We start from the raw sequence: 111,957 nt of genomic DNA on the forward strand, positions 1-111,957 counted from the left end.
GGTGTATCAAACGATTCTGCCGGCATCGCGCTAATAGTCGATCTGGTCTGGGGACAGCATTTCCACCTGATCTTTGATCCGCTGAAACAGCGTAGCGCTCATCTCTCCTGCGTTGACCGATTTTTCCATTAAATCAAAGTGGCGGCAGAGCACGCTTCGTTTGCCGCGGTGGTGCCAGATAACAAGCCAGGCCGTATACGCTGCTTCTTCACCGAACACGCTTTTCTGCGGCCAGCCGTGTTTTTGAATGATATTGTCCAGTATCTTCAAATTCGCATCATCATTAGCCCTCATTTTTCGCAAGAAAAACGTCTCATTTTCTTTCCGGCCATTATTCAAGCTATCCCGGTACTGCTGGTCGGCGTGACGCATTTTTACGAAAAGCTGAATAACTTCCTTCGTTGTCAGGTCATCAGTGCGAACAAAGGGATCGATGTCAGCATACATCAGATGGGAAGGAGCCTTTAACCCGGCAGGAGATTCGGCGGCAACTGCTTGCACATTCGTTGGCCTGGGAGAATTGCAGGGAGCCAGTAAGAACATCATACTTATGACTACAATCCCTCTCATAGCTGCCGCAATGAAATATTACTGAACATTTTTCATTAAATACGAAACCATTTCAGCCGGTTTATCCGTCTGCAAACCCTGCACGCCCTTGTGCAATACCTCATTCCAGGAAGCAGGTCCTTCGGTCGGACTTTGGACGTCCAGCCAAACTGAAATGCCAAGTTCATGCGCAGCTTTCAGCAACGTCGGTTCAACGATATTATCCACAACCTGAATATGCATTTGACCAAGGAATGCCGCCAACTGCTCCTTGTTGGTAACCTCTTTCGGAAGGCTGGTCATCAATGGCACTCCCGGCGCTATTTCTTTCCATTTTTTGTATTGCTCTTCCTTATTTAAATACACCACAACCTGGTGCTCCATACCTGCCACCTTGATCTCTTTCCAGGTTTCCGCCACATCGGCATCTTTGAAATCGAGGTAAATGTTGATTTTGCCTTTGCAAAGAGCAAGTACCTCCCTAAACTCGGGAATGCGGTGCGTCTTTTTATTACGATTGAAAACCTGCAATTCTTCCACTTCCTGCCAGGTCATGTCAGCCACTTTGCCCATACCATTGGTCGTCCGGTCGACTTTCGCGTCGTGCAGAGCCACGAGGTGGCCGTCTTTCGTTGTTCTCAAATCCACTTCCACATAATCCGCTCCGCAGTTGATTGCCTCGCGGGTGGATGCGAGCGTGTTCTCGGGCGCATTCACATGATTCCCGCGATGGGCGATCACCACCGTCTTGTGTTTCGAATGCGGTAATGCGGGATGTACGGAATGTTGCGCGAATGCCGCAGGCGCAACGCACGCGAGCAGGAGACTGGCTTTTGTAACAAACAATTTCATCGGAATTTCAGGTTATCAGCGGGGTTACCATTTTTTCAATCAAACAGACTACGGGGCCTGCAAAAAAATGAGTCTACAAGTAGAAATGTAATTCCAACTCATAGACTCATCTACTCAAAACCTTAAACTTTTATTGTATATCGAAGCTCGCCAGTTTCACAAATTCCTGAACGCGGGCATTGATTTCTTCTTTCGAAAGGTTCACCAGGCGCTCGGTACCGAATTTCTCCACACAGAAAGATGCCATCGCCGATCCGTAAATGATCGCGCGCTTCATGTTATCGAACGAAATATCATCGGTAGCAGCAAGGTAACCAATGAAACCTCCCGCAAACGAATCACCGGCGCCGGTTGGGTCAAACACTTCTTCCAACGGCAATGCAGGTGCGAAGAAAATACGATCTTCCTGGAACAGTAATGCGCCATGCTCGCCTTTTTTGATGATCAACGTTTTCGGGCCCATCGCCATGATTTTCTTGGCAGCCTTACGCAGGGAATATTCGCCTGACAGCAGACGTGCCTCTTCATCATTGATCGTAAGCAGGTCGACCAGTTTGAGAACCGCTTTCAAATCGTCCAGGGCGATGTTCATCCACAGGTTCATCGTGTCGAGCATAATCAGCTTCGGGCGTTTCGCCAGGCGCTCGATCACCAGTTTCTGAGTGGCAGGAACCGTGTTACCCAGCATCAGGAATTCGGTACCCTGGTAGGAATCCGGAATGATGGGATCGAAATGCTCCATCACATTCAGCTCGGTAATCAGCGTATCGCGGGTGTTCATATCCTCATGGTACTTACCCGACCAGAAGAATGTCTTGCCATCCTGCACAATCTCCAAACCTTTGGTATCCACGCCGTGTTCTTCGAGCAGGCCGATCATTTCCTGGGGAAAATCGCCGCCGACAACCGCAACGAGGTTATTTTGCTGGGTAAAATACGAAGCAGCTAGTGTGATGTAAGTGGCTGCACCACCGATAATTTTGTCTGTTTTTCCAAATGGGGTTTCGAGCGCATCGAATGCAACAGATCCTACGGTAAGTAAACTCATAAGTGATTACTGTGTTGATTTTAAGTTAGTTTCAAACTGGATTTTAAATGCAAAAACGCTGCGAAGATAAACAAAACGGTCGAATAGCCTTCTCCCGCCTGCTCATTCTCAGTTAGACCTACAAATCAATGTTGGGTTATTTGCTATTTTTGTCTGATCGTAAAGTTTTCTCTCTCTCTCTCTAATCACATACTATCATGGAAGCAATCTCAGAAGCAAGACGCCACATCGACAATGCAAAGGATTTTCTCAGTAACAATGCAAGGAAACAGGACGGACTTTATCAGGACCGAAAATATGTCAAAATCGCAGGTCACGCAGCGTACACGGGGGTGCTGTTGGCGTTGAATGAATTTTTAGGAGAGAAAAGTAAAAAGACGCCCAAAAGTGTTGAATGGTATCAACACGCATTAAGCCGGATCGACAAATCCCTACTTTCCAACTTTAACGAAGCTTATGAAATCCTCCACATTCATATGGGATACCAAGGCATCAAAAGCTGTGAAACTGCTTCAGTAGGTCTAAAAAAAGCAGAAAAAATCATCGATTGGGTCGAAACGCGTCTCGAAAAGAAAAATCAGTAATCAAGAAAGTACAACATATAAATGACCGCACAAACTTTCCAGCCACTTAAAATATTCAATACGCTTACCCGTAAAAAGGATGTTTTCGTTCCCATTGCCCCTCCCTATGTCGGCATGTATGTGTGCGGGCCGACGGTCTATAACAATGTGCATTTGGGCAACATCCGCACGTTTTTGTCATTCGATATCCTGTTCCGCTACCTGACGCATATCGGTTATAAAGTGCGCTACGTCCGCAACATTACCGATGTAGGCCACCTCGTGGGCGACGGCGATGCCGGCGAAGACAAGATCGGCAAAATGGCGAAACTGCAAAAGTTGGAACCCATGGAAATCGTACAGCGGTATACCAATGACTTTCATGAAGTTACAGCCATATTTAACCTGCTATCCCCCAGCATCGAACCCACTGCTACCGGCCACTTGATCGAACAGATCGAAGCCGTGCAGACGCTGATCGACAAAGGTGTAGCCTATGAGTCCAATGGTTCGGTTTATTTTGATATCAATAAATACCAGGCAGGCGGCAACGAATATGGCAAGCTGTCGGGCCGCATTATCGAGGATTTGCTGAATGAAACCCGCGACCTCGACGGCCAGGCCGAAAAGCGTAACCCGCTGGATTTTGCATTGTGGAAAAAGGCAAACCCAGAGCACATTATGCAGTGGGAATCGCCCTGGGGCAAAGGCTTCCCCGGGTGGCACCTGGAATGCACCTGCATGAGTGCCAAATACTTAGGCAAGCAATTCGATATTCACGGCGGTGGAATGGACCTTAAATTCCCCCACCACGAATGCGAGATCGCACAGGGCAAGTCACTGACCGACGAAGAGCCTGTCCGTTACTGGATGCATACTAATATGCTGACTGTCAACGGCCAGAAAATGTCGAAGTCGCTGGGCAACTCGTTCCTGCCTTCCGAGCTGTTTTCGGGTAACCACGAATTGCTCGACCAGGCTTACAGCCCGATGACCGTTCGGTTCTTTATGCTGCAAAGCCAGTACCGCAGCACGCTCGATTTCTCGAACGACGCATTGAAAGCGGCTCAAAAAGGCTACAAAAAACTCGCCAACGGCATTCGCCTCGCGAAAATGCTCACGTACACGCACGAGGACGGCGTGAATGTGGACGAAGTGAAAAAGGCTGATATCGAAAAGTCGATCGAAGGGTTTTACAATGCGATGAACGACGATCTGAACACTGCAGTAGCATTTGCCAACCTTTTCAACATGTTGAAATATATTAATATGCTGAATACGGGCCAGTTGAAATCTGCTGCATTGGGAGAAGCAGTATTCACTTCCCTGAAAGAGCAGTTCGTGGTATTCTTCGAAGATGTACTCGGTTTGAAAGAAGAGCTCGCCGAAGGCCACGCAATCCTCGACGGCATGCTGAAACTGTACCGGGAATTTAAACTTTCGCAGAACTACGAAAAAGTGGACGAAATCCGTTCTTATTTCAAAAATCAGGGCCTGGTGATACGTGATACCAAAACGCGGATTGATTGGGCCTACGAGGAATAGTATGAAAAAGTGGCAGTCGGATAAAAAAATCATTTCCATTGCAGAAAACACCCAGCCATATTCGGAAGAGCCGATCCCTCCGTATGGCCTGGTACAGTATGTAGTGGAGGTTAATGCAGGTTTTACAAAAAGTAACAATATTCAAACAGGAGATGTCATTTCTTTCTAATAGCTTGTTTTTTAAGAGATTACCGATCGCATTAGCGATCATCGTCGGAGCATACGGCTGCAACAGCAATACCAGTTCCGAGCAAACCGCCGAACAAGCCCAGCCCGCACTTGTTAAAAGCGCGGATTTCAATGCCGACAGCGCTTTCCAGTTTGTACAAAAACAAGTCGATTTCGGGGCGCGGGTACCGAATACCGCACCGCACAAGGCATGTGGCGACTACCTGGTGGCCACGCTCAAAAAATATGGGTGGCAAGTTGTAGAGCAACCATTCACCGCCACCACGTTCGATGGCAAAAAACTGAATGCCCGCAACATTATCGGAAGCTTCAACCCGCAAGCCAGCAAGCGCATACTGCTCACATCGCATTGGGATTCCCGGCCATTTTCAGACCAGGATTCTCTGCTAAAAGACAAGCCGGTAATGGCCGCGAATGACGGTGCAAGCGGTGTGGGCGTGTTGCTCGAAATCGCCAGAGGGCTTTCCAAAGAGGCTAACAAACCGGAAATCGGAGTAGATATCATATTCTTCGATGCGGAAGACTGGGGCTCGTCAGGCTCGGAAGATACCGGAATGGAGTACAGCGGGTTCTGCCTCGGCTCCCAGCACTGGGCGGCCAACAAGCATAACCCGAACTACACGGCCTATTTCGGCATATTGCTCGATATGGTTGGAGCGAAAGGCGCTACTTTTTTCAAGGAAGGATATTCCACACAGCTGGCAGGCGACGTGGTGAGACAGGTATGGGCAACTGCAAGCCGTCTCGGTTACAGCAACTATTTCATCGATGAAGCCGGCGGCGCCATTACCGACGATCACGTTCCCGTCAACAAAGTGGCCCGCATCCCGATGATCGACATCATCCACACGCGCCAGAATAACATGAGCAAAACGTTCTTCGACCAGTGGCACACAGCCCACGATACAATGGAAAACATCGATCCGAAGACGTTGAAGGCCGTTGGCCAGACACTCATGCAGGTGCTGTACCAGGAAGCGAAGGATCAGCCGCTCTAACGTGGTCAGGTGTTGTCATTAATAGTCACGTATGGTCAAGAGTTGTCAGAAGTGGTCATCGATTATTTCATCAATTTCTGACCACACTTGACAATGCCTGACCGAACCTGACAATGCTTGACTACACCTGACAATTCCTGACCAAACTTGACAATGCCTGACCAAACCTGACAATGCCTGACCGAACCTGACAATGCCTGCCTACACCCAACAACTCTTGACCACACCCAACCGGCGCATCACATCCTCTTGACAACGATCCAGACGTCGGCATTCCGCCCCTTATCGTCGCTGCATGAAATCTTGACGCGCCCCAGTGGCGGGCTCAGGAAGATGCTTTCCTGTGGCGGCGATTTTTGGTATAGTTTATCATTGACATACCAATAAACCTCCTGAACATCATTCGCAGCCTGGCAAGCCAGCTGGACTTGCTGGGGCTCGTCCTTGCGGATGTAATATTCGCTCCCGTCGTTGGGACTTACAATCAGCGGCGCCCCTTCATGGAAAACCCGCTCGCATTGCGGGTTATGGGGTGGGATCTTCTGGTAGGGCAATTTTTGTAATTCATAAAATGCGATCAGTTCCGGTGCGAGGTTAGGATATGCCTTTTTCTCAAAACCATTTTCAGGAAGACAATACGTACAATACGACATTTTCCCCGCCGCATCGGTAAAAACCCAGCGCATATGCTGGCATTTATGGTAGCCCGAAACTCCTACGATGTATTGATCGGGTACCTGATGATCGCAGAAGTCGGAAGGAATGTCGCCGCTCACGGGGCACACATTACGTAGCGAAATGTTCGCCGGTGATTTGTACCAGCCTTTCGGCGAATTGTAGTCCAATGCATTGAAGATGGAAAACAGCAAAGGGGTCGCGGTATTGGCACCGCTGAGCTCGGCTACCCCCTCTCCCGAAAAGTTACCGACCCATACCCCGACAGTGTACCGGCGGTTGTACCCAATGCTCCACGCGTCCCTTTTGCCGTAAGAGGTACCGGTTTTCCAGGCAATGCGCGGCAAATGATAGGTATTGTCAAAATTGGTCGGTAAATCGGGGCGGGTGATTTGCGTGAGAATGCTGGTCGTGAGGAACGTCGCTTCTTCCGACAATATCGGTGTTCCTTTTTTATCCAAAACATCCCCGCCATTCAGCCGCAGGTTCCGCAATTTTCCCTCATTGGCAAATGCGGCGAACAGTCTCGTCAGTTCTTCCAGAGTCACTCCGCAACCGCCCAGTATCATCGAAAGGCCCAGGTCCCGCGCCTGCTTATCGACCGTTTTGAAACCTGCTTTCCGAAGTTTGGCGATCAATGCGGGTGTACCAATATCTTTCAGGACTTTCACTGCCGGGATATTCAGCGAATTGGCCAATGCAAACTCGGTAGTAATGGCGCCATTGAAATGCTTGTCGAAGTTTTCGGGCTCATAGCCATTGAAATTCCCCGGAACATCGTTCAAAACCGATTTCGGTGTGATCATGCCTGCATCGAATGCCGTGGCGTACAATAATGGTTTCAAAGTACTCCCGGGCGAGCGCACAGCCCGTACACCGTCCACCTGTCCGCCATCGAACGGGTTATTGAAATCCGCCGAGCCAACGTAAGCCTCCACCTCCATGGTTTCGTTGTTCACCACCAGCACCGCGGCGTTGTGGATATTCATCAGTTGCCTGCGGTTGATATAATTCCTCACCTGCTCCTCGATCTGGCTTTGCGCTTGCATGTTGAGGTTCGTGCGGATTACGGGCTCCCCGGGATATTGTTGTTTAAGACGGATCGAAAGGTGCGGCGCGAGACGAGGGGTTTGGAGGCGGCGAATGTTTAAAGGCTCGTCCAAAGCGTCGCGGATAACGTTTTTTTCAAAGAGACCATCCTCCTCGAAACGTGTCAACCAAATGTTCCTGGCTTCGCGCAATGCGTCGTTGCGCGTACCCGGGCGCAGGCCCGACGGGCGGTTGGGTACGATGGTCAATGCGGTGATCTCCGCGAGGCTCAAAAGTTGCGGCGCCTTGCCGAAATAGAGCAGCGAAGCCGCTTTAATGCCCTCGATATTGCCGCCATAGGGTACAAGGTTTACGTAAAATTGAAGAATCTCTTCTTTGGAATAATGCATTTCCAGCTGAAATGCATGCCACATTTCGACTACCTTATTTAAGTAAGTCCGCGGGCGCGGATCCATCAGCCGCACGACCTGCATGGTGATCGTGGACGCGCCGGAAGTCCTTTTTCCTGAAAATACATTTCGTACCGCTGCGCGCACGACCGCGAACGGATTCACGCCCGGATGGTAGTAAAAATATTGGTCTTCCTTGTAAATGAGCGTTTTCCGAAGCAGCGGAGTGATCTCGTTCACATTTGAATAGAGCCGCCATTTGTCCTCCTTACTCAAAAAAGCATGGATTACCCGCCCCTTCTGATCGGTGATCTGCGTCGCGTAACGGATTTCAGGGTTGAAAGGGAAGGTCAGATCGAGTACAAAAAACAGGAGTACAAGGCCAATTAATGCCAATAACCCTTTTCTGACCCTGCTGTTTTTCATGGAGAATGTGCCGAAACCCGTTTAAGCCGCAATATAATACAGCCAGCGCCGCCGAACGGCTTTACGGGGCCCCGTTCAATAAAATTGCCCGCGCATTTGTCCTGATCGGTTAATTTTCCCTATTTACTTGCTTTACTACAAATAAAATCAATCATAATCCCATTATGTCCAAATACATTGCCGCCATTGACCAGGGTACTACCAGCACACGCTGCATACTTTTCAACCAGCAGGGGAATATCGTTTCGGTAGGACAAAAAGAACACGAACAGATTTATCCGCACCCGGGCTGGGTCGAACATAACCCCACAGAAATCTGGAAAAATACCCTGGAAGTGATCGCTTTGGCGCGCATTCACGTATCCGCCCACGCTTCGGACATCGCGGCAGTGGGCATTACCAACCAACGCGAAACGACGGTCGTCTGGAACAAACGTACCGGGAAACCCTATTACAATGCATTGGTTTGGCAAGACACCCGCACGACCGACCTGGTAGCGAAATATGAAAGGGAAGGCGGCCTCAATCAGTTCCGCGACATTACCGGCTTGCCCGTCTCTACTTATTTCAGTGGTTTAAAATTGAAATGGCTGCTCGAAAACGTGGAAGGTATTCGCGAAGACGCCGAAAAAGGCGAAGCGATTTTCGGGAACATGGATACATTCCTGATCTGGCACCTCACCGGCGGCACGCATGGCGGCATTCATGTGACAGACGTTACCAATGCGAGTCGCACGCAGCTCATGAACCTGCGCACATTGCAATGGGACAAATCGATGCTCGACGCTTACAATATCCCCGAAATCATGCTGCCGGCTATTAAAAGCAGCAGCGAAATATATGGTTATTCCGATCACGAGGTACTTCCCGGCGTACCGGTAGCCGGTGATCTCGGCGATCAGCATGCCGCATTGGTAGGCCAAACCTGCTTCGAACCCGGCATGGCCAAAAACACCTACGGTACCGGCTGCTTCCTCGTGATGAACACCGGTACCGAGCTGAAAACCTCCGAAAACGGCCTACTAACCACTATTTCGTACAAATTCGGCGACCAGCCTGTTCAATATGCATTGGAAGGCAGTGTGGCCGTTACCGGCGCGCTCGTGCAATGGCTCCGCGATAACCTCGGACTGATCCAGAATGCCAGCGACATCGAAGCCCTCGCCCAAACTGTCGAAGACAACGGCGGCGCTTATTTCGTACCCGCATTCTCGGGCCTGTACGCGCCCTACTGGCGCAACGACGCGCGCGGCGTAGTCGCGGGCCTTACGCGCTACGTGAACAAGGGGCACATCGCACGCGCTGTACTGGAAGCCACTGCTTATCAGACGGCCGATGTAGTAAAGGCAATGGAGCAGGATTCGGGTATCGAGCTCGCCTGCCTGCGCGTCGATGGCGGGATGGTGCATAACCAACTATTAATGCAATTCCAGTCTGATATTCTCAATACGCAAGTCGTTTCCCCGGCCGTCGCCGAAACCACCGCGCTGGGCGCCGCATATGCTGCCGGGCTCGCGGTCGGTTATTGGAAAAGCACCGAAGATTTGAAGAAAAACTGGGCCGTCGCCCACACCTGGCACCCCAATATGGCCGAGGAAAAACGCAGTGCGTATTACAAAGGCTGGAAAAAAGCGGTTACCAAGTCTTACGATTGGATTGATTAGCACCGTGGTTCGGTTTTGTCAGGTGTGGTCAATTGTAGTCAGGAGTTGTCATTTATGGTCAAGGATAGTCATTATGCTCTTTTCTCCTCTCATGACTACTTCTGACCATAAATGACAACTCCTGACTAAACCTGACAACTTCCTGACCCTTTTTTATAATCTTTATAAACAAGCCCATTCCTTGCGCCATCTTGGCATTCACCTTAACTTCGCGGTGCCAAATTAACCTCAGTAACCCATGCATACCCTCCATCTCAAAAAGCCCCTTGCTTTTTTTGATCTTGAGACAACAGGAGTAAATATTGTCCGCGACCGCATTGTAGAGATTTCCGTTGTAAAAGCATTGGTGAATGGCGAAACCGAGATCCGGACGCGGAGGATCAATCCTGAAATGCCTATTCCCCTCGAAAGCAGCCTCATACATGGCATTTACGACGAGGATGTGAAGGATGCCCCCACATTTAAAAGCATTGCTAAAAACCTCTCGTCGTTCCTCGAAGGCTGCGACCTGGCGGGCTTCAACAGCAACCGTTTCGACATTCCGATGCTCGCGGAGGAGTTTCTCCGTGTAGGCGTCGATTTTGACGTTAAAAACCGCCGGATGGTGGATGTGCAGCGTATTTACCATATGATGGAGCCGCGCAACCTGGGCGCTGCTTACAAGTTCTATTGCGGCAAAACCCTCGATAACGCACACAGCGCCGAGGCCGACACCATCGCTACTTTCGAAGTTTTGCAAGGACAAATCGAAAAGTATCAGGGCGTTACGATCACCGATTCGCACGGTAAGGTTACCGAGCCGGTGAAGAACGACGTGGCCGCATTGCACGAACTCACTGCTTCTAAAATCGTCGATTTCGCGGGCCGGATGGTGTTCAACGACAAAGGCGAGGAAGTGTTCAATTTTGGCAAGCACAACGGCAAGCGGGTAACCGATATCCTGAAAAACGAACCGTCGTTTTTCGACTGGATGATGAAAGGCGAGTTCCCGCTCGACACCAAACGCAAATTGACAGAGATTAAATTAAGGGGATTAACCCAACGTTGACATAATCTTACCTCAGGTTTGAGTAAGTAGTAATTATGTCTATTTTTGCCTGAAATCTATTTTTGACTATTTTAACCGGATATCCCATTAGGTAAACCTGCTATGATCCCAAACCCTACGATGCCAGAGGTTAACATACCAGCGGTTATTCAACATATCCCACTTCAAAGCTACCTGATTCTCGCTACCCTGTTATTTGTGATCGGCATTATCGGCGTACTTACCCGCAGGAACGCCATTATCATATTTATGTCGATTGAATTGATGCTGAACGCAGCTAACCTGCTGCTGATCGCATTCTCTTCATACCGGTCCGATCCTTCCGCACAGGTTTTCGTATTCTTCATTATGGCCGTAGCCGCCGCCGAAGTGGCCGTCGGGCTTGCGATTATCGTAATGATCTACCGCAACACCAGAAATACGGACATCGGGTTCCTGAATAAGCTGAAATGGTAATATCGGCGCGTAACCGGTACATAATCAAGAGATTAAAGATTAAAAAATAGACATGTCTGCATCATTACTCATCCTGATTCCGCTGCTGCCGCTCGCCGGCTTTCTGATCAACGGAATAGGATTTCCCAATATTCCCAAAGGCGCAGTCGGCATTATCGGAACCTTGGCGGTAGTCGCCAGTTTTGTGTTGTCTGTAATGACCTTCAATGCATTTGTAGCGGCCGGTAGCCAGCCCTTTATCGTGCCTCTTTTCGACTGGATCACCGTCGGCGACCTCAACATTCCGTTCTCATTCCAGGTCGATCAGCTTTCGTTGCTAATGCTGATGATCATCACCGGCGTAGGCTCGCTGATCCACATTTATTCGATCGGCTACATGCACCACGATTCGGGTTTCGGTAAATTTTTCGCTTACCTGAACCTGTTTTTGTTTTTCATGCTCCTGCTGGTGCTCGGTTCAAACTACGTAATCATGTTCATCGGCTGGGAAGGTGTGGGTCTTTGCTCTTACCTGCTCATCGGTTTCTGGAACAAGAACACCAACTACAACAATGCAGCCCGTAAGGCATTCATTATGAACCGCGTGGGCGACCTGGGCTTCCTCCTGGGTATCTTCACGATCATCGCTACATTTGGCTCCGTTGAATACACTGAGGTTTTCAGCAAGGCCGCAGCCGGCTTCCAGGTAGGCGATCCGGTGATCATTACCATTACGTTATTTCTTTTTGTGGGTGCAATGGGTAAATCGGCTCAGATTCCCCTGTACACCTGGCTACCCGACGCTATGGCGGGCCCGACACCGGTTTCTGCCCTGATTCACGCCGCTACGATGGTTACGGCGGGTATTTACATGGTGATCCGCTCCAACGTGCTCTATTCGCTGGCACCTTCCACGCTCGAAATCGTGGGTATTATCGGTGGCGCTACGGCATTGTTTGCCGCGTCGATCGGCCTTTTGCAAAACGATATTAAGAAAGTACTCGCTTACTCCACCGTGAGTCAGCTGGGTTATATGTTCATGGGTCTGGGCGCGATGGCCTATTCGGCGTCGATGTTCCACGTCATTACCCACGCATTCTTCAAAGCATTGCTCTTCCTTGGAGCAGGTAGCGTAATCCACGCCATGTCCGACGAGCAGGATATTCGTTCAATGGGAGGTTTGAGAAAAAAATTGCCTGTTACATTCCTTACCTTCCTGATCGCCACTATCGCGATATCCGGTATACCGCCATTTGCAGGTTTCTTCTCGAAAGATGAAATCCTGGCCCATGTTTTTGAACACAACAAAATCCTTTGGGTAATCGGTGTGCTTGGTTCGGTCATGACATCCTTCTACATGTTCCGTCTGTTGTTCCTGACGTTCTTCGGAACCTTCCGCGGCACGCACGAGCAGGAGCACCATTTACACGAATCACCCGCTTCGATGACAGTGCCTTTGATTATCCTCGCCATTCTTTCGGCTGTGGGTGGTTTCATCGGCGTTCCCGAAGCATTGCACGGCTCGCACCAGCTGGCGCAATTCATGAGCCCGTTGTACGACCTGGCTAAAACCGCAAATCCGGCAGCATTTGAACACACTTCCCTGTCCCATTCGGAAGAATATATGCTGATGGCCATTTCGGTAGCGGCGGCATTGATATCCGCAATTGCAGCTTACGTGATGTATGTGCAAAAAGGCGCCGTACCAGCACCGGATTCGGAAGAGAAACCGGGCTTGCAGCGTGCGATTTATAACAAATACTATGTCGACGAGCTTTACGATTCGGTATTTGTGAAACCCATCAAGACACTTTCCAACATTCTGTACAGCTTCGGCGAGATCTTTATCGACCTGATCATCGATGCGGTTGTAAGACTCGTGTCCCTGGGCGCCAAGCTGTTGAGAAAAACACAATCCGGCTCTACCGGCGAATACGTTTTCGCGATGGTGATCGGCATTGTGGTCATATTATTCTGGAAGCTGTTACTCTGATCCGATCATCCATCAATCCGTTTCCTATTAGTTTCGGACCGTCGACTTGAAAATATGCTTACTCTTCTTTTAATACTTTTACCGATAGCGGCAGGCGTTATTACCCTCCTGGCCGGCGAACGCCTGGCTAAGCAGCTTGCGCTGGTTGGTGGCCTCGCATCACTGGGCGTCGCTGTTTTCACCTGGCTGCAATTCGACCCTGCGGCAGGTTCCCAGTTCGGATTCAAATATGCCTGGGTAGCGTCCGGAGGCATTTCTTTTGCTGCCGGTATCGACGGTATCAGCATGCTGCTCGTATTGCTCACGACTTTCCTGACGCCGCTGATCATCCTTTCGGCTTTTAAAAACGAGTATAAAAATCCCTCGGCATTCTATTCGCTGATCCTGTTCATGGAAGCGGCGCTCATCGGCGTTTTCACTGCTAGCGACGCATTCGTTTTCTACCTGTTCTTCGAAGCCGCATTGATCCCGGTTTACTTCCTGGCGGCGACCTGGGGTGGAGAGAACCGCATAAAGGTTACATTCAAGTTCTTCATTTACACCATGTTCGGAAGCTTGTTCATGTTCGTGGCACTGGTTTATCTTTATTACCAGACACCGGGCACACATACTTCTGAAATAACCGCCTTTTACCAATTGCAACTGAGCCCCTCGGCACAAGGTTTCGTGTTCTGGGCATTCTTCATTGCATTTGCCATTAAAATGCCGCTTTTCCCTTTCCATACCTGGCAGCCGGACACTTACACCGAGTCGCCTACCGCGGCTACGATGCTGTTGTCAGGTATTATGCTTAAAATGGGGGTTTACGGTCTGATCCGCCTGCTGCTGCCGATCGTGCCGCTGGGCATGGAACAATGGGGCTTCCTGGCAATGATCCTTTCCGTGATCGGCATTATCTACGGTTCCATTATCGCGATCCAGCAGAGCGATATGAAAACGCTCATCGCCTACTCGTCCTTCGCGCACGTGGGACTGATGGCCGCCGGCGTATTCTCTTCTTCATTGAATGGCTTGCAAGGCGCATTGATCCAGATGCTGGCACACGGTATCAACGTGATAGGCCTCTTCTTCATCGTCGACATTATCTATTCAAGAACCAAAACCCGGTACCTCGACCAGCTCGGGGGCATTACCCAAAGCACGCCGCATCTGAGCGTGTATTTCATGATATTACTGCTCGGAAGCGTTGCATTGCCACTTACCAACGGTTTTGTGGGTGAATTCCTGTTGCTTTCAAGTGTATTCCAATACAAAGGCTGGCTGGGCGCTGTGGCCGGTCTGACGATCATTCTCGGTTCGGTGTACATGCTCCGTCTTTTCCAGAAATCCATGTTCGGGCCGAAATCGAAATGGGTGGAAGGCTTCCAGGACCTTACTGCCAGCGAGCGCGCCGTACTGCTGCCGCTGGTAATCATGGTATTCTGGATCGGTATTTACCCAAGCACATTCCTGAAAATAACCGAGCCTGCTGTAAACCAATTGTTGCAACTGGTCAATAACTAAGTTAAGAATATGTATCCCATTATATTGTTGTCGGTTTTTGGAGTAGTAACGCTTTTTCTGGGCTTTTCGAAATCCAAGAACATCCTCCTGCCATCTACCCTGCTTTTCCTGGCCATTGCGCTGGGAAGCAACTTTATCGAATGGGGCAAAGGGCCGTTCCTGTACTTCTACGACATGCTCCGGGTCGATAACCTCACGCTCGCATTCAACGGGATCGTACTGATTTCGGCTTTCATGATCGCGGCGATCTCGGGCGGTTTCCAGGACAATGCGGATTCCGAACCGGCTGAATATTATGGATTGATGCTCTTCTCGCTTGTGGGGGCCATTATGATGATCGGCTTCGATCACCTGATCATGCTCTTCATCGGTGTCGAAATCCTCTCCGTAGCCATGTACGTGCTCACAGGAAGCAACAAGCGTAACCTGCGCTCGAACGAGGCCGCATTGAAATACTTCCTGATGGGTGCATTCGCGACGGGCTTCATGCTATTCGGTATGACCTTGCTTTACGGCGCAACAGGTTCTTTCCAGCTTGTCGCGATCCAGGGCTTCGCGTCGAATATGTCTGTCGCTTCACAATCCTACATTTTCTACGCGGGTTTGCTGCTGCTGCTGATCGGTATGCTTTTCAAAGTGTCAGCCGCGCCGTTCCACTTCTGGACGCCGGACGTGTACGAAGGAGCGCCGACGATCTTCACTACTTTCATGTCGACGATCGTAAAAACCGCCGGATTTGCGGCACTGTTCCGTTTGCTCAATCATACCTTTGCTATCTACAATTTCTGGTGGATCGTCATCGCGGTCATTGCCGTGCTTACATTGCTCGTGGGCAACATCGGTGCCACCAGCCAGAACAGCTTTAAAAGGATGCTTGCCTACTCGGGTATTTCGCATGCCGGTTACCTGCTGATCGCGCTTACCGCCCTTACCAAGCCGACTCAAAACGCCATTATCTTTTACTCACTCGCCTACTCTTTGTCGACCATCGCCGCATTTGGCGTGTTAATGCTCGTCTCGAAGGAAAAAGCCATCGAAGGGCAGCCCAACGAGCGCTACGAAGCATTCAATGGACTGGCCAAACAAAATCCTTTATTGGCTTTCGTGTTGGCAGTTTCCATGCTTTCTCTGGCGGGTATCCCGCTCACAGCCGGGTTCTGGGGTAAATTCTTCATATTCACCAGCGCAGCGGAGCGTGGCATTATCTGGATCGCCGTCATCGCTGTTTTGATGTCGACAGTCGGTATTTACTACTATTTCCGGGTGATTATCTCTTCTTATTTCAAAGAAGGGGACACTGTAAGGATCCGCGTGGCGCCATTTTACCAGATCATCCTGGTACTGGCTACTTTCCTGACAATCCTGTTCGGTCTTGCGCCGGGTATTTTCGAAAAACTGATCTAAAAAATTTGTAGATATTACCTTTTGAAAATCGCCGTACATCCTACGGCGATTTTTTTGTTACCAAACTTTCAGACGTACGTATCAAGGGTATCTGTAATTTAAAAAACGATACCCGATGCAAACACCACAACACACTTACGCGTCATTCACATTCAGGCCGGAAGACCTGCTCGGCCGCGAGCCCATTGTTCTGGACCTGGAAAATGCCATTCCGGAAATCCATGGCCGCATTGTCATGATTACCGGTGCTGCCGGCACGATTGGCAGCGAGCTCGCGGCACAGGTATGCGCCTACGTGCCCGCGACGGTGATATTGGTCGACCAGGCGGAAACAGCCCTTTACGAGCTCGATTATCAGCTCAGACAACAATTTCCCCAAACCGACATCTCCTGCCACATAGCCAGTATCACCGACGCGTTACGCATGGCCGAGCTGTTTTCCCGAAATAACATTCACATCATTTTCCACACCGCAGCTTACAAGCACGTGCCATTCATGGAACGGCACCCTTACGAGGCGATCAAAACCAATATATTCGGCACGGAAATCCTTGCCGATCTGGCAGTGTCCTACCGCGTCGGGAAATTCATTTACATTTCCACGGACAAGTCCGTCAGGCCCGCCAGCGTAATGGGCGCCACGAAACGTTTCGCCGAACTTTACCTGCAATACCTGAGCCATGAATATCCCGGACAGACCCAATTCATTATCACGCGATTCGGAAATGTACTGGGCTCCAACGGCTCGTTCCTGATCCGGTTCGCACAGCAGATCCGGGAAGGCGGGCCTGTTACCGTCACCGATCCGCTCGCGCAGCGGTACCTGATGACGGTCGCCGAAGCATGCCAGCTCGTACTCCAAGCGACGGCTACAAGCGACGGTAGCGAAATCCTGACGTTTGACATGGGTAAACCTGTCCGGATCGCCGATGTGGCACGAAAAATGATCCGGCTTGCGGGGTTGGAGCCTGGAATGGACATTCTGATCCGCTTTACCGGATTACGGCCGGGCGAAAAACTGAGCGAAGAACTAAATCGCGATGAGTCGGAAGCAACTCCAACAGGACAGCTCAGAGCCGTCCGTTTTTCGGGGCCGGCCGAACAATGCATGCGTTACGCGATGTCGGCATTGCAGAAAGCGCTTGATTCGGGTCGGGCCGAGCAAATGGTGGAGGTCCTCAAAATGGTGATCCCGGAGTACATCAGTGCCAATTCGCCATTTACGAAGCTGGATGATGTGCGTGCCGGGCAGCCTGTGTTGACCACCGACCGCTGACGGCCGATGTCGGTTCAGGTGATTAATTATTTCGCCGGGATGAAGCCGCTGGTCCGCATCCAATGCAGGCAACGTCCAAACCATTCGTCGAACGACGGGGTTTTGGGGTAGCCGTGCTGGCCCTGGGAGTAAATATGCATGTCGGCGGGCACGCCTTTCGCATTCAATGCTTCGTAAAACCGAATGCTGTTCGATACCGGTACCACCGTGTCGTCGCCTGCGTGCGTGAGGTATGCGGGCGGCGTGGAGGCCGTTACCTGCAAGTCGTTGGAAAAATATTGAACGCGTTGGGCCGAAGGGGAAGCTCCGAGCAGGTTAGCCGATGAGCCCTTATGCCCGATCTTTCCTTCAAAACTGATCACCGGGTACACGAGCACCATAAAATCGGGCCGGAGACTGGTTTTTTGCGGGTTATCGATAAAAGTGCTGTCGTAATGCGTACCGGCGGTCGAAGCGAGGTGCCCTCCCGCCGAAAAACCCATGATACCGATCTTCGCCGGATCGACCTGCCATTCCTTTGCCTTTTCGCGGACGGTTTTGATCGCTTGCTGCGCGTCCTGCAATGGGCCGATGGCCTTATCCTTCATGATACGATCGCTGGGCAGGCGGTACTTCAACACAAATGCAGCGATCCCGACCTTATTCAATTCCTTCGCAACCCTGTAACCCTCACGATCGATTACCAGGCCGCCGTAGCCACCGCCAGGGCATACAATCATCGCTGCGCCGTTGCCCGTACCTGCCGGCGGAAGAAATACGGTCAGCGTCGGTTTCGACACATTCTTCACTGAACCTTTATCGCTGGTTTCCTGATTTTCCGCCTCGACGGCGTTCGGGATGCGGCCCGGGTAAAGTGCCATTTCGGTCTGCGCCCGGAGCGGCATCGCCAAAAACTGAACAAGGCCGAAAGCGGCCAGAAGGCTGGATATTTTTATCATTTAATTTTTTTCTAATTCCTATTAAATATAATTTCTGGCTAAATTTCGGTTACACTGTTGACCGTTGCGACCACGCAGAACGCTCCGTTGCCCATAATGGCCGACAGACAATGGGTTAAGACATAGTTCGACAAAATTTACCTGCGCGGCAGGCAGGGAAAACCTTCGGAGTGCGACGAACAGAATTGCACCATTCTGTGTTATTCGACTAATTCTTTTAATATTAATATAATATTTACAAGAAATTCGAAACGCGTTTGTTACTTTGTCCCATTGAACAATCAAAAAAATAACTAGTTTTGTAGAGTATCCTAATCATGCACTAGTTTCTTTGATAAGTTATAAATCGTCTTAAATCCACAAAAGAATGAAATATACAGTACGTGCAGAGGGCAGGTTTCAGTTTATCGACGAGGGAAAGGGCGAAACATTACTGCTTTTGCATGGCCTTTTCGGTGCATTAAGCAACTGGGACGGTATTATCGACCATTTTTCCAACCGTTACCGGGTCATTATCCCATTGCTCCCCATTTACGAGCTTCCCCCGCGTGAAGCCGGTCTGGAAGCATTGCTTGCCTTTCTGGAAGACTTTGTTTCGTTTAAAAATCTTACCAACGTTACGGCGATCGGTAATTCACTTGGCGGCCACATTGGTTTGCTTTATACACTGAAAAACCAGGAGAATGTACAGCGCCTGGTACTCACGGGCAGCTCGGGCCTCTTCGAAAACTCGATGGGCGGCTCGTTCCCGAAACGTGGAAGTTATGATTATATCAAGGAACGCGTAGCCTATACCTTCTATGATCCGGAAGTGGCCACCAAGGACCTGATCGACGAAGTGTTCGAAACTACTTCCAGCATTCCGAAATGCATGAGCATCGTAGGTATAGCGAAATCGGCCCAGCGCCACAATCTCGCCAAGGATTTACACCAGATTACCGTTCCTACCCTGCTCGTTTGGGGCCTCAACGACACCATTACGCCGCCACATGTAGGCTACGAGTTCAATCGCCTCATCGCTAATTCCGAATTGTACTTTATCGACAAATGCTGCCACGCACCGATGATGGAGCATCCGCACGAGTTCAATGTGATCCTCGAAAGCTTCCTGGAAAAAGACGTGCCGGTGCCGGTAGCATAAAACCCGGGAATTCCGGGAAAATTTCTTTTGTTACGATAGTTGATCTATATATTGTTTTTTTATAGCTTCGAAAAATGACGTTCTGACCCATGCTCGCAGCCAATCTGATAAATCCAATGATTCCCGTACTGAAACCGAACGATTCGGTGGGCACGGCTTTGGACTGGATGGACGAGTTTGGCGTGAAGCAGCTGGTCATCGCCGAATCCGGCGTTTATCAGGGAGTCGTTTCCGAGGACATTCTCTTCGACATCACGGATATTTCCGAACAGCTTTCGAAGGTAATCATTCAGCATAAGGACATTTTCGCGACCGAGGACCAGCACCCTTACGAGCTGCTCCGGTTGGTAAATCAATTCGGCCTGCTGATCATCCCTGTACTTCACGAAGACCGGAGTTTCGCCGGCAGCATTCTGGTCGCCGACCTTGTTGAACATTTCGTGAATGAGCTGGGCGTACAGGAAAAAGGAGCCGTGATCGTCCTTAAAATAGCTGAAAGAAGCTACTCGCTTTCTGAAATCAGCCGATTGATAGAATCTAATGGCGTCAAGATCCTGAGCAGCTACTATTCTTCGGGAGAAGTTTACGATCCTACCAACGAGGCCCGGCTGACGCTCAAACTAAACCGGACGCACATTACCCCTATCATCGCCACGCTCGAACGCTTCGGGTACGAAATCGAAGAAGCGCACGCCAACGATCCTATTGAAAGCCTCGACCAGGAGCGCCTCGATATGCTTTTGCGCTATCTGGCTACCTAGCACTTGCCCGGCGTCCCCAAATGTACACGCAGCTTTTGAATCGCCCCTTTTGTCGTGTATCTTTCGGCTGAAACCACACGTTTTATTTTTTCTTCATGAAAATCGCCATTCACGGACGCAACTTTAATGAGTCCGCAAGGCCGTTCATTGAAAATATGTTCGATGAACTGGCGCGCAGAAAAGTTGAAGTTCAGCTTTCGAAATCTTTCAGGACATTTCTGGACCAGGCCGGCATTTCGCATTACTCCGAGCTGGTTTACGAGAAACCGGAAGAGCTTTTCGACCCACGCCTGATCGTGAGCATGGGTGGCGATGGTACACTGCTGGAAACGATTTCGCACGTCGGCAAGCGACAAACGCCGGCCATCGGTATCAACGTCGGCCGCCTGGGTTTCCTCGCCACCGTATCGCCCGAGCGCATCACCGACATGATCGCCGCGCTCGAAAACAGCCAGTTCCGTATCGATGAACGTACGCTGGTGGAAGTTGAATCCAATATCGACCTTTTCGACGGCCTCAATTTCGGTTTGAATGATTTCACGATCACCAAAACCGATACGTCGTCGATGATCACCGTGCATACTTATTTGAACGACGAGTTCCTGAACTCCTACTGGGCCGACGGACTTATCGTATCCACGCCGACCGGCTCCACAGGCTATTCGTTAAGCTGCGGCGGTCCGGTACTTATGCCTCATTCCCAGAACTTTATCGTCACGCCCATCAGCCCGCACAACCTGAACGTGCGCCCGCTGGTAGTGGAAGACACCGCGGTAATCCGCCTCGAAGTAAAAAGCCGCAGCAGCAATTTTCTCGTCTCTCTCGACGCCCGTTCGCGCATTGTGGATGAAAACACACAATTGATCGTGCGAAAAGCCGCCTTCATTGCGCGGTTGATCAAGATGAAAGACGACAGTTTTTTGAATACATTGAGAAGCAAACTATCGTGGGGGCTCGATATGCGAAACTAGTCTCCCAAATACTCATTTCTGACACCCTATGCACCTTACCTACCACACTTTCGACCTCCAACTCAAACATACCTTCACCATTGCGCACGACTCGCGCGATGTCCAGCAAACGCTGATTGTGCAACTGAACGACGGCGTTCATGCCGGCTTCGGCGAGGCTACTTCCAATCCGTATTACGGCATTACGATCAGAAATATGATCGCGACGCTGGATATGGTCAAGGATATTGTTGAAAAGGGCAAATATGCCTCGGCGGAAGAGCTCTGGACGATGGTACACCCGTTGCTCAGGGACAATTCCTTCGCGCAATGCGCATTGGACGAGGCCGCGCAGGACTATTTTGCCAAAAAGAAAGGCCTGAAACTGTACGAGAGTTGGGGCCTCTCACCCGAGCGTATCCCGATGACCAATTTCACGATCGGCATCGATACGGTGGAAAAGATGGTCGAAAAGATGAAGGAGCTGCCTTGGCCGATTTACAAGATCAAGCTAGGCACGGACGAGGACCTTCGCATTGTTCAGGAACTGCGAAAAAATACCGACGCACTCTTCCGCGTGGATGCCAATTGTGGCTGGACGGCGGAAAAGACCATTGAACTCGCACCCAAATTGGCCGCATTAGGCGTGGAATTCATCGAGCAGCCGCTCCCGGCCGGTGATATTGAGGGAATGAAAAAGGTATTTGCAGCAAGTGCATTGCCTGTCATTGCCGACGAAAGCTGCATTGTCGAAGAAGATGTCGAGCAATGTCACGGCCTTTTTCATGGCATTAATGTAAAACTGACCAAATGCGGCGGGCCTACTGCCGCGCTCCGGATGATCGCGCAAGCCCGGTCGCTGGGCATGAAAACGATGGTTGGCTGCATGACCGAGACGAGCGTGGGCATTTCGGCCATCGCCCATTTACTTCCGCTGCTGGATTATGTCGATATGGACGGCTCTTTACTGATCCGCAACGACCCCGCTACCGGCGTAACGTTCGATTTTGGCAAGGTGATTTATGCCCCGGGCAATGGTACCGGCGCCGCATTGAAGCGCGAATTTTTATAAGTTCCGTTGTGAACATCTACCATACCTCCAAACTTCCCGGCAGGACCGTCGAGACTACCGACGGGCGCGAATTTCTGTGGTTCAGTGGCACAGACTACCTTGGAATGGGGCACAACGAAGACCTTCGTAGATATACCCGCTTATCTACGGAAACTTTCGGAAATCATTACGGGAGTTCCAGAAACAATAGCCTCAGGCTTGATATTTACGAAAAAGCCGAGGCACAGTTAGCTGATTTTCTGCAAACTCCGGCCGCAACGATTGTCTCCTCGGGGATGTGGGCGGGCCAATTGTTGATGAAAGAGGTCGAGACCATCGTTCAACAGAATCCCGATATTACCAGCATCATCTACCATAACGCTCCCGGTGTACATCCGGCATTGTGGGGCCATGCATTTCACCGAACCAAGGGCGAATGGAGCGACTGGGCGATGCAAACGGTCCGGAAAATCAATGCGGCCGAGATGGACACGGCTCATATAATTTGTACGGATGCCGTAGGTTCGCCGATGGTGCGGGCATTTGATTTTACACTTTTTAATACCATTCAAAATCCCGCAAATGCATGGCTGATCATCGATGAATCGCATTCACTTGGAGTACTTGGGCCCGACGGAAAAGGCGTATCCGCACAGCTCTCTGAAAACACTTTAGTTCAAACTGTTTTCGTTTCGTCCCTCAATAAAGCATTAGGTATCCCGGCGGGAGCAATCTGGGGAGCTAAAAGCGTGATCGATACCATCCGCAACTCGCCCTGGTATGCGGGCGCGTCACCGCCTGCACCTGCGTACGCATATGCGCTGAAAAAGCTTTTGGAAGAAAATACCTATGCGAAGCAGCTTTCTTTACTGCTGGACAACGTGGCGTGGTTCGGGCAACAACTGGGAGATATTATGCTTTTTGAATCCATTGCGGATTACCCCGTATTCTGCTCTTACAATGCAGCATTGTTCGACCATTTACTTCAAAATGGCATTATGGCGTCATGCTTCCCCTATCCTTCACCTGCGGACGCGCCGGTTACGCGCATTGCGATCAGCAGTTTACACCAAAAAGAAGACCTCGACCGGTTGGCCGAGGTCTGTAAGCGGTTTAATGCTTAATGTCTTTTATTAATCAATCTTCTGTATCTGTCCCGCCCAGCTTGGCAAGACGCTTCTCCTCTTGCAGTTTCTCGCGCTCCACTTTCGCAGAGACCATGATACTCAGTTCATAAAGCAGGAACAACGGGATCGCAACAAGTACCTGGCTGTAAATATCCGGTGAAGGCGTGATCACCGCTGCCACGATCAGGATCACGATCATCGAGTGCTTGCGGTACTCCCGCATGAACGATGGCGTAAGTATGCCTATTCTCGATAAGACATACACGACAATCGGTAACTGGAACGCCACACCGCAGGCCAATGTAAGCGTTGCTACGAGTGAAATGTAAGAGGCAAGACTGAATTCGTTGATGATCGTCGGATCGAGGGTGTAGTTAGCAAGGAAGTTGATAGCCAACGGCGACACCACGTAATATCCGAAAAGTACCCCAGAAAAGAACAGGGCAGTCACGTAAAATACCGCTCCCCGTGCCGACCGCTTTTCCGCAGGCTTCAAACCCGGCTCGATAAACCGCCATATTTCCCAGAATGCATACGGAAATGCGAATACCAGACCGGCAATCACCGACGAAGTCATACTCATCGTAAAAGCATCGCCCATTCCGATCACCTGCAATTTGAAATTCAGGGCTTTTACGCACAAATCCTCATAACCGGTGATTTCCGACAGCTTGCAAAGCATTTTGTAAGTCCAGAAGTCGGGCTGGGACGGCGCGATAATTACGTAATGGTAGATTTCTTGAATATAAATAAAGGCAAGAATCGCAAATACGAGAATCGAAGCACCGGCGCGGATAACATGCCATCTTAGTTCTTCGAGATGCGAGATAAACGACATTTCCTTGCCATCGCCGTCTTCATCATCCTGCTCTCTATCAAAATCCTGATCCAGGGACATATTTTAATTTTATTACTAGAACTCAATCTAAGTGAAAAGCTGAAATTACTTAAAAAACCCGTCGAAGTGATCCGACGGGTTTTTTATTCATGCGTTCTGGATCAAATTAATCCATTACAAAAGGATAGTCGTTCTCAACGTACACGTCTGTGTAAGCCTCTTTCGGGTCCGGCCACTCCGATTCCTCGGCGAATTGCACAGATTGAGCAACGATTTCTTTTACTTTTTTATCGATGTTTTCAAGATCCTCTTCGGTAGCAATCTTGTTTTCGAGGATCACCGCACGGATCTGCTCGATCGGGTCGCGGTCTTTATATTCTTCTACCTCCTCTTTCGAACGGTATTTCTGCGGATCGGACATCGAGTGTCCGCGGTAGCGATACGTACGGAATTCAAGGAAAGTAGGTCCTTCGCCCTTGCGTGCGCGTTCCGCAGCACGGGAAACCGCTTCGTGGATCGCTTCTACGCTCATACCGTCAACCGGCTCGGAAGGAATGTCGTATGCCTCGCCAAGGGTATAGAGCTCAGTAACATTGGAAGTACGCGCTACGGAAGTACCCATTGCGTAACCATTGTTTTCCACTACGAAAATCACAGGCAGTTTCCAGCTCATCGCCATGTTCAGCGTTTCGTGGAATGAACCCTGGCGGATCGCTCCGTCACCGAAGTAGCAGATACACAGGTTGTCGGTTTTGTTGTATTTCTCAGCGAATGCGATACCTGCGCCCAGGGGAATCTGGCCGCCTACGATACCGTGACCTCCGATGAAGCCCACTTCTTTGTCAAAAATGTGCATAGAACCGCCTTTACCTTTGGTAGTACCGGTCTTTTTGCCGAAAAGCTCAGCCATGATCGCATTCGGGCTGGTGCCCAATGCGAGCGGGATACCGTGGTCGCGGTACGCGGTAATGTACTTGTCGCCTTTTTTGAGGGCGCTCACCGCGCCGGAAGAGCAGGCTTCCTGGCCGATGTAGAGGTGACAAAAACCACGAATCTTCTGCTGACCGTACAACTGGCCCGATTTTTCTTCAAAACGGCGTTGTAAAAGCATATTCTCGAACCAGAACATGTATTGCTCCTTCGGATGCTGTAACTTTTTGGGGGCTGATGCTTTCTTTTTCTCAGTAACGGTGGCCATGTATTTGGTTCTCGTTTATAAAGACAGAACTTTGTCTTAAAGTTATGGTATGAACAGAGTCTGTTTTGCCGTACTCACGCAATGATGTGCGAAAATAAGCATAAACTAAATAACAAAGAAGTTCATGTGGCTAGAAAAGCTCCGTCTTACATACTTTAAAAGCTATGAGGAGAAGGCCTTCACTTTTGGAAAACATGTGAACTGTATCGTGGGTGAGAATGGCAGCGGCAAAACCAACCTGCTCGACGCGATCTATTTTCTGACCCTCACCAAGAGCGCATTTCACAACCAGGACGCGCTCGGCATTCGTCACACGGCTGATTTCTTTCTGATCGACGGCGTCTTCAATGAGCACGACAAGCATATCCAGATCACTTGCAGCCTCCAACGCGGCCAGCGGAAGGTTTTCATGGCCGATAAAAAGCATTACGAACGCCTGAGCGACCATATCGGCCTGTTTCCCGTCGTCCTGATCGCTCCTGACGACACCGACCTCATCCGCGACGGAAGCGAAGAACGCCGCCGCTTTTTCGATGGCGTGCTGGGCCAGGCCGTGCCCGGTTACCTGGGCGATTTCCTGCAATACAACAAGATTCTCAACCAGCGAAACGGCCTTTTGAAGCTCTTCGCCGAGCGCAACTACCTCGACGAAGACCTGCTCGAAACCTATAATGAACCGCTAATCGTGCTCTCGCAGCGCATTCATGCGTATCGCGCGACATTCATGCAAAAATTCATTCCGCTATTCTGCAAATACTACGAATTCCTGAGCAGCGGCCACGAAAAAGTGGATGTAATCTACGAAAGCGAAGTAGCCAGCCCCGATTTCCCTGCCGAATTCCGCCGCGCCCGCAGCCGCGACCTCCACGCGCAACGCACAGGCAAAGGCGTTCACAAGGATGAATATGTATTCGAAATCGACGGGGTAACGCTCAAAAAATTCGGCTCGCAAGGCCAGCAAAAGTCTTTTTTAATCGCATTAAAACTCGCGCAATTCGAACTTTTAAAAGAAGAAAAAGGCAAAACGCCCATTTTGCTGCTGGACGATATTTTTGATAAGCTCGACGACCGGCGCATTCACAAGCTCATCGAGCTTATTGATACAGGCTTTTTGGCGCAGGTTTTCATTACCGATGCAAGGCCGGAGCGCTCGCAAAGGATATTGGAGCATGTGAAGGCGGATGTGCGGTTTTTTGAGATTGAGAAGGTGTTGAAATCAGAAGGCTAGCGCTTTCTTGATGTACTTTTTATATTCATTATTAAGACAATATCGTCATAAACAGTATAAAATAAACTGTGACGCTTACCGAGCACCAATTTTCTCATAGATGGTATAAAATTGTCCTCCTTGCCGATAAACGGGTATTCTTCCAACCTACCCAAGCTGGCCTGTAAGTTATTAGTAAATTTTTCGGCACTTAGGTCTCCCCAAATGTCATAAAGGTAACTCACAATTTCAGTGTAATCCTCTTTTGCGAGTCGAGTCCATTCTATCTTGTAAGCCACGTCTTACTTCTTTAAAGACTTCTTCACTGGATAAGACTTGACCAGTTTCGGCTTGCAATAGAGATTGGTTGAGTTTTTCTAAAAATTCGGGAGAATGATCATCGAAGCTTGCATAAGCCTCTTGGTCGGCAAATGCTCGGATAGTAAGTAGCAAATCATGCAAACGATTATCACTAACCTCATTCACCAACTGCATTAATTCCGCTTTTATCTCTCGTCGACTAGACATAGATGTTTCGATTAAGCTTCCATTCCTTGTTTATCAAATTTACCCAAATAAAACAACAAAAGCCAGGCCTGAACGACCTGGCTTTCCGAACGGCAGCTATTAACCAGCAACCATATCAAACATATTTGGGATCGAGCTCTTTGGCCTGCGCCACGAACTCTTTCACTTTCTGTTCATCGTCTTTTTTACAAATCAACAACACGCCGTCGAACTCCGCGACGATGAAACCGTCGAGGCCGTTGATCACGACCAGCTTGTCTTTCGGTGTTTTGATGATCGAGTTCGTGGTATTGTGCAGGATCAGGTTGCCGTCTGTTACGTTCAGGTTGGCGTCCTTTTCCGAGACTTCGTACATGGATTTCCACGTCCCCAGGTCCGACCAGCCGAAGCTTGCCAGTACCACATGCACGTTTTCGGCCTTTTCCATAATACCGTTGTCGATAGAAATGCTACCGCAATGCTGATAGGCGCGCTGAATGAACGCATCTTCGGAATCGAGGTAGTAATAATCGTTTCCACCCTGGAAAATCTCGGCGATGTCGGGCTGGAAGGATGTCAGCGCTTTTTTGAATGCATTGATATTCCAGACGAAAATACCGGCATTCCACACGAAATCCCCACTGTCGAGAAACTGCAATGCGAGCTCCAAATGCGGTTTTTCGGTAAATGATTTTACTTTTTTAACCGTAAGCTTGTCGGGAATGTACTGAATATAGCCATAACCGGTGTCGGGGCGGGTTGGCTGAATGCCAAGCGTAATGAGGATATCTTCATTACGGGTCGCGCCGAGCGCCACTTTAATTGTATCCTTGAAAACCTCTTCTTTCAGGATAATATGGTCGGCAGGTGCCACCACTACGTTCGCATTCGGATTTCGGGCCGCGATTTTGTAGCACGCATAAGCAATGCAGGGCGCGGTGTTCCGCCGATGGGGTTCGAGAAGGATCTGGTCGTCGGTCAGTTCGGGAATTTGCTGTTTGATCAGCTCCTTGTATTCCTGACTGGTTACGATATAAACATTTTCAATCGGGCAAACGCCGTCGAACCGGTCGACAGTTTGCTGCAACAGCGTCCTGCCTGTGCCAAGCACATCATGGAATTGCTTCGGGAAATCCGTCCGGCTAAACGGCCAGAAACGGGTCCCCACGCCCCCTGCCATGATAATCACATAAGTATCCTGCATCTGTGTTGTGTAAGGTATGTTGGTTATAACGTTAAATAAAATCCCTCAAAACTAATGATAAAGACTCAGTATGCTCACCCCCCGCCATTAAAAGTCCCTGAAAGTTAGTTCATGGCTGCGATAGCATTCTTTCGTCGCTGCATTAAATTCACTTCACAATATCGAACTAGTTCGTTTTCCATGGCATCTATTTTTATTTTATAAATACCCGAAGAAAAAATAGGATATTATGTTAACAAAATTGATTTATTAGTAACTTGTTACAGACATCAACCCATTAGAAACCTATGCTCCCAACTTCTGCATCCCTCAGAAATCTGCCGTTTTTGTTCTTTGCATTGTTGTTTTGCCAACATTCTTTCGCGCAGATTAGTTTAACCGGCAAGGTCACCGAATCGGTCACACAGGAGCCATTGGCCGGCGTCAGCATTCGCATACAAGGCAAAGTGGCAGGCACGATCACCGACACTAAAGGCGAATTTTCCCTGAACACTACCACGAATCCCCCATTTACCATTATTGTCAGTTCGGTAGGTTTTCAAACGCAGGAAATCGCGGTTACGGCAAGTGTCTCCAACCTGGCTATTCAACTCGTGGAGCAACCGGTGCTCGGTAAGGAAATTGTGGTTTCGGCTTCCCGCGTAGAGGAAAGTGTCATGAAATCGCCGGTGGCGGTTGAAAAGCTCGATATCAGGGGTATTCGCGACACGCCGGCTACCAACTTTTACGACGCGCTCGCCAACCTGAAAGGTATCGACATGACCACCCAGGGTGTTTTGTTCAAATCCGTCAATATGCGCGGCTTCGGCGCGACCGGTAACCCGCGCACCGTACAAATGATCGACGGAATGGACAACCAGGCGCCCGGGCTCAACTTCCCGCTCGACAATATTATAGGAATGTCGGAGCTAGACGTCGAGAGCGTGGAGGTATTGCCCGGCGCGGCATCGGCACTGTACGGCCCGAATGCAGTCAATGGCCTGGTTTTGATGAACAGCAAGAGCCCGTTCCTCTACCAGGGCCTGAGCGCCAACCTTAAAGGCGGCATCATGCACGAAAAGAACCGCTCGAAAGCCACTACCCCATTTGCAGAGGCTACTGTGAGGTACGCCAAAGCATTCAATAACAAATTCGCATTCAAAGTCAACCTTTCGTACATCCAGGCGAAGGATTGGGAAGCTACCAACTATACCAATCTCAATGTCGGCGGTAATGCCGATCCTAACCGCGGAAAAGGCACCGACCTGGACTACGACGGAACGAATGTATACGGAGATGAAATCCAGACCAATATCAATGCGGTAGCCAAAGCGCTGGCAGCGGCGGGCCAGATCCCACAGGCGGCAGTAAGTCTGGTACCCAATGCATTTGTGAGCCGCACAGGCTTCCGCGAGCGCGATATTGTCGATTACGATACCAAAAGTTTCAAGGCCAATGCCGCATTGCATTACCGGCTGAACGAGAAAGTGGAAGCCATTGCGCAGGTAAATTACGGCTACGGAACGACGGTTTACACCGGTACCGGCCGCTATTCGCTGCGCGATTTTAACCTTACCCAGGCCAAACTCGAACTGCGGGGCGACAATTTTACCGTGCGGGCTTACACCACGCAGGAACGGTCGGGCAAATCATATTTGTCGGGCCTCGCGGCGGTTTCCATGCTGGGCGAAATCAAGCCGAACAATACGTGGTTCGGGCAATACGTGGGTGCGTACGTGCAGGCACGCGGGCAGGGTGTGGCGGAGGCGGACGCGCACGTAGCCGCACGGCAGTTTGCCGACCAGGGAATGCCGCAGCCGGGCAGTGCTACATTTAACCAACTGTTGGATAAATACCGGAATATGCCGATTGTGAACGGCGGGGGCGGTTTTGCGGATAAAACCAATATGTACCACGCGGAAGGCTTTTATAATTTCAAAAACCAGATCCGCTTCCTGGAACTGATCGCCGGCGCCAACTACCGGCTTTACACGCTCCGCTCGGCGGGAACATTGTTTGCCGATACAAAGGAAGGTCGCGACGGTACGATTCCTATTAATGAATGGGGCGCATTCGTTCAGGCTGGGAAAAACCTGCTCTCCGACCATTTGAAACTGACCGGTTCGATCCGTTACGACAAGAATGAGAACTTCGACGGACAATTTACACCGCGCGTGTCGGCGGTTACCACTTTTGGAGAACACAATATCCGCCTCTCCTACCAAACCGGCTTCCGCATTCCAACCACCCAAAATCAATATATCGACCTCAGAACACCATCCGGAACGCTGGTAGGCGGCTTGCCGGAGTTTGATTCCCGTTATAACCTGTCGAGCGGTATCCTCCGGCAGAACCTGTCGGAAGCATCGGTACTGGCGGTTGTGCAGAGCGATCCGTCCGTTTTGCAAAGCGCACAGCAATATGCTACCGTGGTAGTTACCCAGCAGGCCACGGCGACGATCACGCAGGCTGTTACCACGCAGGTAACCGCGCAGGTGAATGCGGGCGTAGCGGCAGGTACTGTTCCCAACGACCCCGGTACCATTCAGGCTGCCATTACCGCAGGAGTAAACCAGGCACTCCCCGGGGTGCTTGCGGCGCAACTTCCCGGCATTCTGGCCGCACAGGTTCCGGGCCTGGTCCCCGATCTGGCGAAGGCTTACGCGTTGGGAAAATTACCTAAATATCAGCCCGTCAAGCTGAAACCTGAGCGCATTGCGTCGTATGAGATTGGTTATAAAGGCATTATCGCGAAAAGGCTGTTCATCGACGCCTACTACTATATCAGTAAATACAAAAACCTGATTGGCGGAACGGTGATCGTAGTGCCGACCGCTGCTGCTGCGCCGGGCCTGCCTATCGAATCGGGCATAGGAGTGGGTAGCTATCAGGGATTTTCTCGGACTGTGAATACAACCGAGACCATTACCACGCGCGGTTTCGCGATCGGTTTGAACTATGCGTTGCCACACGGCTTCAACATCGGCGGGAATGTGGCGAACAATGAGTTGAAAGACTTCACGCCGTCGCCGGAAGTGCAATATTCGCAATTCAATACCCCTAAATACCGGTACAATGTGAATTTCGGGCGCCGCATTACCAGCTCGAATACCTGGGGTTTCAATGTGGTGTACCGCCACCAGCAGGCATTTACCTGGGAATCGAGCTTTGTGGTGCCTACTACCACGGATGTTCCGGTATTTTCGAATACAAAGGTTCCGGCGATCAACAACCTCGACGCGCAGGTTAGCCTGAAAGTGCCCGTGATCAAATCGATCATCAAAGTCGGCGGTACGAATCTGTTCGGAAAGTCGTACTTTCAGTCATACGGCAGCCCGAACGTGGGTAGCACGTACTATGTGTCCATTATGTTCGATGAATTGCTCAACTGAGCAGCGCAGAAGTTATTTCTCCCCGTAAGCCAGGTCGCCGGCGTCGCCGAGGCCTGGTACTATATAATATTGCTCATTGAGCTTCTGGTCGACCGCACCGAGCCAGAGGCGGCATTGAGGAATCCTTTGTTGCAGATACTGAACTCCCTCGGGACTTGCGATAACGGAAGCAATATGTGTTTGCGAAGGAATTCCGAAGCGTAGCAATGCATGGTAAACCTTCTCCATCGAACGGCCGGTCGCCAGCATCGGATCGATCAGGATCAGGATTTTTCCGGTAAGGTCGGGGCTGGTAATGTAGTCCATTTCAACCGTAAACTCCTCCTCCGCATTGATATGATGCCCACGGTAAGCCCCAATGAATGCGTTATCGGCCTTATCAAAAATGTTCAGAAAACCCTGGTGGAAAGGTAACCCGGCGCGCAGAATGGTAGCAAGCACGACCGGCTGCAACATGGAGCGGCACGGCGCGGTACCGAGCGGCGTTTCTACTTTCTCCGTTTTGAAAGTGAGCGTTTTGGACATTTCGTAGGCCAGCAACTCGCCCACCCGTTCCATATTCCGGCGAAACCGCATCCGGTCTTTCTGACAATTTACGTCACGCAATTCGGCCAGGTAATGATCTGCTATGGAAGGTTTTTGGGAAAGTAAAAACATGGGAGCGACAGTTTTTTAGACTACTCCATGCAAGATAATACAAATTCATTGACGTAATTTGGAAGACTATTTCTAAAAATTCAGCGCAAGAGCTCATATTGCCGCACCAGAAGATTTTTGTTGCCTATGTATCAAGGAATTATCCGGCATTTTAAAATACTGTTTTTAACACTGGTATCCTCAGCATACGTACACGCGCAAAGTGCATTCGTTCCGCTAAACGACGACTATTACCATCTCATTGATCGTCTGGAAATCAAAAGAGGCAAATTTTCCGAAGGCTTTCATTCCAATGCCAAGCCATTCGAACGCAAAGCCGTGGTGGCGCTCACCGATTCCATTTTAAAAGAAGGCACCGTTGATCTTACCGACCGCGACTGGGAAACGATCGATTACCTGCGCGAGGATAGCTGGGAATGGACCAACGGCATGATTTCCACCGACTCGGCCAAATACAACAAACTTGCAAGACTGGGCTGGTTCAAATCGCCACCGCCGGGACAGAAACGGAAGTTCTTCCACCATCCCGCCGATTTGTACAGCATTCACAATAAAGATTTCGACCTGCATTTCAATTTTACTACCACCAATTTCATCGGAAAAGACAATAGCTACGACACCACGTCGCATCAGACGCTCTGGTTTACCGGTCGCGGGGTGGAGATCAGGGGGATGATCAACGACAAGCTGGGTTTTTACACTTTTGTTTCCGATAACCAGGGCCGTTTTCCCCGTTATGTGAATGCATTTGCGCCCAAATACAGCTTCCCGGGCGAAGGTCTGGCGAAAGCGACGCGCAACCACGGCAACGACTTCCTTTCGGCACGTGGCTACATTACTTTCCGGCCGCTCAAAGCTATTAATGTAAAATTCGGGCACGATTACAATACATTCGGCAGCGGTTACCGCTCGCTGATCCTTTCCGACAACAGCAGTCCTTATCTTTTCCTGCGCCTCGACACACAGCTCGGCCGGTTCCACTATACCAACCTCTGGACCAGCATGATCGACGGCGGCGAGGATGGATTCTCGGAGTTTTTGAGGAAAAAGAAATTTGCGGCCATTCACCATTTGAGCGTTAACCTGACCGACAAAATCAATTTCGGCGTATTTGAAGCCGAAGTTTTCAACCGCGATTCCGTAGGCGGTGGTTACGACCTTAATTACCTGAATCCCATCATATTCTATCGTTATGTGGAGTCTTACATCGGTAGCCAGGATAATGCATTGCTCGGTTTTGATTTCCGCTGGCTCGTGGGCAAAACCGCTTCCATTTACAGCCAGTTTGTGTTGGATGAATTTCTAACCAAATACCTTTTCAACGGCAGCGGCTCCTGGACCAATAAATACAGCTTCCAGCTCGGTGCCAAATATGTGGATGCATTTGGCATACCTAACCTGGATTTGCAGGCGGAATACAACGTCGTGCGCCCCTATACGTACTCTCACAAGGACGGCGGGCGTAATTACATGCATTACGGGCAGGCGCTCGCGCACCCGCTGGGCGCCAATTTCCGGGAGTATTTAGGGATTATCAGATATAAAGCCACGCCGAGGCTGTCGATTTACGGCACCGTCATGTCGGCGATGCAGGGTAAAAACCCCAGCGACGATCCTTCTAAAAATTATGGCGGCGATATTTCGAAAAGCTACGAAACACGCACCGGCCACGGTACACCGGAAGGCGATCTTAACCAGAAAATCGGGCAGGGCATTAAAGCGACAACCCTGTTTACGGATTTACGCCTCTCTTATTCGCTAGCGCACAACCTGTTCCTCGATGGCCGATATCTGATGCGGAAAGTGACCTCGCAGGACGCGAAAGTGGCTACGAACTCCAACATTTTTTCGATTGCCATCCGCTATAATATGGCGTACCGGCAGCAAACCTACTGATTTTAATTTCAACCCAAATGGAAACTGACCCACACGAACTCCGGAATCTTCTCAGGCTCGCATTGCTGGAAGATATCGGTGACGGAGACCATTCATCCCTCGCCAGCGTCCCCGAGAATGCTACCAAGCGCGCCAAGTTGCTGGTGAAACAGGACGGCGTACTCGCGGGTGTGGAAGTGGCGCAGATCATCTTCGATGAGACCGCAAAATATTACGGTTACCCCCTTCCGAAAATTAATGTGTTACTTTTTGACGGTTCCGTCGTATCAACAGGAGACATTGTTTTGACGGTAGAAGGAAACGCACGTCTGATCCTGAAAGCCGAACGGCTGGTGCTGAACATTATGCAGCGCATGAGTGGTATCGCCACCTATGCACGGCAAATGTCGGATTTGATCAAGGATTTGCCCGTAAAACTGCTCGATACCCGTAAAACGACCCCGAATTTCAGGCTGTTTGAGAAAATGGCGGTGAAAATCGGCGGCGCGGTAAACCACCGGATGGGCCTTTACGACATGATTATGTTGAAGGACAATCACGTGGATTACGCCGGCGGCATCGAAGCGGCCATTACCGGGGCTAACAAATACCTGAAAGAAACCGGCCGGAAGCTGAAAATCGAAATCGAAACGCGGAACCTCGCCGAGGTGGACGAAGTGCTGCGCGTGGGCAACGTCGATATCATTATGCTCGACAACTTCTCGCTGGATGACCTTCGGGAAGCGGTGAAGCGGATCGGCGGGCGGTACGAAACGGAGGCATCGGGCAACATTACCGAAAAAACATTACGCGCAGTGGCCGAAACCGGTGTGGATGGGATATCCAGCGGTGCGCTCACGCATCAGGCGCGAAGTCTGGATTTAAGTCTGAAAGCCTTCTAACCTTTTCATTCATATCAAAAGCGTATGCTGAGATCGATGAAAATCACATACGCTTTTGATCTTCAAGGGTTTCCTGCCGGTTATTCCCTGTACGTTACCCTATTGCTCGGCATTTGCATTCCACTCCTGGCCATCGCGCAGGAACCGCCACGGCCCGAAATCGATATTAATCAATTCATTGCCGAGCTGTTCCCCGTCCCGCCAGACGACTCCGAGGAACTTTACGAAGCGCTTTTGCAGCTCTACGCCAGTCCGCTCGACCTCAATATTGCCACGCCCGATGACCTTGCCGCTACATTCATTTTAAATGAGGAACAGCTCCGTGCGTTCTTCGATTACCGCGCCAAGGCCGGTGCATTGCTCTCACTTTACGAATTACAGGCCATTCCAGGTTTCGATATTTACACCATTCGAAAGCTGTTACCATTCGTAACGATCAGTACCAAAGCAGTTTCTATTCAGGAGGCATTGAAAAATCCTGGTCAGCATTTCCTGATGATTCGTTCGGGTAAATTAATAGAACGTCAGAAAGGTTTTGCACCGCTGGATTCAAACTCCAATTCCGTTACGCGTTATCAGGGTTCGCCATTCAATGGGTACCTCCGTTACCGCAACGCGAGGAGCGGAGCTTACAGCATTGGAATTACTTTGGAGAAAGATTCCGGCGAAGAAATATGGCACTGGAATGCGCGGAAGCAGATTTTCGGTATTGATTACACTTCCTTTCATGCACAGATCCTCCACCGGGGAAGGCTTAAAAGTTTGATTATTGGTGACTTTCAAATGCAGGCAGGTCAGGGAATGATCACCGGAGCGGGATTTTCACTTGGCAAGGGATCGGAAGTAATCAGAACGGTTTACAGAAGTACAACCGGTTTGAAACCATACACTTCGACTACCGAGGCAAATTTCTTCCGCGGCGTTGCTGCTTCGTGGAGCATTACTACCCGCACCGATCTGACCATTTTAATTTCCAAAACAAAACGCGACGCTACCCAGGAGCCGGACAGCATTTATTCAGGCATTACCACCTCGCTACCCATTACCGGTTACCACAGAACTCCTTCGGAAATTGAAAAGCATCATATACTCCGTGAGCAAAATATGGGAATGCATTTCGTACATCGATTCTCATCCCAAAAAGGCCAGATCGGACTGACGATGCTGCATACGATTTATAATTCCTATATTCGGAAGCGCGATTTGCCTTATAACCGCTACGAATTTTCAGGCAAACAAAATCTCATCGCAGGCCTGCATGGCGACTACCGCTGGCAAAACATGCGTTTTTTTGGAGAAACGGCTATTTCAAAAAGCGGTGGGACGGGTGCTATCGGCGGAATGATCGCAAGTATCGGCAGGAGAGTCGATATTTCGGTAATGGCCCGGCATTATGCCCGCGATTTTCACACGTTTTACGGCAATCCGATCAGCGAGGCTACACGGCCCATTAACGAACGTGGCGCTTATACCGGCGTACGTTGGTCGCCGTCCCGCAAATGGCAATGGAGTGCCTATTTCGACTATTTCCGGTTTCCGTGGCTAAAATATCAGGTCGATAAACCTTCCCGTGGCTTCGATTATTTTCTGCATTTGCTCTGGAAATCTTCGAAGCGGTTGAATGGCTACCTCCTGTTTCATGAAAAACATAAGCAGGTGAATGATCCCGCGGCAGAAAGCAATGCGCCCTCGCTGAACTGGTCCGTCAAACGGACGGCAATGTTCAATATCGACTATGAAATTCCGCTCAAATGTGCCTTCCGGACGCGGCTGCAATATGGTGGATTAAAAAACAAGCCTTCCAAAGGCTCGAACGGCCTCACGATCGTACAAGACGTCACCTGGCATCTTTCAAAACTAGAAATCAGCGCCCGTGCGGCATTTTTTAAAACGGATGATTACGACAGCCGGCAATATGTGTATGAGAAAGATATGCTCTACGCATTCTCGATTCCGGCTTATTACAACACGGGTACCAGGCATTATTTAATGTTGCGCTATGCGGTCACCAAACAGCTCAAAATATGGCTCCGCTGGTCGCAAACGCGGTATTCCGACATTGAAAAGATCAGTTCGGGACTCAACGAAATCGATGGAAACAAACGCAGCGAGGCAAAGTTGCAGGTGATGTATCAGTTTTGAAAGCCTATTTTTGCAGCGCGAAAGGAAATTTTTGAAGTAAAGAACATTAATCAGTACACCATGTCCATTAACAAACTTGAAGCATTAAAGAAATATTTCGGATACGACTCCTTTCGCCCGCAGCAATCCGAAATCATCGACACCGTCATGGCTAACCGCGATTGTATGGTGCTCATGCCCACCGGCGGCGGTAAATCGGTCTGTTTCCAGATTCCGGCCGTGCTCCGCGAAGGACTTACGGTGGTAATCTCCCCGCTGATCGCCCTGATGAAGGACCAGGTAGAAGCATTGCGCGGGAATGGTATCACGGCCGCATTCCTTAACTCCACCATTTCCGGGGCCGAACAGGACCAGATCATGTGGCAAATCAAGCTGGGCGAGCTGAAACTCCTTTACATCGCACCCGAAAGGCTTTTTGCAGGAAATACATTTGATTTGCTCCGAGAATGGAACGTGCAGCTTTTCGCGATCGACGAATCGCATTGTATTTCTTCCTGGGGCCACGATTTCCGGCCGGAATACCGCCAGCTGAACCTGTTGAAAGTGCGGTTCCCCGACGTCCCGATCGTCGCGCTCACCGCTACCGCCGACCGTGTCACACGCCGCGACATTTTGAAACAACTCAATATCGAACACGCCGAGACGTTCATTTCCAGCTTCGACAGGCCTAACCTGAGCCTCAATGTACTGCCCGGAAGAAAACGTATCGAGCAAATCCAGCGCTTCCTCAATAAACACGACGGCCAGCCGGGCATTATCTACTGCCTCAGCCGGAAAGGTACCGAAACCGTCGCTGCCAGTTTACAAAAAGCGGGGTTTAAAGTCGCGTACTACCACGCGGGTATGACGGGCGACAAGCGCTCGCAGGTGCAGGAAAATTTTCTGAGGGACGATATTCAAATCATCGTCGCGACGATCGCATTCGGGATGGGGATCGATAAATCAAATGTCCGCTGGGTGATCCATTACAATTTGCCTTCAAATGTGGAGAGCTTTTACCAGGAAATCGGGCGGGCCGGGCGCGATGGCGCGAGTGCGGATACCGTGCTGTTTTACAGTTACCTGGATATTATTACCCGGCAGGATATGATCAATAATTCGGACCAGTCGGCTGAGCAAAAGGAGCTTCTGAATGCCAAACTGAACCGGATGAAGCAATACGCCGAGGCCGATATCTGCCGCCGCCGCATTCTTTTAAGCTATTTCAACGAGCCGGTCGATCACGACTGCGGCAACTGCGACGTCTGCCGCAACCCGCGAACGAGGTTCAACGCGACGGTCATTGCGCAGAAAGCACTCTCGGGTATCGCCCGCACGGAACAAAAAGTGGCTATGGGTATGCTCATTGATATTCTCCGCGGCAGCCGCAACCAGAATGTAATACGGCACGGCTACGAGCGGCTCCCTACTTTCGGCGTCGGGCACGAACTTCGCGGCGACGAATGGTCGGAATACCTGGGGCAAATGCTGAACTCCGGCGTAATGGATATCGCATATGACGAAGCGCATTCATTTAAATTGAACCCGGTCAGTTGGCAGGTATTAAAAGGCGAAAGACAAATCGAGCTCGTCAAATTCATCCCGCTCGCGGAACGAAAAGCAAAAGAAGAAGAGCTGGTACCCAAGGACAAACCGAAGCAGGAAATCATCCGCGACGCCCTGTTCGAACGCCTGCGCCAGCTTCGCAAACAGCTGGCCGATACATTAGGCGTGCCGCCATACGTCGTTTTCAGCGACGCCTCATTATCGGAAATGGCCCAGAAGAAACCGATTTCCGAAGCTCAAATGAAGGCCGTGTCAGGCGTAGGAGCCGAAAAATTCCGTCGGTATGGCGAAGCATTCATTAATGAAATCCTCGATTTCGCACGCGAGAACAATGCACCCGGCACGCGCGTCGTGAAGGGCATGACTTTCGTAGAAACCTTTGACCTTTATAAAGAGGGCTATTCCGTCCGGGAGATTGCCGACAAGCGTAATCTCAATCCAGTTACGATCATTTCGCATCTGGTCAAGCTAAAAGAAGACGGCCACGGCATTGATTTGAAATCACTCATCGAACCCGCTGCCTACCGAACCATCGTCGACGCCGCCGGGGAAATCCAGGTCGGAAAAAATGATCCGATAAAGCCGCTATTCGAATTGCTGAACGAGCGGTTCGATTACGGGCAGATCAGGTTGGCGCTGGCGATTTGGGAAGAAGAACGGCAAAACTAGCCCTGCCTGCTTATATTTACGTTTTCAAATACTTAACCAATAATATGTCAAGACAAAATATACTCTCAGGATCCCCTTGGGAAGACAAAATGGGGTATTGCCGGGCGGTTCGGATCGGGAATATCGTGGAGGTCGCCGGGACGGTGGCTATCGTGGATGGAGAAAAAGTGAAGGCCGATGACGCCTATGCTCAGACAAACAATATCATCGAACGCATTGCGAAAGTGCTGGAAGATGCGGGCGCGAGCCTGGCGGATGTGATTCGCACCCGGATTTTTACGACCGACATTACCCTTTTCGAGGACATCGCACGCGCACATGGCGCCTATTTTGGGGAGATTAAACCCACCACAGGTATCTACGAGATCAGCAAGCTGGTTTCGCCTGACTATCTCGTTGAGATTGAATTCACAGCAATAGTCCAGTAATGTATTGGAATATTTAAAAAAGGCCTGTTTCTAAACGGAAACGGGCTTTTTTTGTCACTCGCCGAAACGTTGTTCCAACCTTCTGGCGCGAAATTTGCTCTTTGTCGAAGTGTTGTCTGATTTAGAACCCTAAAAAATAGGCATCTCCTGACATGAAAAATGGAATAACACTTCTAATTGCCTCAGTTTTACTGGTCCTGTGCGTAATGCAAAAAGAAGCCCGGTATGGAACCGCCCAGCAGGACAGTGTAGAAAAAATGTACAATTCTTCACCGCTCAGTCCGGCAAACGGAACCATTTCGGAATCGCAATACGAAGGTGAGCTTCTGACCGATTCACAGACATTCGAATTCGCATCTGCCGATTCCCTGAAATCGGAACCTGCCGCCCGATTGGTCAACCAAAGGCTATTGCACATTTCCGCGAGCGGCAAACTGCTAAATTACTGAACCAGTATCCGATTCAGTAATTTAGCTCCCAATTGATTTTAGCTGAAAAGCCCCATAATATCTTCCTGGCTCAGTTTTTTGATAAAGCCGGACTCCCCGCCTACCAAATCTTCCGCCAAGTCCTGCTTGCGCTGCTGTAACAGCAGAATTTTCTCTTCAATGGTATCCTTACAAATCATTTTATAGGCAAACACCTTGCGTGTCTGGCCGATCCGGTGCGTACGGTCGATCGCCTGGCGTTCTACGGCCGGGTTCCACCACGGATCCACGAGGTAAACGTAATCCGCTTCGGTCAGGTTGAGCCCTACCCCGCCCGCTTTGAGGCTCATCAGGAACACGCGGCAAGTCGAATCGTTCTGAAAACGGTTCACACGTCCGGCGCGGTCCACGGTCTGCCCGTCGAGGTATTCGTAAGGGATATTCATTTTTTCCAGATGCTTGCGGATCAGGTCCAGCATACCCAAGAATTGGCTGAATATCAATATTTTATGATTTGAAGCATTTTCCTCGATTTCGCGGGTGATTTCTTCCAGCTTCGCCGATTCATTGCCAAAATCTTCATCGCCCGACAAAATGGACGGCGAATCGCAAATCTGGCGCAGTTTCAGCAACGCTTCCAGAATGAGGAAGCTGCTCTTGTTAAGGCCTTCGGTCGCGAGTTTCTCGGCGATTTCCTGGCGGTAGCGTTCGCGGAACGTGTCGTAAACCTTCCGCTGCTTGTTGCCCATTTCGCAGAACAGGATCGTCTCCGTTTTATCGGGCAAATCGGTCGCTACTTCCTCCTTCGTGCGTTTGAGCATGAATGGGTACACGAGCTTGCGCAACTCGGCCGCTTTTTCCTTATCCTGGTACTTATCGATCGGCGTCGCATATTCCGTCCGGAAGAAGTCGGCGTGGCCTAGCATGCCCGGGTTCAGGAATTCGAACTGCGAGTACAGATCAAATGTATTGTTTTCCACAGGTGTACCAGTCATGGTCAGACGGTTGCGTGCGCGAAGCAGGCGCGAGGCCTTGGACGTGAGCGAATCCGGGTTTTTAATGGCCTGGGCTTCGTCGAGAATAATGTAGTTGAAATCAAACCCGCGCAGCAGCTCCACATCGCTACGCATAGTACCGTAAGTGGTAAGGATAATGTCGTATTCGCGGAAAAACTCGATGTCTTTCCTTCTTGCCATGCCCCTGTGAACGTACAATTTCAAATCCGGCGTGAATTTGGCCGCCTCGGCCTGCCAGTTGAAAATCAACGTGGTAGGAACTACGACAAGGTTCGTATGTTCCGGATCGAGGTTTTTCTGGTTTTGCAGGAAGGTCAGCATTTGCAGGGTTTTCCCCAAACCCATATCGTCGGCCAGACAGCCGCCCCATTGGAATTCATCGAGGAAATGGAGCCATTTGTAACCTTCTTCCTGGTATTGGCGAAGCGTAGCCTGAATGTTCTGCGGCAATGCTACCGACGGGATTTGTTTAAAATTGAGCAGTTTCTGCTTCTTCTCCCAAAGCTCGCGGAACACATCCTCGTTGTCGATCTCGGAAACGAGCTCGTCGATCAGCGAGAAATGAATTTTAGACAAATGGATCTGATCGTCGTTCACCCGGCCAAATTGCATGAGCGGTTCCAGCTTCGCGATCCATTCGTCGGGCAGTACGCCCAGGGAGCCATCCTGCAACTGAATATAGTTCTGCTTTTTAAGCAATGCCTTCTTCGCGTCGGCCAACGATACGGTCTGATCGCCGAAACTGATCTCGATTTTCATGTCGAACCAGTCGATACCCGACGAAGTATGCACTTTCACCGTCCCGCGGTTAGGGTTGAACTTCATTTTTTTCAGGTCCTTAAACCCGAAAATCTCGTAATGCTTTTTCTTGGCGGCATCCACGAAGTTGAACAGCCAGCCATCTTTCATCACCTGTTCAAACGGAACATAGAAAAACGGTTGGCCGGTTTGATGCTCGAAGCCCGGGTGCAATGCTTTTGTCCAGTCCCAAACCGCATTTTCAGCCTGAACATCGCGTTCCAGCATGGTAATCTGGTTGTTATCGAAGCTGGTTCGCGTCCGGCGCTGGTCGTGTAGCAGTTCCAGCTCCTCCGTTTTGCCGTTTTGTTCCAGATATACGTATGACGGCACGATAAGCAGGTTCGCCTCGTCTTCTTTCAGATAAAACTTAGGCTTCTGGAAAGCCAGCGGCGAAGTTTGTATTTCGTGGCGGGTTTGGAAAATCACGTCGAATTTTTCTGAAACCGGTATGATCCAGTCTTTCAGGAAATCGTCGCCAAAATCTTTCTTAATGCGTATTTTAAATCCATTCTGGCTCAGGTAGGCGACCATTTCGGCCTCGCTGATGCCCGCCCAGCGGAATAAAGTCTTCTCGTTGTAAATGCCCAGCCAGAAACTATCCAGCGACACCACTTTCTGCAATTCCAGCGGCGTGCCTGGTTTTATCTCGACGTAAGGATTGAGGGTAATGAATTCTTTGTCCTCAGTAAGCACAAAAAATAGTTTGACCGGCTCGCGGTGCAATTCCAGCTGCGTGAGCTGGTGATTGCTGGTCACGTAATCGCCGTCGGCGAGGAAAAGCCGGTCGCCATCGAGGTCGTTGAAAACGCGGGTAAGCTGCTTGCCCACGTAATTGCGGGCCTCATAACGCTGATCGGCCTCCACATCATCGAAATGCAGATACGCATTATAAGCCCAGCCTTGTTTACGGATGAATTTTTGCAAACCTTCCTCCCAATGCTTCGCCATGCGCACAAGGCGCGCGTCCGATTCGGTGAGCACCGGAATTTCATCCGCATTATAATAGTGGCTCGAACCTCCGGCAATGTTACGGATGTTGGTAACCTTCTCAGATTTGGAACTGAATTTGACCGAAAAAACGCCGAAACCGATATCCAGCAGATGGTTTTTTCCTTTGGGCCAAAAAACAAAAATGGAAACACGGTCCTCGTCGTCCTGGCCGTTGTCTGTCAGCGTCACAGCAAATGACGACTCCTGCGCAGGCAATATACGGTCGCGCAACGACTGCCAGTCCTGGTAGGCACCGACTTTCTGAATCGCCGGATCGAGCTTAATCAAATGCAGCCCGCCGTCCTCATCGAGCCGGAACTCGAATTTATCTTTAAACTGATCTTCCAGGGAATAGCCGTATTCGGCCAGCAGGTTACTTTTTTCGACGGTCAGGTCACGCATTACTTCGAATGCTTTCTCCCCGAGTTCTTCCCGGAGTTTCAGCAATGCGGCTAGCTTGTGTTCGCAGAGTGGTACCCAGAGTTTCTGGTTGCAGGTACAGGAAGTCTGGATCTGACGGGTACCTTTCACGCGCCGGAAAGTGGTCAGGTACTCCTGCCCTTTATCCGTCACCTGGCATTCCGCCTCGCCTTCCTTGGCCGATACAATTTCCACCGGTCCCACATTCTCGCGGTTCTGCCAGGTTTCATCAAGTACCATGCCGCGCAACTGTATTTCGCGGATTTCCTGCAACTCGATCGTCGTGTTGGCCATTTCGTGGACAACCTGCTTGATCGTCGGCATTTTGTCGAGAATGTACAAAATACTGGCCACACGGTGTTTACACAACCCGGCTTTGTCGGGGCACGAGCATTCGGTGGTTATCTGCGGTGTGAGAAAATCGCGGATGAAAATCTGGTAGTACTGGATCGAATAGTCGCTTTTGACCTTGAACTCAGCATTACCGGGGCCATTATAATCGAGTTTGGAAACTTTTAAGCCGCCACTGCTATAAATGGAACGCCCTCTTGACAATACATCCCGCTCCGCCCGTCTTAGTAAGAAGTTGGATAATTTCTCCTTCTTTTCGTTTTCCATTTACGCTGCTGCCTGTTAAAAACGCAAAAGTACGGTATGTTTCTGTCTTATAGAAACGAACGAAGAAGTATTGACCCCAACTAACGTGTTTATGAGCGCACATAGGGTTGGTCGATCACCCCGATATGTCCCGAATGCAAAGATTCATTGCAGAATGCGGCGATCTGCGGGCCGACATTGGGATACAAATGCCTGGAAGCAAGCGATGCCACCGGCAGCCACACGATTTCGAGTGCGGTAGTATGCACAGGATCGAGCGCCGGGGTACCATTTGTTATATTTGCGTTAAATACCATGTGGAGCGTCTCTTTCCGCACTTCCTGCCAGATTACCTCGCCGCAGGACACCATTTTTCCAACCTCCACTTCCACGCCCAATTCTTCCATCAACTCCCGCGCCAATGCGTCGGAAAGCGATTCGCCGGGATCGGGATTACCGCCGGGCAATGCAAATACTTCCTTCTCGCCATAGCAATAGCGCAATGTGAGGATCTTGTCGTTGTCGAGAATGATAGCGGATGGACGGACGTTCATGATGGTACGGGTCTGCTGGATGGGTGACGTGGGTGGGTGTCAGGGCTAGTCAAATGTGGTCAAAAATGGTCAGGAATTGAATTGATTGTTTCTCAATAAACAAACTTCCCCCGACAAATGACAGCACTTGACTACAAATGACTATTCTTGACAACGTCCTGACCAACTCTTACGTCGCGTTACCGGAGACGCGTCAATCCCTCAGCACCATTTTTTCGATCAGCAGCATGAAAATGTGGATGACCTTGATGTGGATTTCCTGAATACGGTCGGCGTAACCGAAATGCGGCACGCGGATTTCAATGTCGGCTACGCCCGCGAGCTTGCCACCGTCTTTTCCCGACATGATAATAATTTTCATTCCTTTCGCCCGCGCGGCTTCGGCGGCGCGGATGATATTGGCGGAATTTCCGCTGGTACTCAGTCCCAGCAGCACATCGCCGGGCTGACCCAATGCCTCGATATACCTTGAAAACACATATTCGTATCCGAAATCATTGCTGACGCAGCTCAAATGGCTCACATCGGAGATCGCGATGGCGGGTAATGCGCGGCGGTTGTCGCGGTAGCGGCCGGTGAGCTCCTCAGCGAAATGCATGGCGTCACAATGCGAGCCGCCGTTACCGCAGGAAAGTATCTTGCCATTATGGATTATTGCGTCGGCCATCAGCCCGGCCGCTTTTTCGATCTTTTCAATTTGCTCCGGGTCGCTTAGGAAGTTGTCGAGAACGGCTTGTGCTTCTTTCAGTTCCTGGCTGATAATGCTTTGGTAATTCATATTTGTATTAATGCTAATGAATGTCAGAGTTTGATGGCTTTCAGAACATGTGTCTTTCTGCCCGGGCCTTTATGCCGCTCCACCTTGAATCCTCCGGCGGCGAGCGCCCTCTTAACGATGCCTTTGGAAGAATATGTTACTAATACGCCTCCCGGCTTCGTTAGGGCCGCTATTTTGGTGAAAATTTCTGCCGTCCAGAGTTCCGGTTGTGCACGAGGATCGAATGCGTCGTAGAAAATGATGTCAAAAAACCGATCCGGCGTGAAGTCCTGCAAAGTGGTTATTTGTTTTCGCAGGTTAAAAAAAGGAGAAATAGTTACCTCCTTACCCCATTCCGCATTATGCAGCTGCATAAAACCTTTTTCGCCCGTGGCTTCTTCGTAATTGAGCTGCGAAGCTTCCAGTGGCGAAACGGGATATGCTTCCACGGAAGTATAGAAAACCTGTTTTTGAAGCTGATCGGCCAGTTTCCACGCGAGAAATGCATTCAACCCTGTTCCGAAACCCATCTCAAAAACAGAAACCGGCCCGTTTTCAAGGGCCGGCCTCAAACCAAGGTTGATATAAATGTGCTCCGATTCGCTCAGGGCACCTTGCAAGGAATGGTATTGCTGATTAAACTGCGCGCTGAACAATGAATGCGAGCCGTCTTCGGTGATGATGAAGCGTTTCAAATGGCCGGGTTTTTGTTTGGCCAAAAGTACTAAATCATTCTGCGCAGTGTGACCTGGGTGAAGAAAATATCGCCTTTCCGTTTCACAAGCAGGTCCACGTTTTTCCCGTCGCCGCGCTGCAAAAGCTTGTATATTTCGCTCACATTGAGCTCCGAGGCAGAGTGGTCGTCGATAAACAAAAGCTGATCGCCCTCCACCAACCCCGCCCGCGCTGCCGGGGAATCGTCTACAACGTGATTGACGATGTAACTACGCAAATCCTTTCCTTCGGCCCGGATCTCCATGCCACTCATATCATGCTCGAATTTCTCGCGCAGGCGGCTTTTGATCGGTTTGAGCACCATATAGCGCTCGCCATAGTTGAATGTGACTTTGAAACGGCGGAGTAGTTCGCAACCGATGTTGCCCTGTCGCTCGGCCCCGGCCCGTATTTTAGAGCCGAATGCAATGCTGTCGGGAAAGGATGCTACCACATTATTGAGCTCGAAGCGGCCCAGGCGCATTTTGTCGACCCGCCCCAGGTTTCCATTGATAACCCCGTTCAGGCCACGGCCGAGTTGTGCGCGGATCACTTTTTCCGGCAAGCGGAAGGTTTCCTTGCGGGTATTGTTCAAAAGCAATGCATGCCCGGCACCGGTGTCGATCAGCACGCGGATCGGGTGCTCGCGACCGTCGGCGAAGAGTGTCACAGCGTCCGTAAATGGCTTGGTATCCTCGATAATGAGCGGGTGTTTATCGCCTTTACTGGTTTTGTACTTGTACCGGTCGGGCCGCATCAGGAGTATTTCCTTTTTGGCAAAATCGATCGTTACGACGAAGTTGTTAAAGATTTCATACCCGAAAATCCCGTGTACAGGCACGCCCACATACTCGGAGAGGCGCAGGAAGTCCTGTTCGAGGATCACGATATTCTGGTGGTTGGCTTTGAGCCTGCCCATCGAAAACCGGTTGTCGATCGCCACATGCGCGGAAATGGATGCGCCCTCGCCCGCTCCCGTGAGGTTCACCTTGCGGGTCATACGCAGCTTGTCCGCTTTGAGGATATTCGGATCGGTAATGATAATGGAACTAACGCCCGTGTCGAGGATAAACCGCAGCGAATCATTGTCGTTGATTTTCGCGTAAAGCAATATCAGGTTGGAATGCAGCTCGAACGGGATGCGTGCTGTTTTATGGTTTTTATCTAAAAAGTAACCATACTTTTCCTCTGATACAGGGGGTACGTCGCTGGAATGGCCGAATGTCAGGGTGTGAGTAAAAAGTATGATCGCTGCTATAAACCACTTAGACGTTTTCATCGTGGCCTCCTTTCTTTAAATGGCTAAGTCTCTGATTCCGTTGATAACATTGCAAAAACCACGTTGATTATAAATGACTTGTGTTCTTATTTATATTCTTCGGTGTACGTTAAGTGCCGAATTCATCCCAATCGGTGAATTCAAGTAAAAATAGTTGATTTTACATCAATAAAACACAAAAAAATCTCGATATGTGCAAACTTTTTGACATTTTTTTGATCACAGATATATAATCATGCAAATGAGGAAAATATGGTACTTTTGTTGCGTAAAATGACTTTTTCCCACAATAAAAATTTTCTCATGCGAAAAAAAATTGTTGCCGGTAACTGGAAGATGAACAAGGTTCTGGATGAAGCAGTTGCGCTTACTTCAGAACTCGTTAATATGGCCAAAGACGAGGTCCGGAATGACGCTAAAATCATCCTTTGCCCTCCTGCGATTTACCTTACTACGATTCAAAAATATATCGAGACCGAGCCTAACTTCGCATTGGCGGCTCAAAACTGCTCCGATAAAGTTTCGGGTGCATTCACCGGTGAGATTTCCGCACAAATGCTGCAATCGATCGGTGTACAATATGTGCTGATCGGCCACAGCGAGCGCCGTCAGTATTTCAACGAAACCAACGCATTGCTTGCCGAAAAAGTAAATACGGCACTTTCTTTCGGTGTTTCCCCTATTTTCTGCTGCGGCGAGTCGCTCGAACAGCGCCAGAATGAAGATTATATCGGTTTTGTAAAAAACCAGATCACCGAAAGCCTTTTCCACCTTTCGGAAGAGCAATTGAAATCGGTGGTAATCGCTTACGAGCCGATCTGGGCGATCGGAACGGGTCTTACGGCTTCGGCTGAGCAAGCGCAGGAAATGCACGCGGCATTGCGCGCGCACCTCGCATCGAAATATGGTGCGGAAGTTGCGGACGAAATTTCGATCCTTTACGGCGGAAGCGTTACGGCCGCCAGTGCACCCGAGCTCTTCGCCTCACCGGACATCGACGGCGGCCTCGTAGGCGGCGCGTCGTTGAAATCACGCGAGTTTACGAATATTATCAAGGCGCGGTAACGGTACTGTCAGGTGTAGTCATTTGTGGTCAGATGTAGTCAGATGTAGTCAGGTGTAGTCAGGTGTGGTCAGGTGTGGTCATTTGTGGTCATGTCTAGTCAGGAGGAGAATTTCCTCCATGACAACGCCTGACCACAAATGACTACTAACGACTACACCTGACAATTCCTGACGCCGCAGGCACCCTACATTTCCGTAATCACAAATTCCACCCGGCGGTTCTTCTTCCGTTCCTCCTCGCTGCCTTTTTTGATCGGGCGCGTGCCGCCGTAGCCTTTCGCTTCAATGCGGCTGCTTTCAATGCCCTGTTCGTGCAGGTAAGTTTTCACCGCCTCCGCGCGCTTGCGTGAGAGTTCCAGGTTTTTGTCAAAATCGCCTACATTATCGGTATGGCCTTCGACGCGGATCTTGACGGTCGGGCTGTCGCGCATAACGTCCACCAGGCGGTTCAGTTCTTCGAACGACTCCGGAAGTAAAGTGTATTGGGAGGTTTCAAAATAGATATTGGGCAGCAGGATCGTCTCCCCTACGATCAGCGGCGTCAGGTATACATCATGATCGAACGATTTCCCGGACGAATCGCCCGGCGCGAGGCTGAACGACGTTCCATAATACCCGCGCGCCATCACCCGGAAGTTATATTTCTCGCCCGCATCCACGCCCACGCGGTATTTTCCCGAGGACGACCGGATTTGCAGCGTATCGCCGCTCTCAATATACGAGAGCTGCGCCGTGATCGGTTCTTTGGTTTTCGAATTGAAAATCGTGCCTTTCAGAATGGCCATTTCCGCTTCCTTCTTCACGGGTGCCGGCTTTTGAGGCGCCTTTGCAGCGGGTTTGGCCGTTGGCGTCCTGGCCGGCGGTGCCGTGGCTTTCGCTACCGGTTTGGCCGATTTCCCGGCATCTTTTTTCAAAGGATTCCTGACGCGAATGCCGTAAAAATTCCATGACTGGTTGCCTCCGGAACTTCTGCCCTCATAAAAATCAAACTCTTCGATTCCCGGTGTAAGTCTTTCGAAATAGGCTACAAAATCGACGGTATCGCCGTTCGCGACGCTGGTTTTAGTAGTAGTAGTAATGTTTTCCGCCCTGATGAACTTGAATTTTTTATCGATTTCGCCGGGTTTGTAAAGCCGGGTCTCGGGATCGAGCCAGATCTGGCTCTGGCCGATGCCTTGCTGCGGAAACTGCGGAACACGCGAGTCCGGGAATGGCGACGAGCGTGGCTGCGAACGGAACTGCGGCTGTTGCTGCTTTTTGGGCTCGATAAACTGGAGATAAATAACCGTGTTGGCGTCCGTCAGCTCCACCCTCTTGATTTTCACATAGGGAACCGACGATTCTTCTACTTTGGGGTTCTCTGTAACTTGCCCGAAGCTGGTATGGATGGATAGCAAAATGGCTCCAAAACTGGCCGAAAGCAATTTGAAATGCATGGTGATATTGGGTTTAACCTAAATATCTGCAAGAACGTCCTAAAACCTGTGATAGTTTGTTAAAAATTGTTAAACGCAGAAAGTCACTGGCTTACAGTGATAAACGGCGCCCAGAAAGCCGGGTCGTAGCGCTCCCAGGCGTGGCAGGCGAAAGGTAGGCGGTGCTGCGTGAGCTCATAACTTGCCGCCGGGCTTTTCTCAAATGCGAAATCCAATGCTTCCCGCCATTCCGGCAAGTTCATAAAAATCTTCATCGGTTTCAGTCGCGTCGCTTCCTGGCAGAAAAGCATGTCTTCATTGCCTTTCCAGGTTGGATAAAAGATATTATAAATCTTTAAATAGCGTAAAAAAGAAGGAATCTTCCGCAACGAAAGGCCGCCGTTCAACACGACACGGTGGGTCGATAATGCATTTGCGAAATCCTGGGCGGCCTCCGCGGGAAGTTTATCGAATTCCGGCTGGTGCAACGACGGCGCACCGATATAATCATAACCTTTGGCACACCATTCTTTCAGCCCGTCGCGGAAAACGAATGCGTCGAGCTGGTAAATGAGGATGTATTCGTAGGCGGTGAAAGTTTTGTAAAAATCAATGGAAACCATGAGCCGGTTGTAAGCATCGACTCCCGTAAAAAAGCTGTTATCAAACGACTGGAAGGTAAGCGAGGGATATTCTTGCAAGAACGCCGAAAGGTCCAGCGCTTCCGGTTTCACGACGATCACCGGGTAATTACCCAATACCTTCATGCATTGCCGCAACGACATTTGTTCCGCATCCGTCATACTTGCCTGATATACAGGTATCACCACCGCCACCAACGACTTATTTTCAGCCATTTTCAAAAATCATCCGGTTTGTTATTCCAATAAATCGCCCACCAACGGAAGCCACCAGTCCTTGCTACTGAACCCGTAATGGCCACGTACCAACTGGTCCAGCACCGGTATCACTCGTTTTAAACGGTTTTCGGGTAGGGCCGCGCGGGTGTAAAAATGCTTTTGCGAGAGGTCCAGCTTCGTAAGCTTCTCCTTCGGGACGAACGGAAGCGCGAGCAGGAGCAAATACATATCATGCAGTTTTTTGCCTTTTTCTTCGAGTGGGGCGAGTTTCTGCTTCCGGTCACGCTTGAAACGTTCGGAGAACTGCACCTTCTCGATTTTGCTGCCAAATCCAACCTGCTGGCTGGAATGAATGCGGTAAGAAACGAGCGGTTCGGGAATAAAATCTATTTTGCTTTCCAGGCTCAGTACCATGGCTATCCAGGCGTCGTGGATCAGGTCGGGCACGTGGGTAGGGAAAGGCATCAGCCGTTTGAGGCACGATTTCCGGATCGCCAGCGTGGCGCCGGTCACTATAAAACCCTTGAAAAGGATTTCGTGTGCTTTGCCGCTTCGCCAAAGCTGCTGCTGCGCACCATTGAATTCAATTTCCTCCCAAATGGTACCACCCGCCGGTTGTGAATAATCGTCGATTTTGTCGGCATCGCTGAACACCGCATCCAGGTCCGGGCGAGCATTCAGGAACGCGAGTTGCTTCTGTACTTTATCTTTCCGCCAGCGGTCGTCCTGGTCGCAGCAAAAAATAACGTCGCCTTCACACAGCGAAAGGCATTTTTCAAAATTTTTCGTCGAACCGAGGTTCTGCTCGTTCACGTGGATGCGTACGGGGAATTTGCTGGTAGCGGCAAAAGATTTTATGATTTCAACCGTGTCGTCCTTCGATCTGTCGTCGCAAACAACCAATTCGTCCACCGAAACCGTCTGATCAGCAATGCTCTTCAACTGTTCGGGCAGGAACTTTGCCCCGTTGTAGGTACACATAGCCACTGAAATCATAATGTGTATTTTATATTTTTGTAAAAGCTTCCCGGCCGTTTTAAGAGCCATAAAGTTACGCGGTTGAGCCGGGAATTAAACGAAAAGTTATTAAAAGCACCCGAATGGCGTTACCAGAACAGCTCAAAAAGGCGATTATCCAAATGCCTGCCAAAGAAAAGGATAAACTGCTCCTGAGACTGATCACGAAAGACAAAACCCTGAGCGACCGGCTCCATTTCGAACTCATCGAGGACAGTGCTACCATTCCCGAGCGACGGGAAGAGCTCATGGGAAGGATCGTGCGGACATCGAAATTCAACCAGAATACGCCCGGATGGGTGCTGATGGACATGCGCACATTAAGCGGCGACATTGCCTATCATGTGAAAGTGACCAAGGACAAGATCGGCGGCATCGAACTCAATCTCTTCCTGCTCAATACCTTTCTGGAAAGTTACTCGGATATTCTGCGGACCTACTCTTCCCGTGCCGATACCTGTGCATTATACATTGCCAAAAAGGCACAGGTAATCCTCAACGGCCTCAGCAAACTCGATGAGGACTACCGCATTGATTATATTAAAGACGCAAACCGGATGTTGCAGCTGGTTTTCAGCCTCTGTTCCAAAATGTACGCGCGGCAAATGGAGTTGCCGCAGGAAATCGAATTATAAACACACCATTTGACCATGAAAAAAACCGCATTGCTGATCATCGACGCCCAGTACGATTTCTGTAATCCAGACGGCACTTTATACGTGCCGGGCGCCGAAAAGGACGTGGAGCGTATTGCCAACCTTATTTCGCTCGAAGGCGATAAAATCGATGCGATATTCCTTACCCTCGATACGCACAAGGTGCTCGACATTGCCCATCCGCTATTCTGGGAAGATCAGAACGGCAATACGGTCGCGCCATTTACACTGATTTCCAGTAAATCGGTGGAAGCGGGCAAATGGGTACCGCGCTACCAGCCCGAATATGTTTTGGAATACCTGAAAACCCTCGAAACCGAAGGCGAATTCCAGCATTTCATCTGGCCGGAGCATTGCCTTGTCGGCTCCAAAGGTGCCGCTATCGACGATACCCTCATGCATGCGGTGCTCGCGTGGGCGCACCGCACGCGCCGCGACTACCGCACGGTTTCGAAAGGCATCAACCCGTTGACCGAGCATTTCGGGGTATTTAAAGCCCAGGTACCAGTGGCTAATGCGCCTGAAACTGAACTTGATCAACGTTTTTTGGCAGAATTAAATGAGTACGATCAGGTGCTGATCGCCGGTGAAGCACGCTCGCATTGCGTCGCAACGAGCATCCGGCAGATTGTCAGATATGCACCGGCATTAGCCGCAAAGACGATCGCATTGACCGACTGCATGTCAGACGTACCCAACTTCGGCCATTTCGCCGACCCGATATTTGAAGAGGCTGCGAAAAGCGGCATGAAATTTGAAAAAGCGGGCCAGGTTTTCAAAGAAAACTAAATGCCCCGGCTTTTGGTTATAATAGTATCACATCATCATTCAAACTAATATCAATCATCCATCGATAACCCCGCTATGATGCAATTAGCTGTGCCCCGGATCGAGGCCGATCAGTTCGATGAACTGGATCCGAGACAATATATTCTGATCAAAGGTGCCCGAGTAAATAACCTGAAAAACATAGATGTGGCGATCCCGCGCAACAAGCTGGTCGTCATTACGGGCCTTTCCGGCTCCGGGAAATCGTCACTCGCCTTTGATACGCTGTTCGCAGAGGGCCAGCGAATGTATGTGGAGAGCCTCAGCAGCTATGCGCGGCAATTCCTCGGGAGGATGGAAAAGCCGGAAGTGGAATACATTAAAGGCATTTCACCGGCTATTGCCATTGAGCAAAAGGTAAATACCCGTAACCCGCGGTCGACTGTGGGTACTTCCACAGAGATTTACGATTATCTCAAATTACTTTTTGCGCGTATCGGGCATACCTATTCGCCGGTTTCGGGGGAAATTGTCAGAAAAGACTCGGTTACCGACGTCGTGAACTACATGCTCGCGCACGACGAGGGCACGCGTGTGATGATCCTCGCCCCATTGCTCATCCGCGACGGTCGTTCGCAAATTGAAGAACTCACCATATTGCTTTCCAAAGGTTATAATCGCATTGTGCTGAATGATGAAGTGGTTTCGATCGAAGATATTCTCGAAAAACCAGACCATTTTCCGCAGGCCGGCAACCAGGTTTTCATCCTCATCGACCGCGCCGCCGTCCGGCACAACGACGAGGACACGCAATACCGCCTCTCCGACTCTGTACAAACCGCATTTTTCGAAGGAGAAGGAACGTGTACCGTGCATATTGTAGGGGGTGAGAAAAGGGTTTTCTCCGATAAATTCGAGCTCGACGGTATTACTTTCGAAGAACCGACCGTCAATCTGTTTAGCTTCAATAACCCTTACGGCGCTTGCAAAAGGTGTGAAGGTTTTGGAAAAATATTGGGTATCGACCCCGATCTGGTCATTCCCGACAAAAACCTCTCGGTGTACGACGGTGCCATCGCGCCCTGGCGCACCGAGAAAATGGGCGAATGGCTGATCCCGCTCGTCCGCAACGGCGTGAAATTCGATTTCCCGATCCACAGGCCTTACAAAGACCTCACTCCGGCCCAAAAAGAGCTGCTTTGGACGGGTAACCAGTATTTTCAGGGGATCAACGAATTCATTTCGGAACTCGAATCCCAGACGCACAAAATTCAATACCGCGTGATGCTCTCGCGCTTCCGCGGGCGCACTACCTGCCCCGATTGCCGCGGCTCGCGCTTGCGGAAGGACGCTTCATATGTCAAAATCGGCGGCAAATCCATTACCGATCTGGTACTAATGCCGATCCAGGACGTTTCGGAGTTTTTCAAACAGCTCGGCCTCGGTGACCACGACCGCCAGATCGCGCGGCGCGTCCTGACGGAAATCGAGTCACGACTGGATTATATGAACCGTGTCGGACTTGGTTACCTTACATTAAACCGGTTGACGAGCACATTATCCGGTGGCGAGTTCCAGCGTATCAAGCTGGCGACCTCGCTTGGAAGTGCATTGGTGGGCTCGATGTACATTCTCGACGAACCGAGTATCGGCTTGCACCCGCGCGATACGCAAAGGCTCGTAGGCGTGCTCGAATCACTTCGCGACCTGGGTAATACCGTGATCGTGGTGGAACATGAGGAAGAGGTAATGCATGCTGCGGATCAGATCATCGACATTGGTCCCGAAGCGGGCACCGGTGGCGGGCATGTCGTTTTTCAAGGCAACCAGGGTGATATTGAAGTGTTGAAAGTGAATGGTCAGGGGCGCGGCAGTAGTCAGGAGGTGATTGATATTCTGGATGGAAATGTGCAGTCCCATACTTTGGACTTTTTGCTGGGGAACGATTCTATTCCGGTGCCTTCCGTTCGGAGAAAGTCTTTGCATTTTCTTGAAATTAAGGGGGCGCGGGAGAACAACCTGAAAGAGCTGGATGTCAAAATACCTTTGAATAACCTTACCGTCGTCACAGGCGTGAGTGGTTCGGGGAAATCTACATTGATCCGGAAAATACTTTACCCGGCATTAATGCGCCTCAAAGGCGAGTTCAGCGAGGATGTGGGCAGGTTCGACGAGCTTACCGGCAGCGTCGACCGCGTTGAAGCGGTTGAAATGATCGACCAGAACCCGATCGGGAAATCGTCGCGTTCGAACCCGGTTACCTATATTAAAGCTTACGATTATATCCGGCAGATGATGTCGGAACAACCACTTTCTAAGGCGCGCGGCTACAAACCTTCGCATTTCTCCTTCAATGTCGATGGCGGCCGCTGCGAAATATGCCAGGGCGAGGGCCAGGTGAAGATCGAAATGCAGTTCATGGCCGATATTTATCTTACGTGTGAGGGTTGTAACGGCAAGCGTTTCAAGCAGGAAGTGCAAGAAGTAAAGTATCAGGACAAAGACGTTGCCGAAATCCTGGACATGACGGTGGATGAAGCCATCGAATTTTTCAGGGAATCTGAGCCGAAACTGGCTGATAAACTGCTGCCATTGCAGGAAGTAGGGCTCGGTTATGTAGGTTTGGGTCAATCTTCAAACACGCTATCCGGAGGCGAAGCGCAGCGGGTGAAACTGGCCTCATTCCTCGGCAAAGGCTCTTCCAACAAAGGTAAAACACTCTTCATTTTCGACGAACCAACCACCGGTTTGCATTTCCACGATATCAAAAAGCTCCTTAAAGCGATTAATGCACTGGTGGAGCAAGGCGATAGCGTGATCATCATCGAACATAACATGGAAGTCATCAAAAGCGCCGACTGGATCATCGACCTCGGTCCCGAAGGCGGCGAAAACGGCGGACAGCTCACCTTCACCGGCACGCCGGAGGAAATGGTGAAACTCGAAGGAAATTATACGGCGGAGTTTTTGAGGGATAAGATTTGAAAATGTGAAGTATGTCACTTAACTTAGTGACATACTTCACTGAAAAGCATTATGTCAACACCCGTCCGGTTTTTCGAGGAGGAATTTGTCCCATACGGTAAGCAGCCAGCGTCCGAATATGCGGTCGTCAAAACATCGCGCGAGGGCGTTCTGCGCTCCGTTGCCGATGAAGTTTCGGATCTGATCGGTCTGACGGACAACGAGGTCGCGTACATATTGGGCATGACGCCCCGTAACCTGCACCGCATTCAGGGCGAAAAGCGGCTTGGTACCGACGCTTCCGAGCGGCTTTTGCTTCTCCGGAATGTGCTTATTCATGCGCTCGATACTTTTGAAGGCAAAGAAAATATAGTGCGGCATTGGCTGCGAACGCCGGTCGCCGAGCTGAACGACCAGTCGCCGCTGCAAATGATGGACACCGTTACGGGCTTTGGGCTGGTGGATAATGTACTGGGGCGTCTGGATTATGGTTTACCAGCCTGATTGCGCCACATATGCCATTGGTATACAGGATCACCCGCGAAAAATACCGGCACGACGCACTTTCTACCGAGGGTGCAAGGCTATTCGGCGCTCGCTGGAACCCGAAAGGCGTTGGAGTACTATATACCACCTCCACTCCTGAACTCGGCCTTGTAGAAACCCTCGCCCATGCACCAGGCGTGCGTTACGAGGACCTTCCCAAATACTGGCTTTCTTCCATTGAGATTCCTGACGATATCCGGCATTATGCCCGAAAAGACCTGCCCGATTTCTGGCAGGACAAAACCTACGGACGCACACAATTCTGGCTTAAAGACTGGCTCATTAAGCCCGATGTACTCGCGGTAGGCATTCCGTCGGTGATCGTGCCCTTTTCTTCAAACATCATTCTGCATCCCGATCATCCACTGTTTGCCGACGTCAAACTTATCGCCCAGGAGCCTATTCCCATCGACCGCCGTCTCTGGCGCGGCTAGTCACTTCTGCATTCATTTTCCCGCAATTTTCAGTGGCCTGAAACACTTTCCTGCCCGTATTCATCAGTAAAGACGCCCGCTGGGGGACTTATTCAGGCTAAACCAAAATCTGCATTTCATGAAGTTATATAAGACCGAAAATGGTATCCTCCTTGAAAACGAGGACATTTTCTATCGCCTCCACGAGACCGACTGGGACGTTGTCGTGAACCGGAACAACCTGTACGAATGGCTGGAAGATCAGTCGCAAAGCCTTATCGCATTGACGTTCAGCGACGATTTCCCAATGCCCGAGGCGTTGGCGCCTATCGGTACCCAGGAAGTATGGGCTTCGGGTGTGACGTATTTCAAAAGCCGCACGGCGCGGATGGAAGAATCCGAAAAAGCAGGCGGAGGGAGTTTTTACGACCGTGTGTATGAAGCAGAACGCCCAGAATTATTCTTTAAGTCGACTGCCTGGCGTGTGGTGGGCCACCATGGTACCGTCCGCATTCGCAAAGACTCAACCTGGGACGTGCCCGAACCGGAGTTGACTTTGTTCGCCACTTCCGAAGGCGCATTGGTAGGTTATACCATCGGTAACGATATGAGTTCGAGAAGTATAGAGGGAGAAAACCCGTTGTATTTGCCGCAGGCCAAGTCCTACACCGGCAGCGCGGCGCTAGGGCCTTGTCTGTATGTATTCAAAGAGCAGCTCGGTGCCGATACCGTGATCGACCTGTCGATCGTGCGCGGGGGCGAGGAGGTTTTTAATGGAGAAGTCGCATTGTCGCAAATGAAGCGTAAACCGGAGGAGCTGCTACGTTTTCTTTACCGCGAAATGGCATTCCCGCAAGGCGCATACCTGATGACAGGTACGGGGATTGTTCCATCATCCGATTTTACATTACAATCCGGTGACGTGGTACACATCACCATCGAGCCGATTGGAACATTAACCAACACAGTAGGCTGATAAAATCAAAAAGCTGCGGGATCGACTCCCGCAGCTTTTTGATTTTATCATGTCAGTATTTCTTACGAATGACCCAACTTCGGAATGAAGGTGAAAACCACGCATCTCACTGCGCTTACCAGCTTGGTTACCATCGATTCTCCTTCGCTTTCTTCTGACTCGCTTTCAAAGAATGCAGCCGGCCCTTCTTCCAGAACGCGGGCATTCAAAGTCATGATTCCGGCCGCCTGCGTGTTGGCAGCGGTGTTTTTGATCATACGCGCGTGCTTCACCTGCACAGGAGCTTTCGCTTTCAAAACAGGCTTGGCTTTTCTCGCAATGGCCTTTTCAGTTACACATTCCTTGCCTGACTGCAACTTTCTGTGTGCTACAAACATGTTGTGCACATAGCCTGTCGCGCTGGCTTGCAGGCTGATTATGGTAAGTAATATTAAGATTCTGAGTGTTTTCATGGCTTGTATGCAATCGTTAAGAATTCTGGCTGAATTATGTGTAACTAATTGACCTTACAAAGGTATATGTTTCATTAGGTATCTTGCAATACATAGTACCTTGTTTTTAACATTTTTTTCGAAAATTTTTCCGAATGTGGTCAAAGTACCGTGGCTGACCGGATAACAGATGTAAAAGTAATATAAAAGGTTGCTCGAGATATTCGAAAAAAGACGAACCGTAAAAATTTCCAGCTGAACAGTAGCAGGTTACGGATAAATTGCAAAAGCGCCGACCAGGAAAAACCCGGCCGGCGCTTTCTTAATGACATTATCCTCTTCCTATTTCTCGCGAAAGAATATCGTGATCGGTACACCCGAAAAATCGAAGTTGTCGCGCAAACGGTTTTCCAGGTAGCGCAAATATGGCTCCTTCACATGTTTCGGATGGCTACTGAAAAAGACAAACGTCGGCGACGGCGTCGGCAGCTGGATCATGTATTTGATATTGATATACTTACCGCGATGTGCCGGGGGCGGGTATTTCTCGATCTCCGCCTGCATGACCTCGTTCAGTTTCGAAGTGGTAATTTTCTTGGTTTTGTTCTGATAAACCTCCATTGCTTTCTCCATCACCTGGTGAATGCGCTGTTTTTCAACTACCGAGGCGAAAATGATCGGCATATAGTTCATTGGCGCGAGCTTTTCCAGCAGCGCTTTTTTGTATTGATCGGCGGTTTTAGAGTCTTTCTCAACCAAATCCCATTTGTTGACCATGATCACAATGCCTTTCTTGGCTTTGTCGGCCTGACCGATAATGTTCATATCCTGGCCTTCGAGCCCCAACGTTGCGTCGAGCAGGACGATACAAACGTCGGATTCCTCCATTGCTTTTACCGAGCGAAGCGTCGAGTAAAATTCGATATCCTCCTTCACGCGTGATTTACGGCGGATACCGGCGGTGTCTGTCAGGATAAAATTCATCCCGAACGCATTGTAATGGGTGTGGATCGCGTCGCGCGTGGTACCTGCGATGTCGGTAACAATACTGCGATCGGTGCCGGTGAGTACGTTCAGGAACGAAGATTTACCTACATTTGGACGACCCATGATCGCGATGCGCGGGATACCTTCTTCCGGGTTTTCGATCCCGGCTGTTTCGAAATGCTGGATTACTTTGTCAAGTAATTCTCCCGTACCGAAGCCGGTTTGTGCGGAAATCGCGAAAATTTCATCACCCAAACCCAATTCATAAAACTCACCTGCCGACTGATAACGTTCAGTAGTCTCGGCTTTATTGGCTACGAGATAAACCGGCTTATTGAACCGACGGAGCACATTTGCGAAGTCTTTGTCGAGGTCGGTAAGTCCGGTCATGGTATCGACCATAAAGAGAACGACCGTGGATTCCTCGATCGCGAGCTCCACCTGGTCGCGGATTGCGCCTTCAAAAATATCTTCGGAGCCTACTACATAACCTCCCGTGTCGATTACTGTGAAATATTGGTCGGTCCATTCGCCGTAACCATAGTGCCTGTCGCGGGTTACGCCGCTCTGGTTGTCCATAATGGCCTTCCGGCTTTCGGTAAGGCGGTTGAACAAAGTGGATTTGCCCACGTTCGGACGACCAACAATCGATATTATATTTGCCATTTTTTTACTATTAATATGATCCGAGCCGGTCTGGCGCCTGCTCTTCATTCGATTTATTTAAAATTTATTCCTGATAACCCAGCTGGCGCAGCTTGTTTTCCTTGCTCCTCCAATCCGGTTCTACCTTTACGTGCTGTTCGAGGAAAACTTTTTTGCCAAAGAAATCTTCCAGATCCTGGCGGGCCTGTGTACCTACTTTTTTCAGCATTTCCCCTTTTTCACCAATAATGATCCCCTTCTGGCTTTTACGTTCGACCAGAATTTCTGCGCGGATCACAATGATGTCGTCCTTGTCCTTAAATTCAGTGATTACTACTTCGGAGCTGTATGGAATTTCCTGGCGGTAATTCAAGAAGATTTTTTCGCGGATAATTTCCGAAGCAAAGAAACGCTCCGGCTTGTCGGTAAGTTCATCCTCATCGAAATAAGGCGGGTGGAAAGGCAGGCGCGTCACGACCGCATCGAACAATGTCCCAATGTTTGCATTTTCCAATGCGGAGATCGGTATAATGGCGGCGGGGTGGATTTCATCCTCCCATTCGGCCATTTTCGCTTTCACTTCCTCGTCGTTCGAAAGGTCGATTTTGTTCAGTACCAGCACGACCGGCGATTCGGTGCGTTTCAACAACGGCAATACCTCATGCTCGGCTGCTTTCTCCCCTATTTCCACGACAAAAAGCACTACATCGGCATCTTCCAGCGACCCTTTTACAAAAGTCATCATCGAGTCGTGCAGCTTGTAGGATGGTTTGATCACCCCCGGCGTATCCGAATACACGAGCTGGAACGGGATATCTTCATGCTTTCCATTCAAAATCCCGATAATGCGGTGGCGGGTCGTTTGCGCCTTGGAGGTGATGATCGACATCCTCTCGCCCACGAGCACGTTCATCAGCGTCGATTTCCCGACATTGGGCTTTCCGATAATGCTCACAAAACCAGCCCGGTGGTTGCGTAACTCGGTATTATTTTCGGCTTTTTCTTCCATAAAAATTACTTCTTCACTTTTTTCAGCTTCCCAAAAACGTGTTACCTAAGGTGTTACCGTGAGCCGGTCGTCCAGCATCCGGTTCGAATATTGCTGGATAAATGCCTTAACCTGCAATTCCATAGGCCCTTGAACCTCCGGAACCCGGCCTGCAAGGTTATTTTTCAAAAGCTTGTCTTCCTGATATTTATACAAACCTACGGTTTTCCGGCCATCAAATTGCAAAACATACGGCCCATTGAACCATTGATAGACGCCATCATAGTTGACAGCGAAATTGATCGGAGGGTTCCCGAACACATTTTTCCCGAATCCAAAATAGGGTTTGTCGTAATGCAGAAGCCCTAGAATGGATGGCATAATGTCGATTTGCTGAACGAGGCGCGTGCTGTCGGTGCCCGGCGCAACGTCGCCCGGCGAGGCGTCACTCGGCGCAACGTCGCCCGGCGCGTAAAACAGAATGGGTATCGAGAAATTCCCTACCGAGGTCTGGTATTGGGGATAATGGGCAAATGTGGCTGAGTGATCGGCGGTTATTACAAATAATGTATTCTTGAACCAGGGCTTGATTTTGGCGGAATCGAAGAACCGGCGCAATGCATTGTCGGTATAGCCCATGCATTCGTATATCGGCAGCGGGCCTTTCGGGAACTTGCCCTGGTAGCGCGCAGGCACCTTGTACGGGTCATGCGAGGATACCGTAAACAATGTGCTCATGAACGGCTCCTGAAAGGTATCCAGCTTTTTGGACCAGAACTGCAAGAACTCCTCGTCCCAAATGCCCCAGATGCCGTCATAATCGGCATCGTTGTCGTATTCGGTTTTACCATAATAATCTTTAATACCGATCAGGTTTGTGAATGCCTTGAAACCCATCGAGCCATTCGGTGCCCCGTGGAAAAACGAGGTATGGTAGCCCTTTGCTTGCAGCATTTCGGGCAGGCTGGGCAGCTTGTTGTCTGTATACCGCGTGAGAATGAATGGCTCCATAATGCCCGGAATGCTCGTAAGCACCGATGGAATAGCCTCGATCGACTTGGCCCCGTTGGCAAATGAATACCAATGCACCTTGCTGTGCTGCATCAGCGAATCGATGAATGGCGTGTAGCCCTTGTAAGTACCGTTTTCGAGATCGCGATTGAATGTCCCTACCATTTCCTTTCCAAAACTTTCCCAGATCAGGATCACGACGTTTTTCGGTTGAAATGCGGGCGCGTTGGGATCGGGATAGTGGATCGGCGAGTAAACCGCATTCATTTCCTGCTCCGATTTAAAAAAACTGGCCCGCTGGTAATCGGAACGTTTCAGGGTCTTGAAAATGCAGAACGGGGTGTTCAGCACGATGAACATTTCTTTGGGCTTATCGACGTACTCGCCTGCATTGCTCAGCGTAATAGGCCGGGTACTGTGCCGGAAGCCACCCTTTACCCCGCCGATAAAAAGGAATACCGAAACGGTCATCAATACACTGTGCACGAGGAATATCTGCCAGGCCGGGCGAGCGGGTTTGGCATTCACCTGCCAGCGACGCGTGATATATACCACCAGCGCCACAAGCATTATCCACACGAGCACCACGTACCAATAATTCACTATAAAGCCGCCAAACAGCTTGTGCATGTTGTTTTCATGCGAAAATTCCTGCAAAACCGACCAGGTACTCCTTTTGATGGTAAAACGGTAGTAGATAAAATCGGCGCAGTTGGCGAGCAGGGCAATGCTGTTGGTAATGATAAAAAGATAGTCCAGAAACTTCCGGAACCCCGGCCGGTACTTGAATGTGACGGGAATGAGCGTCAGGAAAACATAAAGGGCATTCGTGTAAAGCACCGCCACGAGGTCGAAGCGCAAGCCTCCGAGGAACAAACGCGGCGCGACCGCCAGGGTTACCTCCGGAAAAAACGATTGATTGAAGAAAAAAAAGAGAATCCGGCAAATGGTAAATAAAATCATGATGCCGAGCAACCTGATCAGCAGCACCTGATGCATGCGCCACCCGAAACCGGAAGCGACTGTGTATGAACTCATAAAATCGATGTCAGAAAGTTAGAAGCAAACTTTTTTGAAAAGTTTTCACAAAAATAGTTGTTTTCTGTAAAACATTTGTTGTATGTTTGCACTCCAATTCAACGACACCGCGGGATGGAGCAGTTGGTAGCTCGTTGGGCTCATAACCCAAAGGTCGCTGGTTCGAGTCCAGCTCCCGCTACACAGGCCAAAGCCACTTTCGAAAGAAGGTGGCTTTTTTGCATTTGTAGAGTTTCTTCAATGCGATGGTCGGCAAGCATTATTTGCGCTACTTTGCAATGCCTTGTTGCCAGACCATATATGAGCCGCGCCCTTTCCCTCGTATTTAGCATTACCTGCCTTCTGACGGCCCTCGCCGCACGGGCCCAGGAAATCAACTTTAAGTCCGATCGCTATGCGTTAAGGCATTATACAGCCGAAACGGGCCTACCGCAAAACAGCGTAAAAACGATTGTCCGCGACGATGCCGGGTTCTTTTGGTTCGGCACGGAAGACGGCCTGGCGAGGTTCGATGGCCGGAATTTTTATGTTTTCAACAGCTCCAATGCGAAATTTTCCTCCAATCGCGTCATCCAGAGCTTCCGCGGGCTTTCGGACGACGGGCCTTACATTCTCCTCGAAGCGGACGAGGCTTACAAAGTTTCCGGCGGCGGCCTTACGAAAACCGATTTGTACAAAAACGAATTCAAAAAACTGATTTCGTACGGCGACCTCGCGAAAAGTTATTGTATTGCCTTCGAGCTTACAAACCGGCACATTTATGATTATTACTGGAAGGGTGTCGTTTTCCCGGTTTCGCCGGGCAATTACTACGTGTGCGACACTAGCAGCGTGACTTACTTTCAAAAAGGCAAACTGGCCTATCGAAAGCAGGTTTCTTCCAAAAAAGCGATTGACTATTTCACAATTGGCCAGGATCTGTACCATTTCGACCGGCCGAATGCAAGCGTCTACCGGGTTGACCGCGAGGGCCCGCACCCGATCACGATCACCGGTGATATTGCGGAGGGCAGTGCCGGCAGCGCTACCAACCTGGAAATCATTTGGAATACCTTCTCAAAAACGCTTTTACTTGCTTCCGGCGGCCGTATTTTCAGCGTCGATATCACCGGGCGCGATACTTTCAATACTACGTTGCTGCTCGAAGGGTTCGATACCAACGAGAACAAAATCATCAGCTCTTTTTACGATAAAGACAGCGGATTACTGCTCCTGGGCAGCCATACCAAAGGGCTATTTGTTTTTACCAAAAAGCAATTTTCAGCTTTCCGGAAGAGCGAGGGATATTCCTTTCATGAACAAAGCCTGTACAAAAACCGCTACATCCTCACCAATTTCGGCGCTTACGATATTCTTTCGAAGGCGGAAGCAGGCCCTCTGATCACGAATAAGTTCCAAGGCTGGGGGCCGTTTGCAACAAAGACGGGTTACATCTGGGGCTCCAAAAGGGACACGATTTTCCTGTTCAATGAGCAAGGCACCCGATTGCTGGGCAAATGGCGTATCGGCGACGATGTGTGCATTTCCTATGTCGATCTGGACGGCAACCTCTGGCTGGGGCACAGAGACGGGCTTCTGCAAAGGTTCGATATGAAAACACTTAAATGGACCTTCATCAGAATTGCCGGACTGAATGTCCATATCACGTTCATATCGCAAGACAAATCGCCGGACCCGAGGAAAAGCACCTTCTGGATGGGCACGGGCTCCGGCCTGTACCGCTTTACATTTCCAGGTTTCCGCGTTGAAAAGATTCGAAACTTCGGGAACAGCTCCGTGCATTCGCTGTTTCTGCGACGGGCAGAAGATGAAATGGAAGTTTGGGGAACGATCTCCGGGGAGGGCCTATTTCTGATAAAAAACAACCACGCCACGCTTTTTCCGACAGACAGAAAAAGGCATCTGAGCTCCGCGCATTGCATTACCGAGGACAAAAACGGCTGCTTTTGGGTACCCACCAACAAAGGCTTGTTTCAGATGAAAGCCAATGACCTGCTCGAATTCGCCAAGCAGCCCGATAAAAATCTCTATTACCTGTATTACGACTACGAAAGCGGCTTCCCCACCAGCGAATTCAACGGCGGCTGCATTCCCTGCACGCTGATACTACCCGACGGGCAGTTCTCCATGCCTTCCATCAGCGGGCTGGTCTATTTCAATCCTGCGAAAATAGGCCCGCAGTTGCCCGACAAGCCGCTCCTCATCGACCGGATCGAATACAATGGCAAAAGGATGGGCAAAGGCGACACATTGCAGCTCGACAACGATTTTGAATTTATCAAGTTTTCGCTTTCGACGCCCTATTTCGGGCATCCGGATAATGTACAGATCGATTACCAGTTGACAAGCCACCAACAAACCGGTTCATGGCTGCCTGTGCGCGAGGGCGGCGAGATTGTTTTCAACGGGCTTGGCAGCGGGCGCTACGTTCTTTCGATCCGGAAACTGAATGGATTCGGATCGAACAATTATTCTACCAAACGACTGGTATTCATCATCGCCCCGAAATGGTACGAAACCTGGTGGTCCAGGACATTGCTCCTGAGCTTGCTCCTGCTCGCTACATATGCTTTTTTCAAACGGCGCACACGGTCGATCGAAAAACGGAACGAAGACCTCGAACGCGCCGTAACCGAGCGGACGGCCGCATTAAAAGAATCCCAGAACGAGTTGAGCCGCCAACTGAACATTCAGGCGCACCTGATCGCATCCATCACGCATGATGTGCGCGCGCCGCTGAAATATGTTACGCAGGCATCCCGGCAAATCCCGAAGCTCAATGAAATGGGGCAATACAAGATGCTCAACGAAGTAGGTAATGCACTGGAACAAAGCCTGGTGCAGATGACCAATTTCCTCGATAACCTGCTCAGCTACGTGCGGACAACGCTTTATCACAGTAAAGTGGAGAAGAGCCAGGTCGATCTGTCGGAACTGATCGCACAGAAATTGATATTGTTTGAAAAAGTATTTCTGCTGTATGGGAATGAGGTTTCGAACGACGTATCATCCGGTCTGACAGTCCGTTCCAACCCTGAACTCCTGTCGGTAGTGATCCATAACCTGATCGATAACGCGAGTAAATATGCCCGCAACGGCCAGATCCGCATTTTTTCGAGCATTAGCGCTCATGCTGTGCATCTCGTCATAGCCGATTCCGGCAAAGGCATCGACGAGGAAGTCCGCGAGTGGTTCAACAACCCCGCCTCCGCGCATTCAGATTCTTACGGCAATGCATCCCCGAAAGGCTTCGGCCTTGTAATCGTCAAAGAGGTAGCCCGCCTGATCAACCTTTCCGTTTTTGCAGACAATCACAATGGCTGCGAATTTCACATCGTGTTCGACATACTCAAATCCGACGATCAGTTACAATAGTTGTCTCAATAGCTCCGGATGTATTTCTATCATTGTCAATGTATTCGCCAAGTCGTCAAAAAAAGCATATCGAAAATTATTTGCCATCGGTGACATATTATTTTACAGTTTTTGCATTAGATTTGTAAGGAATTAAGAGTAAAATTTAAATTTATTCTACAATTTTATACAACAACGCCTACAATATTGTATCTTGCCGTTGATTTACTCATGATGCCATGCGAATATGATTATGACCAACCCTTATTTCTCCGGCTTCGAACATAGTGCGGCCCAAATCCGCCGATTCCTGCAAACCCATAAAACCTTCACACTGTTGCTTTCGGGCGGACGCATAGTTCACCACGAGGCTGAGGACGCGATCCGTTTCAGAACCTGGCTTCTGACACATCAGATCGAAGATGTACGCGAATTGTTTATCAAAAATTATTCAGCTTACAACCTGATGTCGGCCTAGGCACGACAGCGCTCCCGCACGCAATTGTCCGTTCAGGCATTTGCCTGACATTATTTTCCCGTTATAGTTCCCTTTTCGCATTCACACCGCCAGCGATTGCACGCATATATCCCGAAATAGCCTCGCTAACAGACTATTTCTGAAAAAAATATAGAAATTTTGACTTGATTAATTTTTTTATCTACCTTTGCAAGCCAAAAATACGGGTAGACAGAGATTTATATCGCAATAATTTGATACTGAGATGAAACGTACCTTTCAACCATCGAATCGTAAGAGGAGAAACAAGCACGGATTCCGTGAGAGAATGTCCACGGCAAACGGACGCAAAGTAGTTGCTGGCCGTCGTAAAAAAGGTCGTTGGAAACTGACTGTTTCTGACGAAAAACGTCACAAGCAATAAGCAACGCTTGAAGGTTTGAGTAGAGGACGCCTGAGTCTTCCATAGTCTGATAAGTTTGAAAATCACAAACTTATCAGACATTTTTTTCTACAAGAACTTGAAACAAACATTTGGTAAGAACGAGCGGCTATGTAACCTCCGCATTATCGGCAGGCTTTTCAAAAAGAGCAGTCCGGAGGTTCAAACGTTCTACCTCTATCCATTCAGGCTGCTGTATATTTATGATCAGCAAACGCCTTCGCTTCTTCCGCAAGTCCTCTTTTCCATTTCCAAAAGGAATTTCAAGAAAGCGGTCGACCGCAATCTGATCCGTCGGCGTTGCCGTGAGGCTTACCGGCTACACAAATCTGCGCTCGCTGCATTACCCGCCGAAACGCGCCCTTCCTACATTGCTTTTTTGTATCTTGCAAAAGAAATAACCTCATATGACGTTATTGAAACGGCCATGAAGCAGTCGCTCAAAAAGCTCGAAAAACTGCCGCCCGCCTTTCTCAAAGAACAATCCAATTCCTGAACATAGATGAAAAAGTATCTTCGTTCCATTTTGCTGGCCGCTCCGGTTGTGGGTGGGCTCGCATTCGTTTCCTTCCGTCAGGACGACCGCCTTTTCGAAATCGCGCGAAATCTGGACATCTATGCGACGCTTTTCAAGGAATTGAATGCGTATTATGTCGATGAGATCAATCCCAACCAGCTGATCAAGACCAGTATCGATAATATGCTCCGCTCGCTCGATCCTTACACCGTATACTACGCCGAGGACGACATCGAGGACTACATGACCCTGACCACCGGCAAATACAACGGCATTGGTGCGATGGTCAATTCCGCCGACGGCAAGCATACCGTGATGATGGTATATGAAGATACCCCGGCACAAAAAGCGGGATTGCAACTCGGCGACGAGATTACGAAAATCAACGATATCGACCTTTCGACCCGCGAGGACTTCGACACGGGAAAACTGCTCAAAGGCCAGACCCAGACGGCCGTGAAGCTGACGGTAAAGCGCTATGGAATTACCAAGCCACTCGAAATCTCACTGAACCGTGACATCGTGAAGGTAACCAATGTGCCCTACTACGGGATGCTGAACGAGGAGGTGGGTTATATCGATCTAAAAGACTTCACCGCCACCGCTTCCAGAGAAGTCCGTAATGCATTCCAGGAGCTGAAAGGCAAAGGCATGAAATCGGTCGTGCTCGACCTGCGCGATAACCCGGGCGGCTTGCTGAATATGGCCATTGAAATCTCGAATATATTCATTCCAAAAGGTGAGGAAGTGGTGTCGACCAAAGGAAAAGTAAGTGAATGGAACAAAACCTACACGGCTTACAATCCTGCGCTCGATACTGAAATACCGGTTGTGGTTCTGACCAATAACCGCAGCGCGTCCGCGGCAGAAATTGTTTCCGGCGTCATTCAGGATTACGACCGCGGCGTATTGATCGGTCAGCGGACTTACGGAAAAGGCCTCGTGCAAACCACGCGTGACCTTTCATTCAATACTAAAATGAAGATCACCACTGCCAAATATTACATTCCAAGCGGCCGGTGCATCCAGGCGATCGATTACAGCCATCGCAACGACGACGGCAGCGTAGGTAAGATCCCCGATTCGCTCATGACCGAGTTCAAGACGCGCAATGGCCGTGTGGTATTTGACGGTGGCGGTATTTTGCCCGACATTATTACTGAGAAGGAAAACTATTCACCACTGGCCATTTCGCTGGGCCGTAACCGGTTGTTCTTCGATTACGCGGTGAAATACCATTTCGAACACCCGACCATTAAACCTGCCAAGGAATTTCACCTGACAGACGCCGATTATGCTGCGTTTACCAAATGGCTGGGCGACAAGGAATACGACTACACCACACAGGTAGAACGCGACCTGAACGATCTGGAAGCCTCCGCCAAGAAGGAAAAATCATTGGAAGTAATTGAAGATCAACTGAAAGCATTGAAATCCAAACTTTCACACAGCAAGGATAACGACCTCCAAATCTTCAAACCCGAGATCAAAAGAATACTCGAAGAAGAGATTATCAAGCATTACTACCTGGAAAAAGGCATGCGGGAGGCTTCTTTCAATGAAGATCCCGAAGTAAAAGCGGCGCTGGCGCTTTTCAAAGAACCGGCCCGTTACAGCCAGCTTTTGAAAAAGAAATAATACCATCCGGCCCGTCGCTCGCGGCGGGCTTTTTGTTTTTATATGCTTCTATTAAGTATCGACACCTCGATCCGCGGATGCTCAGTAGCCGTTCACAATGATACGGGCTTGCTGGCTGCCTACGATCTTTTCACCGATAAATCCTCGTCGGCCATGCTCACCACGCTCATGCGCGACAGCGTGACGCACGCGGGATTCGAACTCCCGGATATCGACGCGATCGTGGTCGCAAAAGGCCCCGGCTCGTATACCGGCCTGCGCGTGGGCGTATCCACAGCCAAGGGCCTGTGCTACGCGCTCGACAAGCCGCTGATCGCCATCAATACCTTGCAGGCGATGGCCCTACAACTCGCTCCATTTTTTCCCGGACATTTGTTCTGCCCGATGATCGACGCGCGACGTATGGAGGTCTATTCGGCCGTTTTCGATGATAGCAATGCATTCGTACAGGAAACACAGGCGGTGATTATGAATGAAAATTCTTTTGAAGACGTGCTGACGAATCATAAGGTCGTATTCTTCGGCGATGGCGCCGCGAAATGCAAGCCGATATTGGAAAAACATTCGAATGCGGTTTTCCCGGCAACGGATATTAAACCTTCGGCTAAAACCGTCGGCCAGCTGGGTACGATCGCTTTTCAAAATGCCCGGTTCGAGGATGTGGCGTCATTTGAACCCTATTACCTGAAAGATTTCATGTCGCCCGCACCGCGGAAAGCCAGTACATTGGTGCAGTAAACAACGATTTTACAAGTTTCGCCAAACAATCGCCCGCATTTTGTTGTTAGCCTTTTTGTAAATGGATTTTTAGCATGGAAACTGACGAAATTGTAAACCGGGTTGCCACCAGCGGCATTATGTCTCTCGACCTCGAAGAGCTTTACCATCCCGGCGAACGCATTGTTTACGATATTAAGGACAACCTCTGGCAGGGCATGATCCTGCGGGAAAAGGATTTCCGCGACTTTCTTAAAAGCCACGACTGGTCGCAGTACCAGGGCAAAAATGTGGCAATAATTTGCTCGGAAGACGCCATTGTACCTACCTGGGCCTATATGCTGCTTGCCGTGCAGCTGGAACCTTACGCGAATGCATTTGTTTTCGGTGATTTGAATGCTTTGGAAGACAAACTCTTCTCCGACGCTATTGCCAAGCTCAATGCGGAGGAATTTGCAGGAAAACGGGTGGTAGTAAAAGGTTGCAGCAAGGTGGATGTGCCAGTTTCGGCCTATGTAGCGGTGAGCAAATTGCTGAAACCCGTTGTACAAAGCCTGATGTTCGGCGAGCCTTGCAGTACTGTACCACTTTACAAAAAGCCCAAGTCTTCCGTTTCCTCGACCGACTGATCGGCTTCTTCTTTGATCAATTTGAATGTCATCCGGTGATACGAGCACGGGCCGTGCAGCACGATCGCCTTGCGGTGATGGATCGTCGGATAACCGACATTCTGTTCCCAGCCATAATGCGGGAATTGCCGGGATAAGTTGCTCATCAGCTCGTCCCGGTAATTTTTTGCCAGAACCGAGGCGGCTGCAATCGACAGGTAATGCGCGTCGCCCTTGATAATGCAGGTGTGCGGGATCATCGGGTAAGGCGTGAAGCGGTTACCGTCGACCAGTAAATGCTCGGGACGCACCCGTAGCTTGTCGATCGCCCGGTGCATGGCCAGAAAACTCGCTTTCAGGATATTGATTTTATCAATTTCAACATTATCCACCTCGGCCACGGCCCAGGAAATGGATTCGCGGATGATTTCCTTTTCCAGTTCCAAACGTTGCGCTTTGGTAAGTTGCTTGGAATCGTTCAGGAATGAATGCTTGTAATCACGCGGCAAAATTACTGCCGCGGCCACCACAGGTCCTGCCAGGCAGCCCCTTCCTACTTCATCCAACCCCGCCTCGATGGCATCGATATTGTAATAAGCTTTCAGCATCAATCTTCCAGAATGTTGGCCATAAATGTACCCTTCGTACCGATAGCTGCGAGCAGCAATGCAACTGCCCAATAGAGGTAAACACGGTAGTAATCCTTCACGTCGCGCGACAGTATATCGCGGGATTTCACTTTCTCCAACTGGTCGATCTGTTTGAAGACCGTTTCCAGTGTCGTGTTATCGGTAGCGCGAAAATACTTACCGTTGCCGATTCCCGCAATATTTTGCAGCTCTCCTTCATCCATTAATGCCCCCGCATTGGCCGTAGTATCGGCTTTCGACATCTTTTTAGGTCGACCAACTGAAATGGTATAGACCTTCACCCCGAATGCATTAGCCAGTTGCGCCGAGGTCGTCGGTCCGAGGTTACCCGAGGTATTATCGCCGTCGCTGATCAGGATCGCGACCTTGCTCTCGCCGGGCGTATCACGCATTCTGTTCACAGCTACCGCCAATGCACTGCCGATCGCCGTTCCGGGCGTAGGGATGAGGCTCGGATTGACTTCGTCGAGGAAACCGTATAATAATTCGTAATCGGTGGTAAGCGGGCAGAGCGATACGGCCTCGCCAGCAAAAACGATCAGGCCGATCCGGTCCTGCAACCTGCCTTTGATAAACTGCCGCGCCATTCGCTTGGCCGCTTCGAGGCGGTTTGGGCTCAGGTCCTTTTCAATCATCGAATCCGAAATGTCCAGCAGCAGCATAATGTCGATACCCTCCGAATATTGGTCTTTCCTCTCCGAAACCACCTGTGGCCGGGCCAATGCGACCAGAATGAGGCAAATCGCCAGGCCTACGCAAACAGGTTGGACAAACCGCAGCAATGTAAGCCAGCTCCGGAAACCTGTGACGGAAGTGTAGGTAATGGTGAGCCGCTGCTTGTGCTTGCGGTGTAATGCGTTCCTCAACCAAAACAAGAAAGGAATCAACGGCAGTAGATAGAGGAAATAGGGATATACCCATTCGTAAGACCTCAGCGTGTTGTACCCAAACCATTCCAGTGAAAACCAGTTTTCCATTCAAATGACCGGGTTAAGCGATGGGACTGTCGAGTACAAACTTCCTTTTTGCCCTATACAAGCGTGTAGCGCCCGTTTTGAGCACTTCAAGGTATGTTTCCATATTCCCCGACCGCCCTTGTCCGTACACAATGCTGTCCATGTTTTTCAGGGCATCGGCCAGTGCGTCGTCGGGCATATTATCGATGATTTCACGTGTAGTATAAGTTGCAAAAGGCTTTTTTTCCAACCTTTCCAGGTAGTTTTTCCATATGATAATGGCCTTTTCGGCGTCTTTGATATTGCCCTTCTCGCGCGCGCTACGCATGAGGCGGTTGAACGAGCGCACATATTCCAAATGCCGGCGCTGTAATTTGAGCAGCTGCCATTGTTTGTATATATCCCGGCCAAAAACCCAGTAAATGCTACCCACCACGCCGATAATCAATGCTACCGAACCGATCAGCATGGAAAAGTTGAATTCGCGGCTCAGGACGGCAAGTGCCGTTTCCTCCTTCAATACCGGCTTTTTTTTGAGATCGATATTATTGCTTTTAATAAGCAAAACCGAATCGGGTGCGGTGTAAACGGCTGTGCAATCCTTTTTTTGGAATACAAAAACAGGTAAGCGGAGCTTTTGAACTTTCGAAACGTCGAACGAAATGAGGTGGTAAACCGCGCTGTCGAGCGTGCCGCGGGCATCGGTACTGGACACAAATGTTCTCTGCGATACCAGCTCGAAAGGCGAAAAGTCGTAGGTACTGTCGGGAAAGAATATCTCGGACTCGGGGCTGTGGCGGACGCTCAGCGAAAAGTAAACAGGCTTGCCGACTTCCACGCTGTCGGTCAGGAAAACACCTTTCGGGCTTGTCCGCTGTTTGCGTACATCTCTTGCCATGCCCGAAAAGCACAACAAAAAGCCTATTGCGACCGAGAAGATTACCTGAAAAACCCTAGCCATTGGCCGTACTTTTGGTATAACGCCTCACCTTAAACAAATGGATCAGCGCCGGCACATAGTCTTCCTGGGTATTAATGGAAATATAGTCGGCGCGGTTCTGATGGCACAGCCTTTCGAGCTCGGCGCTGCGCTTGCCGAAGCGATTGGCCATTTCCTCACGGTATTGTTTGGAGGATGTGTTCACCCAAACGGTCGTCTTCTTTTCCGCATCGTAAAGCGGGATAATGCCTAATCCGGGCAGGTTCACCTCCCTCGAATCATACAAATGGATCACAATGAGGTCGTGCTTGCGGGCCAGTGCTTTGAGGTTATGCTGGTAGTTGTTATCGATGAAATCGGAGATCAGGAATATCAGGCTGCGGCGGCGGAGCACATTCAATGCAACCAGAATGGCCTCGGCGATATTGGTTTTGGTCGATTCGGGAACGAGTTTGTAAAGCTCTGAAATGAGGCCGTAACCATGTTTCATACCGTCGGAAGGGCGAATGTACCGCTCATTTTTATCCGAAAAACAGAGCAACCCTACCCGGCTCGCTTCCTGAATGGCCGAGAGCGTGAGCACCCCGCATATTTCCTTCGCAATATCGATTTTGAGTTTCTTGATCTCCCCCACCTGCTGCGACGCGCTTACGTCGAGCATGAAGAAGGCCGTTTGCTCTTTATCCTCTTTAAAAATCTTGACAAATGTCCCATGCCCCTTCGCAGAAGTGTTCCAGTCGATCGCCCGCACGTCGTCGCCATACTGGTACAAGCGCAGGTCGTCGAATTCCAGGCCGGACCCTTTGAATACCGAATGGAAATTGCCGTGACGCTCGCTGGTCACCGCTTTCCGCATCCGGATTTCATACTTCCTTAACTTTCCCAGGAACTGCTCAAACATAAGTTTTGCAAAAAAATCACCACCTTTGTCGTCTGGTGTACCTAAAACAAAGATAGGTATTTTGATAGTAAGCTACGCCCTGCGATGAAATTCACGACCGGTATAAGCCTCCTGGCGCTCTTTTCGCTGCTGTTTTCGGCCTGCTCCGAAGAGGAAAAGCCACCGAAAGGCACATTATCTGAGGACAAGATGGCAGCCATCCTGACCGACGTCCACCTGGCCGAATCGCGCGTGAACCGTTTGCAGCTCAAATCGCTCGATTCGTCGCTCATGATATTTAACCGTTTGAAAAGTGATATCTGGAAAAAGCACAAGGTTGATACGACGGCATACCGCGAGAGCTATTCTTACTATATGAGCCATCCCGAGCGCATGACGACCATTTACGAAAAAGTGAACAAGAAAATTGAGGATCGGGAGAAAAATAACAATATTAAGCTCTGAATTTTTTGTATCGCGCTCTATACTACGCATTTAACTTCTAAACTGGACAATTTCTGTGAACGATTGCATTGTAGTTATCCCTACCTACAACGAACTTGAAAATGTTGAAGCCATTATCCGGAAGGTTTTCAGCCTGAAACATCCGTTTGACCTGTTGATTATAGACGACGGGTCGCCGGACGGCACCGCAGGGATTGTCAAGGAGTTAATGAAGGAATTTTCAGGCCTTCACCTCGTAGAAAGAAAGGGAAAACTGGGTCTGGGTACCGCTTACATCCACGGCTTCAAATGGGCGCTAGAAAAAGGGTATAATTATATTTTCGAAATGGATGCCGACTTCTCGCATCCGCCAGAGGACCTGATCCGCCTGTACAACGCGTGTGCGAACGAAGGCCACGATGTGGCGGTTGGCTCGCGGTATATTACCGGCGTGAATGTGGTGAACTGGCCGATCAACCGCGTTTTGATGTCCTATTTCGCAGGATATTACGTTCGGACGATCACCGGAATGCCGATCATGGACCCTACTGCCGGTTTCATCTGCTACACCGCCAAAGTGCTGAATACGATCAATCTCGACAATATCCGGTTTATCGGTTACGCATTCCAGATCGAGATGAAGTTTAACTCGTGGAAATACGGTTTCAGCATTACCGAGGTACCGATCATCTTCACCGACCGTACCAAAGGCGCCTCAAAAATGTCAAAAGGCATTTTCAAGGAAGCCATCTTTGGTGTGATCACATTGAAAATCAACAGTTATTTCAAAAGGTATATCCCTAAGCATTCAGCTCAGAAATTGCCAGCCAACTCATAAGGCCGGTCGAAATTTCGAGAGCGCTTTCGTCGATATCGAATGTAGGTGTGTGCACGCCGGAAATGATTCCGCGTGCCTCATTGCGCGTTCCCAGGCGGTAGAAGCACGAGTCGACTACCTGTGAGTAAAATGCGAAATCTTCGCCGGCCATCCAGAGGTCGAGGTCGATGACGTTTTCGGCGCCCATGTAGCCAATGGCGGCAGTTCTGGTGCGTCTGGTCAGTTCAGGATGGTTTTTCAGGAAAGGATAACCTTTCACGATTTCGAATTCGCAACTTCCGCCCATCGCTTCGGCGATATTTTCAGCCATTTTCTTCATGCGGCGCAGACCGTCCTCACGCCATTCCTCGTCCATACACCGCCACGTTCCCTGAATGGTAACTTCATTGGGAATCACATTCGTCACGCCATCGGCAATGAAACGGCCGAATGAGAGTACCGACGGATTGGCAGGGTTGCGATTGCGGCTGATGATCTGCTGCAATGCAACTATGATGTGGGACGCCATTAAAACCGGATCCACCAACTGGTGTGGCGCCGCTGCGTGGCCTCCTTTTCCTTTCACAGTCAGATACAATTCGTCGGTGCTGGCCATATACATTCCCTCGCGGAAACCGATTTTACCCACCGGGATATTAGGAGCCACGTGCTGGCCTACCATGCTGGCGGGTCTGGGATTTTCCAGAACACCTTCCTTGATCATCAATGAAGCGCCGCCCGGTGCTTTTTCCTCGGCCGGTTGGAACACCAACTTGATCGTACCCTCGAACTCCTCGCGCAGTGCGTGCAGGATACGCGCCGTACCCAGGAGCGACGACGTGTGCACATCGTGCCCACACGCATGCATCACACCCGGGATCGTTGATTTATAAGGCACATCGTTCGCTTCAAGGATCGGCAATGCGTCCATATCGGCACGCAGGCCGACGATTTTTTTACCAGGATTACGCCCTTCGATGATCGCTACCACGCCCGTTCCGGCAATGCCTTCTTCGGGTTGAAGGCCAATTGCTGTGAGCTCCGATGCAACGTATTTAGCCGTTTTGAACTCTTCGAATGATAACTCGGGGTTACTATGCAAATGATGGCGGTGGGCAATAATGTCTTCCGACTGATCCTTGGCAAGCGCTTTGATTTTTTCCTGAAGCTGGGACATGATATTGAAGTACTACGGGTTGTCTTTACAAAACATTCAAAGGTAATAATAAAAAAATGGCGCGGTATCGTCACCATGCAACAGAAAACACATCGCCCATTTGCTAAGAACGCGCCTCGCATTGGCTGGTGTTCCAAAGAAAAAGGGTAATTTTGACCGGATATGAATCAATCAGACACGCAAAAATGAATCAACAGGAGTTTTTAGAATCACTGGTTTGCCCACGCACAGGAACCCCTTTAACCATAGCCGAAGACGGCAAATCTCTCAAAAGCGAAGACGGCACAGTTTATGAAGTTGGAGACACCGGCATTGTCAATATGCTGTATCCCAAAGAATTGCTACCCGAAGATGCCCGCGAACAATACTTGTACGACCAGGCTTTCCTTCGCTACGACAAAGGCGTTTCCTGGGTTTTCGAAACCCTGAACCATTCGGATGAAGCTGCTACCCGCCGCTTTTTTATTGATCTGATGGAGCTGAAACCGGGCATGAAAGCCCTCGAAGTAGGCGCCGGAACCGGTAAGGATTCTGCATTGATCCTCGACAAAGTAAGGCCCGGCGGAACTGCCGTGTTGTCCGACCTTTCGCCTAATATGTTGAAACTGGCGCAGGAAAAACTCGATACCAGCGATCTTGACGTGCATTACTTCCTCGGAAACGGCTCTTACCTGCCCTTCCCGGACGATACTTTCGACGCCGTGTTCCATTTCGGAGGCATTAATACCTTTTCGGAACGGAAACGCGCATTCGACGAGCTGACCCGCGTGGTTAAACCCGGTGGAAAAGTGGTGGTAGGCGATGAAAGTGTAGCCCCGTGGCTTCGGAACACTCCTACTTACGCTACTTTGCTGAAAGCGAACCCATTGTTCCGCGCGGAGGTGCCCCTTGAAGACGTTCCGACCAATATCGAGAACTTCAAGCTGCATTACGTGTTTGGAAATGCATTTTATGTGATGGAATACCGCGTAACCGCAAAAGCGCCGGAAGTGGATATCGATCTGCCTATCCCGGGCAAAGATTTCGTTGATAACTGGCGCCTGCGTGCTGAAAAAGCAGTCGACTAAGCATTACGCCATTTTTCAATACCAAAAATTCAACGTTCCGATGTGGGTTAAAAAAGGAGTTATTTATAAACCTGACGGCAGTCTGGCGCACAGTCAGAGCCATGCGCAGGTGCCATTTGCCTATAAACACAAGGATTTTCTGAGGATCTATTTCTCGACAAGGGATAACAGCACCCAATCGCGGCCGACATTCATAGATGTGGATTACGACGATCCCAAAAAGATCCTTTACATACACGACAAGCCCGTGCTCGAACTCGGTGGCCCGGGTGAATACGACGAAACCGGCGCAATGCCAGCCTGGTTTGTCGACCGCCCGAACGGCGACATCTGGCTCTATTACACCGGCTGGAACCGTACCTGGAACTCCTACCGTTTATCAATGGGCTTGTCGGTAAGCCACGACGGTGGTATCACATTCAAAAAGATGTTCCGTGGCCCCATTATGGACCGCAGCATCGAAAACCCGCTCTGGGCCGCGCAGCCTTCGGTGTTGATCGACGATGACGGAACCTGGCGCATGTGGTACATCTCGGGCCACAAATGCGAGGTGATCCACGATTACCCCGAGCCTTACTACCGCGCACAATCGGCAACTTCCAAAGACGGTATCCGCTGGGAGATCAGCGACATTCCGACATTGGATTTCGACGACTTCCTGCACGCAGTAGGCCGCCCGAGTGTTTTCAAGGAAGATGGTATTTACAAAATGTACTATTCCTACCGCCATTCCCGCGACTACCGCACCGACCGCAACCAGAGCTATCGCCTGGGCTACGCCGAGTCGGCCGACGGCACGACCTGGGAGCGTAAGGACCATTTGGTAGGCATCGCGAAATCCGACAACCCGGAAGATTTCGACTACGAAATGATCGATTATGCCAATTTCTACCAGCACAATGGCAAGCGCTACCTCCTTTATAATGGTAATGGCTTCGGCGCGGCGGGATTTGGTTATGCGGTTTGGGAAGATTAATATTCTGAAATAACCTGAGGCAGGTCATAGCCTCAGCAACAATGGCGAGATAATTTTGAAGAAATCACCATTAAATGTCACAAACGTGATCGCACAATGAGTACACTTCAGGAGCAGTTCAACCGAGATGGTTATGTCCTTTTGAGAAACCAACTCGACAAGGACGTCATTAATGCAATATATACCGATGCCCGCCAGATTTTTGCGACGCAGATCAAGCGCGTAACGGGCAAAACCGTCGATATCGACGACCGCGATACCTTCGAAAACGCGATGTTCGAGTTCTTCGAAAAAGACTTCGATGGTTTCGTAAGCACAGGCAAAACGGTTCAGCATTCGTTCCCGCTGCACCGCTTGGGCGTGGATCCGGTGATCGAAAACCTTTTGAAAGATGTCGGCCTTTCCGCACCCATTATCGGCGCACGCGCGGCCATGCAGTTCAACAGCCGCTTTTTGTCGAAGGACGGCAGCAAGCATTGGAAACTCGACGCACACCAGGACTGGCGGACGGGTCAGGGCTCGCTCGACAGCGCGGTGATCTGGTTCCCGATGGTCGATGCAGGGGCTGATATCGGCGCGTTGCAGGTGATCCCGGGCAGCCATAAGATCGGCTTGCAGGCTTCGACGACCTCCGGTTATCAGGGAGGCATTACTGTTGAGTTAAAGGATGAAGACTTTGTTCAAACCGAATTCAAAGTCGGTGATATCCTCATTTTCTCGGCATTCCTCATCCACCAGTCGGGTAACAACATTACCAACAACATCCGCTGGTCCGTTCAGCTGCGTTACAACAATCTCGACGAGCCGACATTCATCGAGCGCGGCTACCCGATGGCGTACATTTATAAACCCGAAACAGAGCTCGTAACCCCGAATTTCCCGACGGTGGAGCAACTGAAAGAGGTTTTTAGCTAAAATTAGAATGAAACTTTCCGTTTGCGTCCCGACGTACAACCACGAGCAATACATAGGCAAAATGCTGGAAGGCGCATTCATGCAGCAAACCAGCTTCGATTTTGAAATTGTAATCGGGGATGATGCCTCTACCGACGCGACGCCGGAGATTATTCGCAAATATTCTGCACAGAAGCCCGGCGTGATCCGGGCTTTTCTGCATTCTGAAAACCAGGGCCCGAAAGAGCCCCGCGAGTTTGCCGGGCGCAACAATGTGCTGCAACTACTGAAAGCCTGCAAAGGCGAATACGTAGCCATGTGCGAAGGCGACGATTACTGGACCGACCCATTAAAATTGCAAAAACAGGTCGATTTCCTCGATCAGAACCGTGATTTTGCTGTTTGCCATCACAATATGGAGGTCATTTACGAAGATGGCTCACCTTCACATTTCTTCAACGCGGCCGATCAGAAAGCGGTTTCTACCATTGAAGATTTACTGGAAGACAAATGGTTTATGGCCACAGCCAGCTGGGTTTACCGCAACCATTTCCTCACCGAAGACTTCGCCGAATGGCACGCCAAAGCCGCGGCAGGCGATTGGGCGATCATGTTCCAACTGGCTGCGAAAGGCAAGATCGGGTATTTACCTGATGTCATGGGCGTCTACCGCAAGCATAGTGCGGGCCTGAGCAATGTACACGCACACACGAATTTTAAGTTTTTACAAAACAGAAAGGAGATGTTTGAAAACGTAGGCAAATGGCTCGACGGACGCTATAATGCGACTGTCAACCAGACCCTGCAACGCTACGACAAGCTCCTTACCAGCCTTGAAAAAATTGGCAGTTCGAATTAATAATCTTTAATTTGTACTGTTTAACACGAAATACATTTATGAAGCTAAGCGTCGTAATACCAGCATATAACGAAGAAGAATCGATCACTCACACGCTTGTATCTTTACACAATACATTAAATAAGTACAATATCCCCCACGAAATTTGCGTCACCAACGACAATTCGAAGGATGGAACATTGCGTGTGCTGGATGAGCTTTCACTTCAAATCCCTACATTGGTTTATTACACCAATCCCGGCCCGAATGGCTTCGGTTATGCGGTTCGCTACGGTTTGGAACGGTTTAAAGGTGATTGTGTGGCCGTTTTCATGGCCGATATGTCCGATGATCCCGAGGATCTCGTGAAGTTTTATTACAAAATGCTGGAAGGCGATTACGACTGCGTTTTCGGTTCGCGCTGGGAAAAAGGCGGCCAGGTGATCGATTATCCGGCATTAAAAAAGGTGATCAACCGCGTGGCGAATGCCATCGTGCGCATGGTAATGGGCATTAAATACAATGATACTACTAATGCTTTCAAGCTCTACAAGCGCGAAACGATCGAGGGTATCAAACCATTTCTGGCACCTCACTTCAATTTGACCATTGAATTACCCCTCAAAGCCATGGTACGCGGCTATAACTACGCCGTGGTGCCCAATAGCTGGACAAACCGGAAATACGGCGAATCGAAGCTGAAAATCAAGGAAATGGGGAGCAGGTACTTCTTTATATTGATGTACTGCCTCATCGAAAAATACTTCTCGCAAGGCGACTTCATGAAGAAAACCACCGCGCCGAAGAAGGAAGTCAGCCGGTAATGCAAGATTATTTAATCCACTCCTGGATGAATGTCATCTTGTGCGCAATGTAGGAGATCGCGAGCCCCCATACGAGCGCGCTCGCTGACATCCACATGAATATCGAAGCCTTCGGTACACGGAATGCGACCGCCAGGATAGGCCCGAAAAGCGGCGTGAACAGCGGCGGCGTGAGGAATGCAATGCCGACGATCCCGAATTTGCGCCAGATATTGACGGCAATGCGGTTGGTTTTGGTGAATTTTTTGGGTGGAGATTTTCGTTTTTTCTGAATGAGATTACGGATCGCCCCGCCCAGGTACGTGAGCACGAACACCGTGAACATCATACCCACAGCCGAGCAAAGGGCGGTTTCGATCCAGGTCAGTTTTAACACAACCCCCGCAATCGGCCCTCCGAAGAATTTCAATGTACTGGCAAGCGCAACAGACAAGTATTTAAGCAAGGTGGTTTTCATTTATACTTTGACCTGTATCATTTCGGAAGCAAAACGCCTTGTGGCCTCGTTCGTCTGAACGTAATCGTCGATTGAAGGATTCCCTATGAACACGATTTTGGCAAGGCTTTCGACAATAACGTCCGAAATATCCAGAAAACCAATCTTATCGTGCAGGAATGCGTCAACGGCAATTTCATTGGCAGCATTGACGATGCAAGCGGCATTTCCCCCTTTTTCTAAGGCTTCGTAGGCAATTGCCAGGTTCCGGAATGTTTCCAGGTCGGGCTTTTCGAAGGTAAGCGTTGGGTAATCCATGAAATTGAACCGTGGAAAATCCGATTTCACTCTCAAAGGATAATTGAGGGCATACTGAATGGGCAGTTTCATATCCGGCAACCCCATTTGCGCCTTGATACTCCCATCCCCGAACTGTACCAGCGAATGCACAATGCTCTGCGGATGCACGATCACGTCTATCTGCGAAGCATTCAGGTCAAAGAGCCATTTGGCTTCGATCACTTCCAGGCCCTTGTTCATCAGCGTCGCCGAATCGATGGTGATCTTCGCGCCCATGCTCCAATTCGGGTGTTTGAGCGCCTGCGCCTTCGTAACGTGCGCGAGGAATGCGCGGTCTTTTCCTCGGAACGGACCACCTGAGGCAGTTAATATGATCTTTTCAATGCTATTCTCCCATTCTCCGGCAAGGCATTGGAATATCGCCGAATGCTCCGAATCGACGGGGTAAATGTTGACATTATGCTGCTTCGCTAATGCGGTAATCACTTCACCGGCTACTACGAGCGTTTCTTTATTGGCTAATGCAATGTCTTTTCCAGCTTTGATAGCGTGAATGGTCGGTATCAGGCCCGCATAACCTACCATGGCCGTCAGCACCACATCCACATGATCCGATTCCACGACCGAAGCCAATGCGTCTGCGCCGTTGTATACTTTAATGCTGAAAGGAAAAAGAGCGGCTTTCACCCTTTCGTAATGCGCTTCATTGCAAATAACAACCTCATCCGGCTTGAATTTTACGGCCTGCTCAATGAGCAGATCCGCATTGCCGCCGGCGGTAAGCACCGAAACAGAAAAAATATCAGGGTGCGCGGCGATCACTTCGAGGGCCTGGGTACCGATAGAACCCGTCGAACCTAATATGGCTACTCTTTTTTTCATTGCATTCTCACTGTTAGGTTCGGTCAATTTTTGTTCAACTGTGTCAGTTCTTCGGCGATCTTGCGGTCGTTGGAGAGGCGCGGCACCTTGTTCTGGCCACCGAGCTTGCCGTTGGCGCGCATATAATCGATGAACGAGTTCTTCCGCAGCGGCGTGAGTTCGAGGCGGCGCAGGATGCTTCCCGTGATCAGGTCTTTGTAATAAATGTTCAATTCGGTTAGCCTGCGGTCGAGGTCGTTCGCGAATTGCTCCATATTGTTCGGCCGGGTTGCAAATTCCACCAGCCATTCATGGTAAGGAAGACCGCCATCCAGCGAATTTACCATCGGTGCGACCGTCAGTTCTATCACTTCCGTCTCCGGATGCCTTTCCAATGCGTATTTCAATGCTTTCTCGATCTCCTCCCCGATCACGTGCTCGCCGAATGCGGAGATGAAATGCTTGATCCGGCCCGTAACGAGCACTTTATAAGGATCTGTCGAGACAAACTTGACGGTATCACCCAGCGAGTAGCCCCATAATCCTGCATTATTATTGACAATCACCGCATAATTCCTGCCCGTTTCCACCTCACCGATCGATAAACGGCGTGGATTTTCGTCGAAGTAGTTTTCAACCGGAATGAATTCGAAGAAAATACCGGTATCGAGCAAAAGCAGCAGGCCTTCGTCATTCTGCTTGTCCTGATAGGCCAGAAAGCCTTCCGATGCCGGGTACAATTCAATGGAATCGATACGTTTGCCGATGGATTCAAACAATTTGGCGCGGTACGGTTCAAAGTTTACCCCGCCATATATAAAAAGGGAAAAATCAGGGAATACGTCTTTGATCTTCTTGCCGGTGCGCTCGATAATGCGGTCGAAGTACATTTGCACCCAGGGGGGAATGCCGGAAATGAGCGACATCCGCTGGTCGAGCGTTTCGTCTATGATCTTGTCGAGCTTGGTTTCCCAATCCTCGATACAGTTCGTTTCGTAGCTCGGGAGTTGGTTGGAGCGAAGATACCCCGGTACATGGTGATTGGAAATGCCTGACAACCGGCCTGTCAGTACCCCACCGGTTTCTGTCAGTATCGGGCTCCCAGAGAGAAAAATCAGCTTATTGTCCAGGAAATCAGCCTTTTGCGTCTCGTTAATATACGTCAAAATGGCATTACGCGCCGAGTCGATATGATTGGAGATGGAATCTTTGGAAATCGGGATGTATTTGGTTCCGGAGGTGGTTCCCGACGTTTTGGCAAAATACAATGGTTTGCCCGGCCACAAAATATCACTTTCCCCGGATTTTATTTTCTCCACATAAGGTTTCAGATCCTCATAGTCATGCACCGGAACGGCTTCCAGGAAATCGGAGTAGCTCTGAATGTCTTTGAAAAAATGATCCTTCCCAAACTGCGTAGCGGCAGCCTTTTTTACGAGCTCCGACCTCCATTTTTCCTGGACCTCAACACTTCGCGCGATCCATTCCTGTTGCTGTTTGACAATGTAACGGGCCAACGGCCTGCTCAAAACTGATCTGATTCCCATAGTGAAAACAAATGTACGCAGGAATTACAAATTCCATGATTTACCCGGTTGGAAACCCCGTTGGAAAGCCGCTTGGAAGGCGCTTTGCAACTAGTTTTACGCCCTTCGGATACCGTCTACCGAAATTTTTTAAATGCCTTTGTTTGTGGTTAATAATCTGTAATTTTGCCATCCTGAAATCAAAGTGAGCAAAGTTTTTAACATTATATATGGGATTGTTTGATTTTTTGACGAGCGATATAGCGATTGATTTGGGTACTGCAAATACTCTCATCATTCATAAAGATACTGTTGTTGTGGATGAGCCGTCGATCATTGCCATGGATAAAACCACGGGGAAAGTACTGGCGATCGGCCACACGGCAATGCAAATGCATGAGAAGACGAACGAGAATATAAAAACGATCCGTCCATTGAAAGACGGGGTGATTGCCGACTTCACGGCGGCTGAAATGATGATCCGCGGGATGATCAAAATGATCGACACCGGTAGCCGTTTCTTCACTCCTTCCCACCGCATGGTTGTTTGTATTCCTTCGGGAATTACCGAAGTTGAAAAACGTGCGGTAAAAGACTCCTGCGAGCATGCGGGCGCCAAGGAAGTATACATGGTACACGAGCCCATCGCAGCGGCGATCGGTATCGGTATCGACATTACACAGCCTAATGGGGTGATGATCGTCGATATCGGTGGTGGTACTACGGAAATCGCCGTGATCGCCTTGTCAGGTATCGTCTGCGAGCAATCGGTGCGCATCGCGGGCGACGTTTTCACGCGTGACATCGTCGATTATATGCGTCGCGAGCACAACCTGCTGATCGGCGAGCGTTCCGCGGAACTGATCAAGATGGCGATCGGTTCGGCTTCCCCCGAACTGGAAGTACCATTGGATGATTACCAGATCCGCGGCCGTGACTTGATGACAGGTATTCCAAAAGAAATCCGTGTCACTTACAGCGAAATCGCTTATTCTCTCGATAAATCGATCTCCAAAATTGAAGAGGGCGTCATGAAAGCCCTCGAAATTTCTCCTCCCGAGCTTTCTGCGGATATTTTCAAAAACGGTATTTACCTCACAGGCGGCGGCGCATTGATCCACGGCCTCGACAGGCGTATTGCCCAGAAAACCAAGCTGCCCGTACACATCGCCGACGATCCGTTGAAAGCGGTGGTAAAAGGTACCGGGGAAGTCCTCAAAAACCTCGAACTATACAAGCCTGTACTGATTTCGTAGGACCGGAGCGCGCAGTTTATCAATCGAAAAAATTTCTATTTTTGCGCAGCGTGCGCCCGGATTGATGAACTGCGCGTGAATATTTAACTCCATGCTCCAACTCGTTGATTTCGTTGTCCGGAATCGTTTCTTTTTGGTATTTGTGTTGCTGGAAGTGCTCAGTGCGTGGCTGATCGTGCGCAACAATACCTACTGGGGAGCTACCTATTTCAATACTTCCAATTACTACGTCGCCAAAACGCTCGCATTTTCTAACTCGGTGCGCGATTATACCAAGCTCGACGAGATCAATGCCGACCTGGCGAGCGAGAATGCGCATTTGCACGCGCAGGTAGCGAGGCTGAGCCAAACGAATAAAAGTCAGCTTCCCGCAGGTTATGTACCTGACTCCGCATTCGCAGCACGATTTACCTACACTGTGGCGAAAGTGGTGGATAACGAGACCAACAAAGCCAACAACGTCATCACGATCGACAAAGGGACGGCGCATGGCATTAAGCCGGGTATGGGTGTCATTTCGGCGACGGGCGTGGTTGGTAAGGTGCGGTTCTGTTCCGAGCATTACTCGGTAATCACCTCGATCCTACATTCAAACTTCATGGTTTCTTCTAAGCTTGTGCGCAGCAAAGAAATCGGCTATGCCAAATGGGACGGGAAGGATCCTAACCTCATCGACATGATCGATGTTTCGAAGTATACCAAAGTTTTCAAGGGTGACTCGGCGGTAACTTCCGACCAGAACTCTGTTTTTCCTCCCAATATCATGGTTGGAAAAGTCCAGAGCGTAGCCGTGAACCCGAACCAGACATTTTACAACATTGTGCTTAGCCTGGCGACCGACTTCCGGAACCTGTCATACGTGTATGTGGTACAAAATCACCAACTTGTAGAACAGGAAAATCTTAAAGCAAAAACCATAGAACTGAAAAAATGAGCTTACGCGAGGCGATACAATATTCCCTGATGATCCTGCTTTACCTGTTTTTGCAGATCTTCTTCATGCGGAATATCGTGCTGTTCAACTACGCGTTCTGTTTCATTTACATTGCGGCCATCCTGCTGCTGCCTGCGGATATGGACCGGATGTATACGTTGCTCATTGCGTTCGCAGTGGGCTTTATTGTCGATGTTTTTTCGAATACGTTCGGCATGCACGCATCGGCAACGGTGTTGATCGCCTACCTCAGGCCATTCCTGATCCATTACCAGATGAAATCGCGCGGGGCCGAGCGCGCGGAGGTAGGCATACGTGCGCAGGGGCTCGGGGCATTCGTTTCGTACATTTTCCCACTGATCCTGATACACCATTCCATGCTGTTCCTGATGGAGATGAACAACTTTGGAATGATCCTTTACACGCTGATCCGCATCGGTGCCAGCACATTGTTCACAACCATCCTCATTATCCTGCTGGAACTCTTCTCCAAACGCTAGCATGACATTTTGGCGGAGCCCCCTTTTTGGCGCGAAATTTGATGTATTAACATTAAATTAACGATACGAGGCGACACCGTTTGGGAGGCTAATCATTCATCCCGGCTCTTTTTAATTTTATCGTGAAATAAGGGCAGTTAAGGCGCTCCAATCAGCCATTTATCAAATTTTAATTTGTACGAATTGGAGCTGTTATTAATCTTTGTAAATTCAGCATTCCTATGTTAGTTGCCATGTCAGAAACGCTCACGACTAATGAATACACGGATGATCTTCGTTATGAAGTGTTTAACCGTGAGTTCATGCCACACATTGACTCCATGTACAACTTCGCCTTCCGCCTCACCATGGACGAAGACGATGCGAATGACCTGGTTCAAGACACTTATCTGAAGGCGTTCCGTTTTATATCTTCATTCGAACAGGGTACCAATGCAAAAGCCTGGCTTTTCAGGATCCTCAAAAACAGCTTCATCAACGACTACCGTAAAAAAAGTAAAGAACCTTCCAAAGTTGATTATCAGGAAGTTGAAACGACCTATAATTCCGAGGAAGCATCCGATACCACTTATACCGTAGATCTCCGTGCCGATGCTGTACAGGAACTGATCGGCGATGAGGTTGCGAACGCGCTCAACGCCCTGCCTGTCGACTTCAGAACGGTCATCATTCTCTGCGATATCGAAGGTTTCACCTACGAAGAGATGGCCAAAATCCTGGACATTCCTATCGGAACGGTGAGGTCCAGATTGCACCGCGCACGTAACCTCCTGAAAGAAAAACTCAGAAGCTACGCGAGCTCAATGGGATATGATTCATAGGTTGTGAAACTTTTTTTGCAACCTCTTCGGTTATAGGGTACAACTGTACATATATTCCATTATTCTTATTTTCATTTTAACTAATGAATGCATCTTCCACGACGCCTTCTGTAACAGAAGTTGCGCAAAAACAAATGAAGCATACCTGCGAGCATCATGCTGAGTGTATGAAAATCATTCAGGCTATCCTGGATGACGAGGCGAGCGAAGCAGAGAAGGACCACTTCCGCGAAAACATGGACAAATGCATCCCTTGTATCGAGGCTTACCGCCTGGAAAAGTGCATCAAGGATTCCCTCAACATGAAAATTGTCAAGAAACCTTGCCCGGAGAGCATTCTCAATACGATTATTTCAAAAATTAACAGTTAATCTGTTCGAGTGAAAGGTAAGCTTATCATATTTTCTGCCCCTTCCGGTTCCGGAAAGACCACCATTGTAAGGCATCTTTTAAATAAATACACACAGCAACTGGCATTTTCTGTCTCCGCATGTACGCGCCCGCGCCGCGAGCACGAGGTAGATGGCAAAGATTACTACTTCCTGACCTTGCAGGATTTTCGTCAGAAGATAGCGGATCAGCAGTTTGCGGAATGGGAAGAGGTTTACGCCGGCAATTACTACGGCACACTCAAAGCTGAAATACAACGCCTTTGGGACGAAGGCAAACACGTACTCTTCGATGTGGACGTGAAAGGAGGATTGAAACTGAAAGAAGCATATGGCGACGCCGCACTCGCTGTATTCGTAAAGGTCACCTCCGACGAAGAAATCAAACGCCGCCTGTCGCGCCGTGGTACCGAAACGCCTGAAACGCTCGCCACGCGCCTGGCCAAAGTGCGTTACGAACAGAGTTTCGAACATGAGTTCGATAAAATTCTGATCAATGATGAACTGGATGAAGCGCTTGCCAAAGCGGAAGAACTCGTTCAGGCATTCATTCAATCCTAAAATTTACTTACAGCAATGAAGATCGGCCTGTTTTTCGGATCGTTCAATCCTATTCATGTCGGTCATTTGATCATTGCCAACACGATGGCCACGACAACGGATCTCGAACAGGTCTGGTTTATCGTGAGCCCGCAAAATCCATTCAAGAAAAACAACGGCCTCCTGCACGAATTCGACCGTTTCGACCTCGTGCAGCGCGCTATTTCGGATAATACGCTGCTCCGGGCGAACGACATCGAGTTCCATATGCCCAAGCCAAGCTACACGATCGATACGCTGGTTCGCTTACAGGAGAAATTTCCGCAACACCAGTTCAAGCTGATTATGGGTGAGGATAACCTGGCACAATTTCCGAACTGGAAGAACTACGGCAAGATTCTGGAATACACGGGCCTGTATGTTTACCCAAGACCCAATTCAAAGCCGCATGCATTCGGCGACCATCCGGATGTGAAATTCGTGGAAGCGCCACTGCTCGACATTTCGGCGACATTTCTCCGCGCCTGCATTAAAAAAGGCCAGTCGATCCGCTATATGGTGCCCGAGCCCGTAGAGCAGCTGATCAAAATCAAGAAATTTTATCAGTAACCGGTGCGCCTGATCGTGAGTCACATTCGGTGCTCACTATAATGGCCGATCCTGGTAAGTAATCTCCGAAAGCAAACCAACCGCATTGAATTTCAGCAGCACCTTCCGTGCGTCGGATTTCGCTTGCATATTCTCGCACTGCGGTCCCTTTTCGAGAAAATAAACGTAGAATTTGGTATTACGCTCGCCCAGCTGATGAATATCCGGCCGGCCGAGTATCTCGCCGATCGTATCGGCAAACTTTCCCTTCAATTCTTTTTCAGCATGCTTAAAATCGCCTTCCAGGCCTTTGCGGACGTCATTACATCCTCCGCGGTCGCCACGCCATTTTTTAAGGTCCAGATTGCCTAATTTATCAGGAGCGCTCGAACAGCCGACGATTACTCCGATCAGCGCGGTCAAAAGGATTTTTATTGATAATTTCATTGTACTGATTCGTTCTTTCAAAAACTACGGCGAATCTACCCACACAACACGACAATATGAAACAACACCTGCCCACACTTGACAACTCCTGACCAAATGATGAAACAACTCCTGACCATTTTCCTCCTGACCTTCGCCTCAGTGACCGCCTACGCGCAGGACAACACCCCGCAGCCTACCGACGGTACCGATTGCTCCAACCTGTTTTTCCAGGCATTGCTGGACGAAAATGCAACAGCCATAAGCAGCCTCGTTGCAAATGATTTCACCGTCACCAATTTCAATGGCCAAACCATCGATGGCCGTGCGTTGCAGCAGGCCATCGGCCAGGGCTACATTATTGTCGACTCGGGCATGCTCACGGGTACACGTACGCGTACATATGGGGATGTGGCAGTGGTACAGGGCTTTTGGAATGTAAGCGCGCGCATTCAGAACAACGGCTTCAACGGCAACGTCGCGTATACGACCGTATGCGTGCGCTCGGGCGGGAAATGGAAGGTTGCCACGGCCCAATTTACGCCCGCACAATAATATCGGGGCACAAAAAAAGAGAACCGGAACCAGTTCTCTTTTTCAATTATAGTCTAACATTACATTCTAAACATTCATCAGCGATTCGCGACGACGCATTTTTCCGGCCGGGATACCGAACATCATCTTGAAGCGGCGGCAGAAATAAGCGGTGTCTTTGTAACCCACATCAGAACCGATCGCGCGGATGCTTTTCTTCGAAGTGCGGAGCAGGTCCACCGCTTTTTCCATGCGTTGGTATTCGATATAATCCTGCGGGTTGATACCGGTCAGCATTTTGAAATATTGACCTACATAATCCTCTGAAACGTTCGCTACGTTCGCCAACACCTTGTTCGACAGGTCGCCGCCCAGATTGTCTTTGATGTAAGCGAAAATATCGATCAGTCGGGGATCTTTGAAATAAGTACTGTTGGTAACGAGCTGCTCAACGAACAGTTTGTTTTTCAGAATATAACGGATAATCTCGATCACTACCTCTTCGGTTTTGATCTTGATGATACGGCCTTTACCTGGCGTATCGAGCATATCTTCCGTCAGGATCTGGTTGATCGTCGCAGCGATCTGGTCGTCGCGTTTGATCAGGAACGGAGGCACGTCGAGCGACGTGAAGAAGTTAACAGTATCAAATACTTTCGCTTCGAAAGAGATCAAACCGAAAGAGTTAGGCAGCTTTCCGATCAATGCCGGATCGTGGCCTGCTTCGATATAATTGTCACGGTTGGTCATGAACTCCTCGTTCGACACGGTTTTGGCGGATGCGCCGTTGCCGTATGTTACGGTGGCATGCTTACCTCCCGGAATGAAGAGCATATCCCCTTCTTCAACCCTCTGAGGCTCGTCGGATCCGAAAGAAACTTCGCCGTCGTACAGAATGGTCAAAGAGTTCTGTACGTCATAAAAGTTTTTGATTGTGATGGGCTGTAAAATCCTGATATGACGGGCCTTCACAAATTTCACTCCCAACGACTCAATAATCTTATTATAGTCTTCCATACTTGATATATTTAAGGGCCGTTTTGACCGATTTTTCAAATTTTGTACAAATCTAATAAATTGTACAAAACTAATACAAGTATAGTTTCACAAAAATTTGAAAAAAAGTGATATTTTAATATTATTTAAATCCAAGATTCAGAATAAAATCGACTTTTTCGGCAATCACTAATTATTTAAGGAGCTCTCGGGCGATGACGAGTTTTTGGATTTCGGAGGTACCTTCATAAATCTGTGTGATTTTTGCATCGCGCATGAACCGCTCTACGTGGTATTCTCTCACATAACCGTAGCCCCCGTGCACCTGAACCGCTTCTGTTGTCACCCACATCGCCACTTCGGATGCATACAATTTTGCCATGGCAGCGGCCTGGATGTAGTCTTTTCCTTCGTCTTTCAATCGGGCGGCCTTGTACACAAGTAACCGGGCGGCCTCAATTTTCGTCGCCATTTCAGACAATTTAAACTGGATCGCCTGGTGTTCGGCAATGGGTTTACCGAATGTCTTTCGTTCCTTGGAATATTTCAAGGAAAGCTCAAATGCGCCCGCCGCAATCCCCAGCGCCTGCGCCGCGATACCGATGCGGCCGCCATTCAGCACATTCATGGCAAACTTGAAACCAAAGCCGTCGTCCCCAATCCGGTTCGCAACGGGCACCTTCACATCGGAAAACATCAAAGTATGTGTATCCGAGGCCCTTATACCCATTTTATCCTCCTTGCGGCCTACCGAAAAACCTTCCCAGCCTTTCTCGACGATCAACACATTAATACCCTTGTGCTTCGCTTCCGGGTGCGTCTGCGCCATCACGAGGCATACCGATGAAGTATTCCCACTGGTGATCCAGTTTTTCGTGCCGTTCAATAAATAATGGTCTCCGTTCAGAAAGGCGGTCGTGTGCTGCGAAGTGGCATCGGAACCGGCCTCGGGTTCCGACAAGCAGAATGCACCGATGATTTCACCCGATGCGAGCCGCGTCAGATATTGCTGCTTTTGTTCCTCGGTTCCATACTTTTCGAGTCCCCAGCACACCAGCGAATTATTCACCGATATGATCACCCCGGCCGAGGCATCCACCTTCGAGATTTCCTCCACAGCCAGCACGTACGCGAGCGTATCCATGCCTCCACCGCCGTATTCAGGCGCTACCATCATGCCCAAAAAGCCCAGTTCGCTCATTTTACGCAACAATGCAGGCTCGAAATGCTGGGCAATATCGCGCTCGATCACACCAGGTAACAATTCGATTTGCGCGAAATCGCGTGCAGCGGCTTGCACCGCCAGATGCTCTTCGCTAAGGTTGAAATCCATTCCGGAAAGGGGTTGGGAAGCTGACATAGAAGACGTTGATTTTTGTGGATGAAGATTTTCAAAAATAGGATTTACCAAAAAGGTATGCAAGCATACATTTCCCTAACCGATTAAAACTTTGGGTTTTGCTGGCCGTTTTCAACAAAAGTTGTCTTAAGTTTGCGCCCTGATCACGACAGATTACACATGCCCGTTCTTACCGTTTTTTACATTAAGCTGCTCATCAACCTTGCATTGACTATCGGAATCATCTGGACCATCAGCCGTTCGGATCTTTTTGCAAAATGGCAGCAGGAAAACGATAAACTGATATTTACATTAGGCTTTGTGCTTTTCCGGCTCATTCCCTGGATCGGCATCTTCCTCATCATCAACGAAGAACCACGGGGAGATATCCCTTTCTTCTTCTACAAAGCCGAAGGCGCCAAGGCCGGCGGCTTCGTCTACCGCGATTTCTGGTCCTATCACGCGCCGCTTTATGCCTACATCATCAGCATTCCGGTCTGGATCTGGCACAATGCCCGGGCGATCGTGCTTTTCATGGTTTTGATGGAAACCGCAATTCTCTGGCTTACTTACGATACCTACAAAAGCAAAAGCCCGAAAGCGCTGCAACTGGCTGTGATTTACTTTATGCTACCTGCCGCATTCATGTACATCCTGGTCGACGGGCAGGAAGAAGTCTGGTTCTGGGGCGCGGCGTTGCTTATCTGGCGCTATACCATTAAAAACAGAAGCAACTACGAGGTCGGTATCGGGCTTTTGTATGCGATGACATTGCTGACGATCAAAGTCACATTCATATTCCTGCTACCTGCATTGCTGGTCATGGTGAAGAAGCCCGTTAAAATGCTACTGGTCATGGCGGCGATCGGCCTACCTGCCGTCGGCTTCCTCTACTGGCAAATCGGCGACCTGTTCCTGATGCCGATCCGTCACACGGAACAGCTGATGACGCCTAACCTGTTCTCGGTTTTGAGGCCATTTGTTGAAATCTTCTTCCACGTAGACGAAAAGAAATCCACGCTGATCAACTGGTTCGGATTGCTGTTCACGGTTTTTATTCCGGTTTACATGGCATTCAAAGCTCGGCAGCGCCACATCAGCGAAGTGTTACCTGGCCTGTTCATCGCCGTTTTCGTGTGCATGATGCTCTTCCAGGCCAGCGCTATGGGTGCGTACGTGATCGCCTACCTAATGGCCGTCCTGTTCGAAATTATCGATATCCGTAAAACCACCCACGTAGCAGTGCTGCTTGCATTGAACTGGCTTACGGTAGTACAGCCATTTGTGTGGGTGTATATCAAACAACCCGCGTACACATCGCTGAGCCTGTTTGCCAATACTTCTTACCTGTTCGAGTACGTACTGCAAATCCTGAATGTACTCTGCTTCCTGTGGATTCTGCGCGAAACCTATCGTAAGGTAGTTCACTCCCAAACTCTGGCAACGGCATGAACATAGTCCTTGCCAAAACCGCCATCAGCGTTGCCGCATTGCTGGTCACGGCCGCATTGCTATTCAAAAAAGAAGCATTAACCGACTGGCTCGAAAAGAAATCCGCGAATACGGTACTGGCCGTGGCGTGGGTGCTCCTGCGGTTACTACCATTTAGCGCCGTGTACCTCGTAGCCAATATGGAACCGACCTCGGACGTGAACGGCTTCTGGGATGAAGGTAGCAAGGCCTCGCTCGGGCAAGTCGTGTACCGTGATTTCTGGTCGCCCTACTCGCCGCTTTACGCCTATTTCCTCGGCATCTGGCTGAAACTTTGGTACAGTCCAAAGATGATTGTGCTGACGATGGCTGCCATGGACGGCATTGCATTACTTGTTTCCTATCATTTTTTCAGGCCATTCCAATCCCGGGGTACATTCCTGTTCCAAGCCCTTATTTACCTGCTATTGCCCGGCTCGCTCGTGCTATGCGTGATAGGCGCGCAGGAAGACGTGTGGATGTGGCTTTTCGTAATCCTAGCGTACCTCGTGCGTGAGCGCACATTGCGCGTGGAATGGTACGCGATCATTTTGGCCATCGGGTTGCTGATGACCAAAGCCATTTTTGTGCTCATTATGGTACCATTGTTTTTATTGGAAAAACAAAAAGTACGTTTCGTCATTCCCATTGCCATTATCGGCATTATCTCGCTGGGTATATTGTACCCGCTGGTAGGTTTCGAATTCATGCAGCCTTTGGACGAAGCCAAGACATTGCGTGCTCCGAATATTCAGTCGATACTGAATCCGTGGTTCTATAACGCTATTGGGGTTGGCGAAAAATTCTGGAACTGGATCGGCCTGGTCGTCTCGGTGGGTTTAGCCTGCATTTCAGCATGGCGCCTCCGTAACGCCGATTTCCGGGTAATGCTTTCCAGGGTCTGGATCGTTTTATACGCTACGATGATGATCGTACAACAGAGTGCATACAGTAATTATATCTTCCTTTTCCTGCTGCCACTCGTATTCTATGTGATTGACTGGAAGAACAAAACACAGATTACGATTCTTTTCGTATTCAACCTGCTTTGTGTCGTGCATCCGTCGTACTGGTGGCGGCTTGGTATGCCCTGCTATATGACGCCGTCGGACACTGCGGCGTCTTCCGAACTCCTGATCGATTATTCGATGCAGACAGCCATTGTCATCCTGACCGGCTATTTCATCTGGCTCGCATTTCCGAAAAAAGGGGAAGTTACTTCCAACTAACATTAACCGGTAAGCATTCTGTTTTCTTTCGACACCCGTTTCCTTCAACCACAAGTTTAACTTTCTTTAACGCTGCGCATTCAGCACCGGTTTTTACATTTGGAAAACCCCAAAACCGCCCGAATGCAGCCCGTAGACCGGCATACCCTACACGAACTACAACTCCTGCCCGAGAACAGCCGCGCAGCCAGCATTCTGGCATACTACGACCGCACCCAAACGTTAGGCGGTGCCGATTATCTTAAAAGCATTATTGCGAAGCCCAAGGCAACGCTTGAAGAAATTCTTCGCTTCCAGGAATTACTCAAAGCAATTGCGAGCCGGCCAGCGGCATGGCAAGTCGATATTGCCAGGGCATATACTGCGGCAGCGGAAAGCTATTACGCATTAAGCGTAGCGCATTCGATGTCTCAGGATGCAGTGATGCATTGGCTGGACACCTGGTGGTATTCGGTTCGCAACAAGGCCGAGTACTACCGCGTGCAAAGCGGTGTGCTGGCTACGTTGCGACTGGTGAGGGCGGTCAAAGCAACTTTGAACAGCCTTTCGGAAACCGCTATTCCTGATGAAATTTCCGAAGACATTGGCCAGCTCCGGAAGTTTATCTTTTCCCCCGTTTTGTCGGCGTCTTTGAAGAAAAAGGATGGCGACCTGTCCAATGCTTCTATATTTTACCTCGATTATCATTTACGCGTCAGCCACAAAGATGCGTTCCGGCAAACGCTGGATACGCTTTACAAGCTCGACGCTTGTCTGTCGATCGTTAAAACAGCCAATCACCATCGGCTCGCATTTCCGGTTTTTGGTTTGCATACCACCAATTTTCAGGTCGAAGCAGCCTGGCATCCGCTGATAACCGGCGCAGTTGCAAATGATCTGAGTCTCGACAATCCTGTCTGCATCCTCACCGGCGCCAATACAAGCGGCAAGACGACCTTTCTCAAAACCTGCGGTATCATCGTCTATCTCGCGCATTTGGGCTGGCCTGTGCCCGCAAAATCATTCCGCCTGCCATTTACCGACCGGCTCTTCACCTCCATCCACCTCTCCGACGACCTCGACCAGGGTTTCAGCCATTTTTACAATGAAATGATGCGCATCAAAGGGATTTCAGAAACATTGAACGCCGGCCAGAAATGCCTGGTGATTGTGGATGAATTATTCAGAGGAACCAATCAAGAGGATGCAATGCATTGTTCCAAAACAGTGCTGGATGGTTTTGCGAATTTCGACGGCTCATACTTTCTCGTCTCTACTCACTTGCACGACTTGATCACGCATTATACCAATCACCCGAAAATCAGTTTCAGATGCTTTCGCACCCGCATTACCGGCAATCAATTCCAAAACACATTCAAAATAGAAGAAGGCGCTGCATTTGAAAAGGTAGGAAGGCTTATTATGGACCAGACCGGCGTTACCGCATTGCTCCAAAATGCAAAAAGGCCCTCGTCGGAATGAGGGCCTTTTCGCTTATTTGCATTCAAAAATTCTATTCAATCACATCGAAGCCGCAGAATGGCACCAGAACGGCCGGTACTTTCACGGTTCCGTCGGCCTGCTGGTTGTTTTCCAGCAATGCGGCCAGAATGCGGGGCAATGCCAACGCAGAGCCGTTCAATGTGTGAAGCAGTTGCGTTTTCTTGTCGGCGTTTTTGTAACGCAGCTTCAAACGGTTGGCCTGATAAGTTTCAAAGTTCGAAACGGAGCTGCATTCCAGCCAGCGCTGCTGCCCGGCCGACCATACCTCGAAATCATAGGTCAATGCGGACGTGAAGCCCATATCGCCGCCACACAAGCGCAGAATGCGGTAAGGCAGTTCCAGTTTTTCCAAAAGGCTCTTCACGTGTTCCACCATTTCGTCGAGGGCTTTGTAAGAATCCTCCGGCTTATTGATCTGCACGATTTCCACCTTGTCGAACTGGTGCAAGCGGTTCAGCCCGCGTACGTGCGCGCCCCAGCTGCCTGCCTCCCTGCGGAAGCACGGCGTGAATGCGGCATTCTTCACTGGCAACTCGCTTTCAGCCACAATCACATCGCGGTAGAGGTTCGTAACCGGCACCTCAGCAGTCGGGATCAGGTAAAGATCGTCCTGTGCGTCGTGGTACATCTGGCCTTCCTTGTCCGGCAACTGTCCGGTCGCAAATCCTGAATCCGCATTTACCACGATCGGCGGCTGTACCTCGGTATAGCCTGCATTACCTGCCTCGTTGAGGAAAAAGGCGATCATAGCGCGTTGCAGACGGGCGGCTTTGCCCTTATACACCGGGAACCCGGCTCCGGTAATTTTGTTACCCAGCTCAAAATCGATAATCGGAGCCAGGTTACCACCCAGCTTCTTGATCAGATCCCAATGCGGCAAAGCACCTTCGTGCAATGCAGGCTTGGTACCGGCTTCGAGGACGGTCACATTATCGTCGGCAGTGCGGCCCTCCGGCACGCTCTCATGCGGGAGGTTCGGCAGCTTCACGAGCTCTTGGAGCAGCGTTTCCTCAAATACCTTATGCTCGTCTTCCAATGCCTTGGAACGCTCCTTCAATACAGCGGTGTCGGCTTTGGCGGCTTCTGCCTCTGCTTTCTGGCCGGCTTTCATCAACGCCCCGATTTCCTTGGCTTTGTTGTTGGACGCGGCCAGCACGTCGTCCAAATCCTGCTGGATCTGGCGGCGTTTTCCATCAAGTTCGATAATGCGGTCTACCGCCTGATCGGCATCCTTGAAATGTTTTTTGGTCAGTCCCGCAATGGTTAGTTCGCGGTTTTCGCGGATAAAATTCGTTTGTAACATAATGCTGTGTGGTCAGGGAGCAGTGAAAATGTCCTTCATCGCGTCTTCGTAAAAGAACAGACGTTCGTTGAGGACGTTCAATGCCTCCGCTTTGTATTTTGAATGGATCAGCAAAGACAAGTTGTGTTCCGAAGCACCGTACGAAATCATTCGTATTGGAATGTTTTTCATCGCATCCAGTACTTTCAAAGCGATACCTTCCTTGTCGGCGCTGAAATTACCCACGATACAGATAATGTTCTGATCGCGGTCATGTTCTTCCAAATCAGCGAATTCGCGCAATTCGGCACTGATCTGTTCCAGGTTTTCGGAGTTATCGATCGTTACCGACACTGATACTTCGGATGTCGTGATCATATCCACCGGTGTTTTATATTTTTCGAAGATCTCAAACACTCTCCGAAGGAAGCCGTAAGCATTCAGCATACGGGTCGAGTGAATGTAGATCGCCGTGATATTGTCTTTCGCGGCAATCGCCTTGATGTCGCGATCCGAAGTCTGGGTAGCGATGAGCGTTCCGGGAGCTTCGGGCTGCATGGTATTTTTCAAACGGACCGGTACACCGCGTAGTTTCGCTGGCGTAATGGTGCTCGGGTGCAAAATTTTTGCTCCGAAATAAGCCAGCTCAGCTGCCTCTTCGAATGTCAGCTCGCGGATCGGGAAGGTACGCTTCACAATGCGCGGGTCGTTGTTGTGCATTCCGTCGATATCTGTCCAGATCTGGATTTCGTCCGCACGAATCGCACCGCCGATCAGCGACGCAGTGTAGTCCGAACCACCTCTTTTCAGGTTATCTACTTCCTCGCGTGGGTTGCGGCAAATGAAGCCCTGGGTTACGATCGTCTGCTTATCGGTATATTGGTTCAAAATCGTCACCAGTTTTTCCTCGATCGTCGCCAGTTCCGGCTCTCCGTCGGCATCGATACGCATGAAATCCAATGCAGGAAGCAGTACCGAGCTCTCACCCTTCTCTTCCAAATACGCCTGAAACATTTTAGTACTCAAAATCTCACCTTCCGCAACGAGCTCTTTTTCCTGCTTGATGGTGAAAGGCTTCACGCTTACCACGGATTTGATAAAACCAAATTCAGAATCCACGATCTGCTGACCAGCCGCCAATCCTTCCGGTGTCGAGTACAATTCTTTGATAAACAGATCGTAATGGTTTTTCAACTCTTCAATCAAAGCCGCAGCCTTGGTATCGTCATACGATTTGGCTGCTTCTCCGATAGCGATCAGCGCATTGGTAGAACCGGACAGAGCCGACAATACGACAATTTTACGATTAGGATCATTGTTAAGGAGTTCGCGGATTGAGTGCATACGCTCAGGCTTCCCTACCGAAGTACCGCCAAATTTCCAGACTTGCATAACTAGTTTTGAATGATTGAATTTTGAATGATTGAATTTTGAATGATTGAATGATTGAATGACTGAATTTTGAATGAGTGAATGAGTGATATATTTGATGAGAACAATCAAACTGCGACTTGCGACACCGAACGGGAATCCGCCCTATTCACTCATTCAGTCATTCAATCATTCAAAATTAATTTAAGTCCCAGCATCTTGATCGCCGTGATCGCTGCCTCGTCGCCTTTGTTGCCGTGCACGCCGCCGGAACGTTCCAATGCCTGTTCCATATTATTTGGTGTCAGCACGCCGAAAATGACGGGTTTGTCGTATTTCAGGCTTACGTTGGTAATGCCTTGTGCTACTGCGTGGTTGATGTAATCGTTGTGCTTGGTTTCACCCTGGATTACTACCCCTAATGCGATTACCGCATCGATATCGGTACGCTGTGCGAACCATTGCGAGCCCATCGTGAGTTCGAAACTGCCCGGCACATTACCTCTGACGATATTCGCCGGCAGCGCCCCGTAGGTAATAAGGGTTTTGTAAGCTCCTTCGAATAACTTCTCGGTTACCTCGTTGTTCCATTCGGCCACGACGATCGCGAATTTTTTATTACTGATATCCGGAAGTCCCTCCGTTGTAAATACGCTTAGATTCTTATCTGCACTTGACATTGATTTTCAATAGGTTTATGAAAAACAGGTATGATTTAAGATTTTGGATTAAATGAATAAAAAAAGGATAAAACCGCAGTCGGCTTTATCCTTTTAAGAAACAGAATGGTTTAACCATTATTTGCCGACCTGTCCCTCTAATAATCCCATATATTTCTTCGCGTTCACTACTTCCGAGGAAAGTGGGAACTCGTCAACAACACGTTTATAGGTAGCGACCGCGTCAGCAGGCTGGTTAGCCTTCTCCTGAGCGAGCGCGAGTTTCATCAGATAAACTGGTGTAAAATATTCATTCTTCTCATAATCAGCCGCTTTCTGATAATATGAAATCGCCTCAGAAGCTTGATTTTTTTCGAGATATGCGTCACCGATCAATGACTGAGCGCGTGCGTGTATCAACAAATCGGAAGAGCTGAATGATTGCAGACGGCTGATCGCTTCGTCGTATTTGCCTTGTTTCAGCAAAGCCACACCCGCGTAAAAAGTAGCGAGGTTGCTCGCGTCGGTTCCTTTGTAGTTGTCAGCGATAGACAAAAGGCCTTCGTTACCACCGGCTCCGTTCAACGCTTTTTGCAATGAATCCGCTTCAAAATCGTAAACGACACTGGCAAGTGCATTCTGGGCAGTGCCTTCCTGACCATCTATATAAAAACGGTAACCCGCGAAACCAGCAATAGCAACCACAACCGCCACTCCGATTCCAAGAACAACCTTGCGGTTTTTAAGGAAAAAAACCTCAGCTTTATTGATCTGACCCGCTAATGCCTCCGGAGATTCGATGATTTCAATCCCGGGTTCGCCCGGATTTTTCTTGCTCATATCAATTAATTCGATTTTGGAGTGCAAAGTTATGAAAAACTTATTAAGTCAAAACAAGTTAGCACACAATTCTTTGTGTTATATGTTTCCGGCCAACCATTAATGAACGAAAGGCTTTCGGTGACAAATGCGTTGATAGCGCTTTGATTTGTAAATCAGTGCATTAACCTTCCCCAAAAACAAAAACTGCGCGGCAACCAGAGTCACCGCGCAGTTTTCTGCATTCCTATTCAATATTAATATAATGGATATTGTTTCATCCATTCGTTTACTTCTGTTTTCACCGCAGCGATTTTCGCGTCGTTGTCGTTGTTTACCAGAACGGTATCCACCAGGTCAACGATACGCTCCATATCCGCCTCAACCAATCCGCGGGTGGTCATCGCAGCCGTTCCCACACGCATACCCGAGGTTACCATCGGCGATTTGTCGTCGAAAGGCACCATGTTTTTATTAATGGTAATATCCGCTTTGATCAACGTGTTTTCAGCGAGTTTACCGGTCAGGCCTGAATCTACACCGTTTTTAGTGCGCAGGTCGATCAGCATCAGGTGGTTGTCGGTACCGCCTGAAATAATGCGGTAACCTTTATCAACAAATGCTTTGGCCATTGCCTGCGCATTTTTCGCAACCTGGGTCGCATAGTTATAATATCCTTCGCTCAATGCTTCACCGAATGCAATGGCTTTGGCAGCGATAATGTGCTCCAAAGGTCCGCCTTGTGTACCCGGGAATACGCCCGAGTCCAAAAGCGACGACATGGTACGCAGCTGGCCTTTCGGGGTTTTGATGCCGAACGGGTTTTCGAAGTCGTTGCGCATCATGATCACACCGCCGCGTGGGCCGCGAAGTGTTTTGTGCGTGGTAGTAGTTACAATATGGCAGTGATCGAACGGATCTTTCAAAAGTCCTTTCGCGATCAGGCCGGCAGGGTGGGAAATGTCCGCCATCAGCAATGCACCGATTTTGTCGGCAACAGCACGCAGGCGCTCGTAATCCCAGTCACGGCTATATGCAGACGCGCCGCAGATCAAAAGCTTCGGACGCTCTTTCAATGCAGTTTCTTCTACTTTATCCCAGTCGATCAAACCAGTTTCTGCTTCAACACCATAAAATACAGGCTGGAAATATTTACCTGAAATGTTCACGGGCGAGCCGTGTGTAAGGTGACCTCCGTGTGCGAGGTTGAAACCCATGATCTTGTCGCCAGGGTTCAGGCAGGCAAGGAAAACAGCCGTATTGGCTTGTGCTCCCGAGTGTGGCTGTACGTTAGCCCAGGTAGCACCGAAAAGTTCTTTCAAACGGTCGATCGCGATCTGCTCGATTTCGTCGACGACCTCGCAACCGCCATAGTAACGTTTGCCCGGAAGGCCTTCTGCATATTTGTTGGTCAACACACTGCCTGACGCCTCCATCACCTGGCGCGAAGTAAAGTTTTCAGAAGCGATCAGTTCGATACCAGACTCCTGGCGATGTTTTTCTCTGTTGATCAGATCAAAAATGGCGGTGTCGCGTTCAACGCTGGTGAGTGTAGACATGGGATTTGTCAGAAAAAATGGTGTGATACTCTTGGAATAAGCCGCAAAAATACAAGCAATTATTTTGGAATAAAATACTAACACTTACTTTATATTTAAAGTGCGAACGGGTCGGTAACCCGAATGCGGGGAAATAGCCCGTAGTGGCACGGCGGACGTAATTTTATGTGTAAGTTATTTCTTAAATTATTTTAAGAATAATTGTTTTCCGTTGTACTTTTGCGGTCGATTCATTCGTGCGTGATCGAACACATGAGTAACTTGCAGTTTAATTCGAAGTCTATTCACGAAACTCTTACATAATTTAACATTTAGTTATGAGCCAACAAACGGTAAGTCCACAAACAATCCTGATGCAAGCTTCCAACAATGGAAAAGGCACTTCCGGCACCATAGGGCAACCCATTACCTATGAAAAAATCCCGACGCAGATTTTTGCCGATTCCAAAGAGGCGTCCTATGCGGTTGCGAAAGAGATTTCGGACCTGATCCGTCAGAAACAAAAGGAAGGTAAACCTTGCGTTCTTGGGCTTGCTACCGGTTCTTCGCCGAAGACCGTCTACGCCATCCTCGTGCGTATGCACCGTGAAGAAGGTTTGAGCTTCAAGAATGTGATTTCTTTCAACCTGGACGAGTACTACCAGATGGAACCGGATTCCATTTACAGCTACCACCGGTTCATGAAAGAACAACTGTTCGATCATGTCGATATTCCAAAAGAAAACTATTTCCTGCCGGACGGAACGGTACCGGCGCCTTTACTGCGTGACTACTGTACATCTTACGAGAATAAAATCAATGCGGTAGGCGGGCTGGATTTCCAATTGCTCGGTATTGGTGGTAATGGCCACATCGGTTTCAACGAACCGGGTTCATTGATCAACTCGCATACGCGCCTCATCACGCTCGACCACTCCACGCGTGCCGCTGCGAGCATGGAGTTCGGTGGGCTGCATAATGTACCCCGCAAAGCGATCACATTGGGTGTTGCACCTATTTTGAATGCACGCCGCGTGGTGTTGCTGGCCTGGGGTGAAAGAAAAGCTTCGGTGATCAAAAGTGCCGTGGAAGGCCCGGTAACCGAGCTTAACCCTGCTTCTTACCTGCAAGCACACGCCGATGTGAGTTTTGTGGTTGACGAAAGCGCAGCTTCCGAGCTGACCCGCATCAAAACACCTTGGGCGGTCGATTCGGTGATCTGGGATAATAAAATGATCAAGAAAGCGGTAACTCATTTATCGCAAACCTTGAAAAAACCGATCCTGAAACTGACGGACAAGGATTACAACGACAATGGTATGAGCGATTTGCTGGCACAATATGGCGCCGGTTATGAGATCAATATCAATGTATTCAACCAGTTGCAGCATACCATTACCGGCTGGCCGGGCGGCAAGCCTAATGCGGATGATACGCACCGTCCGGAACGTGCACAGCCTGCGAAAAAACGCGTGCTCATTTTCAGCCCGCACCCGGATGATGACATTATCTCGATGGGTGGTACTTTCCAGCGCCTCGTCGACCAGGGCCACGAGGTACACGTTGCTTACCAGACTTCCGGAAACATCGCCGTAGCCGACGACGAAGCATTGCGTTTCATCGATTTCGTCGTTGATTTCAACAAAGGCTTCGATATCGACAGCCCTAATGCGAGCAAACTGTTCCAGGATGCAAAAGACTTTTTAAGACATACCAAAAACAGCGAAATCGATACCCCTGAGGTTCGTAAGGTGAAGGGTCTTGTCCGTCGTGGCGAGGCAAAGGCGACCTGCCGTTTTGTAGGTATCCCAACCAGCCAGGCGCATTTCCTCGATATGCCTTTCTATGAAACGGGTACTGTTCAGAAAAAGCCGATCGGTGAAGAAGATATCAAGATCATCGAAAATCTGATCGAAGAAGTGAAGCCGCACCAGATTTACGCAGCCGGCGACTTCGCCGATCCGCACGGAACGCACAAAGTGTGCTGGGACGCTATCGAAGCCGCATTGCAGCGTTCAAAGCATAAGAATTTCATGAAAGACTGCTGGGTATGGTTATACCGCGGCGCATGGGCTGAATGGGATATTTATGAAATCGAAATGGCGGTACCGATGAGTCCCGACCAGGTTCTGAAAAAACGCCAGGGGATTTTCAAACACCAGTCGCAGAAAGACGGCGTGGTATTCCAGGGAGAAGATTCACGCGAGTTCTGGCAACGTGCCGAAGAGCGCAACCGCGGAACCGCGCAGCTCTACGATTCACTCGGCCTGGCCGAATACGAAGCGATGGAGGCATTTGTACGCTGGAAATTCTAAGCAATAACCGTAAATGAAAAGAGCCCGGAAAATTCCGGGCTCTTTTCATTTTATATCTACCTGATACGCTGATCAAATGCGTTGGTGCTGGTGTTACAATTCCATGTCAACCCACATCCTGTGCGCCATTTTTTCAACCATATTCATCACGCCCTGGACGGCGCCAAAAATGATACAAAGAGGCAGAATGACTGGCAAAAAGATAAGCCATTGCAATGCCATGGTAAAGTTAAATCTCTTGATAATTGGCGTTTTCATAACAGGATCAGGTGCTTAATAACATAGGTTTAGTATCCCAAGTTATACAATTAATTAATAGTCAACAACTTTTTACAATACTAACGCGCTTGTTTTCTGTAAAATTTGAATTATTAATGTAATTATTTCAATTGAGATTCTTGAAAAAGCAATTTCCCCCTATTTGTTACCTACCGATATTCACGGGGCAGTAAAAAAAATTTTTGTTTATTTGTTATAGTAAAGTTAACTGCCACTTCCGACATGCCTTCATCAGACATCATTCAACTATTACCCGATTCCATAGCCAACCAGATTGCCGCGGGAGAGGTCGTTCAGCGACCGGCTTCGGTGGTAAAGGAACTCATGGAAAATGCGATTGATGCGAAGGCCACGCAGGTGCAGGTGATACTTCGTGAAGCCGGCCGAACGCTGATCCAGGTGATCGACAATGGTACCGGAATGTCGGAAACCGATGCCCGCATGAGTTTCGAAAGGCACGCTACTTCCAAGATCCGGCAGTCGGAAGACTTGTTCAGGATCAGGACAATGGGCTTCCGGGGCGAAGCGCTCGCGTCGATCGCCGCGGTAGCGCAGGTAGAAATGCGGACGCGCCTGGAATCCGATGAACTTGGCACATTGATCCGTATCGACGGCTCGGAAATTAAGACTCAAGAGGCAGTGGCTTGCCCGAAAGGTACCAACTTCTCGATTCGGAACCTGTTTTTCAATGTACCGGCCCGCCGGAACTTCCTGAAATCCAATTCCGTCGAAATGCGTCACGTGCTCGACGAATTCCAGCGGGTAGCATTGGCGCATCCCGAAGTGGGCTTTACGCTCCATCACAACGATACGGAGGTCTTCAACCTGCAATCGGTGAAGCTGGTGAAAAGGATTATCGATATTTATGGCAAAAGCTACCGCGAGCAGCTCGCTTACTGTCAGGAGGAGACTTCCTACATCAATGTCCGCGGCTACATCGGCAAGCCCGAATTTGCCCGCAAAACACGCGGTGAGCAGTTCTTTTTCGTGAACGACCGCTTCATCAAGCATAATTACATGCATCACGCGGTGATCAGCGCTTTCGACGGTACCATTCCGGAAGGCAGCCACCCATTTTATGTTTTGTTCATTGAAATCGACCCCTCGCATATCGATATCAATATCCACCCTACTAAAACGGAGATCAAATTCGACGACGAGCGCTCGGTGTATGCCATCATTATGGCGGCGGTGAAGAAGGCGGTAGGCGTTTATAATCTCTCGCAGTCCATCGATTTTGAAGAAAATATCAATTTCCTTAACCCTTCTCCCTCTGAACCCAACAATAACCTGATTCCTCGCACGGTGATGCCCGACTGGGCGGCACAGCCGCGCCAGAGCGAGAGCGGTGCGTCGAAATCGAATCTGACGAATTGGAGCAAGCTGTTCGAAGGATTGCAAAATACGGAAGACCGGCACCGCGAGCTGGCCGCATTCGAAATGGGTAATACCACGGCTTCGCGCCCCGTTTACCAGGAGCAGGCGAAAACCGTCGCCAGCAAGGTGAACAGGATGGCGTCCGAGGTGATTGCCGCGCCCGAGGCCGATGCATTGTTATTCCAGCTTCATAACCGCTATATCTTGTCGCAGGTGAAGGACGGTATCATGCTCATCGATCAGAAGGCCGCCTACGAGCGCATTCTCTACGAACGGTATCGTAAGATGCTCATCAACCGCAATGGGGCCTGTCAGCAACTACTTTTTCCGAAAACCATCCGGCTTACACATTCGGATATGCAGCTCGTACACGAGACGAAAAAGGAAATCAGGAGCCTGGGATTCGAGTTCGATGAGTTCGGGTCCAATGAACTGATTATCCGTGGCATTCCGGCCGATTTGCCAGAGGAAAGCGAGCAGGATTTGTTCGAGGAACTGATCGAGCAACTTAAACAGAGTTATTCCGACCTTAAACTCAATAAGCCGGAAAGTTTGTCAAGATCGCTCGCGAAACGTTTTTCGGTACGTTACGCGGTGAAACTTTCATACGTTGAAATACACACATTGCTCAACCAGCTGTTCTCATCGTCGGACCCGAACCGGACACCCGGCGGCGAACCGATTATTGTTCTTTTAACAATGGACAAGCTGGCGAATATTTTTCGGGGTTAAGAACAAAACCGGGAGATGTACAGTTTATCGTAGATAAATCTTTGAATTTGAATCAAATATGTTAGCCATAACCCCCACAGTAAGGAATTTACTAATTCTGAACATCCTTTTCTATTTTATAGATTCTTCTGTTTTCAATCTTAGCAGCGATTTTGCGCTCAGGCCGGTAGTGTCTCCGAATTTCCACATTTTCCAGTTTGTCTCCTACATGTTCCTGCATGGCAGCATCGGCCACATTTTCAGTAACATGTTCGGTCTGATCATGTTCGGGCCATTGCTGGAAAGGATCTGGGGAGCGAAAAAGTTTTTAATATTCTACTTTGTAACAGGTATTGGTGCCGGGCTTCTGTTTTCGGGAATCGGCCTGTATGAGAACTGGCATCTGGCACAGGCTGTTGAGTTATATACCCAAAACCCTACACCTGACGGCTTCGCGGACTTCCTGAGCAAGCATGCCGAGGCCTATTACGAGTCCAGGCTCCAATTTGTGAATGATTTTGAAGTAAATCCGACTAATTCCATGTATATTCAACAGAGTATTAGGGATGTACGGGATGTTTACGTGGCTACGATCAACGTACCGATGGTTGGAGCTTCGGGAGCAATTTTCGGCATCCTCATGGCATTTGGGTTGTTGTTTCCCAATACGGAGCTTTTTCTCCTGTTCGTACCGTTCCCTATAAAAGCAAAATATTTTGTTGCTTTTTATGGGCTTTTTGAATTGTATTCAGGGATACAAAATGCTCAGTCCGATAATGTTGCCCACTTCGCGCACATTGGAGGAATGCTATTTGCATATATATTGTTGCGTTACTGGGGTACGCAAAAGTCAAATTTCTATTAGAAGAAGAAGATGAGCAATATTGTTGACGACGTTAAAAGGGAATTCGCGAAATCCGAGAACGCACTTGTAAAGATTATTCTGATAAACACGGCAGTATTTCTGGTTCTGCTGCTCATGAAGATTGTGCTTACCCTGTCCCAATCTTCCAACGTATACGCATTGGTGATCAATATGTTGCAGCTTCCGGCCGCAACGGAAGAATTCATCTACAAGCCCTGGACGCTCATCACGTATTTCTTCACACACGATGATATCTTTCACATTCTCTTTAATATGCTCTTTCTCTACTGGTTCGGTAAACTGGTAGATGAATATCTCGGTGCAAAGAGAGTCGTGGCGTTGTATATGCTGGGCGGGATCGCCGGCGGGCTGATTTACATTGTTTTATATAATCTGTTGCCTTATTTCCAGGCGCATATTGAAGGTTCCAGAATGCTCGGTGCATCAGCTGCGGCGTTTTCGGTGGCGGTTGGGGCATCTACATTGCTGCCCAACTATACTTTCAACCTGATCTTCTTAGGACCTGTTCGCATCAAATTCATCGCATTGTTCTACATCATTCTGTCACTTGCGCAGACGGTAGGACCAAATGCGGGCGGAAACCTCGCACATTTAGGTGGTGCGTTCACAGGTTATATATTCATCAAATTGCTGCAAAACGGGACAGATTTGGGTAAGCCCATTTACGGGCTGCTGGCGGTATGGGCGCGCATTTTCCGGAAACGTCCATCCATGCAGGTAACCTATCGTGAACGGCAGGTGTACCGCAGTACCAGCGTATATTCGTCTTCATCATCCGGCACTATCGAAATGCCCGATCAGATGGAGATCGATTCCATCCTGGATAAGATTTCGAAATCAGGCTATGAAAGCCTCACGCGCGAGGAGAAGCAGAAGTTGTTCAAGGCAAGCCAGCAAAAATAATAGTCAGACGTATTGCGTATTTGCTTAATTTTGTGACTATTTAATAAAGCGGACAGCTAGTAAATTTGATTCAATAGCCCTACGGTATGCTTATAACGCCAGGAAAATTATTAGCAACAATTAATTCTCCCGAAGATCTCCGAAAACTGGACAGTTCTCAGCTTCCGCAGGTTTGCAATGAGTTAAGGCAATTTATCATTGATAATGTGTCGGTTTACGGCGGGCACTTCGGGGCCAGCCTGGGTGTAGTAGAATTGAGCGTGGCATTACATTACGTGTTCAATACCCCCGACGACCAACTCGTTTGGGACGTGGGCCACCAGGCTTATGGGCATAAGATACTCACCGGTCGGCGCGATGAATTCCATTCCAACCGCGTTTATGGTGGACTTTCCGGTTTTCCGAAACGGAAAGAAAGCATTTATGATGCATTTGGAGTAGGCCACTCATCCACGTCCATTTCGTCGGCGTTGGGGATGGCGGTGGCATCCGCATTGGAAAAGAACTTCGAGCGCCAGCACATTGCGATCATCGGAGATGGTGCTATGACAGCCGGTTTAGCCTTCGAAGGCATGAACCATGCCGGCGCTACGGATTCCAACCTGCTGATTATCCTCAATGACAACTGCATGGCCATCGACCCAAATGTCGGTGCGCTGAAAGAATATCTAACCGACATTACCACTTCGCAGACTTATAACAAGTTCAAAGACGAAGTCTGGAACCTGCTCGGTAAAATGAGCAACTTCGGCAAAAGTGCCCAGGAAATCGTCTCAAAAGTTGAGACAGCAATGAAAACCGCGATCTTGCGGCAAAGCAACCTGTTCGAATCGCTTGGATTACGCTATTTCGGTCCTATTGACGGAAACGATATCAGCCATCTGACCGAAGTACTCAAAGACCTCAAAAACATTCCCGGTCCCAAGCTTTTGCATTGCCTTACGGTAAAAGGGAAAGGCTACGGCCCGGCTGAAAAAGACCAGACGAAATGGCACGCTCCCGGCGTCTTCGACAAGATCACTGGTGAGATCCAGAAAAAAGTCTACAACACGCCTCAGGCGCCAAAATATCAGGATGTATTTGGCCATACCATCGTGGAACTGGCCAAAGAAAATCCGAAAATTGTAGGTATTACACCCGCAATGCCTTCCGGGTCTTCTCTGAACATTATGATGGAAGCTATTCCTGAAAGAGCATTCGATGTCGGCATAGCAGAGCAACATGCGGTTACGTTTTCCGCAGGTATGGCGACGCGTGGCGATATCGTATTCTGCAATATCTATTCAACTTTTATGCAACGCGCGTACGACCAGGTCGTGCATGATGTGTGCATACAAGAGTTGCCGGTAATCTTTTGTTTGGACAGGGCAGGACTTGTAGGAGCCGACGGCCCTACTCACCACGGTGTATACGACATTGCTTTCATGCGTTGTATTCCAAATATGGTCGTCGCGTCACCCATGAACGAGCAGGAACTCCGGAATATGATGTATACCGCCCAATTGGAATCCTTTCAATCCGGTAAGAATGCATTCACAATCCGTTACCCGAGGGGCAATGGTGTGATGCCTGATTGGAAGACGCCTTTCGAGGAAATAGAGATTGGCAAAGGAAGAAAAGTCAAAGATGGCAGGGACCTCGCGATTCTTTCATTCGGACCACTGGGAAATTTTGCATTTAAGGCTTGTGAAGAACTCGAAAAGCAAGGCATTAACGCGGGTCTATTCGACATGCGGTTTGCAAAGCCATTGGATGAAGCCTTGCTTCACCAAATCTTCTCGACTTATGATAGAGTCATGACATTGGAAGATGGCTGCTTACAGGGCGGATTTGGCAGTGCTATTCTTGAATTCATGATTGACAACGGATATACAAGTCAGGTTAAACGTCTCGGAATTCCCGACGCGATCGTCGAGCATGGCGAGCCTGGTGAACTGTACCAGGAATGTGGTATCGACACTGCCGGCATTATTGCCGCATCAATAGAATTTGTGCAACGTCAATCAAAGGCTGCTTCCGTATTGCATTAAGTAAGATTTCATTTGATTCTGAAAGCCGGTCGGGAGATCGGCTTTTTACATTTTAGGCTTTTGAGTACTTATATCAGAACTCTGATTTAAGGCCTGTTTTCCCAGTGTGAAGCCCCATCGTCATCTCGCGAACTTTATGTGGCTTAGACGCTCAAAAACCTGCATTTCCAGATGTCAAAACATGCTTGATCTGTTTTCATAGCCGACTGCGATTTGACGTATCAAAAAGTCTATCAGGAGATTTCCTTGCCTACGGAGCTAATTGTGCGGGAGTCCACACGGAGGAAGGATATTGGGAAGGATTGAGGTTTAACCGTGATTACATCAGCCGCTACCCGCCTAAACGCAAAAAAGCCTCCTTTTGGGGGGAGGCTTTTTGTGTTTAATAATTGTGGCGACTACCTACTTTACCAGGTTTGAACCAAGTATCATCGGCGGTCCGGGGCTTAACTTCTCTGTTCGGGATGGGAAGAGGTGAACACCCGGCCAATAGTCACCAACAAGCTCTTT

The 111,957-nt window shown here is 49.5% G+C and carries 102 protein-coding genes, 1 tRNA gene and 1 rRNA gene (1 of these 104 running past the window's edge); 63 read left to right on the top strand and 41 right to left on the bottom strand.

What is annotated here, in order from left to right:
* On the top strand, nt 1–34 hold the 3' end of the coding sequence (locus tag BMW93_RS12360) for a DNA-3-methyladenine glycosylase I (protein WP_090375947.1). Its footprint begins 506 nt before the window's first position; only the last 34 of its 540 coding nucleotides appear in the window; its start codon lies off the left edge, out of view; its stop codon occupies nt 32–34.
* Here the strand turns inward: BMW93_RS12360 and BMW93_RS12365 are convergent.
* The 3 genes from BMW93_RS12365 to BMW93_RS12375 all read right to left on the bottom strand — a co-directional run bounded on the left by BMW93_RS12365 (nt 31) and on the right by BMW93_RS12375 (nt 2,449).
* Nucleotides 31–501 carry a hypothetical protein gene (locus tag BMW93_RS12365; RefSeq protein ID WP_143061645.1) on the bottom strand — a complete coding sequence of 157 codons (471 nt, stop codon included), beginning with the start codon at nt 499–501 and terminating at the stop codon, nt 31–33. The genes BMW93_RS12360 and BMW93_RS12365 overlap by 4 nt on opposite strands.
* An 87-nt stretch (nt 502–588) precedes the next feature.
* Nucleotides 589–1,401, bottom strand: a complete 813-nt coding sequence (locus BMW93_RS12370; RefSeq protein ID WP_090375953.1) for a glycerophosphodiester phosphodiesterase family protein — start codon at nt 1,399–1,401, stop codon at nt 589–591.
* Between the two features lie 130 nt (nt 1,402–1,531).
* Nucleotides 1,532–2,449, bottom strand: a complete 918-nt coding sequence (locus BMW93_RS12375) for a PfkB family carbohydrate kinase (RefSeq protein WP_090375955.1) — start codon at nt 2,447–2,449, stop codon at nt 1,532–1,534.
* A gap of 197 nt (nt 2,450–2,646) precedes the next feature.
* On the opposite strand from BMW93_RS12375, the gene BMW93_RS12380 reads away from it, so the two are divergent.
* Genes BMW93_RS12380 through BMW93_RS12395 form a run of 4 tightly spaced genes read left to right on the top strand, consistent with a single transcriptional unit; the run spans nt 2,647 to nt 5,744 of the window.
* Nucleotides 2,647–3,033 carry a DUF5618 family protein gene (locus tag BMW93_RS12380; RefSeq protein ID WP_177194075.1) on the top strand — a complete coding sequence of 129 codons (387 nt, stop codon included), beginning with the start codon at nt 2,647–2,649 and terminating at the stop codon, nt 3,031–3,033.
* A gap of 21 nt (nt 3,034–3,054) precedes the next feature.
* Nucleotides 3,055–4,557 (top strand): cysteine--tRNA ligase, encoded by a 1,503-nt coding sequence (gene cysS, locus BMW93_RS12385; protein WP_090375960.1) that lies wholly within the window; start codon nt 3,055–3,057, stop codon nt 4,555–4,557.
* A 1-nt stretch (nt 4,558) separates the two neighbouring features.
* The gene (locus BMW93_RS12390) at nt 4,559–4,726 is read left to right on the top strand and encodes a DUF192 domain-containing protein (RefSeq protein ID WP_090375963.1); all 168 of its coding nucleotides are present in this window, start codon (nt 4,559–4,561) and stop codon (nt 4,724–4,726) included.
* Nucleotides 4,710–5,744 (top strand): M28 family peptidase, encoded by a 1,035-nt coding sequence (locus tag BMW93_RS12395; protein WP_090375966.1) that lies wholly within the window; start codon nt 4,710–4,712, stop codon nt 5,742–5,744. Before BMW93_RS12390 ends, BMW93_RS12395 begins: the two co-directional genes overlap by 17 nt.
* Before the next feature lie 239 nt (nt 5,745–5,983).
* On the opposite strand, the gene pbpC is transcribed toward BMW93_RS12395, so the two are convergent.
* Complete coding sequence (gene pbpC, locus BMW93_RS12400; RefSeq protein WP_090375969.1) at nt 5,984–8,284, bottom strand: penicillin-binding protein 1C; 2,301 nt, start codon at nt 8,282–8,284, stop codon at nt 5,984–5,986.
* A 164-nt stretch (nt 8,285–8,448) separates the two neighbouring features.
* On the opposite strand from pbpC, the gene glpK reads away from it, so the two are divergent.
* From glpK to BMW93_RS12440, 7 genes are all read left to right on the top strand, one after another.
* The gene (gene glpK, locus BMW93_RS12405; protein WP_090375972.1) at nt 8,449–9,948 is read left to right on the top strand and encodes a glycerol kinase GlpK; all 1,500 of its coding nucleotides are present in this window, start codon (nt 8,449–8,451) and stop codon (nt 9,946–9,948) included.
* 238 nt (nt 9,949–10,186) lie between these two features.
* Nucleotides 10,187–10,996 carry a 3'-5' exonuclease gene (locus tag BMW93_RS12415; RefSeq protein WP_090375978.1) on the top strand — a complete coding sequence of 270 codons (810 nt, stop codon included), beginning with the start codon at nt 10,187–10,189 and terminating at the stop codon, nt 10,994–10,996.
* A gap of 120 nt (nt 10,997–11,116) precedes the next feature.
* Entirely contained in the window at nt 11,117–11,452 is a 336-nt protein-coding gene (nuoK, locus tag BMW93_RS12420; protein WP_176885077.1) for an NADH-quinone oxidoreductase subunit NuoK, read from the top strand.
* A 52-nt stretch (nt 11,453–11,504) separates the two neighbouring features.
* Nucleotides 11,505–13,424 (top strand): NADH-quinone oxidoreductase subunit L, encoded by a 1,920-nt coding sequence (gene nuoL, locus BMW93_RS12425; RefSeq protein WP_090375981.1) that lies wholly within the window; start codon nt 11,505–11,507, stop codon nt 13,422–13,424.
* A 54-nt stretch (nt 13,425–13,478) separates the two neighbouring features.
* The gene (locus BMW93_RS12430) at nt 13,479–14,927 is read left to right on the top strand and encodes a NuoM family protein (RefSeq protein WP_090375984.1); all 1,449 of its coding nucleotides are present in this window, start codon (nt 13,479–13,481) and stop codon (nt 14,925–14,927) included.
* Between the two features lie 9 nt (nt 14,928–14,936).
* A complete protein-coding gene (locus BMW93_RS12435) occupies nt 14,937–16,331 on the top strand; it encodes an NADH-quinone oxidoreductase subunit N (protein ID WP_090375987.1) in 1,395 nt (464 codons plus the stop codon).
* 115 nt (nt 16,332–16,446) lie between these two features.
* Nucleotides 16,447–17,607, top strand: coding sequence for a polysaccharide biosynthesis protein (locus BMW93_RS12440; protein ID WP_090375989.1), 1,161 nt, complete (start codon nt 16,447–16,449; stop codon nt 17,605–17,607).
* 26 nt (nt 17,608–17,633) lie between these two features.
* Here BMW93_RS12440 and BMW93_RS12445 read toward each other — a convergent pair whose 3' ends face one another.
* Nucleotides 17,634–18,545 (bottom strand): alpha/beta hydrolase, encoded by a 912-nt coding sequence (locus tag BMW93_RS12445; RefSeq protein WP_090375991.1) that lies wholly within the window; start codon nt 18,543–18,545, stop codon nt 17,634–17,636.
* Between the two features lie 367 nt (nt 18,546–18,912).
* Here BMW93_RS12445 and BMW93_RS12450 point away from each other — a divergent pair, with 367 nt between their 5' ends.
* From BMW93_RS12450 to BMW93_RS12470, 5 genes are all read left to right on the top strand, one after another.
* Nucleotides 18,913–19,686, top strand: a complete 774-nt coding sequence (locus BMW93_RS12450) for an alpha/beta fold hydrolase (protein ID WP_090375994.1) — start codon at nt 18,913–18,915, stop codon at nt 19,684–19,686.
* A gap of 89 nt (nt 19,687–19,775) precedes the next feature.
* The gene (locus BMW93_RS12455; RefSeq protein WP_090375997.1) at nt 19,776–20,447 is read left to right on the top strand and encodes a CBS domain-containing protein; all 672 of its coding nucleotides are present in this window, start codon (nt 19,776–19,778) and stop codon (nt 20,445–20,447) included.
* Nucleotides 20,448–20,542: 95 nt separating this feature from the next.
* Nucleotides 20,543–21,418, top strand: a complete 876-nt coding sequence (locus tag BMW93_RS12460; RefSeq protein WP_090376000.1) for an NAD kinase — start codon at nt 20,543–20,545, stop codon at nt 21,416–21,418.
* A gap of 28 nt (nt 21,419–21,446) precedes the next feature.
* Entirely contained in the window at nt 21,447–22,469 is a 1,023-nt protein-coding gene (locus tag BMW93_RS12465; protein WP_090376003.1) for a dipeptide epimerase, read from the top strand.
* 8 nt (nt 22,470–22,477) lie between these two features.
* Complete coding sequence (locus BMW93_RS12470; protein ID WP_090376006.1) at nt 22,478–23,572, top strand: aminotransferase class I/II-fold pyridoxal phosphate-dependent enzyme; 1,095 nt, start codon at nt 22,478–22,480, stop codon at nt 23,570–23,572.
* A 13-nt stretch (nt 23,573–23,585) separates the two neighbouring features.
* Here BMW93_RS12470 and tatC read toward each other — a convergent pair whose 3' ends face one another.
* Together tatC and pdhA are read right to left on the bottom strand one after the other, a co-directional pair.
* Nucleotides 23,586–24,473, bottom strand: coding sequence for a twin-arginine translocase subunit TatC (gene tatC, locus BMW93_RS12475; protein ID WP_090376007.1), 888 nt, complete (start codon nt 24,471–24,473; stop codon nt 23,586–23,588).
* 106 nt (nt 24,474–24,579) lie between these two features.
* The gene (gene pdhA, locus BMW93_RS12480; RefSeq protein ID WP_090376009.1) at nt 24,580–25,611 is read right to left on the bottom strand and encodes a pyruvate dehydrogenase (acetyl-transferring) E1 component subunit alpha; all 1,032 of its coding nucleotides are present in this window, start codon (nt 25,609–25,611) and stop codon (nt 24,580–24,582) included.
* A 124-nt stretch (nt 25,612–25,735) separates the two neighbouring features.
* On the opposite strand from pdhA, the gene recF reads away from it, so the two are divergent.
* A complete protein-coding gene (recF, locus tag BMW93_RS12485) occupies nt 25,736–26,839 on the top strand; it encodes a DNA replication/repair protein RecF (protein WP_090376013.1) in 1,104 nt (367 codons plus the stop codon).
* Here recF and BMW93_RS36260 read toward each other — a convergent pair.
* The 3 genes from BMW93_RS36260 to BMW93_RS12495 all read right to left on the bottom strand — a co-directional run bounded on the left by BMW93_RS36260 (nt 26,836) and on the right by BMW93_RS12495 (nt 28,529).
* Nucleotides 26,836–27,117, bottom strand: a complete 282-nt coding sequence (locus tag BMW93_RS36260; RefSeq protein ID WP_090376016.1) for a type II toxin-antitoxin system RelE/ParE family toxin — start codon at nt 27,115–27,117, stop codon at nt 26,836–26,838. The two genes, recF and BMW93_RS36260, sit on opposite strands and share 4 nt — an antisense overlap.
* Nucleotides 27,068–27,346 (bottom strand): hypothetical protein, encoded by a 279-nt coding sequence (locus BMW93_RS35425; RefSeq protein ID WP_177194076.1) that lies wholly within the window; start codon nt 27,344–27,346, stop codon nt 27,068–27,070. Before BMW93_RS35425 ends, BMW93_RS36260 begins: the two co-directional genes overlap by 50 nt.
* 115 nt (nt 27,347–27,461) lie before the next feature.
* A complete protein-coding gene (locus tag BMW93_RS12495; RefSeq protein WP_090376018.1) occupies nt 27,462–28,529 on the bottom strand; it encodes a mannose-1-phosphate guanylyltransferase in 1,068 nt (355 codons plus the stop codon).
* Nucleotides 28,530–28,816: 287 nt separating this feature from the next.
* Between BMW93_RS12495 and BMW93_RS12500 the strand changes: the two genes are divergently transcribed.
* Nucleotides 28,817–31,900 (top strand): carboxypeptidase-like regulatory domain-containing protein, encoded by a 3,084-nt coding sequence (locus BMW93_RS12500; RefSeq protein WP_090376021.1) that lies wholly within the window; start codon nt 28,817–28,819, stop codon nt 31,898–31,900.
* Between the two features lie 12 nt (nt 31,901–31,912).
* On the opposite strand, the gene upp is transcribed toward BMW93_RS12500, so the two are convergent.
* The gene (gene upp / locus BMW93_RS12505) at nt 31,913–32,557 is read right to left on the bottom strand and encodes a uracil phosphoribosyltransferase (protein ID WP_090376024.1); all 645 of its coding nucleotides are present in this window, start codon (nt 32,555–32,557) and stop codon (nt 31,913–31,915) included.
* 126 nt (nt 32,558–32,683) lie between these two features.
* Here upp and BMW93_RS12510 point away from each other — a divergent pair, with 126 nt between their 5' ends.
* The 6 genes from BMW93_RS12510 to BMW93_RS12535 all read left to right on the top strand — a co-directional run bounded on the left by BMW93_RS12510 (nt 32,684) and on the right by BMW93_RS12535 (nt 40,567).
* Nucleotides 32,684–34,453 carry a capsule assembly Wzi family protein gene (locus BMW93_RS12510; RefSeq protein WP_090376026.1) on the top strand — a complete coding sequence of 590 codons (1,770 nt, stop codon included), beginning with the start codon at nt 32,684–32,686 and terminating at the stop codon, nt 34,451–34,453.
* A gap of 17 nt (nt 34,454–34,470) precedes the next feature.
* Nucleotides 34,471–35,334, top strand: a complete 864-nt coding sequence (gene nadC, locus BMW93_RS12515) for a carboxylating nicotinate-nucleotide diphosphorylase (RefSeq protein ID WP_090376029.1) — start codon at nt 34,471–34,473, stop codon at nt 35,332–35,334.
* Between the two features lie 36 nt (nt 35,335–35,370).
* On the top strand, nt 35,371–37,476 hold the full coding sequence (locus BMW93_RS12520) for a helix-hairpin-helix domain-containing protein (protein ID WP_229240394.1): 2,106 nt from the start codon (nt 35,371–35,373) through the stop codon (nt 37,474–37,476).
* A gap of 60 nt (nt 37,477–37,536) precedes the next feature.
* Nucleotides 37,537–39,690, top strand: coding sequence for a DNA helicase RecQ (recQ, locus tag BMW93_RS12525; RefSeq protein WP_090376035.1), 2,154 nt, complete (start codon nt 37,537–37,539; stop codon nt 39,688–39,690).
* A gap of 44 nt (nt 39,691–39,734) precedes the next feature.
* Complete coding sequence (locus tag BMW93_RS12530) at nt 39,735–40,118, top strand: RidA family protein (protein WP_090376037.1); 384 nt, start codon at nt 39,735–39,737, stop codon at nt 40,116–40,118.
* A 206-nt stretch (nt 40,119–40,324) separates the two neighbouring features.
* Nucleotides 40,325–40,567: a hypothetical protein gene (locus BMW93_RS12535; RefSeq protein ID WP_229240396.1), complete on the top strand. Its 243-nt coding sequence runs from the start codon at nt 40,325–40,327 to the stop codon at nt 40,565–40,567.
* A gap of 38 nt (nt 40,568–40,605) precedes the next feature.
* Here BMW93_RS12535 and BMW93_RS12540 read toward each other — a convergent pair whose 3' ends face one another.
* The 5 genes from BMW93_RS12540 to BMW93_RS12560 form a co-directional block, all read right to left on the bottom strand.
* Entirely contained in the window at nt 40,606–44,391 is a 3,786-nt protein-coding gene (locus BMW93_RS12540) for a DEAD/DEAH box helicase (RefSeq protein WP_090376043.1), read from the bottom strand.
* A gap of 89 nt (nt 44,392–44,480) precedes the next feature.
* Nucleotides 44,481–44,924: an NUDIX domain-containing protein gene (locus BMW93_RS12545; protein WP_090376046.1), complete on the bottom strand. Its 444-nt coding sequence runs from the start codon at nt 44,922–44,924 to the stop codon at nt 44,481–44,483.
* A 193-nt stretch (nt 44,925–45,117) separates the two neighbouring features.
* Nucleotides 45,118–45,702, bottom strand: coding sequence for a D-sedoheptulose 7-phosphate isomerase (gene lpcA / locus BMW93_RS12550; RefSeq protein ID WP_090376049.1), 585 nt, complete (start codon nt 45,700–45,702; stop codon nt 45,118–45,120).
* 23 nt (nt 45,703–45,725) lie between these two features.
* Nucleotides 45,726–46,376, bottom strand: coding sequence for a tRNA (5-methylaminomethyl-2-thiouridine)(34)-methyltransferase MnmD (gene mnmD / locus BMW93_RS12555; RefSeq protein WP_229240398.1), 651 nt, complete (start codon nt 46,374–46,376; stop codon nt 45,726–45,728).
* A 29-nt stretch (nt 46,377–46,405) separates the two neighbouring features.
* Complete coding sequence (locus tag BMW93_RS12560) at nt 46,406–47,674, bottom strand: aspartyl protease family protein (RefSeq protein WP_090376054.1); 1,269 nt, start codon at nt 47,672–47,674, stop codon at nt 46,406–46,408.
* Nucleotides 47,675–47,977: 303 nt separating this feature from the next.
* Between BMW93_RS12560 and tpiA the strand changes: the two genes are divergently transcribed.
* The gene (gene tpiA, locus BMW93_RS12565; RefSeq protein ID WP_090376273.1) at nt 47,978–48,739 is read left to right on the top strand and encodes a triose-phosphate isomerase; all 762 of its coding nucleotides are present in this window, start codon (nt 47,978–47,980) and stop codon (nt 48,737–48,739) included.
* Between the two features lie 185 nt (nt 48,740–48,924).
* On the opposite strand, the gene BMW93_RS12570 is transcribed toward tpiA, so the two are convergent.
* The 3 genes from BMW93_RS12570 to BMW93_RS12580 all read right to left on the bottom strand — a co-directional run bounded on the left by BMW93_RS12570 (nt 48,925) and on the right by BMW93_RS12580 (nt 52,061).
* Nucleotides 48,925–50,175, bottom strand: a complete 1,251-nt coding sequence (locus tag BMW93_RS12570) for an OmpA family protein (RefSeq protein WP_090376056.1) — start codon at nt 50,173–50,175, stop codon at nt 48,925–48,927.
* Between the two features lie 83 nt (nt 50,176–50,258).
* A complete protein-coding gene (locus tag BMW93_RS12575) occupies nt 50,259–51,011 on the bottom strand; it encodes a DUF5672 family protein (RefSeq protein ID WP_090376059.1) in 753 nt (250 codons plus the stop codon).
* A 21-nt stretch (nt 51,012–51,032) separates the two neighbouring features.
* Nucleotides 51,033–52,061, bottom strand: a complete 1,029-nt coding sequence (locus BMW93_RS12580) for a glycosyltransferase family 2 protein (protein ID WP_229240399.1) — start codon at nt 52,059–52,061, stop codon at nt 51,033–51,035.
* Between the two features lie 53 nt (nt 52,062–52,114).
* Here BMW93_RS12580 and BMW93_RS12585 point away from each other — a divergent pair, with 53 nt between their 5' ends.
* The 6 genes from BMW93_RS12585 to BMW93_RS12610 all read left to right on the top strand — a co-directional run bounded on the left by BMW93_RS12585 (nt 52,115) and on the right by BMW93_RS12610 (nt 58,354).
* Nucleotides 52,115–52,666, top strand: a complete 552-nt coding sequence (locus tag BMW93_RS12585; RefSeq protein WP_090376062.1) for a hypothetical protein — start codon at nt 52,115–52,117, stop codon at nt 52,664–52,666.
* Nucleotides 52,667–52,681: 15 nt separating this feature from the next.
* Nucleotides 52,682–53,476, top strand: coding sequence for a cysteine hydrolase family protein (locus BMW93_RS12590; RefSeq protein ID WP_090376065.1), 795 nt, complete (start codon nt 52,682–52,684; stop codon nt 53,474–53,476).
* A gap of 75 nt (nt 53,477–53,551) precedes the next feature.
* A complete protein-coding gene (uvrA, locus tag BMW93_RS12595) occupies nt 53,552–56,440 on the top strand; it encodes an excinuclease ABC subunit UvrA (protein ID WP_090376068.1) in 2,889 nt (962 codons plus the stop codon).
* A 51-nt stretch (nt 56,441–56,491) separates the two neighbouring features.
* Complete coding sequence (locus BMW93_RS12600; RefSeq protein WP_090376071.1) at nt 56,492–56,923, top strand: antitoxin Xre/MbcA/ParS toxin-binding domain-containing protein; 432 nt, start codon at nt 56,492–56,494, stop codon at nt 56,921–56,923.
* An 11-nt stretch (nt 56,924–56,934) separates the two neighbouring features.
* Entirely contained in the window at nt 56,935–57,399 is a 465-nt protein-coding gene (locus tag BMW93_RS12605; RefSeq protein WP_090376074.1) for an RES family NAD+ phosphorylase, read from the top strand.
* 118 nt (nt 57,400–57,517) lie between these two features.
* Nucleotides 57,518–58,354: a fumarylacetoacetate hydrolase family protein gene (locus BMW93_RS12610; RefSeq protein WP_090376077.1), complete on the top strand. Its 837-nt coding sequence runs from the start codon at nt 57,518–57,520 to the stop codon at nt 58,352–58,354.
* A 62-nt stretch (nt 58,355–58,416) separates the two neighbouring features.
* On the opposite strand, the gene BMW93_RS12615 is transcribed toward BMW93_RS12610, so the two are convergent.
* From BMW93_RS12615 to BMW93_RS12630, 4 genes are all read right to left on the bottom strand, one after another.
* Complete coding sequence (locus BMW93_RS12615) at nt 58,417–58,806, bottom strand: hypothetical protein (RefSeq protein WP_090376078.1); 390 nt, start codon at nt 58,804–58,806, stop codon at nt 58,417–58,419.
* Between the two features lie 321 nt (nt 58,807–59,127).
* Nucleotides 59,128–60,438: a ribosome biogenesis GTPase Der gene (der, locus tag BMW93_RS12620; protein ID WP_090376279.1), complete on the bottom strand. Its 1,311-nt coding sequence runs from the start codon at nt 60,436–60,438 to the stop codon at nt 59,128–59,130.
* A gap of 64 nt (nt 60,439–60,502) precedes the next feature.
* Nucleotides 60,503–61,426 carry a GTPase Era gene (gene era / locus BMW93_RS12625; protein ID WP_090376081.1) on the bottom strand — a complete coding sequence of 308 codons (924 nt, stop codon included), beginning with the start codon at nt 61,424–61,426 and terminating at the stop codon, nt 60,503–60,505.
* 45 nt (nt 61,427–61,471) lie between these two features.
* Nucleotides 61,472–63,454: an LTA synthase family protein gene (locus BMW93_RS12630; RefSeq protein ID WP_090376084.1), complete on the bottom strand. Its 1,983-nt coding sequence runs from the start codon at nt 63,452–63,454 to the stop codon at nt 61,472–61,474.
* Between the two features lie 108 nt (nt 63,455–63,562).
* Here BMW93_RS12630 and BMW93_RS12635 point away from each other — a divergent pair.
* The 8 genes from BMW93_RS12635 (at nt 63,563) to BMW93_RS12670 (ending at nt 71,208) form a co-directional block, all read left to right on the top strand.
* Nucleotides 63,563–63,635, top strand: a tRNA-Met gene (locus tag BMW93_RS12635).
* Between the two features lie 119 nt (nt 63,636–63,754).
* A complete protein-coding gene (locus BMW93_RS12640; protein ID WP_177194077.1) occupies nt 63,755–66,829 on the top strand; it encodes an ATP-binding protein in 3,075 nt (1,024 codons plus the stop codon).
* 232 nt (nt 66,830–67,061) lie between these two features.
* A complete protein-coding gene (locus BMW93_RS12645; RefSeq protein ID WP_229240400.1) occupies nt 67,062–67,286 on the top strand; it encodes a hypothetical protein in 225 nt (74 codons plus the stop codon).
* A 244-nt stretch (nt 67,287–67,530) separates the two neighbouring features.
* Nucleotides 67,531–67,689: a 50S ribosomal protein L34 gene (rpmH, locus tag BMW93_RS12650; protein WP_015813300.1), complete on the top strand. Its 159-nt coding sequence runs from the start codon at nt 67,531–67,533 to the stop codon at nt 67,687–67,689.
* 97 nt (nt 67,690–67,786) lie between these two features.
* A complete protein-coding gene (locus tag BMW93_RS12655; RefSeq protein WP_090376281.1) occupies nt 67,787–68,203 on the top strand; it encodes a ribonuclease P protein component in 417 nt (138 codons plus the stop codon).
* Nucleotides 68,204–68,209: 6 nt separating this feature from the next.
* On the top strand, nt 68,210–69,862 hold the full coding sequence (locus BMW93_RS12660) for a S41 family peptidase (RefSeq protein WP_090376090.1): 1,653 nt from the start codon (nt 68,210–68,212) through the stop codon (nt 69,860–69,862).
* A 42-nt stretch (nt 69,863–69,904) separates the two neighbouring features.
* Complete coding sequence (gene tsaB, locus BMW93_RS12665; protein WP_090376093.1) at nt 69,905–70,600, top strand: tRNA (adenosine(37)-N6)-threonylcarbamoyltransferase complex dimerization subunit type 1 TsaB; 696 nt, start codon at nt 69,905–69,907, stop codon at nt 70,598–70,600.
* 74 nt (nt 70,601–70,674) lie between these two features.
* On the top strand, nt 70,675–71,208 hold the full coding sequence (locus BMW93_RS12670) for a DUF2480 family protein (protein ID WP_090376096.1): 534 nt from the start codon (nt 70,675–70,677) through the stop codon (nt 71,206–71,208).
* On the opposite strand, the gene BMW93_RS12675 is transcribed toward BMW93_RS12670, so the two are convergent.
* The 4 genes from BMW93_RS12675 to BMW93_RS12690 are packed head-to-tail and all read right to left on the bottom strand — an operon-like array spanning nt 71,169 to nt 74,634.
* Nucleotides 71,169–71,795, bottom strand: a complete 627-nt coding sequence (locus tag BMW93_RS12675) for a ribonuclease HII (protein ID WP_090376098.1) — start codon at nt 71,793–71,795, stop codon at nt 71,169–71,171. The genes BMW93_RS12670 and BMW93_RS12675 overlap by 40 nt on opposite strands.
* A complete protein-coding gene (locus BMW93_RS12680) occupies nt 71,795–72,814 on the bottom strand; it encodes a VWA domain-containing protein (RefSeq protein ID WP_090376101.1) in 1,020 nt (339 codons plus the stop codon). The genes BMW93_RS12675 and BMW93_RS12680 overlap by 1 nt, the downstream gene beginning before the upstream one ends.
* Nucleotides 72,815–72,827: 13 nt before the next feature.
* Complete coding sequence (locus tag BMW93_RS12685) at nt 72,828–73,754, bottom strand: hypothetical protein (RefSeq protein WP_090376104.1); 927 nt, start codon at nt 73,752–73,754, stop codon at nt 72,828–72,830.
* Nucleotides 73,747–74,634 carry a DUF58 domain-containing protein gene (locus tag BMW93_RS12690; protein WP_090376107.1) on the bottom strand — a complete coding sequence of 296 codons (888 nt, stop codon included), beginning with the start codon at nt 74,632–74,634 and terminating at the stop codon, nt 73,747–73,749. Before BMW93_RS12690 ends, BMW93_RS12685 begins: the two co-directional genes overlap by 8 nt.
* Nucleotides 74,635–74,718: 84 nt before the next feature.
* On the opposite strand from BMW93_RS12690, the gene BMW93_RS12695 reads away from it, so the two are divergent.
* Together BMW93_RS12695 and BMW93_RS12700 are read left to right on the top strand one after the other, a co-directional pair.
* Nucleotides 74,719–75,078 (top strand): DUF4296 domain-containing protein, encoded by a 360-nt coding sequence (locus tag BMW93_RS12695; protein WP_090376110.1) that lies wholly within the window; start codon nt 74,719–74,721, stop codon nt 75,076–75,078.
* Between the two features lie 55 nt (nt 75,079–75,133).
* Nucleotides 75,134–75,895: a polyprenol monophosphomannose synthase gene (locus BMW93_RS12700; protein ID WP_090376113.1), complete on the top strand. Its 762-nt coding sequence runs from the start codon at nt 75,134–75,136 to the stop codon at nt 75,893–75,895.
* Here the strand turns inward: BMW93_RS12700 and BMW93_RS12705 are convergent.
* Nucleotides 75,858–77,051, bottom strand: a complete 1,194-nt coding sequence (locus BMW93_RS12705; RefSeq protein WP_090376115.1) for a M20 family metallopeptidase — start codon at nt 77,049–77,051, stop codon at nt 75,858–75,860. The two genes, BMW93_RS12700 and BMW93_RS12705, sit on opposite strands and share 38 nt — an antisense overlap.
* Nucleotides 77,052–77,236: 185 nt before the next feature.
* Between BMW93_RS12705 and BMW93_RS12710 the strand changes: the two genes are divergently transcribed.
* The 5 genes from BMW93_RS12710 (at nt 77,237) to BMW93_RS12730 (ending at nt 81,650) form a co-directional block, all read left to right on the top strand.
* A complete protein-coding gene (locus BMW93_RS12710; RefSeq protein WP_090376118.1) occupies nt 77,237–78,118 on the top strand; it encodes a class I SAM-dependent methyltransferase in 882 nt (293 codons plus the stop codon).
* Between the two features lie 40 nt (nt 78,119–78,158).
* The gene (locus BMW93_RS12715; protein ID WP_090376284.1) at nt 78,159–79,094 is read left to right on the top strand and encodes a hypothetical protein; all 936 of its coding nucleotides are present in this window, start codon (nt 78,159–78,161) and stop codon (nt 79,092–79,094) included.
* A 96-nt stretch (nt 79,095–79,190) separates the two neighbouring features.
* Entirely contained in the window at nt 79,191–80,009 is an 819-nt protein-coding gene (locus BMW93_RS12720; protein ID WP_090376120.1) for a phytanoyl-CoA dioxygenase family protein, read from the top strand.
* Nucleotides 80,010–80,016: 7 nt separating this feature from the next.
* Complete coding sequence (locus BMW93_RS12725) at nt 80,017–80,847, top strand: glycosyltransferase (RefSeq protein WP_090376122.1); 831 nt, start codon at nt 80,017–80,019, stop codon at nt 80,845–80,847.
* A 38-nt stretch (nt 80,848–80,885) separates the two neighbouring features.
* A complete protein-coding gene (locus BMW93_RS12730; RefSeq protein WP_090376125.1) occupies nt 80,886–81,650 on the top strand; it encodes a glycosyltransferase family 2 protein in 765 nt (254 codons plus the stop codon).
* Nucleotides 81,651–81,657: 7 nt separating this feature from the next.
* Here BMW93_RS12730 and BMW93_RS12735 read toward each other — a convergent pair whose 3' ends face one another.
* Genes BMW93_RS12735 through BMW93_RS12745 form a run of 3 tightly spaced genes read right to left on the bottom strand, consistent with a single transcriptional unit; the run spans nt 81,658 to nt 84,794 of the window.
* Complete coding sequence (locus BMW93_RS12735; protein WP_090376127.1) at nt 81,658–82,107, bottom strand: hypothetical protein; 450 nt, start codon at nt 82,105–82,107, stop codon at nt 81,658–81,660.
* Nucleotides 82,108–83,268 (bottom strand): 1-deoxy-D-xylulose-5-phosphate reductoisomerase, encoded by a 1,161-nt coding sequence (locus tag BMW93_RS12740; RefSeq protein WP_090376131.1) that lies wholly within the window; start codon nt 83,266–83,268, stop codon nt 82,108–82,110.
* 23 nt (nt 83,269–83,291) lie between these two features.
* A complete protein-coding gene (locus BMW93_RS12745; RefSeq protein WP_090376134.1) occupies nt 83,292–84,794 on the bottom strand; it encodes a GH3 auxin-responsive promoter family protein in 1,503 nt (500 codons plus the stop codon).
* A gap of 209 nt (nt 84,795–85,003) precedes the next feature.
* Here BMW93_RS12745 and BMW93_RS12750 point away from each other — a divergent pair, with 209 nt between their 5' ends.
* The 7 genes from BMW93_RS12750 to nadD all read left to right on the top strand — a co-directional run bounded on the left by BMW93_RS12750 (nt 85,004) and on the right by nadD (nt 89,822).
* Nucleotides 85,004–86,029: a rod shape-determining protein gene (locus tag BMW93_RS12750; RefSeq protein WP_015813280.1), complete on the top strand. Its 1,026-nt coding sequence runs from the start codon at nt 85,004–85,006 to the stop codon at nt 86,027–86,029.
* A gap of 91 nt (nt 86,030–86,120) precedes the next feature.
* Nucleotides 86,121–86,963 carry a rod shape-determining protein MreC gene (mreC, locus tag BMW93_RS12755; protein WP_090376137.1) on the top strand — a complete coding sequence of 281 codons (843 nt, stop codon included), beginning with the start codon at nt 86,121–86,123 and terminating at the stop codon, nt 86,961–86,963.
* Nucleotides 86,960–87,463 (top strand): hypothetical protein, encoded by a 504-nt coding sequence (locus tag BMW93_RS12760; RefSeq protein WP_090376140.1) that lies wholly within the window; start codon nt 86,960–86,962, stop codon nt 87,461–87,463. Before mreC ends, BMW93_RS12760 begins: the two co-directional genes overlap by 4 nt.
* A 233-nt stretch (nt 87,464–87,696) precedes the next feature.
* A complete protein-coding gene (locus BMW93_RS12765) occupies nt 87,697–88,284 on the top strand; it encodes a sigma-70 family RNA polymerase sigma factor (RefSeq protein ID WP_019946017.1) in 588 nt (195 codons plus the stop codon).
* Between the two features lie 83 nt (nt 88,285–88,367).
* Nucleotides 88,368–88,655 (top strand): phosphohydrolase, encoded by a 288-nt coding sequence (locus BMW93_RS12770; protein ID WP_090155091.1) that lies wholly within the window; start codon nt 88,368–88,370, stop codon nt 88,653–88,655.
* Nucleotides 88,656–88,664: 9 nt separating this feature from the next.
* Nucleotides 88,665–89,234 (top strand): guanylate kinase, encoded by a 570-nt coding sequence (gmk, locus tag BMW93_RS12775; protein WP_090376142.1) that lies wholly within the window; start codon nt 88,665–88,667, stop codon nt 89,232–89,234.
* Between the two features lie 15 nt (nt 89,235–89,249).
* Nucleotides 89,250–89,822: a nicotinate (nicotinamide) nucleotide adenylyltransferase gene (nadD, locus tag BMW93_RS12780; protein WP_090376145.1), complete on the top strand. Its 573-nt coding sequence runs from the start codon at nt 89,250–89,252 to the stop codon at nt 89,820–89,822.
* Nucleotides 89,823–89,858: 36 nt separating this feature from the next.
* Here nadD and BMW93_RS12785 read toward each other — a convergent pair whose 3' ends face one another.
* Nucleotides 89,859–90,248: a hypothetical protein gene (locus BMW93_RS12785; RefSeq protein ID WP_090376148.1), complete on the bottom strand. Its 390-nt coding sequence runs from the start codon at nt 90,246–90,248 to the stop codon at nt 89,859–89,861.
* 96 nt (nt 90,249–90,344) lie between these two features.
* Between BMW93_RS12785 and BMW93_RS12790 the strand changes: the two genes are divergently transcribed.
* Complete coding sequence (locus BMW93_RS12790) at nt 90,345–90,782, top strand: nuclear transport factor 2 family protein (RefSeq protein ID WP_229240401.1); 438 nt, start codon at nt 90,345–90,347, stop codon at nt 90,780–90,782.
* Nucleotides 90,783–90,848: 66 nt separating this feature from the next.
* On the opposite strand, the gene BMW93_RS12795 is transcribed toward BMW93_RS12790, so the two are convergent.
* Together BMW93_RS12795 and BMW93_RS12800 are read right to left on the bottom strand one after the other, a co-directional pair.
* Complete coding sequence (locus tag BMW93_RS12795; protein ID WP_090376150.1) at nt 90,849–91,778, bottom strand: AraC family transcriptional regulator; 930 nt, start codon at nt 91,776–91,778, stop codon at nt 90,849–90,851.
* Nucleotides 91,779–91,950: 172 nt separating this feature from the next.
* Nucleotides 91,951–93,090 carry an acyl-CoA dehydrogenase gene (locus BMW93_RS12800; RefSeq protein ID WP_090376291.1) on the bottom strand — a complete coding sequence of 380 codons (1,140 nt, stop codon included), beginning with the start codon at nt 93,088–93,090 and terminating at the stop codon, nt 91,951–91,953.
* 186 nt (nt 93,091–93,276) lie between these two features.
* On the opposite strand from BMW93_RS12800, the gene BMW93_RS12805 reads away from it, so the two are divergent.
* From BMW93_RS12805 to BMW93_RS12815, 3 genes are all read left to right on the top strand, one after another.
* Nucleotides 93,277–94,548, top strand: coding sequence for a hypothetical protein (locus BMW93_RS12805; protein ID WP_090376153.1), 1,272 nt, complete (start codon nt 93,277–93,279; stop codon nt 94,546–94,548).
* Complete coding sequence (locus tag BMW93_RS12810; protein ID WP_090376156.1) at nt 94,545–95,795, top strand: hypothetical protein; 1,251 nt, start codon at nt 94,545–94,547, stop codon at nt 95,793–95,795. The genes BMW93_RS12805 and BMW93_RS12810 overlap by 4 nt, the downstream gene beginning before the upstream one ends.
* A gap of 123 nt (nt 95,796–95,918) precedes the next feature.
* Nucleotides 95,919–97,256, top strand: a complete 1,338-nt coding sequence (locus BMW93_RS12815; RefSeq protein WP_090376159.1) for a MutS-related protein — start codon at nt 95,919–95,921, stop codon at nt 97,254–97,256.
* Nucleotides 97,257–97,287: 31 nt separating this feature from the next.
* On the opposite strand, the gene serS is transcribed toward BMW93_RS12815, so the two are convergent.
* From serS to glyA, 5 genes are all read right to left on the bottom strand, one after another.
* Nucleotides 97,288–98,580, bottom strand: coding sequence for a serine--tRNA ligase (gene serS, locus BMW93_RS12820; RefSeq protein WP_090376162.1), 1,293 nt, complete (start codon nt 98,578–98,580; stop codon nt 97,288–97,290).
* A 12-nt stretch (nt 98,581–98,592) separates the two neighbouring features.
* On the bottom strand, nt 98,593–99,951 hold the full coding sequence (locus BMW93_RS12825; RefSeq protein WP_090376165.1) for an aspartate kinase: 1,359 nt from the start codon (nt 99,949–99,951) through the stop codon (nt 98,593–98,595).
* Nucleotides 99,952–100,115: 164 nt separating this feature from the next.
* Nucleotides 100,116–100,610, bottom strand: coding sequence for a 6,7-dimethyl-8-ribityllumazine synthase (gene ribH / locus BMW93_RS12830; protein WP_090376168.1), 495 nt, complete (start codon nt 100,608–100,610; stop codon nt 100,116–100,118).
* Nucleotides 100,611–100,727: 117 nt separating this feature from the next.
* Nucleotides 100,728–101,429, bottom strand: a complete 702-nt coding sequence (locus BMW93_RS12835; RefSeq protein ID WP_090376171.1) for a tetratricopeptide repeat protein — start codon at nt 101,427–101,429, stop codon at nt 100,728–100,730.
* A 236-nt stretch (nt 101,430–101,665) separates the two neighbouring features.
* Complete coding sequence (gene glyA / locus BMW93_RS12840; RefSeq protein ID WP_090376294.1) at nt 101,666–102,967, bottom strand: serine hydroxymethyltransferase; 1,302 nt, start codon at nt 102,965–102,967, stop codon at nt 101,666–101,668.
* Between the two features lie 353 nt (nt 102,968–103,320).
* Between glyA and nagB the strand changes: the two genes are divergently transcribed.
* The gene (gene nagB, locus BMW93_RS12845) at nt 103,321–105,261 is read left to right on the top strand and encodes a glucosamine-6-phosphate deaminase (RefSeq protein ID WP_090376297.1); all 1,941 of its coding nucleotides are present in this window, start codon (nt 103,321–103,323) and stop codon (nt 105,259–105,261) included.
* A 93-nt stretch (nt 105,262–105,354) separates the two neighbouring features.
* Here the strand turns inward: nagB and BMW93_RS35690 are convergent, their stop codons facing one another.
* On the bottom strand, nt 105,355–105,519 hold the full coding sequence (locus BMW93_RS35690) for a hypothetical protein (protein ID WP_176885078.1): 165 nt from the start codon (nt 105,517–105,519) through the stop codon (nt 105,355–105,357).
* A 243-nt stretch (nt 105,520–105,762) separates the two neighbouring features.
* On the opposite strand from BMW93_RS35690, the gene mutL reads away from it, so the two are divergent.
* The 4 genes from mutL to dxs all read left to right on the top strand — a co-directional run bounded on the left by mutL (nt 105,763) and on the right by dxs (nt 111,447).
* Nucleotides 105,763–107,649, top strand: coding sequence for a DNA mismatch repair endonuclease MutL (gene mutL, locus BMW93_RS12850; protein WP_090376174.1), 1,887 nt, complete (start codon nt 105,763–105,765; stop codon nt 107,647–107,649).
* A gap of 58 nt (nt 107,650–107,707) precedes the next feature.
* Nucleotides 107,708–108,493, top strand: coding sequence for a rhomboid family intramembrane serine protease (locus BMW93_RS12855; RefSeq protein WP_090376177.1), 786 nt, complete (start codon nt 107,708–107,710; stop codon nt 108,491–108,493).
* Nucleotides 108,494–108,502: 9 nt separating this feature from the next.
* On the top strand, nt 108,503–109,417 hold the full coding sequence (locus BMW93_RS12860) for a rhomboid family intramembrane serine protease (RefSeq protein ID WP_090376180.1): 915 nt from the start codon (nt 108,503–108,505) through the stop codon (nt 109,415–109,417).
* Nucleotides 109,418–109,503: 86 nt separating this feature from the next.
* The gene (gene dxs, locus BMW93_RS12865; protein WP_090376183.1) at nt 109,504–111,447 is read left to right on the top strand and encodes a 1-deoxy-D-xylulose-5-phosphate synthase; all 1,944 of its coding nucleotides are present in this window, start codon (nt 109,504–109,506) and stop codon (nt 111,445–111,447) included.
* A gap of 389 nt (nt 111,448–111,836) precedes the next feature.
* On the opposite strand, the gene rrf is transcribed toward dxs, so the two are convergent.
* A 5S ribosomal RNA gene (rrf, locus tag BMW93_RS12870) occupies nt 111,837–111,948 on the bottom strand.
* Nucleotides 111,949–111,957 lie beyond the last annotated feature (9 nt).

This window comes from Dyadobacter sp. SG02, assembly GCF_900109045.1.
Classification (GTDB): Bacteria; Bacteroidota; Bacteroidia; order Cytophagales; family Spirosomataceae; genus Dyadobacter.

Bases quoted from the DNA above. Each gene is read 5' to 3' on its own strand.
- BMW93_RS12370 (WP_090375953.1), bottom strand. From the start codon at position 1,401: ATGAAATTGTTTGTTACAAAAGCCAGTCTCCTGCTCGCGTGCGTTGCG.
- BMW93_RS12375 (WP_090375955.1), bottom strand. From the start codon at position 2,449: ATGAGTTTACTTACCGTAGGATCTGTTGCATTCGATGCGCTCGAAACC.
- BMW93_RS12380 (WP_177194075.1), top strand. From the start codon at position 2,647: ATGGAAGCAATCTCAGAAGCAAGACGCCACATCGACAATGCAAAGGAT.
- cysS (WP_090375960.1), top strand. From the start codon at position 3,055: ATGACCGCACAAACTTTCCAGCCACTTAAAATATTCAATACGCTTACC.
- BMW93_RS12390 (WP_090375963.1), top strand. From the start codon at position 4,559: ATGAAAAAGTGGCAGTCGGATAAAAAAATCATTTCCATTGCAGAAAAC.
- BMW93_RS12395 (WP_090375966.1), top strand. From the start codon at position 4,710: ATGTCATTTCTTTCTAATAGCTTGTTTTTTAAGAGATTACCGATCGCA.
- pbpC (WP_090375969.1), bottom strand. From the start codon at position 8,284: ATGAAAAACAGCAGGGTCAGAAAAGGGTTATTGGCATTAATTGGCCTT.
- glpK (WP_090375972.1), top strand. From the start codon at position 8,449: ATGTCCAAATACATTGCCGCCATTGACCAGGGTACTACCAGCACACGC.
- BMW93_RS12415 (WP_090375978.1), top strand. From the start codon at position 10,187: ATGCATACCCTCCATCTCAAAAAGCCCCTTGCTTTTTTTGATCTTGAG.
- nuoK (WP_176885077.1), top strand. From the start codon at position 11,117: ATGCCAGAGGTTAACATACCAGCGGTTATTCAACATATCCCACTTCAA.
- nuoL (WP_090375981.1), top strand. From the start codon at position 11,505: ATGTCTGCATCATTACTCATCCTGATTCCGCTGCTGCCGCTCGCCGGC.
- BMW93_RS12430 (WP_090375984.1), top strand. From the start codon at position 13,479: ATGCTTACTCTTCTTTTAATACTTTTACCGATAGCGGCAGGCGTTATT.
- BMW93_RS12435 (WP_090375987.1), top strand. From the start codon at position 14,937: ATGTATCCCATTATATTGTTGTCGGTTTTTGGAGTAGTAACGCTTTTT.
- BMW93_RS12440 (WP_090375989.1), top strand. From the start codon at position 16,447: ATGCAAACACCACAACACACTTACGCGTCATTCACATTCAGGCCGGAA.
- BMW93_RS12445 (WP_090375991.1), bottom strand. From the start codon at position 18,545: ATGATAAAAATATCCAGCCTTCTGGCCGCTTTCGGCCTTGTTCAGTTT.
- BMW93_RS12450 (WP_090375994.1), top strand. From the start codon at position 18,913: ATGAAATATACAGTACGTGCAGAGGGCAGGTTTCAGTTTATCGACGAG.
- BMW93_RS12455 (WP_090375997.1), top strand. From the start codon at position 19,776: ATGCTCGCAGCCAATCTGATAAATCCAATGATTCCCGTACTGAAACCG.
- BMW93_RS12460 (WP_090376000.1), top strand. From the start codon at position 20,543: ATGAAAATCGCCATTCACGGACGCAACTTTAATGAGTCCGCAAGGCCG.
- BMW93_RS12465 (WP_090376003.1), top strand. From the start codon at position 21,447: ATGCACCTTACCTACCACACTTTCGACCTCCAACTCAAACATACCTTC.
- tatC (WP_090376007.1), bottom strand. From the start codon at position 24,473: ATGTCCCTGGATCAGGATTTTGATAGAGAGCAGGATGATGAAGACGGC.
- pdhA (WP_090376009.1), bottom strand. From the start codon at position 25,611: ATGGCCACCGTTACTGAGAAAAAGAAAGCATCAGCCCCCAAAAAGTTA.
- recF (WP_090376013.1), top strand. From the start codon at position 25,736: ATGTGGCTAGAAAAGCTCCGTCTTACATACTTTAAAAGCTATGAGGAG.
- BMW93_RS35425 (WP_177194076.1), bottom strand. From the start codon at position 27,346: ATGTCTAGTCGACGAGAGATAAAAGCGGAATTAATGCAGTTGGTGAAT.
- BMW93_RS12495 (WP_090376018.1), bottom strand. From the start codon at position 28,529: ATGCAGGATACTTATGTGATTATCATGGCAGGGGGCGTGGGGACCCGT.
- BMW93_RS12500 (WP_090376021.1), top strand. From the start codon at position 28,817: ATGCTCCCAACTTCTGCATCCCTCAGAAATCTGCCGTTTTTGTTCTTT.
- upp (WP_090376024.1), bottom strand. From the start codon at position 32,557: ATGTTTTTACTTTCCCAAAAACCTTCCATAGCAGATCATTACCTGGCC.
- BMW93_RS12510 (WP_090376026.1), top strand. From the start codon at position 32,684: ATGTATCAAGGAATTATCCGGCATTTTAAAATACTGTTTTTAACACTG.
- nadC (WP_090376029.1), top strand. From the start codon at position 34,471: ATGGAAACTGACCCACACGAACTCCGGAATCTTCTCAGGCTCGCATTG.
- BMW93_RS12520 (WP_229240394.1), top strand. From the start codon at position 35,371: ATGAAAATCACATACGCTTTTGATCTTCAAGGGTTTCCTGCCGGTTAT.
- recQ (WP_090376035.1), top strand. From the start codon at position 37,537: ATGTCCATTAACAAACTTGAAGCATTAAAGAAATATTTCGGATACGAC.
- BMW93_RS12530 (WP_090376037.1), top strand. From the start codon at position 39,735: ATGTCAAGACAAAATATACTCTCAGGATCCCCTTGGGAAGACAAAATG.
- BMW93_RS12535 (WP_229240396.1), top strand. From the start codon at position 40,325: ATGCAAAAAGAAGCCCGGTATGGAACCGCCCAGCAGGACAGTGTAGAA.
- BMW93_RS12540 (WP_090376043.1), bottom strand. From the start codon at position 44,391: ATGGAAAACGAAAAGAAGGAGAAATTATCCAACTTCTTACTAAGACGG.
- BMW93_RS12545 (WP_090376046.1), bottom strand. From the start codon at position 44,924: ATGAACGTCCGTCCATCCGCTATCATTCTCGACAACGACAAGATCCTC.
- lpcA (WP_090376049.1), bottom strand. From the start codon at position 45,702: ATGAATTACCAAAGCATTATCAGCCAGGAACTGAAAGAAGCACAAGCC.
- BMW93_RS12560 (WP_090376054.1), bottom strand. From the start codon at position 47,674: ATGAAAACGTCTAAGTGGTTTATAGCAGCGATCATACTTTTTACTCAC.
- tpiA (WP_090376273.1), top strand. From the start codon at position 47,978: ATGCGAAAAAAAATTGTTGCCGGTAACTGGAAGATGAACAAGGTTCTG.
- BMW93_RS12570 (WP_090376056.1), bottom strand. From the start codon at position 50,175: ATGCATTTCAAATTGCTTTCGGCCAGTTTTGGAGCCATTTTGCTATCC.
- BMW93_RS12575 (WP_090376059.1), bottom strand. From the start codon at position 51,011: ATGGCTGAAAATAAGTCGTTGGTGGCGGTGGTGATACCTGTATATCAG.
- BMW93_RS12580 (WP_229240399.1), bottom strand. From the start codon at position 52,061: ATGGCTCTTAAAACGGCCGGGAAGCTTTTACAAAAATATAAAATACAC.
- BMW93_RS12585 (WP_090376062.1), top strand. From the start codon at position 52,115: ATGGCGTTACCAGAACAGCTCAAAAAGGCGATTATCCAAATGCCTGCC.
- BMW93_RS12590 (WP_090376065.1), top strand. From the start codon at position 52,682: ATGAAAAAAACCGCATTGCTGATCATCGACGCCCAGTACGATTTCTGT.
- uvrA (WP_090376068.1), top strand. From the start codon at position 53,552: ATGATGCAATTAGCTGTGCCCCGGATCGAGGCCGATCAGTTCGATGAA.
- BMW93_RS12600 (WP_090376071.1), top strand. From the start codon at position 56,492: ATGTCAACACCCGTCCGGTTTTTCGAGGAGGAATTTGTCCCATACGGT.
- BMW93_RS12605 (WP_090376074.1), top strand. From the start codon at position 56,935: ATGCCATTGGTATACAGGATCACCCGCGAAAAATACCGGCACGACGCA.
- BMW93_RS12610 (WP_090376077.1), top strand. From the start codon at position 57,518: ATGAAGTTATATAAGACCGAAAATGGTATCCTCCTTGAAAACGAGGAC.
- BMW93_RS12615 (WP_090376078.1), bottom strand. From the start codon at position 58,806: ATGAAAACACTCAGAATCTTAATATTACTTACCATAATCAGCCTGCAA.
- der (WP_090376279.1), bottom strand. From the start codon at position 60,438: ATGGCAAATATAATATCGATTGTTGGTCGTCCGAACGTGGGCAAATCC.
- era (WP_090376081.1), bottom strand. From the start codon at position 61,426: ATGGAAGAAAAAGCCGAAAATAATACCGAGTTACGCAACCACCGGGCT.
- BMW93_RS12630 (WP_090376084.1), bottom strand. From the start codon at position 63,454: ATGAGTTCATACACAGTCGCTTCCGGTTTCGGGTGGCGCATGCATCAG.
- BMW93_RS12640 (WP_177194077.1), top strand. From the start codon at position 63,755: ATGAGCCGCGCCCTTTCCCTCGTATTTAGCATTACCTGCCTTCTGACG.
- BMW93_RS12645 (WP_229240400.1), top strand. From the start codon at position 67,062: ATGACCAACCCTTATTTCTCCGGCTTCGAACATAGTGCGGCCCAAATC.
- rpmH (WP_015813300.1), top strand. From the start codon at position 67,531: ATGAAACGTACCTTTCAACCATCGAATCGTAAGAGGAGAAACAAGCAC.
- BMW93_RS12660 (WP_090376090.1), top strand. From the start codon at position 68,210: ATGAAAAAGTATCTTCGTTCCATTTTGCTGGCCGCTCCGGTTGTGGGT.
- tsaB (WP_090376093.1), top strand. From the start codon at position 69,905: ATGCTTCTATTAAGTATCGACACCTCGATCCGCGGATGCTCAGTAGCC.
- BMW93_RS12670 (WP_090376096.1), top strand. From the start codon at position 70,675: ATGGAAACTGACGAAATTGTAAACCGGGTTGCCACCAGCGGCATTATG.
- BMW93_RS12675 (WP_090376098.1), bottom strand. From the start codon at position 71,795: ATGCTGAAAGCTTATTACAATATCGATGCCATCGAGGCGGGGTTGGAT.
- BMW93_RS12680 (WP_090376101.1), bottom strand. From the start codon at position 72,814: ATGGAAAACTGGTTTTCACTGGAATGGTTTGGGTACAACACGCTGAGG.
- BMW93_RS12685 (WP_090376104.1), bottom strand. From the start codon at position 73,754: ATGGCTAGGGTTTTTCAGGTAATCTTCTCGGTCGCAATAGGCTTTTTG.
- BMW93_RS12690 (WP_090376107.1), bottom strand. From the start codon at position 74,634: ATGTTTGAGCAGTTCCTGGGAAAGTTAAGGAAGTATGAAATCCGGATG.
- BMW93_RS12695 (WP_090376110.1), top strand. From the start codon at position 74,719: ATGAAATTCACGACCGGTATAAGCCTCCTGGCGCTCTTTTCGCTGCTG.
- BMW93_RS12705 (WP_090376115.1), bottom strand. From the start codon at position 77,051: ATGTCCCAGCTTCAGGAAAAAATCAAAGCGCTTGCCAAGGATCAGTCG.
- BMW93_RS12710 (WP_090376118.1), top strand. From the start codon at position 77,237: ATGAATCAACAGGAGTTTTTAGAATCACTGGTTTGCCCACGCACAGGA.
- BMW93_RS12715 (WP_090376284.1), top strand. From the start codon at position 78,159: ATGTGGGTTAAAAAAGGAGTTATTTATAAACCTGACGGCAGTCTGGCG.
- BMW93_RS12720 (WP_090376120.1), top strand. From the start codon at position 79,191: ATGAGTACACTTCAGGAGCAGTTCAACCGAGATGGTTATGTCCTTTTG.
- BMW93_RS12725 (WP_090376122.1), top strand. From the start codon at position 80,017: ATGAAACTTTCCGTTTGCGTCCCGACGTACAACCACGAGCAATACATA.
- BMW93_RS12730 (WP_090376125.1), top strand. From the start codon at position 80,886: ATGAAGCTAAGCGTCGTAATACCAGCATATAACGAAGAAGAATCGATC.
- BMW93_RS12735 (WP_090376127.1), bottom strand. From the start codon at position 82,107: ATGAAAACCACCTTGCTTAAATACTTGTCTGTTGCGCTTGCCAGTACA.
- BMW93_RS12740 (WP_090376131.1), bottom strand. From the start codon at position 83,268: ATGAAAAAAAGAGTAGCCATATTAGGTTCGACGGGTTCTATCGGTACC.
- BMW93_RS12745 (WP_090376134.1), bottom strand. From the start codon at position 84,794: ATGGGAATCAGATCAGTTTTGAGCAGGCCGTTGGCCCGTTACATTGTC.
- BMW93_RS12750 (WP_015813280.1), top strand. From the start codon at position 85,004: ATGGGATTGTTTGATTTTTTGACGAGCGATATAGCGATTGATTTGGGT.
- mreC (WP_090376137.1), top strand. From the start codon at position 86,121: ATGCTCCAACTCGTTGATTTCGTTGTCCGGAATCGTTTCTTTTTGGTA.
- BMW93_RS12760 (WP_090376140.1), top strand. From the start codon at position 86,960: ATGAGCTTACGCGAGGCGATACAATATTCCCTGATGATCCTGCTTTAC.
- BMW93_RS12765 (WP_019946017.1), top strand. From the start codon at position 87,697: ATGTCAGAAACGCTCACGACTAATGAATACACGGATGATCTTCGTTAT.
- BMW93_RS12770 (WP_090155091.1), top strand. From the start codon at position 88,368: ATGAATGCATCTTCCACGACGCCTTCTGTAACAGAAGTTGCGCAAAAA.
- nadD (WP_090376145.1), top strand. From the start codon at position 89,250: ATGAAGATCGGCCTGTTTTTCGGATCGTTCAATCCTATTCATGTCGGT.
- BMW93_RS12785 (WP_090376148.1), bottom strand. From the start codon at position 90,248: ATGAAATTATCAATAAAAATCCTTTTGACCGCGCTGATCGGAGTAATC.
- BMW93_RS12790 (WP_229240401.1), top strand. From the start codon at position 90,345: ATGATGAAACAACTCCTGACCATTTTCCTCCTGACCTTCGCCTCAGTG.
- BMW93_RS12795 (WP_090376150.1), bottom strand. From the start codon at position 91,778: ATGGAAGACTATAATAAGATTATTGAGTCGTTGGGAGTGAAATTTGTG.
- BMW93_RS12800 (WP_090376291.1), bottom strand. From the start codon at position 93,090: ATGGATTTCAACCTTAGCGAAGAGCATCTGGCGGTGCAAGCCGCTGCA.
- BMW93_RS12805 (WP_090376153.1), top strand. From the start codon at position 93,277: ATGCCCGTTCTTACCGTTTTTTACATTAAGCTGCTCATCAACCTTGCA.
- BMW93_RS12810 (WP_090376156.1), top strand. From the start codon at position 94,545: ATGAACATAGTCCTTGCCAAAACCGCCATCAGCGTTGCCGCATTGCTG.
- BMW93_RS12815 (WP_090376159.1), top strand. From the start codon at position 95,919: ATGCAGCCCGTAGACCGGCATACCCTACACGAACTACAACTCCTGCCC.
- serS (WP_090376162.1), bottom strand. From the start codon at position 98,580: ATGTTACAAACGAATTTTATCCGCGAAAACCGCGAACTAACCATTGCG.
- BMW93_RS12825 (WP_090376165.1), bottom strand. From the start codon at position 99,951: ATGCAAGTCTGGAAATTTGGCGGTACTTCGGTAGGGAAGCCTGAGCGT.
- ribH (WP_090376168.1), bottom strand. From the start codon at position 100,610: ATGTCAAGTGCAGATAAGAATCTAAGCGTATTTACAACGGAGGGACTT.
- BMW93_RS12835 (WP_090376171.1), bottom strand. From the start codon at position 101,429: ATGAGCAAGAAAAATCCGGGCGAACCCGGGATTGAAATCATCGAATCT.
- glyA (WP_090376294.1), bottom strand. From the start codon at position 102,967: ATGTCTACACTCACCAGCGTTGAACGCGACACCGCCATTTTTGATCTG.
- nagB (WP_090376297.1), top strand. From the start codon at position 103,321: ATGCAAGCTTCCAACAATGGAAAAGGCACTTCCGGCACCATAGGGCAA.
- BMW93_RS35690 (WP_176885078.1), bottom strand. From the start codon at position 105,519: ATGAAAACGCCAATTATCAAGAGATTTAACTTTACCATGGCATTGCAA.
- mutL (WP_090376174.1), top strand. From the start codon at position 105,763: ATGCCTTCATCAGACATCATTCAACTATTACCCGATTCCATAGCCAAC.
- BMW93_RS12855 (WP_090376177.1), top strand. From the start codon at position 107,708: ATGTTAGCCATAACCCCCACAGTAAGGAATTTACTAATTCTGAACATC.
- BMW93_RS12860 (WP_090376180.1), top strand. From the start codon at position 108,503: ATGAGCAATATTGTTGACGACGTTAAAAGGGAATTCGCGAAATCCGAG.
- dxs (WP_090376183.1), top strand. From the start codon at position 109,504: ATGCTTATAACGCCAGGAAAATTATTAGCAACAATTAATTCTCCCGAA.